Raw genomic sequence first — 102677 nt, 5'->3', positions numbered from 1 at the left:
CATGCTCCAGCATTCGATCTATTCGGTGCCCGATCGCCGCCACGGCTATTGCATCGATGACAATGCCCGAGCGCTGATGCTCGTCTGCAAGATGAAGGATCTCGACGAAGAGGCCCGCGACAAGTGGATGACCGTCTACGAGAGCTTCGTGCAATATGCGTGGAACCCGGATCAGCGCCGTTTCCGCAATTTCATGAACTTCGATCGCACCTGGTGCGAGGATTGCGGGTCCGAGGATTCGAACGGCCGCGCGCTCTGGGCGCTCGGCGTGACGGCGCGCGATGCGAAGGTCGCGAAGCACCGCGACTGGGCGGTCAATATGTTCGACACGACGGCGAGCCTCGCCTTCGAGCTCGGCTCCCCGCGCAGCCACGCCTTCGCGATGCTCGGCGCGACCGCGATGCTGGAGGCGCACCCCGGCCATGCCCTCGCGCGCAGTATCCTCGTGCGCTTCTCGGCGGAATTGCAGTCGCTGCTCGACGAGAACCGCCGCCCCGAATGGGAATGGTTCGAGATCGTGCTGGCCTATGACAACGCGCGCCTTCCCGAGGCCCTGATCCGCGCCGGCAAGGCGCTGCGCCGCGACGACCTGGTCGCCTGCGGCACCGCGACGCTCGACTGGATCATCGGCAAGCAGACCTCGCCCGAGGGCCGCTTCCGCGCGGTCGGCACCGAGAGTTTCGGCCGGCCGTATCAGGATCCGCTGCCCTTCGACCAGCAGCCGCTCGAGGCGCAGGCGACGATCGAGGCGTGCGAGGCCGCGCACGAGGCGACCGGCGACGCGCGCTGGATCGACGAGGCGCTGAAGGCCTATCGCTGGTATCTCGGCCTCAACGATCTCGATCTGCCGCTGGCGACCGTCCAGGATGGCGGCTGTTTCGACGGCCTGATGCCGACCGGGCTCAACCGGAATCAGGGTGCCGAGTCGATTTTGGCGCTCCAGCTTGCGTCTTGCGCGATTTCGGGGCTTTCAAAGCAGGCGGAAAGCGTGGCAGGACCGGATCGCGCCGTCGCATAGCCTCGCTTGCGACGCCGCATTCGGAAGTAAGAGACGATTGCGGGGCGGTCGATGATTGAGCTGTTTCACCATGCGCTGCGGCTGCATGCCGATCCTTCCCGCGTGGTGGTCCGCCCGTTTCACCTCGGTTGGGCAGCCAACGGCAAGGGCAATGGTCGCACCGAACGTATCGTCGCCGAGGTGATGCAGCTCGATGCCGTGCGCACCCGCGCCGAGCTGGAGATCGTCCTCAAGGATTTCGAGGCGCGCCACTGGCAGACGCGCCGCGTGTTCATGACGCGCTATGACGAGATCGAGCAGATGCTCGGCCTCGACGGCACCGAGATCGGTGACGAGAAGCGCCAGCTCATCGGCGCGTATTTCTGCCACGAATACAGCTATGCCGCCGCCGCGCTGATGAACCCGAGCTGCGTGCCGCATTTCGATCAGTCGGGCATGCCGCCGGGCTCGCAGCGCATCCTGATGTCGCTGCGTGCGGTGGGTGAGGGGCACATCTCCTCGGTCGCCTTCCGCGAGGGCATCATCACCGACAACAACGAGCTGAAGCTCGCGCCCGAGCCGCCCTTCGCGACCGCGACCGATCTGATCGGTGCCGACGAGTTGAAGATCCCGACCGGCCCCGTCACCGTCTACCGCCACCGCGATTCCACGCTCTCGGGCACGGTGATCTTCCCGATCACCGATGCGCAGTCGAAGGGGCTGGAGGACATGCGCCTCGTCCACTTCCAGCATGACGACGGCAGTTGGGAATGGCTCGGCACCTACACCGCCTATAACGGCGCGACGATCCAGTCGGAGCTGCTGCGGACGCGCGATTTCCGCGCCTTCGATCTCGTGCCGATGACCGGCTCGGCCGCGCGCAACAAGGGCATGGGCCTGTTCCCGCGCAAGGTCGGCGGGCAATATATGATGATCGGGCGGCAGGACGGCGAGAACCTGTTCCTCATCAAATCGGACACGCTGACGCATTGGGACGAGGGGCAGAAGCTGCTCGGCCCGCATTATCCGTGGGAGCTGGTGCAGATCGGCAATTGCGGTCCGCCGATCGAGATCGACGAAGGCTGGCTGCTGCTGACGCACGGCGTCGGCGCGATGCGCAAATATTCGATCGGCGCGGTGCTGCTCGACAAGGACGATCCGTCGATCGTCCTCGGCCGCACGCGCGAGCCGATCTTGGCCGCGGCGGACCAGGACCGCGAGGGCTATGTGCCCAACGTCGTCTATTCCTGCGGCGCGCTGCGCCACGGCGACAAGCTGTTCGTGCCTTACGGCGTGGCGGACAGCTCGGTGGCGTTCGCGTTCATTCCGATCAAGAGTCTGCTGGATTCCATGTAATCCCCACCACCGTTCGTCCTGAGTAGCGACTGAGCGAAGTCGAAGGCGCGAATCGAAGGACAGTGAGCCCCACGACCCTTCGATACGAGCCCTCGATACGCCTACGGCTACTCGGTCTCTCCTCAGGACGAACGGGGTTTGATGGTGTCCGAAACTGGCCGACGGCTTTGCCGACGGTGTCGCGAATGGCATCACCGCCCCAACGTGCCGAGACGCCGATCACGGGTGACCGATGGGAATATGCGCCTTGTCTTTCGTTCGGTGATCCTGCCTGCCGGTCTGTGGAGATAGTCTTGCTATCGATCCGATCTCTTTTGCCGGTCGCGGCGAGTCTGATGTGTCTCGTGGTGGCGGCGTATTTTGGGGTTACCAACCATGCCTTTGAAATAAGGGGGTGTCGAACCGAAGATTATCCGGAAATTGGATTTCTGATCGTGGCGTTGCCGATTGCGAGCGCCGCATTCGTCCTCGCGCTGAAATCCATTCCTTCGGGACGACCATCAGGCGCCCGTTTCAAGCAGGTCGCCTACGTCGCGTCGTTATTGCTTACGGCGCTGTGCGCTATCGGTATGGTCGCGGTCTTGGTCGAGCCAGGGATCGCGACCTGCGCAAACAAATCGTAGCTCCCCGACCTTCCCTTTGAGGCATGGCGCGATGTCCGCCACCAAAAACTCCTGACATCGCTGTCCTACACGGCACCGATCTGCGACAGTGGCCGTCGCTCTTTCACATCGTCTGCTCTTGGGGAAACGCCACTTCCGCGGCACGTCCTTCCGCGCCCGATCGGCGCAATTTCGGAAACGATCGCGCCTTACAGTTTCGATTCAGGCGTCAATCTGTCAAGCGAGGTATAACTCTCAGGCGGCAAGCTCACCGCACCGCCGCCATCGTCCGCCGGTACAGGTACGCCGTCAGCGCGATGAACGCCAACGTCCCCGCCACCAGCGCCACGGTCGCGAAGTCCGGCCCAACCAGCGCCATCGGCGCGTCGCTGCCCGACAGATAGACGATGAACGCGAAGGCCACGCCCCACAGGCTCTCGCCGACGATCAGGCCCGTCGCGGTCAGCGTGCCCATGCGCTCCGCCACCTCGGGGTTGGCGCTCCCACGCGCCCAGCGGTCGTAGAACCAGCCGACCACCGATCCGATCACCGTCGGCAGGATCACCGCCATCGGCAGGTAGATGCCGAGCGCGACACCCAACGGAGGAAGCCGCAGCGTCTTGAGCATCCCCAGCACCTCGTCCAGCACGATCAGCGCCACGCCCGCGATCGCGCCCCAGAACAGCATCGTCCAGTTGGCGTCGCCCGACAGCACGCCCTTCGCCAGCGCCGAGATCAGCCCGGCCTGCGGTGCCGCCAGCGCGTTCGGCCCCGCGCCCGGCGCCCCCGCGAAGCCGATGCCGGTGTTGAGCACGTTCAGCACCGGCGGGATGATCAGCGATCCGAAGCCCACGCCGATCACCAGCGCGACCTGCTGCTTCCACGGCGTCGCGCCGACCAGCTGCCCGGTCTTGAGATCCTGCAGATTGTCGTTGGAGATCGTCGCGACGCCGAAGACGATACCCGTCACGATCAGCGAATAGGCGATCAGCGCCTGCGTCGTGTTCGCGCCCGGATGCTGGCCGAACAGCCCGACCAGCATCAGCGCCGACCCCAGCACCGAGAGGATGCCGATGCCCGAAACCGGCGAGTTCGACGCGCCGATCAGGCCCGCCATATAGCCGGTGACGGCCGCGATCAGCATCCCCGCGACGACGATGAACACCAGCGCCCCCGCGATCAGCGCGAAGGCCGATCCGACGAGCGCGCCGCCCGCCAGCACGTCCCACAGCAGCCACACGATCGGGATCAGCGTCAGCACCGCGACGCCTGCAACCCATGTGATCGGCAGATCCTGTTCCTCCAGCGCGAGCGTCTCGCCCGCATGGCGCTTGGCGCTGGCGGCCAGCGCGGAGCGGACGCCGCCGATCACCGGCCCCGCGATCTTCAGCAGGGTCCACACCGCCGAGATGCCGATCACGCCCGCGCCGAAGAAGCGCACGTCGCTCTTCCAGATCGTGCTGACCCAGCCGGCGATGTCGCCGGGGATCGGGTTGGCGGCGGTGAGGAACGGGGTCAGCCCGAACCAGCCGATCACCAGCCCCAGCGCCATCGCCGCGCCGACCGAAATGCCGACGAGGTGCCCGACGCCGAGCAGCGCGAAGCTCAGGCTGCTCGACACCGAAGTCGCGCCGCTGCCGACGCGGAACGAGGTCGCGGCGGTGTCGGTGATGATCTTGGTCTGCGTGGCGACCGCGAAGCCCGCCGAGGCCGCGCTGTTGACGACCAGTACCTTCAGCCCGCGCGCGCTCTCGTCGTCGCCCCCCTCTTCACCGGCTCCGGCGCGCGAGCCCGCGCCGATCTCCAGCACCTCGGCGGCGGCGACGCCTTCCGGGTAGGGCAGGTCGGTCTCGACGACGAGCGCCCGCCGCAGCGGCACCGAGAACATCACGCCGAGGATGCCGCCGGTCGCGGTGATCATCGCCGTCTGGATATACGGAAAGCCCTGCCACCAGCCGATCATGACGAGGCCCGGCAGCACGAAGATGATCGCCGATAGCGTGCCCGCCGCGCTCGCGATCGTCTGGACGATGTTGTTCTCCAGGATCGATCCGCCCGGCAGCAGCCGCAGGATCGCCATCGAGATGACCGCGGCCGGGATCGACGTCGCGAAGGTCAGCCCGACCTTCAGCCCGAGATACACGTTGGCCGCCGTGAAGAAGAGCGTGATGACGCCGCCGAGCAGAATGCCGCGCGCGGTGAGTTCGGCGATGGGTCGAGAAGAAGTCTGCATGGCGCTTGGTGACACGAAGCGACACGCCTTCCAAGCCCCTCCCCTTCAGGGGAGGGGTAGGGGGTGGGGCGGGTCTCACAGAGACCAGTCCTCGCGGCCTTCCCCACCCCAACCCCTCCCCTGAAGGGGAGGGGCTATTTGAGCATGGCAATCACTCCGCTCCCGAAACAATCGCCGCACACCCGCGTTAGGGTGCGATGCAGAAAATCTGGTTCATCACGAATACGGCCTCGGGCACCGCGACCGATGCCAAGGCGGAAGCGATTTGCGCGGTCTTCGCCGAACGCGGCCTCGCGATCGCCGGGCGCACATCCTTCCCCGATCAGGATTTGCCGACCGGGGAGGAACTCGACGATGCCGGCGCCGATACCGTCGCGCTGTTCGCGGGCGACGGCACGATCAACGCGGCGGTCTGCGCGCTGGCGAAATGGCAGGGCAAGATCCTCATCCTGCCCGGCGGCACGATGAACCTGCTCGCCAAGAGCCTGCACGGCAATGCCGATCCCGCTGCGATCATCCACGCCGCCTACGAGAACGGCGAGATCGTCTCGCTACCCTATGTGGAGGCGGGAAAGCACCGCGCGCTCGTCGGCCTCATCCTCGGCCCCGCGACCGCCTGGGTCCACGCCCGCGAGCTGGTGCGCAAGGGCACGTTCCGCGGGCTCGGGCGCGCCATCAGCCACGCCTGGCGGCGGACCTTCTCGCGCGGCATCAAGCTGATCGGCGTGCCGGGCCTGACTCACCGTGCTCAGGCGGTGTTCGTCCGGCCGGGGCACGATCACCTCGACGTGGCGGCAGTCGACGCGCGCGATTTCCGTGCGATCGCAGCCCTCGGCTGGGATTGGGTGAGCGGCGACTGGGTCGCCTCGCGCGCGGTGACGCAGGTGTTCACGGAGCGCTTCAATGTGGGCGGGCGCAAGCCCGTGCTCGCGCTGTTCGATGGCGAACCGGTGATGCTCGATCCGCTGACAGTGATTTCGGGCGGGCAGACGAACGAAATGTTCCTCCGCACGTTTCCGCCTGCATGATCCGCCTCTTCCACGTCAGCGATGTGCATTTCGGCCGCGAGGACCGCGACGCGATCGCGTGGTTCGATGCGTTGGTGCAATACGAACGCCCCGACGCGGTGGTTATGACGGGCGATCTCACGTCGCGCGCGCGGCGGCGCGAGTTCGCGGCGGCGCTCGCATGGCTGCAGAGCCTCGATGTGCCGGTCACGGTTGAGGTCGGAAACCACGATCTCCCCTATTTCAACCTCTACGAGCGCTTCGCGCGGCCCTATCGCCGCTTCGTCGCGCTCGAGCAGATGGTCGAGAAGCCGCTCGAACTGCCCGGCGTCGTCATCGTGCCGATGGTGACGACGGCGCGCTTCCAGTGGCGGCTCAACTGGTCGAAGGGTTATGTCTCGGACGGCGAGCTTGCCAAGACGCTGGCGCTGGTCGCGGCGGCACCGGCGGGCAAGCGCGTGTTCGTTGCGTGCCACCACCCGCTGATCGAGCCGCACACCCGCATGTCCTCGCAGACGCGCCACGGCGGCGAGGCGCTGATCGCGCTCGCGCGGGCGGGCGTGGCGGCGGTGTTGACCGGCCACGTCCACGATCCCTTCGACATCGCGCATCAGGTCGACGGCCACACGATCCGCCTGATCGGCGCGGGCACGCTGTCGGAGCGCGTGCGCGTCTCGCCGCCGTCGTTCAACGAGATCCAGATCGGCGAGAGCGGCTTCGTGGTGAAGGTGCGCACCGCCGCGCCCGAACCCGACCAGAAGCTGCCGGTGGAACAGGCGGCCTAGGGCGTCAGCTTGCGGCCGATCCGGCTGAGGTCGGTGTTCCAATAGGTGAACAGCGGCACGCCGACGACGTCGCGCACCGGCACCCATCCCGTCCCGAACTCGCTGCGCGGCACGCGGCTGTCGGCCGATCGGTCGCGATTGTCGCCCAGCACGAAGAGCTGCCCGGGCGGGACGACCCGTTCGGCCATGTCGTCGAGATCGGAAGGGCCGAGATCGAGCACCGCATGCGATCCTGCCTCGCCCGGCAAGGTCTCGCGGTACGTTCGCCCGCCAACCGGCACTTGCCGCGCCTTGCGCCCGTTGATGACGGGCACGCCCCCCACCAGCGCGACCCGGTCGCCCGGAAGCGCCACGACGCGCTTGATATAGACGGTGTGAAGCTCGGGCATGTCGAACAGGACGATATCGCCGCGCGCCGGATGCCGCCCGCCGCGCATGTCGGTGAGGAAGGTCTCCTTGTCGGCAAGGGTCGGCAGCATCGCCTCGGACGGAATGTAATAGGGCTTGTAGAGCGCGTGGCACGCCTCGGCGGCGGCGTTGGCCGCCACCCCGGCGACGATCGACGCCGCGACGATTCCATACCAGCGCGACCAGCCCTTCACCGGCGCTCGCTGGCGGCTCGCCCGCCAGGTCCGCACCATCGCCACGATCATCAGCGCGATCAATGCCGCCATCGTCGCCAGCACGACGGTAGCGAAGGCGGCGAAGCCCGGTGTCGGCGCGATCCAGCCGAAACCCGCCAGCGCCAGCAGGAGCAGCGTCGGCGCGGCGAGATACCCCGCCGCCGCGCGCAATCCCGCCACGCGCAACAGCCCGAGCCCGGGCGCGATCAGATTGAGCAAGGTCACGCCGATCCGCGCGGCGATCGATCTGCGCGGCGTCCCGGTCATCGCAGCCAGCGCTTCATCGCGGGGAAGGCGTCGTTCGTGGTCATGCCGTACCACACCAGCATCGGCACGCCGATGGTGCCCCCGCTCGCAAAGGCATCGGCGATCCACCCGCCGCCGCCCTTGTAGCCGCCGTCATGAAAGACCAGCGCCGGGTCGAGTGCCATCGCGCGCGCCGCGGCATAGGACCAGGCGATCGCCGCCATCTCTTCGCTGGGATCGGTCGACACGGCGGTGGTGCCCGCGCGCAGTGCCGGGTCGGTGACGGCGATATGCCCGGCCTCGTGCAGCAGGTCGCCGGGCCAGCGCAGCGTCTCGCGGTCGATCGCCAGCGTACCGCCGCGCACCGCCATTCCGGGCATGAAAGTCTCGCCGGCGATCGGCCCTTCGCGCACGGCAATGCCGACACTCTCGACGAAGGCGATGATGCGGTCGGTCAGATCCTGCATCGCCGTCGATTAACCGATCTCTCAGGGTTGCGACAGCCGGGTCAGTCCGCTGCCGCTCCGGTCAGCCACAAGGCGAGATCGCTGAAATGGAGCGGCCGGTTGAACCAGATGCCGACGATGCCCGACCGGATCCAGCGCACCTGCCCGTCGTGCTTGGCAAGGCCCGGGATGGTCAACGTCACCCGCATCCCCGGCGTCAGATCGGTCTGGCCGACCGCCGCGCGCACGCCGCCGAGCGAGATGTTGAGGATCGTGCCCTCGGCCGGGCGCGCCGTTCCGCCGATCTGCACCTTGCCGTCACGCACGAAGCGCGGCGCGCGCGAGCGTTGCCGCCGCAGCCGCCCTATCGGTTGGTCTAGCGCTTTCAGGATATCGGTCGCCGCATCGAATTCCACGCCGAAACGATAGTCGACCACCCAGCGCACGATGCCGCGCACCTTCACCGTCGTCGAGAATTCCAGCCAGATCGCATCGCCCGGTGCGGGCGGCTGCGCGGTATCGACCATCACGCCCGTCGGCGAGACGTTGCGCACGACGCAAAGCTGGTCGCCTTGCTCGGTGATCAGCCGCGCGACGCGCAGCACCGCGACGGCGCGATTGGCGAGCCGCCGCTCGCGGCGTTCCGGTCGCGATAGGGTCTCGGGCGATGGCTGCGCGGAGTGCATCCACAGGGACTATGGTGCGCGCGATAAGAGCAGGTGAACGGCATTGGTTACCGGCGTCGCTGGCTTTATCCAGTAACGAAGAAGGGCGACCCGTTTCGGGGCCGCCCTGACTCTCGGGAGAGAGTGTTTCGGTGCCGTCCTTCCCGGAAGGGAAGCCGTCACGGAGTAAATCCGTGACGTCGGACGAAGGCTGTGCCTCCGCCGGCCGGCGCTACGAGTCTTCGGATAGCCTTGGCTATCCGAAGCTCGCTTAACGCTTCGAGAACTGGAACGAACGACGTGCCTTCGCGCGGCCGTACTTCTTGCGCTCGACGGTGCGGCTGTCGCGGGTCAGGAAGCCCGCCGCCTTCACCGCGCCGCGCAGGACCGGCTCGTATTTGGTGATCGCCTGGCTGATGCCGTGCTTTACTGCGCCCGCCTGGCCCGAGAGGCCGCCGCCCTTGACGGTGCAGACGACGTCATACTGGCCGGTACGCTCGGTGATACCGAACACCTGGTTGATGACGAGGCGCAGCGTCGGACGCGCGAAATAGACGACCTGATCGCGGCCGTTGATGGTGATCTTGCCCGTGCCCGGCTTCAGCCAGACGCGCGCGACGGCGTCCTTGCGGCGGCCGGTGGCATAAGCGCGGCCGAACTTGTCGAGCTCCTGCGCGCGCAGCGGGGTGGGCTCGTAAGTCGGTGCCTGGACCGGCTCGGCACCGGGGACGGGCGCCTGCGGGGTTGCGGCCTGCGGCGCGGGCTGGCTGGTCAGCGACGCGAGGTCGGAAAGCGACTGGCGATTGTCGGACATTATGCGCCCACCTTGTTCTTGCGGTTCATGCTGGCGATGTCGAGAACCTCGGGGTTCTGCGCTTCGTGCGGATGCTCGGTGCCGGCGAAGACGCGCAAGTTGCGCAGCTGCTGACGGCCGAGCGGGCCGCGCGGGATCATCCGCTCGATGGCCTTTTCGATCACGCGCTCGGGGAAGCGGCCTTCGAGCACCTTGCCCGCCGTGATCCCCTTGATGCCGCCGGCATAGCCGGTGTGCTTGTAATAGACCTTGTCCTTGAGCTTGTTGCCCGTGAAGCGCACCTTGTCCGCGTTGATGATGATGACATTGTCACCGCAATCGACGTGCGGGGTGAAGCTCGGCTTGTGCTTGCCGCGCAGGATGTTGGCGATGATCGAGGCCATGCGGCCCACGACGAGACCCTCTGCGTCGACGATCAGCCATTTCTTTTCCACGGTCGCCGGCGTGGCCGGCTTGGTGGTCTTCAGGAGCGCCTTCATGGAGCCATGACCTCTTTGTTCAAAACGAAAAGCGCCGCCCGATCAGGGGCGGCACCGATGGCGGCCTAATGTTTCAGGCGCGCGTGGAAGTCAAGGCTTTGTGCGGGTTTCGTGACGGGTATCAGGATACCTTAGCGCGAAACCGCCGGGCGGAACGTGATCAACGTCTCCGATTTTCCGGTGCGCGCCGCACCCGGGCCGGCGGTGACGGTCGTCGTTTCGGAACGGCTTTCGACCAGCAGGCCGGTTGCCGGATCGATTCGGCGGAGGAGGGTGAGGGTGATGCTGCCCGTCGCCGTGCTGCCGCCGGGGATGTCGGCCGGGCCGGTGATCGGCCCCGACGCGCGCGTCTCGATCGATAGGATGCCGGCGCGGTCGCGCGTGACCACTTCCTCGCCGGGCAGGCCGCTTCCCACAGGCATCGGCGGCTGCGGGGGCAGGGTGACCGGACGACGGCCCTCGGCGCGGTGGGCGTCCGCAGCCCCGATCAAGGGCGCGATAAACGAGGCGAGCATCGCGCGGCGCTGCTCCGGCCCCGCGGTGCGCAGCGGCCTGGCGAACATCGCGCCGCGCGCCGGATCGGGTGCGGACTTTTCGATCTGCTCCGCGATCAGCTCGATCAGCGTGTCGATATCCTCGATCGCCGTGACCGCGCCGCTCGCATCGACACGATAGCGGACCGTGCGCCCGGTCAGCGCGTCATTGCCCTTCGTGAAGGCCTGGCCCGCGCCCGGCGCCTGCTGGTCCGCCTTTTGCAGCACGGCCTCGACCAGATAGCCGTCGCCATCGCGCCGGAAAACGATGTGGCGCGCGGTGTGGAAACGCCGCGTCACGCCGTCGTCGATGCGCGTCACCACCGTGTCGGCGATATAGGTGACGCCCTCGACCGGGTGGAACGTCGCGGTCGCGACCGCCGGGGCCGCCGCGATCATCAGCGCCGCAATCGCGCTCATCGCCGTGTTTTCCCGATCGAATGTACGCCCCAGGTCACGCTGACGACGATCAGCGCGCCGACGAGCTGGTGGAGCGCCGCCAGTGCGATATCGACGCCGGTCATCACGGTGGCGATGCCGAGCAGGATCTGCGTCCCGAAGGTGATGTGGATGGCAACCGCTGCGCGGCGGTTCACCGGCTTCACGCGCCGCGCCAGCACGATCAGCGCGGCGACCGTCACCCACGCCCACCAGCGGTGGATGAAGTGGACGAGGCCGGGATCGTCGATCAGCAACTGCGCGAACGGCCGCGAGCCCAGCACCTCGGTCGGGAAGAAGCGCCCGTTCATCAGCGGCCAGTCGCGCGCGACCAGCCCCGCGCGCAGCCCCGCCATCAGCGCGCCATAGAACAACTGCACCGCCAGCACCGCACCGACGACCACGCCGATCAGCCCCAACCGCGCCGGCATCGCCCGCGTGTCCCGCCGCAGCGTGGACAGATCGAGCGCGGTCCACACCAGCCCCGCCAGCGTGAACAGCGCCGTCATCAGATGCGCGGCCAGCCACAGCGGCGCGACCTCGGTGCGGTCCGACAGGCCCGATCGCACCATCAACCAGCCGAACGCGCCCTGCAGCCCGCCGAGCGCGAGCAACGCCACCAGCCGCCAGAAATAGCCGCGCGGAATCTGCCGCCGCACCGCGAAATAGATCAGCGGCACCGCAAACACCGTGCCGATCAGCCGCCCGAGCAGGCGGTGGAGATATTCCCAGAAGAAGATGCCCTTGAACCCGGCGAGCGTCATGCCGTGATGGATCGCCTCATATTGCGGGATCTGGCGGTAATTGGCGAACTCCGCCTGCCACTGCGTCTCGGTGAGCGGGGGCAAGATGCCGGTGATCGGCTTCCACTGCGTGATCGACAGCCCCGATTCGGTCAGCCGCGTCACGCCGCCGACGACGACGATCAGCACGACCATCGCCGCGACGAGCCAGAGCCACTGGATGATGGCCGCAGGGGGACGGGCCGGAGGACGCGCTTGCAACATATTTCCCGCCTAGCGCCCCGCGCGCGCGCCGTCGATTGTTCAGTCGTCGCCCGAATCCATCGATTCGCCGAGTTTGTGCGCCGCGATCAAGTCGTCATGCCCAAACGTGCGTTACGGACGCCGTATATTGACGCCAGCCGATCGGGGCACCCCCGTTTCCGGTGGTGGGGCCAGGCCGGTGTGACCCTCAGGGGTTGCGCCGGTCTGGTCTTTTTACCGCGCCAATAATCTCACGATGATATGTTGTAACTTTGCGCGGGCCGTGCCACATGGGTCCGGCAATGAGCGCTTATGCCCACATTTCCGCCTTCCGGTGGATCGAGTCGCGATTCGATGGTTTCGCGATCGGCCTGTCGGGGCTGTGCGTGGTACACTGCGTCGCCAGCTCGGTGTTCTTCGCGGTCGCGGCATCGGCGGGCGGGTTGCTGCTCAATCCGCTGTTCCACGAAATCGGCCTGTCGATCGCGATCCTGCTCGGCATCATCGCGCTCGGGCGCGGCGCGATCAGCCACGGCTACATGCTGCCCGCCGCGGTGGGATCGTTCGGGCTCGGTATCATGGGCGGCGCGCTGTCGCTCCCGCACGACGGCGGCGGCGGAGAGACAGTGTGGACGTTGATCGGCGTCGCGATCCTCGCGCTCGGCCACGATCTCAACCGCCGCGCCGCCAACTAGCCGCGCTTGCCGGAAGGGCGCCGAGCGCCTACCTTGAACGCATGTCCGCTCACCATCATCATCACGAACCGCAAGGGCTCGATCTCGCCCGCGCCGCGCAGGAGACGCTCGAGAAATCGGGCGAGCAGTGGACGGTGATGCGCGCGCAGATCTTCTCGGCACTGGCCGGGTTCGACAAGCCCGCCTCGGCCTATGACATCGCCGAAGCCGTCTCGAAATCCGAAGGCCGCCGCGTCGCCGCCAACAGCGTGTACCGCATCCTCGATCTGTTCGTCGGCGCGAACCTCGCGCGCCGGGTCGAAAGCTCGAACGCCTATATCGCCAACGCCCATCCCGATTGCCTGCACGACTGTATCTTCCTGGTGTGCGACGACTGCGGTCAGACGGTCCATCTCGACGACGACCGCATCACCAAGAGCGTGCGCTCGGCGGCGGAGCACGCCGGCTTCTCGCCGGTGCGCCCGGTGATCGAAGTCCGCGGCAAATGCGCCGACTGCGATTCGAACGAGGCGGCGTAAGCAAAGTCACCCCTCCCCTTCAGGGGAGGGGCAGGGGGTGGGGGGAGGTCTCGCAGAGCGGACCCTCGGTGAGACTCGGCCCCACCCCAACCCCTCCCCTGAAGGGGAGGGGGTTCAAATGATATCCTTCCCCATCCGCACCCCCGGCACGGCGGGGCCCTCGCTCGACATCTTCATCACCCGTTCGATCGGCAGATAGCCCGCCGCCAGGTACAGCGGCTCGCCCGCCAGCGTCGCCATCATCTCCAGCCGGCGGAACCCCGCAGCCCGCGCCGCATCCTCGCACAGCCCCAGGATCATCCGCCCGATCCCGCGCCGCACGAAGGCCGGATCGGTGTACATCGCCCGGATGCGCGCCGGCTCCGTCGCGGGATCGAGCTCGCGGTCGTTGCGCAGTTCCGCACTGTGATTCCCGCCATAGAGCGTCGCGCGGAAGCTCCAGCCGCCACAGCCCGCCGGCACGCCGTCCTCCTCCACCAGGAAATAGGTGCCGTCGGCGATCAACTGCGTATCGAGCCCCATGCTCAGCCGACTCGCCGCAACCTGCTCGGGCGTCAGGAAATCGCCCTGCAAGGCGGCGATGGCGCGGTCCATCAGCGCGGCGATGGCGGGAATATCCTCGACCGTCGCAATACGGTGCCTAAGCCCGGTCATCATGCTGCCCCATTCCAGTCCCCATTCGCGCGCTCTAGTGCAGACCCCAGATGCAGACGTTGTGGTTTTGCAACGCAGGAGCCGTCAAGTGACCGAGATGACGATGGTTATAATCGACAATCCCCCCCGGCTTCACTAAGTACGGCCGATGGTTGACGCTTCCACGACGCCGCTGCTCGACACGGTCGATACACCGGCAGACCTCCGCAAGATCGATGTTGCCGATCTCCGCCAGCTTGCCGACGAACTTCGGCAGGAAACCATTTCCGCTGTCGGCGTGACCGGCGGCCATCTCGGTTCGGGGCTCGGCGTGGTCGAGCTGACCGTGGCGATCCATTATGTCTTCGACACCCCGGCCGACCGGCTGGTGTGGGACGTCGGGCATCAATGCTATCCGCACAAGATCCTGACCGGGCGGCGCGACCGCATCCGCACGCTGCGTATGGGCGGCGGGCTGTCGGGCTTCACCAAGCGCAGCGAGAGCGAATACGATCCGTTCGGCGCGGCGCACAGCTCGACGTCGATCTCCGCATCGCTCGGCTTCGCCATTGCCAACAAGATCGCCGGCAAGCCCGGCAAGGGCATCGCCGTGATCGGCGACGGAGCGATGAGCGCGGGCATGGCCTATGAGGCGATGAACAACGCGGAGGCCGCCGGCAACCGCCTCGTCGTGATCCTGAACGACAACGATATGTCAATCGCGCCGCCGGTCGGCGGGCTCTCGGCCTATCTGGCGCGGCTGGTTTCCAGCAAGGAGTTCCTGGGCCTGCGCGATCTCGCCAAGCGCGTCGCGAAGAAGCTGCCCAAGCCGATCGCCTCGTCGCTGCGCAAGACCGACGAATTCGCGCGCGGCATGGCGATGGGCGGCACGTTGTTCGAGGAGCTCGGCTTCTACTACGTCGGCCCGGTCGATGGTCACAACCTCGACCAGCTCATCCCGGTGCTCGAGAACGTGCGCGACGCGGCGGAGGGGCCCTGCCTCGTCCATGTCGTGACGCAGAAGGGCAAGGGCTATGCCCCGGCCGAGGCGGCGGCGGACAAATATCACGGTGTGCAGCGTTTCGACGTCATCACCGGCGCGCAGGCCAAGGCGCCTCCCGGCCCGCCCGCGTACCAGAACGTCTTTGCGGCTCAGCTCATCAAGGAAGCCGAGACCGATCCGACGATCGTCGCGATCACGGCGGCGATGCCCTCGGGCACCGGCCTCGACAAGTTCGCGGCCGCTTTCCCCGACCGCACCTTCGACGTCGGCATTGCCGAACAGCACGCCGTCACCTTCGCCGCCGGTCTGGCCGCGCAGGGGATGCGGCCGTTCTGCGCGATCTATTCGACCTTCCTGCAGCGCGCCTACGATCAGGTCGTCCACGACGTCGCGATCCAGAACCTGCCGGTGCGCTTCGCGATCGACCGCGCAGGGCTCGTCGGTGCCGACGGCGCGACGCATGCCGGGTCTTTCGACGTGGCCTATCTCGCCACGCTGCCGAACTTCGTCGTGATGGCGCCTGCCGACGAGGCGGAGCTGACGCACATGGTCCACACGGCGGCGGCGCACGACAGCGGGCCGATCGCGGTACGCTATCCGCGCGGCAACGGCACCGGCGTCGAGATTCCGGCAGTCCCCGAACTGCTCGAAATCGGCAAGGGTCGCATCGTGCGCGAAGGGCACAAGGTTGCGATCCTGTCGCTCGGCACCCGCCTCGGCGAGTCGCTCAAGGCGGCCGAGGCGCTCGAGGCGCGCGGCCTGTCGACCACCGTCGCCGATCTGCGCTTTGCCAAGCCGCTCGACGAAGCGCTGATCCGCAAGCTGCTGACCACGCACGAAGTCGCGGTGACGATCGAGGAGGGTGCCGTCGGCGGCCTCGGCGCGCACGTGCTGACCTTCGCGTCGGACGCGGGGCTCATCGACGGCGGCCTCAAGCTGCGCACGCTGCGCCTGCCGGACACCTTCCAGGACCAGGACAAGCCCGAGGTGCAATATGCCGAGGCCAAGCTGGATGCGGACGCCATCGTCGAGACCGTGCTGGCGGCGCTGCGCTACAATTCGAAGGGCGTGGTAGAGGGCGCGCGGGCGTAACGCGCGGCCATTTACCGTACTCACCCCGGCCCCTTCGACTGCCTGCAAGGCAGGCGCTCAGGACAGGCTTTGGCCGGGGTTCCCTTTTCTTCTGAACGCCGATGGAAAGCCGTTCCGGTTAAATCCGGGACGGCGAATGGCTACGCTGTCCTACACGCTGCACATCGGTTATCCTCGTCGCCGCTCTTTCCCATCGTCGGGCCCCCGGAGGTGCGTTACCCGTTTCCGCGTGCTCACCCGACTTGCGCCCGATTGGTGCAATTTTGGAAACGATCTCGCCTTACATTTTCGATTCAGGTGTCAATCTGTCAAGCAAGCTATCACTCTGGGTGCCACCGCCCCGCGCCTCTAGCATTTGCGCGCCGACGCGGTAGGAACTCAAGCCACCGAAGAGTCCGTGAGGAGCCCTGATGAAAACCCGCGCCGCCGTTGCGTTCGAGGCGAAGCAGCCGCTCGAAATCGTCGAGCTCGACCTCGACGGGCCCAAGGCGGGCGAAGTGCTGGTCGAGATCATGGCGACAGGCATCTGCCACACTGATGCCTACACGCTCGACGGCCTCGACAGCGAGGGGCTGTTCCCCAGTGTGCTGGGTCACGAAGGCGCGGGCATCGTCCGCGAGGTCGGCGCGGGCGTCACCTCGGTGAAACCCGGCGATCACGTCATCCCGCTCTACACCCCCGAATGCCGCCAGTGTAATTCGTGCCTCAGCGGCAAGACCAACCTCTGCACCGCGATCCGCGCGACGCAGGGCAAGGGGCTGATGCCCGACGGCACCACGCGCTTCAGCTACAAGGGCCAGCCGATCTTCCACTACATGGGCTGTTCGACCTTCTCGAACTTCACCGTCCTGCCCGAGATCGCGGTCGCGAAAATCCGCGAGGACGCGCCGTTCAAGACGAGCTGCTACGTCGGCTGCGGCGTGACGACCGGCGTCGGCGCGGTGGTCAACACCGCCAGGGTGCAGGTCGGCGACAATATCGTCGTGTTCGGCCTCGGCGGCATCGGCCTCAACGTGCTGCAGGGCGCGCGGATGGCGGGCGCGAACAAGATCATCGGCGTCGACATCAATCCCGACCGCGAGGAATGGGGCCGCCGCTTCGGCATGACCGACTTCATCGACGCGCGCGGCCAGTCGCGCGAGGATACCGTCGCCGCCGTGCTGGCGCTGACCGATGGCGGCGCGGACTATACGTTCGACTGCACCGGCAATACCGAGGTGATGCGTACCGCGCTCGAGGCCTGCCACCGCGGCTGGGGCACGTCGATCATCATCGGCGTGGCCGAGGCGGGCAAGGAGATCAGCACGCGGCCCTTCCAGCTCGTCACCGGCCGCAACTGGCGCGGCACCGCGTTCGGCGGCGCGAAGGGACGGACGGACGTGCCGAAGATCGTCGACTGGTATATGAACGGCAAGATCGAGATCGATCCGATGATCACCCACGTCCTCTCGCTCGAAGAGATCAACAAGGGCTTCGACCTGATGCACGCGGGTGAGAGTATCCGGTCGGTGGTGGTGTACTGAGTTCAATCTAGGGGAGAAAAGCATGTTCAGTCACATGATGGTCGGGGCCGATGATCTCGACACTGCAAAGACCTTCTACGACGCCACGCTCGGCGCGATCGGCATGCGGCCGGGCGCGCGGATTTCGCCGACGCGCGTTTTCTACACCGACGGAGCCGTGAACTTCCTCGTCACCACGCCGATCGACGGCGAGCCGGCGACGCACGCCAATGGCGGCACGATCGGTTTCTCGATGAAGTCGCCGGACGAGGTCGAGGCGTGGCACGCCGCCGGCGTCGCGGCGGGCGGCAAGTCGTGCGAGGATCCTCCCGGTGTGCGCGGTGCGGGCACCGACCGGCCGATGTATCTGGCCTATCTGCGCGATCCGGCCGGCAACAAGCTGTGCGCGCTGCATTTCCTTCCCGCCGGTAGCTGAGGAGCGCTAACGCCATGATCGAGACGGTCAGCCGCTGGAAATCGCATGGGGGTGTGCAGGGCGTCTATCGCCACGCTTCCTCCACCACGGCATCGCGGATGACCTTCTCGGTCTTCGTTCCGCCGCTCGCGCCGGGGGCGATAGCGCCGGTCGTCTGGTACCTGTCGGGCCTTACCTGCACCCATGCCAACGCGACCGAAAAGGCCGAATACCGGCGGACCTGCGCCGAACTCGGCCTGATCTTCGTGGTGTGCGACACCAGTCCGCGCGGCGAGGGCGTGCCCGGCGATCCGAACGGCGCGTTCGATTTCGGTTTCGGCGCGGGCTTCTATCTCGACGCGACCGAGGCGCCGTGGTCCGCCAATTACCGGATGTGGAGCTACGTCACCGGTGAACTGCCCGATGTGATCGCGGCGAACTTCCCGGCCGATATGGCGCGCCAGTCGATCATGGGCCATTCGATGGGCGGCCATGGCGCGCTCACCATCGCGCTGACGCTGCCGGATCGCTTCAAGGCGGTCAGCGCCTTCGCCCCCATCGCCGCGCCGAGCCAGGTGCCCTTCGGCCGCAAGGCGCTGCGCGGCTATCTCGGCGATGACGAAGCCGCGTGGCGCGCGCATGATTCGGTCGCACTGATCGAGGACGGCAAGCGCTTCGGCACGCAGGTGCTGGTCGATCAGGGCGACGCCGACGAGTTTCTCGACGAGAATCTTAAGGCACCGCTGCTGGCCGAGGCGTGCAAGGCGGCGGGCATCGACCTGACGCTCAGGATGCAGCCGGGCTACGACCACAGCTATTATTTCATCTCGACCTTCATGGCCGATCACCTCCGCTGGCACGCGGAGCGTTTGCGCTAAGCGTCTCGCGCACGCGCGCCAGCGCCGCGCCGCGCGGGTCGCGCTCGCCGAGCAGCGCGAAGGTGCCGCCGAGCGCGAAGGCGCAGTGGCCGTGGACGGTCGCCACCAGCGAGCGGGCGAGCGCGGCGGCGTCGGCCCCCGGCACCGCGCGCGCGATCTCGCTCTCGACCAGCCCGAGCAGCGCGGCACGGCGCGGCAGATAATCCTCGGGCAGCGGCGTCTCGGCGGGCGGGCGATGATCGTAGATCGCCATCCACAGATGCGGATGGCCTTCCGCGAAGTCGAAATAGGCGTCGACCAGCGCGGCGATCCGGTCCTCGCCCGCCACCGCCAGATGATCGCGCATCGCGTCTGCCCAAAGTCCAAAGGTACGGCTGTTGATCGCCAGCACCAGCCGGTCGAGGCTGCCGAACACGTTGTAGATCGTGCCGATCGAATAGCCGATCCGTTTCGCCACCTCGCGCGCGGAGAAGGCGGCGAAACCGCCCTCAGCCATCAGCGCTTGGCCTGCGTGAAGTATGAGTTCTTCAAGCTCTGTGCGATTATGATCGGATCGGCGGCCCATTCCGGCCTGTTACGGTTAAAATTGAACGCTGTCTAATTATTATATTGAACAGTGCTCAGTTCTGTGCGATCCACGCTCGACTCGAAGAGGAAGACCCCTGATGTCGGCACCCGATTTCTCGTTGCTCGCCAAGCGCCGCTACGGCCCGCTGTTCGTCGTGCAGTTCTTTGGCGCGTTCAACGACAACGTCATCCGCTTCGGGATGATCTTCCTCGCGACCTATGGTCTTGGTCGCGCCTCGCCGATCGATCCACGCATCCTGCCGGAGGTTGCGCTTGGGCTGTTCATGCTGCCTTATTTCCTCTTCTCCGCGCTCGCCGGGCAGATCGCCGATGCGATCGACAAGGGGCGGCTGATCCGCATCATCAAGGCGGCCGAGATCGGTATCATGGCCGTGGCGCTGACCGGCTTCTGGCTGAGCAATATGTGGCTGCTGCTCGCCGCGCTGCTGCTGCTGGGCGTGCATTCGACCTTCTTCGGCCCGGTCAAATATTCGATCCTGCCGCAACACCTTGGCGAGCATGAGATGATGGGCGGCACCGGCCTGATCGAGGCCGGCACCTTCCTCGCCATCCTCGCCGGGCAACTGCTCGCCAGCAATATCGAGCCGTGGCTCGCGGCGAGCATCGCGATGGGCTGCGCCGTTGTGGGCTGGGCCTCCGCGCTGGCGATCCCGGCTGCGCCGCCTTCGGGCGCGAACCACGCGATCGACTACAACATCGTCCGCGGCACCTGGGATATCCTGCGCACTGCCACCAAGGGTCGGGGCATCTGGCTGGCGGTGCTCGGCATCAGCTGGTTCTTTGCGGTCGGCGGGCTCGTCGCGCAGGACGTGCCGGTGTTGGTCAAGGACCAGATCCACGGCGACGCTTACGTGGTCGATCTCTTCCTCGTCATCTTTTCGGTCGCGATCGGCATTGGCAGCCTCGCGGTCAACCGGCTGCTCAAGGGCGAAGTCTCGGCGCGCTATGTCCCGGTCTCGGCGCTGTTGATGGCGGCCGGGCTGATCGACCTGTGGATCGCCACCAACACCTTCGCGACGCCGGCCACGATGAACATTCATCAGTTTCTCGCCGATCCGCAGGGTTGGCATGTGATGATCGCGCTGACGGTAACTGCGTTTGGCGGCGGCATGTTCGTCGTGCCGCTCTACGCGATCATCTCGACCTTCACCGCCCCGGCCGAACGCTCGCGGGTAATCTCGGCGAACAACGTGATGAACGGCGTCGTCTCGGTCGTGCTGCTCGGTGTGATGATCTTGCTCGCACGGGCGGGAACAACGGTGCCCGGATCGATCGGCGCGCTCGGCTTCGCGACGCTCGCGGTCGCGCTCATCTCGTGCTGGCTGCTGCCGGAGACGGTCATCAAGTCGCTGGTGCGCGGGTTCCTCAAGCTCCTCTACCGCGTCGAGGTCGAGGGGACGGAGAACATGCCCAAGCCCGGCGAGCGCGCCGTGGTGGTCGTCAACCACGTCTCCTGGCTCGACGGCCTGCTGCTGGCGGTGTTCCTGCCCGGCAAGCCGGTGTTCGCGGTCCACACTGCCGTCACGCAGCGCTGGTGGATGAAGCCCGCGCTGAAGCTGTTCCACGCCTTCCCGGTCGATCCCACCAACCCGATGTCGGCCAAGGCGATGGTGCGCGCGGTGAAGGAGGGCAACACGCTCGTGATCTTCCCCGAAGGCCGCATCACCGTGACGGGTGCGCTGATGAAGGTGTTCGACGGCCCCGGCATGGTCGCCGACAAGGCCGATGCGCCGATCGTGCCGGTGCGCATCGACGGCGCGCAGCTCACGCCCTTCTCGTACCTGCGCGGCAAAGTGCGGACGCGCATGTTCCCCAAGATCACGCTGACCGTGCTGCCGCCGCGCCGCTTCCACGTCGAGGGCGAGATGACCGCGCGTCAACGCCGCGCCGCCGCCGGCCGCCGCCTTTATGACGAGATGAGCGGGATGATCTTCGCCACCTCCGACACCAACCGCACTTTGTTCGAGGCTTTGCTCGACGCCAAATATCTCGGCGGTGCGAAGAAGGCGGTGGTCGAGGACGTCAAGCGCGAACCGCTGACCTACTCGCGCCTCATTACGGCGAGCATCGCACTCGGCCGTGCGCTGGAGCCGATGACGAAACCGGGCGAGGCGGTCGGGGTGCTGCTGCCCAACGTGTCGGCGGTGGTCGTCACCTTCTTCGGCCTGCAGGCGACGGGGCGCGTGCCGGCGATGCTCAACTATACGGCAGGCCTCGCCAACCTGAAGGCGGCCTGCACGGCGGCGGAGGTGAGGACAGTGCTGACCGCGCGCGCCTTCGTCACGCAGGGCAAGCTGGAGGCGGTGATCGCGGGGCTGGAGGGCGAGGGGATCACGGTCCGTTACCTAGAGGATATCTCCGGCGCGATCGGAACCGGCGCGAAACTGCGCGCGCTGATCGCCTCGCGTTTCGCGCATGGCGCACATCGGCGGCGGAAGATCGCGCCGGACAGCGCGGCGGTGATCCTGTTCACCTCGGGGTCGGAGGGGTTGCCCAAGGGTGTCGTGCTCACGCACCGCAACCTGCTGGCGAACTGTCTCCAGCTCTCGGCGCGGATCGATTTCAACGGCTCAGACATGGTGCTCAACGCCCTGCCGGTGTTCCACAGCTTCGGGCTGACCGGCGGCACGCTCCTGCCGATCTTCTCGGGCGTGAAGACTTTGCTCTACCCGAACCCGCTCCATTACCGCATCGTCCCCGCGCTGGCCTATGACAGCAACGCGACGATCCTGTTCGGCACTGACACCTTCCTCGCCGGCTATGCGCGCATGGCGCACAACTACGACTTCTATTCGGTGCGCTACGTCTTCGCGGGTGCCGAGCGCGTGCGTGACGAGACGCGCAAGAGCTGGATGGAGAAGTTCGGCCTGCGCATCTTCGAAGGATACGGCGCGACCGAGGCCGGGCCGGTGATCGCCGTCAACACGCCGATGCACTTCCAGAGCGGCAGCGTCGGCCGTTTGCTGCCGGGCATCGAGAGCAAGCTCGACGCGGTGCCGGGCATCACCGAGGGTGGCAAGCTCTCGATCAAGGGGCCGAACGTGATGGCCGGATACATGAAGGCCGACCAGCCGGGCGTACTGCAACCGCCCGAGGGCGGGTGGCACGACACCGGCGATATCGTCACGATCGACAATGCAGGCTTCGTGACGATCCGCGGCCGCGCGAAACGCTTCGCCAAGATCGGCGGCGAGATGGTCTCGCTGCCCGCCGTCGAGGGTTACGCGGCGGCCGTGTGGCCGGAGGCGGAGCATGCCGTGGTGACGCGCCCCGATGCCAAGAAGGGCGAGCAGCTTGTCTTATTCACGACGAAGAAGGACGCCAAGGCCGCCGACCTCCAGGCCTGGGGCCGCGCCAACGGCATCGCCGAACTCGCGATCCCGCGCGACATTCGCGTGCTCGATACGCTGCCGGTGCTGGGAACGGGCAAGACCGACTATGTCACGATGGGGGCGATGGCGGCGGAATAGCCCCGGCCGGGCCGCGCCGATCGCCCCTCGTGCGCTGGCTCTAGACGAACGCCAGCTTGCTCAGGTCCGCAATCATCGTCGGGCCGATGGGGGTCCAGCCGAGCTGCTCGCGCGTCAGTGCGCTTGTCGCGGGAATGTCGACGCCGGCCAGCGCACCTAGCCACCCGAAATGCTCGGCTGCTTCCTCCGGCGTCTTGCTGACGACCGGAATGTTCAGGCCGCGCCCGATCACTTCGGCGATCTCGCGCAACGCCACGCCCTCCTCGGCGACCGCATTGTAGCGGACGCCTGCGACATTCTTCTCCAGCGCGAGCCGGTACAGTCGCGCCACGTCATCGACATGGCCCGCCGGCCAGCGATTGGCGCCGTCGCCGACATAGGCCGACACGCCTTTCGCGCGGGCGATCTCGATCAGCGGCGTGATCAGGCCCTGCTTGAGCGGATCATGAACCTGCGGCAGCCGCATCACGACGACGCGGCCGCCCTTGGACGTCACCGCGTCTGCCGCCTCTTCGGTCGCAACGCGCGGGATCGGCGAGTTGGGCGCGTCCTGCTCGGTCGTCGGACGTCCTGGCGTGATCGCGGCAGCCGTGCCCGAGGTGACGATCAATAGCCGGTCGGAACCGGCCAACGCCGCGCCCAGCGTCGCGATGACGGTGCGGTCATGCTCCGAATGCGCCTGCCAGTTGGTGAAATCGTGATTGAAAGCGAGGTGGATCACGCCGTCCGATGCCGCTGCGCCACTGGCGAGGCTATCGAGATCCTCCAGCGAACCACGGTGCGGCTCCGCACCCGCGGCGGTGAGTGCGACGGCACCTTGCTCGGAGCGGGTGAGGCCGAGAACCTGATGGCCCGCGTCGATCAGTTCCTTGACGACGGCGGTGCCGATGAAACCGGTCGCGCCGGTGACGAAAACGCGCATGTGTCTGTTCCTCTTGATGGAGAGACACAGATCGGGGCGGATGCTATCCTGTTAAAGTAGTGATCTTATCCTGGTATAAAGGCTAATAGCATGCCGCAATCCGCTGCAGACCCCGCATTGTTCAGCACGTATCTCAAGGATCGCCGCGCGCGCCTCGATCCCGCAGATTTCGGTATTTCCGGCACGCGGCGGCGCACGCCGGGTTTGCGCCGCGAAGAGGTCGCGCAGCGCGCCAACATCAGCGCGACCTGGTACACCTGGCTGGAACAGGGGCGCGGCGGCGCACCTTCTGCCGACGTGCTCGATCGTATCGCGCGGGCGCTGCTGCTCACCGACGTGGAACGCGAGCATCTCTATCTGCTGGCGCTCGGGCGTCCGCCGGAGGTGCGATATCATGCCCCCGACGCGATCACGCCGCGATTGCAGCATATCCTCGACGCGCTGGAAGTCAGCCCGGCGCTCGTGCGCACGGCGACATGGGACGTGGTCGCGTGGAACCGCGCGGCGGCGATGGTGCTGACCGATTATGCAAGGCTGCCGCCAGGAGAACGCAACATCCTGCGCATGATCTTCGGCAACCAGCAGGTTCAGCGGTTGCAGGGCAATTGGGAGAACGTCGCGCAACACGTCGTCGCCTCGTTCCGCGCCGATGCCGCCCGCGCCGGCGCGGCCTCGCAGGTCGGCGACCTGGTCGAGGAATTGTGCCGCATGAGCCCCGACTTCGCGCGGCTGTGGCAGGCCAATGACGTGCAGGCGAGCGGCGAGGGCGACAAGCACCTCCGCCATCCCGTGCTGGGGCCGATCACCTTCGAATATTCGTCCTTTGCGGTCGAGGGCCGGCCCGATCTCTACATGGTGATCTACAACCCCTCGACCGCGGAGGAGGCGGCGCGGGTGCGGGAGATGGTCACCGCGCCCGCGCTGGAGGATGCCGCCTAGGCCTTCGCCGCGCGCCTATCGAGGATCGCCTTCAACGGATTGGGCTTGCCCGAAGCGGTCCGGTGGAGCGTGTTGGTGTCGTGATGCTCGAACGGTTCGGTGCGGCCGGGCATCATCAGCATCGTGCGCGCGTCGTAGGTCCAGGCATCGTCGCCGTGGAAGGCGACGTCGAGCCGGTAGCTGTCGGTGCGAAAACCGTATTCGAGGAACGCCGTCGAGCAGATGCCATATTGCGTCTCCCCGCGCGTGGCGCTCACGCTCAGTGTGTCATCGCCAGGCTTGGCCGTTCCGCTCGCCAGCGCGACCTGACCGCGCGGGATCGCCAGCGTCTGCAGAATCATGCCGGTCTTCGGCTCCCACAGCCAGTATCCGATCTGGTCGTGGAAGGTGATGTCCTCCTCCCGCGTCGTGATGTGGATGTGATAGCGTAGGCCGTAGAGCAATTGCGGCCCGTTGGCCTGCGGGTCGATCGCATCGAACGACACCTTCTCGATGAACTCGCGCCGCTCGGGCCCATCGGCCTTGGGGTTGAGATCGACGCCCTTGTGCGCCTCCCACCGCCCCGCGAGCCGCGCCAACGGCCCGAGATTGGCGAGCGTATCGGGGTCGACATCCGACGGCTCGGTGAAGATGTCGTGGGGGAAGGGGCTGGGAGTCATAGATAATCCCTGTAGATCATTGCGGCGGGGATCCCGAATTGGGATCTATATGCTGCGAAAAATGAAGGGTAACGTTGCTGCGTAACTCGCGTAACTGCGCGCCCGATACTCCCGTTGATTGTTCGGCAACGCCGGTTATCGCCGCGGCGCCCTGCCATATCGTAAACGCGACCTTGATAGCCTTGCCATTGCGATTTGCGATCGTCTGGCTGCGGGCGAAAACGGGATTATTCTTGTTGCCGACTCTACAGTTCGGAGTCGTCTGCGGTCCGAATGTGCCGGTTGGAAGGCCTTTCCCGAACCAAGTGTCTAAATCCATCCCGAACCCGGGCCGATAGGTGCAGAATACGGTCGCCGGGGTGACCTCAAAAGAACCACCGCCACGCAATTCTTTCGGATCCTGTATCGTCTGGTCGAGCACCTTACGAGCAAAGGGAGGGTAGCCGTCTTTGTCGCGAGGCGTGCAAGCCCCTGTAGCAAAAGCCATCATCGCCAGCGTCGCAGCGGCGCGCATCTCAACGCCCCTTGAAGAGCCCGCCCAGCACCCCGCGCAAGATGCCGCCGACAAGGCCGCCGCCGCCGCTGCTCGAACCGCGCCGTGATCCGGTGCCGAACACCTGCTTGGCGACCTCGTTGGCGACCTGCCGCGTGATCGTGGAGGTGGCGGTGCGCGCGGCGGAGGTGGCGATCTTGTTCCACGGGCTGTTCGCGGCCGCGCGCGCCTCGGCGGCGGCAGCCTGCGCGGCGGCGCGGTCGGCGGCGATCCTGGCGCGCTCGGCCTCCTTGGCGGCGCGCGCATCGTCCTTGGCCTGCGCGGCGGCGGCCTTGTCGGCGGCGTCCTTCGCGGCGGCCTCGGCAGCGGCGGCGCTCGCCTCCTGCGACTTGGCGGCGAGGATTTCCTCGCATGATTCGCGATCGACCAAAGTGTCGTATTTCGCGCCGATCGCGTCGGTCTGGATCATCACGGCGCGCTCCTGCGGCGTGATCGGGCCCACGCGCGAGGCGGGCGGCTTGATCAGCGTGCGCTGGACGGGCGAGGGCGCTCCGTCCGGCTGCAGCAGCGACACCAACGCCTCGCCGACCTTCAGTTCGGTGATGACGGTGGCGACATCGACGTCCTTGTTGGCGCGGAAGGTGGTGGCGGCCGCCTTCACGGCCTGCTGGTCGCGCGGGGTGAAGGCGTTGAGCTTGTGCTGGACGCGGTTGTTGAGCTGGCCGGCGACAGTATCGGGAATGTCGATCGGATTCTGCGTGATGAAATAGATGCCGACGCCCTTGGAGCGGATAAGGCGCACGACCTGCTCGATCTTCTCCTCCAATGCTTTGGGGATATCGTTGAACAGCAAATGCGCCTCATCGAAGAAGAAGCACAGCTTGGGCTTGTCGGGATCGCCAACCTCGGGGAGCGATTCGAACAGTTCCGACAGCAGCCACAGCAGGAAGGTCGAATAGAGCTTGGGGCTCTGCATCAGTTTGTCGGCGGCGAGGATGTTGACGATGCCGCGGCCTTTATCGTCCAGGCCGATGAAATCGCCGAGCGTCAGCGCCGGCTCGCCGAAGAAATGCTCGCCGCCTTGCGAGCGGAGCTGCAGCAGCGAGCGCTGGATCGTGCCGATCGATTGCTTGGAGACGTTGCCGTACGTCGTCGTCAGCGTGTCGGCCTGTTCGGCGCAATAGCTCAGCATCGACTGGAGATCGTCGAGGTCGAGCAGCAGCAAACCCTCCTTGTCGGCGACATGGAAGGCGATCGTCATCACGCCCTCCTGCACCTCGTTGAGGTCCATCAGCCGCGAGAGGAGAAGCGGGCCCATCTCCGACACGGTGGTGCGGATGGGGTGGCCCTGTTCGCCGTAGAGATCCCAGAATTGCACCGGATTGTCGGCATAGGCCCATGTGTCGTCGCCGATGTCCTTGGCGCGCGCGGCGAAGATCTCGTGCGTCTTGGCCTGCGGCGATCCGGCCATCGCGAGGCCGGAGAGGTCGCCCTTCACGTCCGCTACGAAGCACGGCACGCCGGCCGCCGAAAACCCCTCGATAATGCCCTGGATGGTGACGGTCTTGCCGGTGCCGGTCGCGCCCGCGATCAGGCCGTGGCGGTTGGCGCGCTTGAGTTCGAGCTGCTGGGGGTCGGTGCCGCCGCTTCCTGCGCCGATGAAGATGCTGCCGTCCGCCATGTTCGCTCCCCGCTTAGGTGCGGAAAGCTATCGCGCGGATTCGGGCGAGGGGGAAGGGGCCGTTTACCCTCTCCCGCTTTCGCGGGAGAGGCAACGGAGACTTGGTCCGCACTCTTCATGCGGGCCTGGTCGCAGCCGGTGAGGGTCTTCTTCTTCCCGCGCGTCGAAAAGAAGAAGGCGCTCCTCCAACCTCCCGCGAAGGCGGGAGGAGGCCAAGACAAGCCAAGTTACTTCTTGAGCTTGATCCCGACGAAGATCGCCGGGTTGCGCCCGCGCTGCAGATACAGCGCGACCTGGTCGCGGCCCGCCGCCTTCGCCTGTGCCACGACCGCCGCCAGTGCCGCCGGGGTCGTCGTCGAGACGCCGTTCGCGGATACGATGACGTCGCCACGCTTCAGCTTCTGGCCAGCATCGGTCGAGGGATCGGTAGTGGCGATCACCACGCCCGATACCGACGAATCGATATTGAGGCTGCGCGCGATCTGCGGGGTCAGCGTCTGCACCGTCAGGCCGAGCGCGTTGGCGGACGCCTTGCCGGTGGTCTGGGCGTCGCCCTCGTCCGGCAGGCCGTCGTCATCGCCGTCGCCGCTCACCTTGGCGGCGAGCACGTCCTCGGACGGGCGCGTGCCGATAACCGCGGCGACCGTGATCGGCTTGCCCTGGCGGATCACGCCGAGATCCACCTTGGTGCCCGGCGTCACGTTGGCGACGAGGTAGCTGAGCGATTGATCGGGCGACACTTCCTTGCCGCCGACCGAAGTGACGACGTCGCCGACCTTGAGCCCGGCCTTGGCGGCGGCCTCGCCCGGCTCGATCGAGCGCAGGATTTCGCCGTGATTCTTGGGCAGGCCGAACGATGCGGCGAGATCGTCGTCGATCGGCTGCGGGCCGACGCCGAGATAGCCGCGCGCGATCTTTGTGCCCTTCATCAGCTTGTCGATGACGGGTTTGGCGTCCTCCGCCGGGATGGCGAAGCCGATGCCGATATTGCCGCCCGACTGGCCGGCGAAGATCTGCGAGTTGATGCCGATCACATTGCCGTTCAGGTCGAACATCGGCCCGCCCGAATTGCCCTGGTTGATCGCGGCGTCGGTCTGGATGAAGCGGTCATATGCGCCGCCGCCGGTCACGCGGTGCAGCGCCGAGACGATGCCGGCGGTCACGGTCGAGCCGATGCCGAACGGGTTGCCGATCGCGACGATCCAGTCGCCGACGCGCGCCTTGTCCGAATCGCCGAACTTCACGAACGGCAGGCTCTTGCCCTCGATCTTGAGCAGCGCGAGGTCAGACGTGGGATCGCGGCCGACGAGCTTGGCAACATATTCCTTGCGGTCGATCAGCGTGACGGTGATCGTATCGACCGTGGCGCCCTTCGCGCCCGGCGCGACGACATGGTTGTTGGTGACGATATAGCCGTCCGCCGACACGATGAAGCCCGAACCAAGCGAGGTCGCCTCGCGCGTGGTGGGGGCGTTGTTGCCGCCCTGGCCGCGGTTCATCTGGCCGAACAGATCGCCGAATGGCGTGCCCGCGAACGGATTGGGCTGCTGCTCCACCTTGATGTGCTGCGTCGTCGAGATGTTGACGACGGCGGGCTGCAGACGCGCGACCATGTCGGCGAAGCTCATCGGCGCGCCGGCCTTGGGTGCGGCTGCGGCAATTACGCCCGGTTCGTTCTGGGCGGTCTGCATCGGCGGTTCGAGGGCAACGGCGGCGGCGGTGCCGCTCAGCAGAATGGCTGCGGTAATGGCGTAGGCGTATCGCACTGGGGTCTTTTCCTCTCGTGTGCCGAAGGAAGGCAACGCTGAAACTCTACCGACGGTTGCTGAACGGCAATTGAATATGAATGACCTGAAAGGTCGCAATTGCAAACGTCAACTCAGCGCCGTCCCTGGAATTCCTTCAGATAGGCATTGTCGGGCGACAGAACCAGAGAGGTCTGGCCCTTCACCTGATCGCTGAACGTGTAGCGATAGGACTGCATCGCCCGGTAGAAATCGTAGAAATCGGGATCCTTGTTGAAGCTCTCGGCATAGATCTGTGCGGCCTTGGCGTCGGCCTCGGCGCGGATGATCTGTGCGGCCTGCTCGCCCTTGGCGCGGATCGTCAGCGCTTCCTGGTCGCGCGCGGTCTTCATCCGGTCGAGCGCACTCTGCAACGGCGTGCCGTCGGGCAGGCCGGCATGTTTGATGCGCACGTCGACGATCTGCACGCCGTATTGCGAGGCGAGATGCTGCAGGCCAATCTGGATATTGTCCATCACCTGCCCGCGCTCCGGGCTGAGCAGCGCCGCAAACGGACGTTTGCCGAGCTCGTTGCGCAAGGCGGAGCTGAACAGCGGCTGGAGCTGGTCGATCACGCGCTGCTCCGTCACCGACGTGCTGCCGGTCGAGACGACGGCCTTCAGCGGATCGACGATGCGGAAGCGCGCATAGGCGTCCACCTCGAGCCGCAACTGGTCGGTCGACAGCACCGGCTGCTTGTCCAGCTCGACGTCGAGCACGCGCTTGTCGACCCATACGATGCGATCGATCAGCGGGATGCGCCACGTCACGCCGGCGCCGGAGCGGCCGAACACCTCGTTCGGCTTCCAGCGGTTGATCGCGCTGCCGACCGGCTGTTCGAAGCGCAGGATCACCGCCTGCTTGGTCTCGGGCACGATCGCGACGGTGCTGGCGAGCAGGATCAGCGCCAGCAGCACGGCGATGGCGATGGCGATCGGGTTGCGGAGCGTCGCGGCGTTCACTGGCCGGCTCCCGTCTGCGGCGCGCTCTGCGGCGCGGTGGCCTGCGGCGCGGGCGTCTGCGGTTCGGGCAGGCGACGCATTCCGCCGGGCAGCGGCAGGTAGGAATTGACGCCGGGTGCGGCGATGATGGTCTTGTCGCTGCCGGCCATCACCTGTTCCATCGTCTCGTAATACATGCGCTTGCGCGTCACTTCGGGGGCGAGCTTGTACTGGGCGTAGATCACGTCGAACGCCGTCGCCTGGCCCTGCGCCTGCGCGAGGATCTGCTGGGCATAGCCGCGCGCCTTGTTGACGTTGCCGACCGCCTCCTGCTGCGCGGCGGAGACCTTCTTGAACGAATCGACGACCTGCGCCGGCGGCTGCGCCCCGCGGATGGCGACGCCCTGGATGCGGATGCCGGCGTTATAGCTGTTGAGGATCGTCTGCATGTTCTGCTGGACCTTCACCTCCATCGCGTCGCGGCCCGATCCGATCGCCTGGTCGAGCGAGGCGGTCGCCATCACCGCGCGCATCGCGCTTTCGGCGGTGGCGCGCAACGTCGCTTTCGGATCGGCGATCTGGAAGGCGAAGTCCTGCGGATTGCTGATGTCCCAGCGCACCGAATAATCGACGTCGACCAGATTCTGATCACCGGTCAGCATCAGGTTCTCGCCGCCATTCTCCGGGAAGGTGTCGGTCTTGATCTCGCGCACGTCGAGCACCTGCACGGCGTTGAAAGGCGCTGGCAGGGTGAGACGGATACCCGGCTCCAGCGTGCCGGAATACCGGCCGAGGAACGTCACGACGCCGCGTTGCTGCGGGCCGATCGGGTGGATGCTGGTGAAGCCGAACCACGCTGCCACGATCAGCGCCGCGCCGATCGCCCACAGCACGTTCGGGCTCGGCGTGCCGGGGATGCGCGGACGACCGCCGCCACCGCCGCCGCCCGATCCACCGCCGCGCGCGCGCTTGATGAACTCGTCGAGCGCGCTCGGGCCGGGCACCTTGGAACGATTGCCGGGTTGCGGGGCCCAGGGATTGCGCGGGCCGTCCCCGCTGCCCCCATTGTCGCTGCCGCCGCCTTCACCGCCGGAGCCACCGCCCCACGGTCCCTTGTTGTCCGCATTGAAAATAGCGAGGCGCCGCGGCCAGCCCGAGAAAATCGTCATGGCTCATCTATAGGCAGCCGTTCCCACGAAAAACAGTGGCAAGCGCCCTTATCGGCCTTATCTGCCCCGCGATGACTGATTCCACTCCGCTCGAAGCCGCCCTCGCCACAATATCCCAAGGCCGCGCGACCGCGCGGATCGAGGGCGATCGCGCCAGCATCATCCTAGACGTGACCGGCATCGAAGCCGCCGAACACAAAGCTTTCGAGGCGCGGGTGCGCGCCGCCGCGCTGGCCGTGCCGGGAATCGCAAGCGTGCGGATCGCGCTCACCAGCCAGCGCACCCGGCGGCTGTCGATCGCGGTCGCCTCGGGCAAGGGCGGCGTCGGCAAGTCGACCGTCTCCGCCAATCTCGCCGTCGCCTTGAAAGCAGGCGGCCGGCGCGTCGGGCTGGTCGATGCCGACATCTACGGCCCTTCGCAGCCCAAACTGCTCGGCGTCGAGGGCAGTCAGCCGACCGCGAAGGAAAAGGTGCTGCAACCCGTCGCGACTCCGTTCGGCGTGCCCTTGCTGTCGATGGGGATGCTCGTCGCGCCCGATCAGGCGATCGCGTGGCGTGGGCCGATGGCGGCGGGCGCGCTCGGCCAGATGATGGACGCGAACTGGGGCGATGCCGATACGCTCGTGCTCGATCTGCCGCCCGGCACCGGCGACGTGCAGCTCACCATGATCCAGAAGCACCGCCCGGCGGGCGCGGTGATCGTCTCCACCCCGCAGGATCTCGCGCTGATCGATGCGCGCCGCGCGATCGATCTGTTCAAGAAGGCTGGCATCCCGATCATCGGCCTGGTCGAGAACATGGCCGGCTATGCCTGCCCGCATTGCGGCGAAGTGTCCGATCCGTTCGGCAAGGGCGGGGCGGAAGCTGCGGCGGCCGATCTCGAAATCCCGTTCCTCGGTCGCATTCCGCTCGACATCGCCATCCGCACGGCGTCCGATGCCGGGCAGCCGCCCGCGTCGGGGAACCTGCCCGAGGCGGCTGCGTTCACCGCGATAGGCGACGCGGTTCTCCGCTGGATCAACGACGGAGGATGAAGTGCCGATCACCGATGACGCGGGCATCAAGACCCTGCTCGAAGAAACGCGCACGATCGCGCTGGTCGGCGCGTCCGACCGGCCCAATCGCCCGTCCTACGGCGTGATGAAGGCGCTGCAGGATCACGGCTACCGCGTGATTCCGGTCAATCCGCAGATCACCGGCGAGCATATCCACGGTGAATTCGTGTTCCGCGATTTGTCGCAACTCGGCGATCCGATCGACCTCGTCGATATCTTCCGCAATTCGGCGGCGGCGGGCGAGGCTGTCGATCAGGCGATTGCTGCGGGCGCGAAGGCGATCTGGATGCAGCTCGGCGTGATCAATGCAGAAGCCGCCGCGCGCGCCGAGGCTGCGGGCCTGAAAGTGGTTATGGATCGCTGCCCGGCCATCGAGATCCCGCGTCTGGGGGTTGCGCAGCGCACAAATTAACGTATTCGTCCAAGACGTTGAGACTGCTTTAAATTAAGGTCGCAAATGAGCATGTCCGATCCAGAAGCGCCGGAAGGCCGCGCGGCGAACCGCGTCGGCGTGACGATCCGTGCGCAGGTGCGCGCCGGCACCAACAAGATGACGATCGATGTCACCGATCTGTCGCGCACCGGCTTCCAGATCGAGACGGTCCACCGTCTCGCGCCGGATTCGAAGGTCTATCTGGTCATCCCCGGCCTCAGCGGGCTGGAGGCGACGGTGAAGTGGAACCGCAAGGATCTCTACGGTTGCGCGTTCGTCGCGCCGCTGCACGAGGCGATCTTCGACAGTCTGGTGAAGCTCTCCGATACGCGTTGACGCGCAAGCGTGGCGGCGGGATGATGCTTGCGACTCTCGCGAAGGGCGGATGCGATGCCGGGCTTCCTGCTGCTGATGCTGGCCGATCTCCCCGGTAGCGGGCTCACGACATATCAGGCCCTGACGCGCGCCGGGCCGCACTGCAACCAGCCGAGCGGCGACGAAGTCACCGTCTGCGGCCGCCGCGCCGCCGATCGCTACCGCGTGCCGCTGATCGAGCGCGACCCGGAGAAGGACGTGGTGCCGCTCGAACGCGAACGCCTGCTCGCGCGCACCACGAATTGCCAGGAAAAGCGCCTGTTCCTGACAGGGTGCGGCATGGTCGGCGCGACCGTCAGCACAGCAGGCGGCCTCCGCGCCGGCGGGGAACGCCCGATCGCGCCTTAGCCGAGGATATGCATCCACAACGGCTGGCCGGTGAGGCTCTGCGATCCGCGCAGCCGCTCCAGCGCCTGCGCGACTGCGCGTTCCGGGCCCTCGTGCGTCACGATCACGACGAACACGCTGCCCCCCACGCCGTCGTCGCCGCTCGATCCGCGCTGGATCAGGCTTTCGATCGAGACGCCCGCGTCGCGCATGGCGGCGGCGATTTCGGCCAGCACGCCGACCTTGTCGGCCACCGCGAAGCGCACATAGGCACGGCCGCGCCGCTCGCCGGGATCGGCGGGTGCTTCGGCGGCCAGCGCGTCGGCGGGCATGGCGAAAGCGGGGCCGAACTCGCCGCGCGCGATATCGATCAGGTCGGCGACCACGGCGCTCGCGGTCGGGCCGTCGCCCGCGCCCGCGCCCTGGAACAGCAGGCGGCCGACGTAATTGCCCTCCGCCACCACCGCGTTGGTCGCGCCGGTCACATGCGCGAGCGGGTGGCTTACGGCCACGAGATGCGGATGCACGCGCTGGAACAGCCCGCCCGCGCCGTGATCGGCCAGCCCGAGCAGGCGGATGCGATAGCCCAGCGCCTCGGCCTCGGCGATGTCGGTCGCCAGCACGTGGCGGATGCCGCTCGCCGCAACGTCGCCGAACGCGGGCTGCGTGCCGAACGCGATCGAGGCGAGGATGGCGAGCTTGTGCGCGGCGTCGACGCCGTCGATGTCGAAGGTCGGGTCGGCCTCGGCATAACCCAGCGCCTGCGCCTCGGCGAGCACGTCGGCGAAGTCGCGCCCCTCGGCTTCCATCTTCGACAGGATGAAATTGCAGGTGCCGTTAAGGATGCCGTAGACACGGTCGATCGCGTTGGCAGCAGCCCCTTCGCGCAGGCCCTTGATGACCGGCACGCCGCCCGCCACCGCCGCCTCGAACTTCAGCGCCGCGCCCGACGCTTCCGCCGCGCGCGACAGCTCCAGCCCATGATGCGCGATCATCGCCTTGTTGGCGGTGACGAAGCCCTTGCCCGCCGCCAGCGTCGTGCGCGCGAGCGTGAGGGCGGGGCCGTCCGATCCGCCGACCAGCTCGACCACCACGTCGACGTCGAGCCCCGCCAGCGCGGTTGTGTCGTCGACCCACGCGAAGCGGGAGATGTCGACGCCGCGGTCCTTGCTGCGGTCGCGCGCGGAGACCGCGACGATCTCGATCGGCCGCCCCGCGCGCCGTGCGATCAGCGCGCCGTTCTCGTCGAGCAGCCGGATCACGCCGCCCCCGACCGTGCCGAGGCCTGCGAGCGCGATGCGGAGAGGTTTGGTCATGGGTCTACTTTCTGCCGGTCCAAAACCACCGTTCGCCCTGAGCTTGTCGAAGGGCTGCACTTCTTCTGCGCGGAAGGAAGGGCAGGGCTTCGACAAGCTCAGCCCGAACGGGAGAGGTTGGGCGCTTTAGACAAAGCCTCCGCGCGCGGACAAGCCGTTACTTCTTCACCAACCCGATCTCGACCAGTCGCTCGTGCAGATAATCGTGCGCGGTGATCGGCACCGGATAGCGGTTCGGGTTCGCCGCCGACACGCAACCCGGCAGCGTCTCGATCAGGAAATCGGGATTGGGATGCAGGAAGAACGGCATCGAATAGCGCGAGACGCCGCGCCGTTCGGGCGGCGGATTGACGACGCGGTGCGTGGTGGAGGGGAGCACATTGTTGGTCAGCCGCTGCAGCATGTCACCGACATTGACGACGAGCGCACCCTCGGGCGGCTTGATCGGCAGCCAGCGGCCGTCCTTGTCGAGCAACTCCAACCCAGCCTCCTCCGCGCCGAGCAGCAAGGTGATGAGGTTGATGTCCTCATGCGCGCCCGCGCGAACGCCCTCGGCATCGGCCGGAATCGGCGGATAGTGCAGCAGCCGCAGGATCGAATTGCCGTCCTCGACCACCGCCTCGAAATAATCGGGTGCCAAGCCGAGGTGCCGCGCGATCGAGGCGAGGATGCGGTTCCCCGCCGCCTCGAACGCCGCATAGAGCTGCCGGAACACCGGTTCGAAACCGGGCACTTCGGACGGCCAGAGGTTGCCCGGCATCCTGTCCGACAGGGGATGGCCGGGCGTCAGGTCGCGCCCGACGTGCCAGAATTCCTTGAGATCGACCTGCGACGCACCCTTGGCGATCTCGGTCTTGAACGGGGTATAGCCGCGCTGCCCGCCGCCTTCCCTGGTGAAATACGCGCGTTTCTCTGCCTCGCTCAGCTCGAACAGCAGTTTCGTCTGCGCCCAGCCCTGCGCGACGAGATCGGCGGGGATGCCGTGATCGGAGATCACCGCAAAGCCGAACCGCTCGAACGATCCGCCCAAAGCGGCGGCGAAACCGTCGGAGTCGGCGGCGGCATCGGCAAGGGAAAGCGGCGGAACTTCGACAAGGGCAGTATCGAGCATCAGGCATCGTCCGTGGGGAGGAATCTCCGCCGGAACATAGCCGCATCACGCGCGCGCTAACAGGCCTTTGCCGGGACGGCTGCGCGTTTCGCATCGCAGCAATTTCGCCGTGACCTCTCGCGCCCGCTCGGGCATGGCCGGCGCATGTCCGCAGAATCGCCCGTCCGCGCCGAGAACACCGCGCCGATTCCCTTCATCGAATTCGTCGCGCTCGTCGCCGCGCTCATGTCGCTCGGCGCGCTCGGCATCGATTCGATGCTGCCTGCGCTTCCCGATATGGGCCAGCGGCTTGGCGCACCCGATATCGCCGACCGTTCGCTCATCATCACCGTCTTCGTGATGGGCTTCGGCATCGGCCAGCCGTTCCAGGGCCCGCTGACCGACAGGTTCGGGCGCAAGCGCGTGCTCGGCATCGGCCTGGCGGGTTATGTCGCCATGAGCCTGCTGGCGGGGCTGGCGTCGAGCTTTCCGCTCCTGCTCGCCGCGCGCTTCCTTGGCGGACTGTGCGTCGCCTCGGCGCGCGTGGTGACGGTGGCGATCGTGCGCGACTGCTTCTCCGGCCGCGCGATGGCGCAGGTGACGAGTCTCGCCTTCATGGTGTTCATGGCCGCGCCGGTGATCGCGCCGAGCATCGGCCAGGCGATCCTGCTGGCGGGCTCCTGGCGGCTGATCTTCGAGGCGATCGCGGCCGCCTCCGCGCTCATTCTCTGCTGGTTCTGGTTCCGCATGCCCGAAACGCTGGCGCCGGAAAATCGGCGGCCGCTGTCGATGGGCGAAGTGATGCGCGGCTGGCGGCGAACGGTCACCGATCGCTCGTCGCTCGGCTACACCATCGCCGCGACCATTCTGCAGGGGGCGCTGTTCTCCTACATCACGTCGATCCAGCCGATCATGTCGGATGTGTTCCACCGGCCCGATCTGCTCGGCGCGGTGTTCGCGATGGCGGCCGGCGGCATGGCGGTCGCGAACCTGCTGAGCGCGCGGATCGTGATGCGCCTCGGCATGCGGCGCATTTCCCAGGCGGCGATTCTCGTCATCATCGTGGCGGCGGGGGCGGGTCTGGCGCTGTCGTCGGTATCGGGGCACGAGTCGCTTGCGCTGTTCGTGGCGTTGCAGGTGCTGGTGATGGCCGGCTTTGGCGTCGCCACGTCGAATATGTCGGCGATGGCGATGGAAAATATGGGCGACATCGCCGGCACCGCCTCCAGCCTGCAGGGCTTCTTGGCGATCACGGCAGGCAGCGTCATCGGCACCGCCGTGACCAGCCAGTTCGATGGCACGACCCGGCCGATCCATATCGCTTTCCTCGTCGCGGCGCTGCTCGCGATCGGCATCGCCGCGATCGTCGAACGCGGACGGCTGTTCCACCCGAGCTGAGCCATTTTCGCGAGCGCGCGGGAACAGACTTCCGCGTGCGATGTTCGCTCCTGAAACCCGCATCTCGCGGGACGGGAGAGCGACGATGAGCATCGGCGGTTACAAGATCCCCGGCGACGGCACGGGCGACGACGGGTACGACGAGGAAGGCTATGACGAGAGCCAGCGCGCCGAGATCCTGGAAGCGACCGGCGGTGGCCCCGGCGACGGCACGATCATCACCGATCTCGATCCCGACATCGGCGAGGACGATGACGACGACGAGGACGATCTCGTCATGGAGAGCGACGAAGTCGGCGAGGAAGCCGATGACGACGATCCCGATGATGCCGACGACGACGAGGACGATCTGCAGGAAGACTTCGAAAAAGACGATGTCGATGACAACGATATCGACGACGCAGACGATGCCGCGCTGAAGCCTTAAACCTATAGACTTATCCCCTCCCGCCTTCGCGGGAGGGGCAGGGGAGGGTCTTCTTCGTCTTTTTCTTCTTTTTTCCTTCTACCGCCGAGAAATAAGACCGTCCTCCAACCTCCTCCCGCGAAAGCGGGAGGAGGTTATAGTATGCAGCTTGCGCCGCTCCCCAGGTATGATACGTTACATCATACAAAAGCCCGAGGAGAGCCCAGATGCCCGCACGCGCACCGACCCGCTCCAACCCGTTCATGCCGCCGCGCATCCATGATCCGCAGCCGCTCTCCGCGCTCAACATCACCCCGCTGATCGATGTCCTGCTCGTGCTGATCGTCATGCTGATCCTCACCATTCCGATGGTGACGCACAAGGTGCCGGTCGACCTGAACGGCCCCGGCGATCCTCCGGTCACGACCCCGCCAACCGTCCACCGCATCGCCATTGCCCGCGACGGCGCGCTGACGTGGGACGCGGCGGCGCTCGCCGACGCGGCGCTCCCCGCCCGGCTCGCGGCGATGCGGCGCGAGGACAATGTTCAGCTCGAGATCGCCGCCGACGGCGAGGCGACCTACGACCGGTTCGATCACATCCTCGCGACTATCAAGCAGGCCGGTATCACCAAGCTCGGCTTCGTCGGCAACGAACGGTTCGTGACGGAAGGAACGACCGCGCGCTGACCGCGTTCAGGAAGGCCACGACAAAAGGCTATTCCCGTGCGTTCGATCGCCTTTCTGCCGCTGCTCCTCGCCGCCGGCTGCGTACCGCCGCAAAACGAGGTCGCCAACAACACCGTCGATATCGATGAGGCCGCGCGTCAGGCCGAGGGCAGCATCAATGCCTATCAGCCCGACAATGCCGTCGACATCGTCAATGTCGCCGCGCCTCCGGGCGATCCCGACGTCCTGCCCGTTGCCAACGCCGCCGACGCGACCGTGCCGCCCGGCGTGACCGAGCCGCTGTCGCCGCCCGCGCCCGGCACGCCCGGCGGCCTCGCGGACGATCGCACGCCGATATCGGAAGCGCCTTTCACACCCGAGAGCGCGCAGGGTGCCGCCGATGTCGTCCAGCGTTACTATGCGCTGCTAGGCGAGAAGAAGTACAAGGCGGCCTGGTCGCTATGGGCCGACAGCGGCATGGCCTCGCGCATGACGCCTGCCGCCTTCGCCGCCAGCTTCGGCCGCTACAGCGAATATCACGGCAACGTCGGCGCGCCCGGCGAGATCGAGGGCGCGGCCGGCAGCCTCTATGTCACGATCCCCGTCCAGCCCTACGGACGCATCGCGGCGACCGGCAAGCCCGCCTATCTGATCGGCACCGTCACGCTGCGCCGATCCGAAGTCGATGGCGCAACCACGGAGCAGAAGCGCTGGCATATCCAGCAGATCGCGCTCAAACCCGCACCGTCGCACTAAGGGGTCGAAGGGGAGGGGAATGCCGACGATCGCGCTGCTGGTCGCATCGAACGTCTTCATGACGATCGCATGGTATTGGCATCTGAAGGGCGGGATGGCGAAGCCCATCCTGCTCGTCATCCTGATAAGCTGGGGCATCGCCCTGTTCGAATATTGCCTGGCCGTGCCCGCCAATCGCATCGGCTACGCCAGCGGCTGGAGCGGTGGCCAGCTCAAGGTAACGCAGGAGGTCATCACGCTGCTGGTGTTCGGCGTGTTCGCGGTCGTCGTGCTGGGCGAGCCGCTCGGCTGGCGGCACGCGGGCGCGTTCCTGTGCCTAGTCGGTGCCGCTGCCTTCATGTTCGCCGGCCGCTAGCGCCTTTGTCCGGGCTTCACGCTGAAGCGTCGCTTCGTCGGCGGCGGTGCGGATCGCGTGCGCGGAGCGGCTCGCCGCTTCGGGTGTCAGCGACACGGCGAGACCATCGGGTCCGTCGAGCATGACTTCCCCTTGCTCTGCGGTCGCCTTGGTCGCTTCGTCATAGGGTTTGTTCGGCATGGACTGCACCTCTAGTAGGGCATAACGTGCGGAGTAGTCGCGCGTTCCGGTGCTGGGGGGCACCTGTCATGTACACCAAGCTTTTCCTGCAGGCGCATCGCACGCCGATCCTCAATCCCGCGCAGATCGGCGCGCTCGAAAGCGCGGTGTCGCGCACCGCCGATTTCGCCGCGAAGCGCATCATCGTGCGCCAGCAGGAACCGCTGACGCAGTGTACCTTGCTGCTCGAAGGGTTCGTCGAACGCTTCAAAGACACGCCCGAAGGCCGTCGCCAGATCCTCGCGCTGCATGTTCCGGGCGATTTCATCGACCTGCACAGCTATCCGCTCAAGAAGCTCGAACACAATGTCGCCGCGATCACGCCGGTGAAGGTGGCGCTTTTCCCGCATCCGGCGATCCGCGCGCTGGCCGACGAATCGGCGACGTTGACCGAGCTGTTATGGCGATCGACGCTGATCGACGCGGCGATCAACCGCGAGTGGATCGTCTCGGTCGGTGCGCGTTCGGCGGCGGTGCGGCTCGCGCATCTCTTCTGTGAGATGTACCTGCGCCTGGAGCGGGTCGGGATGGCGAACGGACTGCGCTTCGATCTGCCGATCACGCAGATCGATCTCGCCGACGCGACCGGGCTGACGGCGGTGCATTGCAACCGCATGCTGCGTCAGTTGCGCGAACAGGGGCTCGTCGAGTTTCGCGCGGGCATCGCCGAGATACTCGACTGGACCGCGCTGAAGCGTTTCGCCGAATTCGACGCGGGCTATCTCTACCTGGACTGAGGCCTAGAGCGCCCGTTCGCCGAGATAGTGGCTCTGCGCCGCGTCGGTCGCGTTCACCGCCAGGATCGATCGCGCCTCGCTCGCCGCGCGCGGCTTCCCGCTGCGGTCGGCGGCGGCGTGGACGACGCGGTCGAGCAATTCCTGCCCCTCGCTCCACCAGCCGATGCCGCTCGCCGCGTTGAGGTGCCCCTGCGGCCCTGCATCGACGAAATGGCTGCCCCACGACACGGCGAGACTGTGCGCGCGCTCGATGTCGATCCACGGATCGTCGCTGCTCGCCACCACGATCGAGGGGAAGGGCAGCGGCGTCTTGGGCGCAGGTGCCAGCGCCTTGATCGTATCCTGCGCGCCGTGACGGTCGACGTCGGCCGGTGCCACCAGCAGCGCGCCTGCGACTGGCCAGCCGTAGGGCTGGCGCGTCAGCTCCGCCCACCATGCCACCGCGAGACAGCCGAGGCTGTGCGCGGCAAGGATCACCGGTGCCTGAGCGCTGCGGATCGCCTGGTCCAGCTTCGTCACCCAGGCGTTGCGGTGCGGCGTGTTCCACATGCCGAGCTCGACGCGCACCGTATCGGGGCGAGAGCTTTCCCACAGGCTCTGCCAGTGCGTCGGGCCCGAACCGCCGAGGCCGGGCACGGTCAGGATCGTCGGCTGAACCGGATCGAAATGCGAAAAGCTGCTACCCATCGTGTCTCTCCTCAGGGTCAAGGAAACGTGGCCGCCCGAGCGATCTAGGGGGCGCCGATCGACCACGTTTCCCTGCCTGCAAGATATTCCTACCAATCTACTCGGCAATAGCGTCTGCGCCAGAATGAAGGCCCGCTGCGCCAGCCTGAAAACGCGCCTCGCTTCACCGGCGAAAACACGCTTCCTGACTGCCAGATGAACGCCGCCTGCGCGCTTTTCGATCCCGACTCGGGCGTGTAGGAAGCGCCATGCCGAAGCTTAGAGCCGATCAGTTGCTGGTGGATCGCGGCCTCGTCGAAAGCCGCAGCCGCGCGCAGGCGCTGATCATGGCGGGGCTCGTGTTCGCCGGCACGAAGAAGATCGACAAGCCGGGGCAGGCAGTGGCCGACGACGTGCTGCTCGACGTGCGCGGGCGCGATCATCCCTGGGTCTCGCGCGGCGGCATCAAACTCGCCCATGCGCTCGAGCATTTCGGTTGGGACGTCACCGGCGCGGTGGCGATCGACGTCGGCTCCTCGACCGGCGGCTTCACCGACGTGCTGCTGCAAAACGGTGCCGCCCGCGTCTACGCGGTCGACAGCGGCACCAACCAGCTCGCGTGGAAACTGCGCGAGGATCCGCGCGTCATCGTCCACGAAAAGACCAGCGCGCGGATCCTCACGCCCGCGCACATCCCGGAGCCCATCGACCTGATCGTCTGCGACGCGAGCTTCATCGGCCTCGCCAAGGTGCTCGACGTGCCGCTCGGTTTCGCGCGGCCCGGCGCGCGCCTGCTCGCACTCATCAAGCCGCAGTTCGAGGCGGGTCGCGGCGAGGTCGGCAAGGGCGGAGTAGTGCGCGACGGGGCCGTCCACGCGCGCGTCTGCGCCGAGGTCGCCGAGTGGTTGACCGGCAAGGGCTGGCGCGTCGCAGGCGTCGTCGAAAGCCCGATCACCGGGCCGGAGGGTAACGTCGAATTCCTTATCGCCGCGACTTACCCGGATTGAGACGGTTTCCTTTCTGCGGCGCAACAAATTCGTTCGAGTTTTCGCTGGCGCTTGGCTATTGAAACGCCGGGCACGCAAGAAGGACGAAAACCGTTGAGCGAGATCGCGTCGAAGGGGCAGTTGAGGCTGGCGTTCCTGCGATGGGCGGTCGTCACCGTGCCGTTCATCCTGCTGCTCGGTTTCCTTTCGGCGAAGATCGCGCCCGCAGGCAGCCAGAACCGCTGGTACATGATGCTGGCAAAGCCCGCCGCGACCCCGCCCGACTGGGTGTTCCCGGTCGCCTGGACGATCCTCTACATCCTCATGGGCCTCGCGCTGGCGATGATCATCCACGCGCGCGGATCGCGGCTGCGCGGTCTCGCGATCGGGCTGTTCGTGGTGCAGCTCGTCGTCAATCTCGTCTGGTCGCCGTTGTTCTTCGGCATGCATCAGGTCGGCGCGGCACTGATCGTGCTGGTGGCGATGTTCGTGGCGGCGCTCGCGACGACCATCCTGTTCGGGCGCATCCGCAGCCAGGCCGCCTGGCTGATGGTGCCCTATCTCGCCTGGGTCGTGTTCGCCGGCATCCTGACGTACCAGATCCTCGCGCTGAACCCGAACGCCGAAACTCTTGCGCCGTCGTCCGGCAGCACCCAAGTTATCGAACTATAACACCTCTTTTCAGGACGGACGCCGCCATGCAGGCCGAAAACAAGATCTTCGACGATTTCGCCAAATTCATGAACAGTGCCGCGGGCACGCTCGCCGGCGTCGGCCGCGAGGCGGAAGCGGGCGCACGCGCCAAGGCTAAGGAATGGATCGGCGGGCTCGATTTCGTCAGCCGCGAGGAATTCGACGCGGTCAAGGCGATGGCCGCGGCCGCGCGCGACGAGAACGAGACGCTGCGTGCCCGCCTCGACATGCTCGAATCCAGGCTGGGGTCGCAATCCTGAACCGGGCGCTTATCCACAGCGCCGTCGCGGCCCCCTGCTTGAGAACAGGCGCGGCAAGGGGTAAAGGCGCGTGATGCTCGACGAAGCCGATTATGAACGTGACGACGCGGCGCCGATCGACATGCTCGAGAGCTATTTCTCGGCGCATGGCTGGGATTACGAGCGTCAGGACGACGAGGTCATCGCCAAGGTCAAGGGCAGCTGGACGCAGTACGAGCTGCGCGCGCTGTGGCGTGACGAGGACAGCGTCATCCAGTTCCTCGCCTTCCCGGACATCCGCGTAACCGACGATCGCAAACAGGCGATCTACGAAACGATCGGGCTGATCAATGAACAGCTCTGGGTCGGACATTTCGAGATCTGGTCGTCCTCCTCGATCCTGCTGTACCGCCACGCCGCGATGATCGACGGGGAGGGCGGCACGCTCTCGCTGTCCGCCGCCGAGCTGCTGGTGGAATCGGCGATCGACGAGTGCGAGCGCTTCTACCCGGTGTTCCAGTTCGTCCTGTGGGGCGGCAAGACCCCCAAGGAAGCCCTCGCCGCCGCCATGACCGAAACGCAGGGCGAAGCGTAGGCTCGGTCGATACCTGCTTCCCCTCTCCCTGAAAGGGAGGGGCCGGGGTGGGTCGGCCCGCGAGGGAATGGGACGCCTGGCCCCACACCAACCCACCCCGACCCTCCCTTCCAGGGAGGGGAGATCAGCGCGAGGCCCCGATGGCATCTGAGACCCCCACACTCCCCGGCCGCATCTGGCTGGCCGGGGCCGGCAACATGGGCGGTGCGATGCTGCGCGGGTGGATCGGCAGTGGCATCACACCCGACAGCATCACCGTCATCGATCCCGGCTCGCCCGAACTGCCAGGGGACGTCCGCCACCTCGCCGCGCTGCCTGCGGGCGAAACGCCCGACACGCTTGTCCTCGCCATCAAGCCGCAGACGCTCGATACGTTCGCCGCCGCCGCGCCCGGCCTCGCGCCCCGCCTGCTGGTGTCGATCCTCGCCGGCGTCGAGGAAGCGTCGCTTGCCGCGCGCTTTCCCGCGCAGGCGATCGTGCGCGCCATGCCCAATCTGCCCGTCGCGATCGGCAAGGGCGTCGTCGCGCTTCATGCCGCTACTGACGATGCGGAGGCGCGCGCCGCCGCCGAGGGGCTGATGCGGCCGCTCGGGCTGGTCGAATGGATCGGCGACGAGGCGCTGTTCGATGCCGTCACCGCGCTGTCGGGCTGTGGCCCCGGCTTCGTCTTCCGTTTCGTCGAGGCGCTGGCAGAGGCGGGCACGGCGCTCGGCCTGCCCGCCGATCAAGCCGTGCGCCTGGCGCGCGCGACTGTCGAGGGGTCGGGCATCATGGCCGCCGCCTCGCCGGAGAGCCCCGCCACGCTGGCGGACCGCGTTGCCAGCCCCGGCGGCTCGACGCGCGAGGGGCTTAACGTGCTCGACGAAGGCGACGCGCTGAAGGTGCTGCTCCGCGAAACGCTCGCGGCGTCCGCACGGCGTAACGCCGAAATGGCCGCCGCCGCGCGCTGATCCGAAAGGGGTCTGTCCTACAGGCTGCCGTTTTGGTATTTCTCGTGCATGCCGTGCCTGCGCCCGCATGATCTCGCCGCCTCGCAAGCGCCGAACGGCCACTCGGTTCGTCGCATTTTCGCCCCCGAGATGCGGGAACTTCGTTACCTTCGAACGCGGAACGAACCCGCTCCCGGTGCTTTGATAGGCATCGACCGGGAGAGAGAAATGACCAAGAAATTGAGCGACCTCGCCGAAGTCATGCGCGACATCGACTTCACGATGCTGACCACGCAGTCGCCCGACGGCGGGCTCGCGTCGCGGCCGATGAGCAACAACCGCGACGTCGATTATGACGGCGATAGCTGGTTCTTCGCGCTCGACGACACCAAGACCGTCACCGATATCGAGAGCAATCCCAATGTCGGCCTCACGCTGCACGGCAATGTCAGCCTGCTTGGCAAGCCGCCGATGTTCATCGCGGCGGAAGGGCGGGCCGAGGTGCTGCGCGACAAGGGCCTGTTCGAGGCGCATTGGAACAGCGATCTCGATCGCTGGTTCAAACAGGGCATCGACACGCCCGGCCTCGCGCTCATCAGGGTCCATGCCGACCGGCTGCACTATTGGGATGGCGAGGATCAGGGCGAGGTGACGCTGCCCGGCTGATCGACGAAGAGGTAGCCCGGGTCGAACTCGCTGAAGCGTGCCAGCCCGGGCAGATCCTGGATCGTCACGCGACCACCCCGGAACGCCATCAGCCCGCGCTCCTTCAGGTCGCGCAACATGCGGTTGAGATGGACCGCGGTGATGCCGCAGATCTCGCCGAGATCGGCCTGGGTGAGCGGCAGGTCGAACGCCTTGCCGTCGCTGCGCCCGATCACCCGGAGCTTCGCCTCCATCTCGCAGAAGAAATGCGCGACCCGCGCCGCCGCGCTCAGCCGCCCGAGCCGGAAGATCCACTCGCGGTGGATGGCCGCGTCGAGCAACGTGCTGAACCACAGCAGTTTGGCGAGATTGGCCTGCGTGGCCAGGATCGCGTCGAGCTTGTCATGCGGGACGAGCGCCACGCGGCACTCGGTCAGCGTCGCAACATCATGGTCGAGCGTCTCCAGCGGATAGGCGTGGAGGTCGACGAAATCGCCGGGCACATGCACCGCCACCAACTGCCGCTCGCCCTCGCGGTCGTCCATGTACCGGCACATAAACCCATCGATCAGATAGGTGCTGTGCCGTACCGCTTGTCCGCGCGTGATGATCGTCCGTCGCGCAGGCAACGTGCGCAGGTCGCTCGCTGCCGCTTCCAGTATCTCGAGATCGGCGGAGGATAGGCGATCGCGGCGGCGGCCGCGCAGGAAATCGTCAAAAATCATGCAGAACGAAACGCTCCCGGATCGATCTGGTTCAGCCTCACCGCAGCGGTTCAGTCCCGGCTCAGCGCTCCGGGCTTGTGCGCCGCGCGCTTGCCCTCTTCGGTTTCGACCAGATATTCTGGGTTGTCCTTCGACGCGGCGACCTTGTGGCCCTTGATCGTCATCGGGCTGGTCACCTTTTTCACGACCTTGCCGTGCGCCTCGCCGCCGTGGCTCTTCCAGCTCACCGCGTCGCCCTTCTTGAGCGATTTCGTCATCCTCGCCTCCTGTTTTGTCGCGGATTCAACCCGATACGAAGCAAGGCGTTCCGCCGAAATATCTTGATCCAGAACAAGGTGGTGCAGGCTGTGCGCAACTCTCCGCCACGGGAACCGTTCGTGCGGCACGACAACAAGCGGAGAGAGATAATGCGCACATCGATTACGGCCATCGTGGTCGCCTCCGGTCTCGCCCTGATGGGCTGCGCCAAGAGCGAGCAGGCCGCGTCCTCGATCCAGAACGGCACCGTCAATTTCGCCGACGACGCCGGCAACGCGGTTTCGAACACGGCGGATCATATCGCCGACGCCGTGACGCCGACGCCGACCGCGCAGGAGTTCATCGACAAGGCTGCCAAGAGCGACGCCTTCGAGATCGCTTCAGCCAAGCTTGCCAAGGACAAGGCTGCATCGGCGGACCTCAAAGCGTTCGCGACCATGATGATCGCGGATCACACCGGCTCGACGGCCAAGATCAAGGCGGCTGCGGCCGAGACCAAGCCGGCGCTCACGCCCGATCCCGCACTCACCGCCGCACAACAGGGCGAAATCGCCAAGCTCGACAAGCTCAGCGGAGCGGATTTCGACAAGGAATATGCAGCTCAGCAGGTTTCCGCGCACGAGACCGCGCTGTCGCTGATGAAGGACTTCGCCGAGCATGGCGAGGTAACGACGCTCAAGACCGTGGCCGGCGAGATCGCGCCTAAGGTCGACACGCATCTGACCAAGATCAAGGCGATCAAGGACAAGCTCTGATGTTGCGATGCGGAACGAGTGTCGTTTCGCAGCGTTATGATTTTCAAGTCCATTTCGAACAAGGAGACAGACGATGAGCGAACTCACCGACCGCGCCAAGGGCATCCTCGACGAGACTGTCGGAAAGGCAAAGCGCGCCATTGGCGACGCCACCGACAATCCCAAGCTGAAGGCCGAGGGCGATATTCAGGAAGCCAAGGGCGACGCCGAGAAGCTCAAGGCGAAGACCGAAGCGGCCCTCAAGGGCTGATACGAGAAGGGGCCGGTTCGCCGGCCCTTTTTCATTTCCCGTTCCCATTCTGTTCGGGCACGCCTAATATCGTTCTGCGATGGCCGACCGGAAAATCATCCATGTCGACATGGACGCTTTCTATGCGTCGGTGGAGCAGCGCGACGACCCTGCGCTGCGCGGCAAGCCCGTCGCGGTCGGTCATGCGGCCGCACGCGGCGTCGTGGCGGCGGCAAGCTATGAGGCGCGTGGGTTCGGCGTGCGCTCGGCCCTGCCATCGGTGACGGCGCTGCGGCGCTGCCCGGACCTGATCTTCGTGCCGCCGCGCTTCGATGTCTACAAGGCGGTCTCGCGGCAGATTCACGCGATCTTTGCCGACTATACCGATCTCATCCAGCCGCTCTCGCTAGACGAGGCTTATCTCGACGTCACCGCCAACCGACGCGGCATCGCGACAGCTTGGGCGACCGCGAAGGAAATCCGCGCGCGCATCCTTGCGGAAACCGGCCTCACCGCGTCGGCCGGCATTTCGTACAACAAGTTCCTCGCCAAACTCGCCTCGGATCAGCGCAAGCCCAACGGGCAGTTCGCCGTCACGCCCGACATGGGCGAGGCGTGGGTGGAGACGCTGCCGGTCGCGCGCTTCCACGGCGTCGGCCCGGTGACGGCGGCGAAAATGAAGCGGCTCGGCATCGAGACGGGCGCGGATCTGCGCGCGAAATCGCTCGCGTTCCTGCAGCAGCATTTCGGCAGTTCGGCGGACTGGTATCACGATATCGCGCGCGGGCTGGATGAGCGGCCGGTCGATCCCAACCGGGAGCGCAAGTCGTCGGGCTCCGAAACCACCTTCGACCGCGATCTCACCGCCGATGCCGAGATCGAGGCGGGGGTGCTCGACCAGGCCGATCAGGTGTGGGCATGGTGCGAGCGGACGCGCGAATTCGGCCGCACGGTGACGGTGAAGGTCAAATACGGCGACTTCCAGAACATCACCCGCAGCCGCAGCTATCCTGCCGCAGTCGATGGCCAAGCGATGCTGCGCGAAGCGAGCCTGATGCTGATCCGCTCGGTGCTGCCGGTCGAAAAGGGCATCCGCCTCGTCGGCGTCACCGTCTCCAACTTTGCACCCGCGAGCGGCTTGCGGTCCGCATTGCCGTTGTTCGGTGAGGTGGGCTGACTCCGCCTTCGGAACCGCGCGCGCTGCCGACGGTTCCGTTGGACACATGAAACCGCAATCCCGTTCGCGTCCGCCTCGACCGCCCCGTTCCCCACCTTGAGGCAGGTATGGCTCGACCGTACCAAATCCGGTCTATGCACCGGGTGTATTCAACGAAGCGGGAAGCAGGCGTGACGAAAGCAGTGATCGATCTCGCCCGGACGGGCGTACGGGGTCTGGACGACATTCTGGCAGGCGGCCTGACGCGCGGTCGGGTGTTTCTGCTGGAGGGTAGCCCCGGCACCGGCAAGACGACGATCGCCACCCAATTCCTGATGGAAGGTATCGCGAAGGGCGAGAAGTGCCTGTACGTCACGCTGTCCGAAACCGAAGAAGAATTGCGTGACAGTGCTACCTCCCATGGCTGGGATCTCGCCGGTATCGAATTGTTCGAGCTGGTGCCGCCGGAGAGCCTGCTCGACGAAGAGCAGCAGCAGAGCCTGCTTTATTCCTCCGATCTCGAACTCGGCGAGACGACGCGGCGCATCTTCCAGATGTTCGAGCGCGTACGGCCCGACCGCGTCGTGCTCGACAGTCTGTCCGAAATCCGACTGCTCGCGCAAAGCTCGCTGCGCTACCGACGCCAGATTCTCGCGCTGAAGCACTTCTTCTCGACACAGAAGGCGACCGTGCTGATGCTCGACGATCTCACCGCCGAGGTTTCGGACAAGACCGTCCACAGCGTGGCCCACGGCGTGGTGCGGCTCGAGGAACTATCGCCCGAATACGGGCCGGAACGGCGGCGGATGCGCGTCATCAAATATCGCGGGCGGCGCTTCCGCGGGGGTTTCCACGATTTCGTGATCGATACCGGCGGCGTCAGCGTGTTCCCGCGCCTCGTCTCGGCGGAACACAAGACCGATTTCGCCCGCAACGTGCTGAAGAGCGATTCCGAGGAGCTCGACACATTGCTCGGCGGCGGCGTCGAACGCGGGTCGAGCGTGCTCGTGCTAGGCCCCGCCGGCACGGGCAAATCGCTGCTCGTCCTCACTTTCGTGGCAGCTGCGGTCGCCCGCGGCGAACGCGCGGCGATGTTCGTGTTCGACGAGGAAATGGGCCTGCTGTTCAGCCGCGCCATCGGCCTTGGCATCGACATGCAGGCGATGGTGGATTCGGGCAATCTCATCGTCGAACAGGTCGATGCTGCCGAATTGTCGCCCGGGGAGTTCTCCCAGCGTGTGCGCAACTGCGTCGAACAAAACGGTGTGCGCACCATCATCGTGGACAGCCTGAACGGATATCAGGCGGCCATGCCGGAAGAGAATGCGCTGATCCTCCACATGCACGAACTGCTGCAATATCTGAACCGCCAGGGTGCCACGACCTTCCTCACCGTCGCGCAGCACGGTCTGGTTGGCGACATGAAGGCGCCGGTCGACGTCACATACCTTGCCGACACCGTGATCCTGCTGCGCTATTTCGAGGCGATCGGCCGGGTGCGGCGGGCGATCTCGATCATCAAGAAGCGAACCGGCGCGCATGAGGACACGATCCGCGAATACCGGATCGGCAATTACGGCATCCGCCTCGGCGAGCCTCTGACGGGTTTTCAGGGCGTCCTGCGCGGCGTGCCGAACTTCACCGGGGGGCCGGGCCAGTCTCCGCTGCTGGAAGACGAGCGCGTGTGATCCCGCATCTTTCCGAACGCGCCATCATCCTAGCACCCCGTGGTCGCGACGCGATCATCGCGGCGTCGATTCTCGAAGAGGCGGCGATACGATCGACGATCTGTTCCTCGCTGCCCGACTTCGTCGGAGAATTGCAGAACGGCGCGGGCTTCGCATTGCTCACCGAAGAGGGGTTGCGCACCGCCGATCTCAACCCGCTCGCGCAGTGGCTCGGCGCCCAACCGGAATGGTCGGACTTCCCGTTCATCCTGCTGACGCAGAAGGGCGGCGGGCTGGAGCGCAACCCGGCGGCGAAGCGCTTCCTCGACATGCTGGGCAACGTCACCTTCGTCGAACGGCCGTTCCACCCGACGACATTGGTCAGTCTCGCGCAATCGGCGCTACGCGGTCGCCGCCGTCAGTACGACGCACGCGCTCGTCTCGAAGACCTGCACCGCGGCGCGGACAAATATCGCTCACTGTTCGAATCGATCGAGGCAGGCTTTTGCATCATCGATATGGTGTTCGATGTCGCCGGGACGCCGGTCGACTATATTTTCGTCGAGGCCAATCCCGCTTTCGAACGCCAGACCGGCTTGCAGAAAGCGGTGGGCAAATCGATGCGCGCGATGGTGCCGGGGCATGAGCAGCACTGGTTCGATGTCTATGGCGACATCGCCCGAACCGGCGAGCCTGTCCGCTTCGAACAACATGCCGAGGCGCTCGGCGATATCTGGTACGACGTTTACGCCTTCAAGGCAGGCGAACCAGGCAGCAACCAGGTCGCGGTGCTGTTCAACGACGTCTCCGAACGCCGACGCATGGAAATCGCCATTCGCGAAAGCGAGGAGCGGCTGCGCCGCCTCAACGAAACGTTGGAGGAGCGTGTCGAGGAGCGTACGCATGCGCTGGAACTCGCGCAGGAGGCGCTGCGGCAGTCACAGAAGCTGGAATCGATGGGACAGCTCACCGGCGGCGTTGCGCATGATTTCAACAATCTGCTAACGCCGATCGTCGGCAGCCTCGACCTGCTCTACCGCCGCGGCGTCGGCACCGATCGCGAGCGCAAGCTGATCGAGGGCGCGGTGCAATCCGCCGACCGCGCGCGGACGCTCGTGCAGCGCCTGCTCGCCTTCGCCCGTCGCCAGCCGCTGCAGGCGACGGCGATCGACATCGGCAAGCTCGTCGCGGATCTCGCGCATTTGATCGCCAGCACCTGCGGCCCGCGCATCCGGCTCGATCTCGCCATCGCCGACGATCTTCCCCCCGCCAAGGCCGATGCCAATCAGATCGAGATGGCGCTGCTCAACCTCGCCGTGAACGCGCGCGATGCGATGCCCGACGGCGGCGTGCTGACGATCAGCGCCACGCAGGAAGGTGTCGGCGAAAGCTCCGCCCGCCTCGCCGAGGGTGCGTACATCCATCTCGCTGTCGCCGACACCGGCACCGGTATGGACGCGGAGACGATCGCCAAGGCGGTCGAACCGTTTTTCACAACGAAGGGGATCGGGCAGGGCACCGGGCTTGGTTTGTCGATGGTGCATGGTCTTGCCGCGCAGCTCGGCGGCGGCCTGTCGATCGAGAGCGAGGTGGGGCGGGGCACCTCGATCGGCCTGTGGCTGCCCGTCACCGAGGCTTTGCCGGATCAACCCGTCGAAGTGCCGGAGATGGATTTCGGAAACGTCAGCCGCGGCACGGCGATGGTGGTCGACGACGAGGATCTCGTGCGCGCCAGCACCGCGCACATGCTGAGCGAACTCGGCTACCGCGTGATCGAGGCCTATTCGGCTGAGAATGCGCTGATCCTGCTCGACACGTCGGGGCCGGTCGATCTGCTCGTGACCGATCATCTGATGCCCGGCCTCACCGGCACCGATCTCGCCGCGCGCGTGCGCCTGTTGAAGCCCGACATGCGCGTGCTTGTCGTCTCGGGCTATGCCGAGGCGCAGGGTATCCCCGCCGACCTACCGCGCCTCACCAAGCCGTTCAAGCAGAGCGACCTCGCCACCAGCCTCGCCCAATTCTGACCATTAGGATGATCGACAGCACGGCGTGTGCGTCTTAGGGGAGGCGGCGTGAAAGCGCTCCGCCGCCAGATTCGTCGCCATTTCGCGTTCGCCTGGGCGCTGATCGCGGCTGCTCTGCTGGTGAAGGCGATAGTGCCGGCCGGCTATATGACCGTCGTCTCGGACGGCACGATCACGGTGCAGCTCTGTTCGGGCATTCAGGGCAAGACGATGGAAATCGCCATGCCCGGCATGAAGACGCCGGGTAAGGACCATCCCGCCAAGGCCGACATGCCGTGCCCCTTCGCCGGGCTGAGCGCGCCGTCGCTGGCGGCGGTCGATGCCGGGCTGCTGGTGCTGGCGATCGCCTTCATCCTCGCCGCCGCCCGGCGCGAGCCCGAGCCGGTCGCGCCGCGCCGCGCCCCTTATCTGCGGCCACCACTGCGGGGACCACCCGCCACCGCCTGACTCCGCCATTTGGTATTCGGATCAGGACGTTTTCCCATGAAAGTCATTTATTCAGCGGTCGCCGTCTCGGCGATCGTGCTGTCATCCGCCGCATCGGCGCAGGACACCCGCCGCGCCGACCTCTTGCGCCAGCGCGCCGAGATCGATGCGCAACTCGCCGCGCTCGATGAAGCGCCGGCTTCCGCCCCGGCAAAGCCCGTCGAAGGCTCTCCTGGCGATGTCATCGTCACCGGCCGCGCGCTGTCGCTCACCACGCAGGTCAGCGGGCAGACCGTCACCACGATCGGCGACGATGCCTTCCGCAATACGCCCGCGACGACGATCGCCGATATCGTCCGCCTCAGCCCCGGCGTCACCGTGATCCAGGGCAACGGCCCGCGCGACGTCGGCGTGTCGATCCGCGGGTCGAACGCGCGCAACGGCTTCGGCGCGCGCAACATCCAGGTGTTCGAGGACGATTTCCCGGTGACGCAGCCCGACGGGCTCGCGCGCTTCGACCTCACCGATCCGCACGCTTACGGCGCGGTGGATGTGGTGCGGGGGCCGAGTTCGGCGCGCTACGGCAACTACGCGCTCGGCGGCGCGGTCAATTTCCGCACGCGGCGCGGGCGCGACATCGACGGGATCGAGCTCGGCGTGGACGGCGGCAGCTACGGCTACGTCAATCTGTTCGGCACGATCGGCCACGCCGGTCCGCGCTACGAGTACGCCGCGTTCGGCAGCTTCGTGCGCGGCGACGGCGCGACCGGGCATACCGGCTACCAGACCGGCACGATCAACGCCTACGGCACCTATGCGCTCGGCGACCATGACCGCGTCGCGGTGAAGGTGATCTACAACGAGGGCGAGTTTCGCCTCGCGGTGCGATCCTCGTACAATCAGTATCTCGCCAATCCGTACCAACAGGGCTGCGCGGTCGCGGCGACGGCGGCGGCCGGATGCGGGACGATCTCGGTATTCGTCAACGGCACCAACGGTACGCGCATCGCGCAGACGGCGGACGAGGGCGACCTCGCGCGCAACGACCGCCGCACCATCGTCGGCACGCGCTACGAGCATGATTTCGGCAGCGATACGACGTGGCGGACGCAGGCGACCTTCGACAGCCGCGTCGTCAACCAGCCGACCAGCGCGACGCCCTTCAAGGGCACGCTCGACAGCTACAACATCACGTCGGACGTGACGAACCACGGCAGAATCGCGGGGATGGACGCGACCAGCTTCGTCGGCCTGTTCTACAATTATCTCGATAACCAGAGCTTCAGCTTCAACAAGACGCCCGCCGGCCGCAACGGCTTCGGCGCGCTGACGCAGACGGTGTTCGGCGATATCCGCAACCTGGGGGTGCGGGCGCGCGAGGAATTGCAGATCACGCCGAAGCTGCAACTGATCGCAGGCATCGGCGCCGAATATTCGCAGATCAAGATGCGCCAGACCGCCTATACCTATCCGGTCGGGGCCAATCCGGTGCTGGCGCTGGTGCCTGCCAACCGCGACTTCTGGAACGTCGCGCCCGAGACGGCTGTATTCTGGCAGACGACCGAGGCCGTGCGGCTGCACGCGCGGATCGGCACCGGCTACGGCATCCCGCAGAACGGGCAGTTGTTCGTGACCTCCGCAGGCGTCGCCGGCAACAACAGCGACCTGAATGCGCAGACCAACGTCGGCGTCGACGTCGGTGCGGAGATCGCGATCGGCGATACGCTCAAGGCCGAGGTGACCGGCTATTACGAATGGTATCGCAACGAGCTCGTCAGCCAGTCGGCGGGCGTGAACCTGCTCGCCTATACCTCGAACGTGCCGCGCTCGATCCATCGCGGCGTCGAGGTCGGGCTAGCCTGGCGGCCGCTGCCGGGCACCAAGCTGGAGGCGAGCTACAGCTACAACGATCACTATTATACAGACTTCTCGGAAAGGCTGACGGCGGGCGCGACCTCGGCGGTGTTCTCGCGCGACGGCAATGCCATCCCCGGCGTGATCCCGACCTTCGTCAATGCGCGCGCAGTCTATGACCAGCCGTCCGGGCCGCTGCGTGGGCTCGGCGGCTTCGTCGAGGTGACGTACCGCGACCGCTATTTCATCGACAACGGCAATCTGCTGGCGATGCCCGCCTATACGCTCACCAACCTCAACCTGCACTACGATCCGCCGGGGCGGCGCTTCAGCCTCTACGCCTCGGTGCAGAACCTGTTCGACGTAACCTATGTGGGATCGGCCTCGGTCATCGCGAACAGCCTCGATCCGGCGACGGGCTTGCAGAACCCGGCGTCGGTGCTCTCCAACGTCACCGGATCGATCTATGCCGGGCAACCGCGCACCGTCTATGCCGGCGTAAAGGCGAAATTCTGATGAGCGTTCCCGAAACCGCGCGCCGCTGGCCCGATTATGCGAGCGTCTGGCGCTGGCATTTCTACGCGGGGCTGTTCTGCGTGCCCTTCGTGCTGTGGCTGTCGCTCACCGGCGCGATCTACCTGTTCCGCCCGCAGGTCGAGGCATGGATCGACCGGCCGTATATGGCGCTGCCGCTGACCGGCCCGGTGGCGTCGCCCTCCGCACAGGCAGCGGCGGCGGTGAAAGCGGTGCCGGGCTCGGTCCTCCACCGCTACGAATTGCCGGAGGCGCCGAACGACGCGGCGCAGGTGATCGTCGGCAAGGGCGGGGTCGAGACGCGGGTGTATCTCGATCCGCAGACGCTGCGGGTGCTCAAGACCGTCAACGAGGATGACCGGCTGATGCGCGTCGTCTTTCGCCTGCACGGCGAACTGCTCGCGGGGACGATCGGCTCGTACACGGTCGAACTCGCCGCCTCCTGGACGATCGTGATGATCCTGTCGGGGCTGTTCCTCTGGTGGCCCCGCGGCGGTGGCATGGCGGGCGTCGTCTATCCGCGCCTGCGCAGCGGCGGGCGGCGCTTCTGGCGCGATCTGCACGGCGTCACCGGCTTCTGGGTGTCGGCGATGGCGCTGTTCCTGCTTCTCTCGGGCCTGCCGTGGGCGAAGAGCTGGGGCGGCTATCTCGCGAGTGTGCGCGGCGTCGTGGAGGGCCATCCGGTCAAGCAGGACTGGAGCACCAGCCACGCCGAGGAACTGAAGGCGCGCGCCGCCGCCGACGCCGGTACGCGCATGATGATGGGCGAACATGCCGAGCATGACGGCATGGCGATGGCGCATCCAATGGGCTCCTACGCGCCGCTCGACCGGCTGGTGGCGACGGTCCGCCCGCTCGCGCTCGCGGCCCCCGTGCTGATCGCGCCGCCGACCGGCATGGGCCAGCCATGGACCGCCAAGTCCGACGCCGCCGACCGCCCGCAACGCACCGACCTGGCGCTCGACGGTGCGACCGGGCGCATCCTCTCGCGCAAGGACTTCGCCCAGCGGCGGCTGGTCGATCGTATCGTCGGCTACGGCGTGGCGGTGCATGAAGGGCAGTTGTTCGGCTGGCTCAACCAGCTTCTCAACCTCGTGACCGCGCTCGGCTTGATCCTGCTTTCGGTCAGCAGCGTGGTGATGTGGTGGCGGAGGCGGCCGGATGGCAAGCTCGGCGCGCCGATCGCGCGGGTGCGCGCGCCGGTCGCGATCGGCTTCTTCGCAGTGCTGATAGCGCTCGGTCTGTTCCTGCCCTTGCTTGGCGTTGCGATGATCGCGGTGCTGCTTACCGAGCGGTTGGTGTTGCGGCGGATGCCGATCGCGCGCGTCTGGCTGGGCTTACGGCCCGCCTGACGCGCCGGGTGGCGTCACGCACCCCGTCAGCGCGGGATCGGCTGACACGATGCAGAGCGCCGCCGCGGCATCTTCGGCAGACCGCTCCACGGCGAGCCTTGGGGCCTCGAGGACCGGATCGGTCTCGGCCGACCCATCCCGATCGTCGTTCGCCAACGTCAGCCGCACCGAATCGATCGCAGCGACTGTCGGCGTAGGTGTCGGAGTGGGAGTGGGAGTGGGAGTGGGAGTAGGAGTAGGAGTAGGAGTGGGCGTAGGCGTTACCGCCGCCGTCACCGTCAGCGCGGTCGCATTGGCGGCCGCCTGCGCGAACAGATAATTGCCGTTGTTCGCGCTCAGGCCCGATCCGTTGATCGCATAGTTGCCGACCGCGCTCGCCGTCGTCGCTGGCGAGGTGAAGGCCAACGTCCCCGTCGTCGCCGAGCCTTGCGTGTCGGAGAGCTTGAAACCGCTCAGCCCGCCCGAGAAGATCGGGTTGGGATCGCCCGCCCCGCGGCTCGCCGGGGTCGCGGTGTAGGTCAGTGTTGCGGGGGCGATCGTCAGCCGGGCATCGACCAGCGCGAATCCGTAACCGATCGCCGAGGCGAGCGTGCCGAGCCCCGTCGTGATCGCGTGCTGCCCGGCATTCGCCGCCTGGCCCACGCTCGAATAGGTTGCGTTCCCCGCATAGCTCGACGCGAGGTCGCCATTGACGAGGCCGGTGATCGATCCCGTGAAGACGGGATTGGCATCGCCATAGACCCGCGTCTCGCTTTGCGCCGTGACGGTCAGCAGCGGCTGGCGCGCATAGACGAACTGGTTGCCGCCGAAGGTGATCGTCGCGGGCGCGTTCGTCGCATAGCGCCGGTTGTAGAGGTTGCCGCCGCCGAGGCCACCGCGCTGGTCCTGATCCCAGTCGCCGCTATAGACCAGGAAGCGGCCGCCGGACCCGCTCAGCGTCAGCGCGCCGCTACCCGCGCGGTTGGTGAATTTCGTGCCCGCCAGCACGATCGCGTCGCCCGTCCCGCTCGCGGTCAGCTTCGCACCCGTATCGAGGACGATCGAACCGGCGTCGCTGCCCTTCGTGCCGGCGTTGACGACGGAAATCTTGCCCGCGTTGACCGTCTGCAGCGTGATCGCCCCGCCATCGACATTCGCTCGCCCCGCTCCATCGCGTATCTCGAGCGAGACGTTGGCGGTGCCCGCGTCGATCGTCGTCCCCGCCGCCATCTGGATGACGGCCGCGCCCGCGTCGCGCTGCGCATCGACCACGCCGTTCGCGGCGGTGTCGTTGGCGACGAGGCTGATGTTGCCGCCCTTGTTGATGATGTCGGCATTGACGAGGATGCTTCGCCCCGCGCCGAGCGTGAGCGATCCGGGTGCGCCAGCGGCTGCGGGCGTCTCGATCTTCGAGTTGACGAAAATGTCGGTGTTCGCCTGCAACAGCACGTTGCTGCCGTCGCGCAGCAGGCCCGCGATGACGCCCGGCGGCAGGTAGATCGTCGCATTGTTGGCGAGCGAGAAGGGCAATGTCTGCACCTGCGGGGCCTGGGTGAAGCCGACCGTCAGCACGCCCTTGCCATTGATCGCGAACAGTGAATTTTTCGCGACCGGGTCGGCAGTCGTGCCGCCCTCGAAGAAGATGCCGGTCATGCGCGTCGTCACACCGTCCGCGCCGAACACGCTGTTGCCGCTGCTGATCATATTGCGCAGGTCGAGCGGCGCGCCGGTCACGGCGTTGATCGGCGTGAAGGCACCGACCTTCTTGCCGTTCTGCTGGAAGTTCGGGCTCTGGACGAGGAAGATTTCGGCCGACTGAGTAGTGCCGCCGCTACCGATCTGGTCGTTCGCGCTCGCGCCGTACAGGCTGTTGGCGGTGCTGACTGCGCCGATCGTCGGCGCGCCCATTTTCACGACCGTGACTGCGCCGACATTGGCGGTGCCGCCGTTCGACCAATTCGGACTGGAAATGGCGAAGGCCGTATTCTCGGGATGGCCCGTGTCGTAATTGTAATTCGAAGTGATGCCGCCGCTGCCGACCCTGTCGCCCGCCTGCGTCCCGACAAGCGCGTTTGCTGCCGAAATCTGGCCGGTGATGCCGGTTTCCACATCGGCCTGTACGACGGCACCGCGATTGCCGTTCCAGCTCGGCGCGAGGATGAAGAACGTGCCGCGATAGGCGGTCGAGGCGTAGTTCGACCCGATATGATCGCCGCCGCTGCCGCCGACATCGGGCGTCGTCCCGATCAGGCTGTTGCCGATCCCGATCTCGCGATTGCCGTCGATCGTCGTCCACGTCTTTCCGGTCACCTTGACCGTGGTGACGGCGCCGCGTCCGCTGTTCCAGTTGGCGGTGAGAACGATGAAATTGGCGAAGGTCGGGTCGTTCAGATAACTGACCGTCGGATCCTGACGCAGCAATTGGGACTGATAGGAAAGCGAGCTGCCCGCGCCGAAGCCGACCCGATCCCCCGCATGCGTGCCGATCAGGCTGTTCGCGGTCGAAATCGTCCCGAACAACGGCAGATCGGGATCGAAGATCGTGACCGCGCCGGCGTTCGCCGCGCCCGCGGCGATGTTGGTCCAGTTCGGCGATGCGAGGGTATAGAGCGCGGCGGGTAGCGTCGTCGTGCCGGTGTAGCCCGCGCCGATCGGTCGTGGAGCCCAGGTGCCGACGAGATCGTTCGCGCTGGTTCCGACGAGGCTGTTGAGCGCGGTGATCGGGCCGACGGTCGCGCCGGGATTGCGGAGATCGAGCATCGTCACCGCGCCCGCCTTGGCCGCCGATCCGTTTGCCCAATAGGGATTGAGCAGCAGCAGCTTGCCATTGTCGAGCAGCTGATAATTCTGGTTCGAAACGTTGGCGCGGGTGACGCCCGAGCCGAGCCCGACGAGATCGTTCGACTGCGTGCCGACAAGGCTGTTCGCCGCGGTGACCGCGCCAAAACCCGTGACGGAGCGGCCGGTGATGCCGCTCAGATAAGTGGTCGCACCCGCGTTGCTCGCGCCGCTGGCGGTGTTGTCCCACTCGGGCGAGAAGATCAGGATGTCGTTCCCGTCCTTGGACACGAAGACGCCCGGTTTACCATAGGTGGTCGTACGATCATTGACCTGACCGACCAGATCGTTGGCGGTGGAACCGACCAGGCTGTTCGCCGCGCCAACCGCCCCGGCCGTCCCGGTTGCGCCGTTGCCGATCGTGATCGCGCCGCGAAAGCTCGACCATTTCGGGGATTCGACCAGGTAGTTGCCGTTGGCCAGCAGCCGCAGTCCGGTCTCGTTATTCTCGGCCAGCGTCACAAACCCGGGCGAATAGCCAAACGAGTTGGAGAAATAGCGCCGGCCGACATTGTCGCCCACGTTGGTGCCGACCAGGCTGTTGGCCGCACCGACCGCGCCCGCGCCAAGGCCGTCCGCCATCTTGCCTGTGGCGCCGTTCACCCAGGTGACTGCGCCGGCGGCCCCGTTCCAGGCGGATGAGCCGATGATATAGTTGGAACTGCCGGTCAGCTGGAACACCGACACCGGATAGAACAGCGCCTTGGTGGGGTCGCCGGTAAGGAAATAGGCACCGACACCGCCGACATAATCGCCGCCGTGCGTGCCGATAACGCTGTTGGCCGCGCCGATCGGGCCCGACACGCCGGTCGTGCCCGATCCCCACGTCACTGCGCCGGCAAAGTCGGCATTGGTCGCGACATTGCGCCAGCGGGGCGTGCCGACAACGTAATTGCCGTTGTCCAGCGCCAGCACGTTGAACGCCTGATCGTCGGTGCTGCCGCCGACCAGGCTGTTCGCGGCGCTGACCACGCCCCGCACGCCCGTCGCGCCCGATCCGAAGGTGACGGCACCGGCACGCGCGCCGCCGGTCGCGCCGTTGTTCCAATAGCGTGATTTGACGACGTAGTTGCCGTTGCCCTTCAGCAGCACGGCACCGTCGCTGCCGACCTGGTCGTTGGCGCTGCTGCCGACGAGGCTGTTCGCGGCGCTGACCATACCCGACGTGCCGCCAGCCGATCCCATCCACGTGACCGCGCCCGCCTTCGCCGCGGCGCCGTTCGCCCAATTGGGGGAAAAGACGAGGAAATAGCTGTCGTCGGCGGCGATGACGGGCACCACCGACCCGACCTGATCGCCTGCCTGTCCGCCGACAAGGCTGTTGGTCGCGTCCAGCGTCCCCACCGTGGGCGTATTCTTGTCGAAAAAGGTGACCGCGCCGGCGGACTCGTTCCAGCTCGGCGTGCGAACGATGAAGTTCCCGTTCGCGAAGAACGCCCCGCCGCTGCCTATGTCCTTCGTTTTGTAACCGAAGAAGCCGAAATCGAGGAAATCGTCGAAAGCGCGAACGCCGTTGCCGACGAAATCGTTGGCGTGCGACCCCACCAGACTGTTGGTCGCGGAAACGATTCCGGTCAGCGGGCCGGTCCCTGAATAGACCGTTAGCGCGCCCGCATTGGCCGCGCCGGTCGCCGGGTTGGTCCAGTTCGGCGATCCGAACAGGAAATTGTACGGCGAATTGGCGAGGACGCCGATCTGCGAGCCGACCCCGTCACCCGCCGTGCCGCCGACGAGGCTGTTGGACGCATCCACCGTCACGGTGGTCGGGACGGTCAGGTCGAACAGCGTGAGCGCGCCGCGCCCGGCGTTCCACCCCGGCGAACCGACGAGGACGCGCGGCTCGAAATTGCCGAATTTCAGGTCGCTGCCGACGCCGTCATTGGTGTGGCTGCCGGCGATCGTGCTCACCAACTGGCCGGTGCGGATGTTGAAGACATAGACCGCGCCCGCATTGCTGGCGATCCCGCTCGCGGTGCTGTCCGGCACCACGATCAGATCGCCGGTGCCGTTGGCGACGTAGCTGTAGATCTGCGCCGCGGCCTGGCCGAAGCTGTTTCCCGCCGCCGGCATCGGATCGAGCAGGTCATAGCTCAGCCCCTGCGGCGGGGCGTCCTGGATGATGATGACCTTGGGATCGAGGACGATCGTTCCCGGCGTGCCGCCAGGCAGCGTGGCCGTCGCGGTGCCCGAATAGCCGAGCGTGCCCGCGCCCGAAATGTCGATGAAGCCGCCGGTGCCGCCGCGTGCCGAGAGCGCCGCCGCGACCTTGGTCTCGGTCGTGCTCCACAGCGTGATCGTGCCGCCCCTGCCGGTTGCGCCACCATCCGCGGTGATGCTGGTGCCGCCCCCCAGCGTGATGCTGTCGGCCGCCGCGATCCCTTGCGGCGCGCGCGGGCCGCCGCCGATGCCGACAAAGCCGCCGTTGGTCCCCCCCGATGCGGTGAGCGATGCCCCGGCGAGCGCCAGGCGTGGCGCGGTCACTACGATGCTGCCGCCCGATCCCGTCTCGCCCGAGGCCTCGGCGTGTCCCGACGAGAAGATCGAGCCACCTGCGACCAGTGATACTGCGCCGCCGTCGCTCGTCCCGTTCGCGCGCACCGCGCTGTCTGCGGTCTGGATGACCGCTCCGCTGACCGCCAGATCGACCGAGCCGCCGCGCCCGGCGCTGCCGCTCGCGTCGATATCACCGCTCTGCAGCAGCACGCGCGACGCCAGCGACACGCTGCCGCCAATTGTGCCCGACGCATCGATCTTCCCGCCCAGATTGACGACGTCGCCCGCCACCGCGATCGTCCCGCCCGCGCTGGTCGCGCTGCCGGCGTTGGCGATCGTACCGTCCGCCGCCGTCAGGGATATCGCGCCGTCGTGGCCGGAAACGCTGTCGGCGTTGATCCGGCCGGGCAGGTTGATCGCCTGCCGCACGGCGTCGCGCGCCACCGCCGCGCTGATCGCGATGCGGCCGCCGCTCGCGGTGATCGTGCCGTCCGCCGTCACCAGCGCGCGGCCGCTGCTGTCGGTCGTTCCGGCGGGCAGCGAGACCTGCAGCAACTGATCGCCGTCGAGGTCGATGGTCGCGGCCATGCCGGACCCCAGCGCGATCTTGCCCATGGGCACGCTGATCACGCCGTCGTTCGACACCAGTCCGCCGAGCAGCGCGACGAAGCCGCTGCCGGAGATCGCGCCGCTGTTGTTGACCGATCCCGCGGCATTGCCCGGCGCGGCAAAACGGTTGCGCCCGCCCATGAAATCCCCATCGGCTATGTCGAGGCTGGAGGCGACGAAGCCGCCACCCGTGCTCACACTGCCTGTCTTGGTGATGGCGATGCCGTTGGGGTTGATAAGATAGACCGCGCCCGTCGCCTCGATCGCGCCCGCGATCGTCGATGTGGCGGACGAGGTGACGCGGTTGAGCGTCGCCGCGCCCGCATTCGGCTGCGCGAAGACGACCTTGCTGCCCTGTCCGACGTTGAAATCGGACCATTGAATGACGGCGCGGTCGCTCGCCTGGGTGATCGTCATCTGCCCCGCGTTCGGCGCGCCGATGCTCGCGCTGCCGGCGGTGACGATGCCGCCCTCGGGGAGCGACTGCGCCGCGGCGGGCACGGCGTTGGCGATGGCGAGCGCGGCGAGGCTGGCGGCCGAGAGCAGCGGCAACCGGCGTGGAGTCTTGAGCATGTCCGTCAGTCTTTTCCGGTTAGAAACGCAGGCCTATTTCGATGGTGAAGCGGTCGCTGTCGGGCCGCCCGGCGACGAAGGCTCCGCCATATTCCGCGCCTGCGTAGAGGGACGTGCGCGCCAGCAGCGGCCCGGCGAACACGCGCGCGCCGACGCCTGCCGCGCCCGCCTTGGTGTCGCGCCGTTCGACCGCGGTCGGCTGCGCGAGGTGGCTGATGCCGCCGGCCGCAAAGACGTAAGGCGCGAGCGTGAGCCGTCCGAGATCGAAGCGCTCGGCGAGTTCGCCGCGCAACGTAACGCCAGTGTCGCCGGGCAGCGCGCCGGTCGGCAGCGTAGAGACCGCGTCGGTCGTCCCTTGCGTGAACTGCTGCGATCCCGGCAGCGCGCCGGAGAACGACGCCTGATAGCGCAGCGTCCCGGTCAGACTCCACGTCGCGCCGACCGGCACGCGCACATCGCCGCCGCCCGAGAGCTTGACGAAATCGGGCCGCGCGCCCTGCCGTGACAGGGGCACCCCGCTCGCCGTCGCGTCGGCGAGGCTGCGCGCGCCCAGCCCGTCGATGCCGACGGAGAGCTGCCCGCTCGCCCCCATCGTAGCACCGCCCGGCAAGGCCCGCCGCCAGCTTGCGTCGACGTGGGCGGTGCGCAGCCGGTCCCTGCTCAGCAAGGTGCCGAACGCCTTGGCCTCGCTGCTCTCGGTGATGGCGTCCACGCCGAACCCGAAATCGAGCCGTTCACGTCGATTGCGGATCGCGGGATATGCCACGCTCAGCGCCGCGCGGTCGTAGCGCCCGCCGATCGCCGGGGCCGCCCCGCCGAGGATCGGGTTCGTCCGCGCCGCGACATATTCGAGGTTGACCTGCCAGCCCGCTCCGCCGACCGGCAGGACGATGCCGCCGCCCGCGATGCTGCGCGGGTTGCCGCTGCCGAAGGGCGCGTCGTCGGGGTTGAAGATGAGCGTGCCGTAGATCCGCTCGCCCAGGCCCAGCACGCCGTTGAGCGATAGCTGCGCGACCAGTTCGCGGCGGCCATATTCGCCGCCCAGCCGGTTGTCGAAGGCGAGCGACCCCGACACCGGCGCATGGGCACCGTTCAGTACCAAAGTCGCGCCGCCGTCCTGCTTGCCGGGCGTGATCGTACTGCTGAGCGTGACGCCCGCCGTCTCGCCCGCCAGCAGCAGCGCGCGCTCGATCTCGGCGATCCGCAATCCCCGCCGCCCGACCAGCCGCCCCGCGCGTCGCGCGACGGGGGCGCGCACGGAAGCGGGGAGGGCGGAGGCGTCGATCGCTTCGACGAAACCGTCCACGACGACGAGCCGCACGTCCGCGCCGTCGCGCAACTGCTGTGGCGGCACCGTCACGCGCGCAAGTACATAGCCATGCCGCGCATACGCCGCCTCGATCTGACGGGCGAGCATATAGACATCGGCCACCGGCACGCGCCGCCCGGCGAACGGCGTGGTCAGCGCGTTCGTCTCCGCCGTCAGGCCTGGCAGGCCACCCTCGACCCGTACCGAACCCAGCGTCACGTTGAGCGCTGCGGCATTGGCCGGCAGATCGATTGGGGCGGGTGCCGGTGCGGTGACGGCCGGGCGCTCGGCCGGGCGATCCGGCGCGGGCTGCAGCGTTGGCGGCACGACCTGTCCGGGGCTCGGCACCTGCGCGTGGACCGCGGTCGTGGGCAGCATCGCGGCCAGCCCCAGCAGCCCCGCCTTGCCCGCGACCCTCGAAAGCCCGATCGTCATGCGCCACCCCCCGTCTCGCCCCAACATCAAGCAAAGGCGTCAGGAGGCGGGGAAACGGGTCAGCGCTGCGCGAAAAAAATCGCGACGGGCAGGAGAATCAGCTCGCGGCTGCGCCGCCCAGAGCGCGATACGTGTCGCTGGCGGTCTGCAACTGGCGCGCGCGCAGCACTAGCAGCGCGCGTTCGGCATCCAGCGCCGCCGTCTGCGCGATGACGACCTCCAGATAATCCGCCGCGCCGTCGCGGTAGCGGGTGAAGGCCAGGTCGCGGGTGCGCTCCGCCGCCTTGGCCGCCTCCGCCTGGTCGGTCTCGCTCGCCACCAGCAGGCGCTGTGCGGCGAGATCGTCCTCGACCTCGCGGAAGGCGACGAGCACGGTCTGGCGATAGCTCGCGGTCGCTTCGTCAAACTGCGCGCGCGCCTGCTTCACGCCCGCCGCACGCCTGCCGCCGTCAAACAGCGCGAGCGCGGCCTGGAAGGGGCCGAGACCCCAGAAACTGCTCGGCACGCTCAGCCAGCTTGCGCCGGTCGTCTCGAACCCCGCGCTTGCGCCGAGCGTGATGCTCGGGAACCATGCCGCGCGCGCGACGCCGATGCGGGCGTTGGCAGCGGCGACGCGGCGCTCCGCCGCGGCGATATCGGGGCGGCGTTCGAGCAACGTCGAGGGCAGGCCGGCGATGACCGACGGCGGCCGGACCTGCGCATCGGCGACGGGCATCGAAAAGCCCGAAGGTGTCGCGCCGACCAGCACGGCGATGGCGTGTTCGTCGCGCGCGCGGTCGATCATCGTGTTCGACAGCTCGGCCTTGGCGCTCGACAACTGCGACTGCGCGCGGCTGACGTCGACGCCGGAGGAAATGCCGCCGCTGTGGCGCGTGTCGGTCAGGTCGAAGGCGCGCTGGAACGCCTCGATCGTGCGCCGCAGCAGCACGATCCGCGCATCCAGCCCGCGCAGGTCGAAATAGGTCTGCGCAAGCTGGCTCTGCAGGCCGAGGCGAATGCCATCGACGTCGAACGCCGCGGCCCGCGCGGCGTCCTTGCTCGAAGCGACCTGATTGCGGATGCGTCCGAACAGATCGATCTCGTAAGCGAGCGACGCGCCGCCCACCTTGTCGGTAAATTCGACCGAGTGGCCCTGGCTGCGGGGCGCGTTGGCGGAGGTACGGTCGCGCTCGATGCTCGCCGCCGCGCCCACCTGCGGGAACAGATCGGCGCGCGCGATCCGCGACGTAGCGACAGACTGCTCGTACCGCGCGGAGGCGGCGGCAAGATCGAGGTTGCCCGCCTCTATCCTGTCCTCCAGCGCATCGAGCGCGGGGTCGCCGAACGCCTGCCACCATTTGCCGGGTGCCGCGACGGCGGTCTGCGCGGGCTGCCACGGGCCTTCCTTGTAGGCGGCGGGCACCGACATGGCGGGCGGTTGATAGGCCGGCGCGAGCGAGCATCCGCCCAGCAGCAGCCCCAGCAGCAGACTTTTCTTAGCCACGGCGGACCTGCACCTTGTCGCCCGACTGGAGCGAATCCGGCGGGTTGTCGATGACGTTGTCTTTCGCCGACAGCCCCGCACTGATCTGCACCGTCTCGCCGAGATCGTGGCCGATCGTCACGGTCTTGAGCTGCACGCGGCCGTCGCTGCCCAGCACCGCGACCTGCGTGCCGCCTGCGCCGATGATCATCGCGCTGGCGGGAAGCTCCACCGCGCCGCCGCCCGCTGCCGAGATCGGGAAGGTTGCCTGCGCGAAGGCACCCGGCTTCAACGCGCGGTCGCCGTTCGCGGCCTGCAACTGCACCAGCACCGTGCCCGACGTGACATCGACCGCGTCGGCGGAGCGGACCATCTCGGCGGTGAACTTGCGGCCCGGATATTCGGGCAGTGCCAGCCCGACGGTCATGCCGGGATGGACCTGCGCGGAATAGGCCTGCGGCACGCGCACGAAAATGCGGATGCGGCTGATGTCTGAGACGGTGAACAGTGGCGTCGCGGCGGCGTTGCCCGCCGTCACCAGCGCGCCGACGTTGGTCGATCGCGTCGTCACCACGCCCGCGAACGGCGCGGTCAGGCGTGTGTAGCCAAGCTGATATTGCAGCCGCGAGACGTTGGCGCGCGCGGCGTTGGACACCGCCGCCTTGGCCGCCAGATCGCCCTTCTTCTCGTCGGTCTCCTGCTTCGACACGGCATCCTTGGCGAGCATCGTTTCCCAGCGCGCCGCCGTCGTCGCCGCAAGATTCTCGTTGGCGCGCGCGGTCTGCAGGTCGGCGCGCGCGGCGGCGAGCTGCTGATCGACCTCGGGCGCATCGATCAGCGCGAGCAGCTGGCCCGGCTTCACGTCGTCGCCGATATCGACGAACCATTTGCGGATATAGCCGCTGCTGCGCGCGTAGATCGGCGCGGATTGCAGCGCGTCGAGCTGCGCGGGCAGGGTGAGCGCGCCGGTCGCGGCGGCGGGCTTGGCGTGGATCACCGTTACCGTCGGCACCGCCTGGTCCTTGGTCCAGGTCGTCAGTTGCGACTGCGAGTGGGACCGTGCGGCGATGCCGGTCGCGACGATGGCGATCGCCACCACGCCGCCGATGACGCCGACGCGCTTCAGGCTGCGGCCCTCCCGGTCGGGATTGGTGCCGTCAGGCATGTGCTACCTCTTGATTGGGGATTGGCAGATTGGGTTCGGGCTCCTGCGGAGCCGCTTTGGTCGCCTTGCGGTGGACGAGGCTGAAGATGACGGGGACGAACATCAGCGTCGCGAAGGTCGCGACGATCAATCCGCCGATCACGGCGCGCCCCAACGGCGCGTTCTGCTCGCCGCCCTCGCCGAAGCCCATCGCCATCGGCAGCATGCCGATGATCATGGCGAGCGCGGTCATCAGCACCGGGCGGAAGCGGACGAGGCCTGCCTCCATCGCCGCGTCCACGGCATTGCCGAGTTCGGCCAGCCGTTCGCGCGCGAAGCTGACGACGAGGATCGCGTTCGCGGTCGCCACGCCCATGCACATGATCGCGCCGGTGAGGGCTGGCACCGACAGCGTGGTGCCGGTGATGAACAGCATCCAGATGATGCCGGCGATCGCGCCGGGCAGCGCGGTGATGATGACGAACGGATCGAGCCAGCTCTGGAAGTTCACCACGATCAGCAGGTAGATCAGCACGATCGCCGCGATCAGGCCGAAGCCGAGGCCGGAGAAGGCGGTGTTCATCGTCTCGTACTGGCCGCGCAGCGTGACGGTCGCGCCCTTCGGTTCCTGCGGTTTGAGGTCGGCGATCACCTTCTTGATGTCGCCCGCCACCGCGCCGAGATCGCGGCCGTTGGTGGTCGCATAGACGTCCGTCACGGGCGCGATGTTGTAGTGCGAGATCACGGCGGGCGCGTTCGAACGGCCGATCGAGCCGATGCCGCCGATGATCTGCGAGCGGCCCGCGGCGGCGCCGGTGACGGGCACGTTGGCGAGATCGCTCAGCGAGCTGATCTGATGCTCGGGCGTCTGCGCGACGACCGGATAGGAAACGCCGGACTTGGGATCGAGATAGAAGACCGGCGCGGTCTGCGACGTGCCGGCGAGCGAGCTGGCGAGGCTGGTCGTCACGTCGCGCTCGGTCAGGCCGTATTGCCCCGCACGCGTACGATCGACGTCGACGTTAAGCTGCGGATAATGCGCCGATTGCTGCACGCGCGCATCCGCCACGCCCGGGATCGAGCGGATCCGGCGCAGCAATTCGCGCGCATAGACGCCATTGGCCAAATCGCTCTTGCCGGCGATCTGCACGTCGATCGGCGCCGGGGCACCGAAGTTGAGGATCTGGCTGGTAATATCGGCCGGCAGGAACGAGAAGGTCGTGCCGGGGAAGGCGCGCGGCAATTCCTCGCGCAGTTTTTTCACATAGCTGTCCGTCGGTGCATGGCCCTCGGCGAGCTGGATCAGGATGTCGCCGTCCTGCGGGCCGATCGTGCCCGAGTTGTTGTAGGTCGTATTGATGGCGCTGACCGGGAGGCCGATGTTGTCGACGATCGAGACGAGTTCGTTCGCGGGCACGATCGCGCGGATGCGGCGCTGGATGCGGTCGAACTGCGCCGACGTATCCTCGATGCGGCTGCCGACCGGCGCGCGAACGTGCAGCGCCATCTGCCCGGCATCGACCGCGGGGAAGAAGTTCTGGCCGAGGAACGGCGTCAGCAGGAACGACAGCGCGACGCAGGCGAGGAAGCCGATCACGAACGGCCGGGGCGACGCAAGCGCACGCTTGAGCAGGCCGAGATAGCCGTCGCGAACCTGCGTGAAGCGATGCTCGAACCCGCGCTGGAAGCGCACCAGCGGATTGCGCGAACCGGGCTCGCCCGCCGCATGATCGTCATGGCCGGCGACATGCGGCTTCAGCAGGTACATCGCCATCGTCGGCACCAGGGTGCGCGAGAGGATGAACGACGCGATCATCGCGAACACCACCGACAAGGCGAGCGGCACGAAGAGAAAACCGGCGACGCCGGGCAGGAAGAACATCGGCACGAACACGATGCAGATGCACAGCAGCGACACGAACGCGGGCGTCACGATCTGCGCCGCGCCGTCGAGGATCGCCTGCATCACCGGCTTGCCCTGTTCGAGGTGCCAGTTGATGTTCTCGATCGTCACCGTCGCGTCGTCGACGAGGATGCCGACCGCGAGGCTGAGGCCGCCGAGCGTCATCACGTTCAACGTATTGCCCGTCGTCGCCAGCGCGATGATCGCGGCGAGAATGGCGAGCGGGATCGAGATCGCGATGATGACGGTCGAGCGCCAGGAGCCGAGGAACAGCAGGATCATCAGAGATGTCAGCGCGGCGGCGATCGCGCCTTCCTTGACGACGCCTTCGACCGCGGCCTTCACGAACAGCGACTGGTCGGCGAGGGGCACGATCTTGAGCGCAGCCGGCAACGTCGCCTGAATGGGCGGCAGCGCGTCCTTGATGCCCTGCACGATTGCGAGCGTGGACGTCGCGCCATTCTTCAACACGGTGATGAGGACCGAGCGCGACCCGTCGACATGGACGACGTTGGTCTGCGGCGCGGACCCGTCTCGGACGTGCGCGACGTCTCGCATGTAGATGGTCGCGCCGTTGACGACCTTGATCGGCAGATTGTTGAGTTCCTCGATCGATCCCGGCGCATTGTTGAGCGCGACCGAATATTGGAAGCCGCCGATCTTCGCGAAGCCGGCCGGGTTGATCTGGTTCTGCGCGGCGATGGCGTTGCCCACGTCCTGCCCCGACAGCCCCTTCGACTGCAGCGCCTCGGGATCGAGATCGATCTGGATCTGGCGTGTCTTGCCGCCGGACGGGAAGGGGATCGCCGCACCCGGCACGGTGACGAGGCCCGGCCGGATCTGGTTCTGCGCGAGATCGAACATGGCGCCCTCGCTCAGTCCTTTGCCTGACAGGGCGAGCTGCAGGATCGGCACGGTCGAGGCATTGTAGTTCAGGATCAGCGGTGGCGTGATGCCGGGCGGAAGCTGCTTGAGCACGGTCTGCGAAACGCTCGTCACCTGCGCATTGGCGGTGGCGATGTTCACGCCCGGATGGAAATAGATTTTCACCACGCCGATGCCGGGCATCGACTGGCTCTCGATATGATCGATGTCGTTGACGGTGGTCGACAGGATGCGCTCGAACGGCGTGATGATGCGGCCGCTCATCTGATCCGGCGGCAGGCGGCTATATTGCCACGCGGTCGCGATCACTGGCACGCCGATATTGGGGAAGATATCGACGGGTGTACGGATCGCCGACAGCACGCCCAGGATCGCGACCAGGATCGCCATCACCACGAACGTGAGTGGGCGGCTGAGCGCGATACGAACGATACCGATCAAAAGCTGCCTCCCGGCGCTGGACGGCGCGGCGGTTGTACCGTCGGGTCATCTGATGAATGCACCGGCGGATCGCATGGTGCAATGCGGCAATTGCGACGCTCAAGCTTCCGCGTCCAATATTGTTTGCGGCATGATTGATAGTTACAGCATATCAATCATGGAATTGAGACACCTCAGATATTTCGTTCAGGTCGCCCAGGATCTCCATTTCGCGCGCGCGGCCGGGCATCTCGGAATTTCGCAGCCGCCGCTCAGTCAGCAGATCCGCGCGCTGGAGGACGAATTGGGCGTGCGCCTGCTCGAACGCACCAGCCGCCGTGTCGCGTTGACGCCGGCGGGGCGGCTGTTCCTCGACGCGGCACGCGCGACGCTGCGCTCCGCCGAGGACGCGATCCTGGTGGCGCGGCGCGCCTCGCGCGGAGAACTCGGCGAACTCGCGATCGGCTTCAGCGCGTCGGCACCGTTCGTGCCCGACATCGCGCACGCCATTTCCGAATTCCGCGATACCTATCCCGACATCGCGCTCGTGCTGCGGGAAATCGCCGGGTCCGATCACCTTCAGCAGATCGAGGATCACGTGCTCGATCTCGCTTTTCAGCGTAGCCGGCGCGCGCCGGTCCTGTCGCCCGCGCTGATGGCGCAATCGTTCCTGAGCGAGCGATTGTTCGTCGCGTGCCAGCCGGAACACCGCTTCGCGCAGCAGGATTCGGTGCGTTTCGCGGAACTGAACGGAGAGCCCTTGCTGGTCTATTCCAACGAGCGGACGGTCTTTACGGGAGAGTTGATCCTGCTGCTGCGGGAATATGGGGTCGAGCCCGTCATCGCGCAGTCCGTGACCGACATCTCTACGCTGTTCGGCCTGACGGCGGCGGGCATCGGCGTGATGGTGCTGGTCGAGTCGCTCTGCACGCTGCAATCGGCGCGGCTCGTCTTCCGGCCGCTCGCCGACGAGACGGCGCGGATCATGCTGTGGCTGGTCCGGCACCGCGAGCCGACGCTGCCGTGCCGCAACTTCCTCGAAATGTTGGGCGCGCCGTCGAAGCGCCGCCCGTGACGAGCGGGCCGGGGAACGCTCCCGGCCCGCCGTCTCGTCCTCAATACGCCGCCGACAGGGTCAGGAACCACTGGCGCGGCGCGATCGGATAGGCCGAGTAGCTGTTGGTAGCCGACGGACCCGACAGGCTCGACCAGCCCTTCTCGTCGGTCAGGTTGGTGACGTTGAGCGCTACTTCCAGCTTGCGCAGCGGTAGGACGCCGTCCGGGATCTTCGCCGCGAGGCGTAGCGATGTGAGGAAGTAGTCTGGTACGCTGACGTCGTTGGTGAAGGTGGCGGGACGCTTGCCGACGTAATCGCCGATCAGCTGCGCCTCGAAGATGCCGAGGTTCAGCGTCGCGACGGTCTTGTTCAGCAGCTTGGGGATGCCCGCCAGCAGCTTGCCGCAGGTCGGCACCACGCCGCCGACGACGAGATAGCCGCCGATGCAGGTGTTGGTCGCCGCCCCGATGCCGCTCGCCGACGAGGTGTAGTCGCTCTGATAGGTCGAGAGGTTGTACGACAGCGCGTTGTAGAGCGAGAACGTCCGGCCGAAGCGCACCGTGAAGGCCGCGTCGACACCGTCGGTATGCACGTCGCCGACGTTCACCAGGATCGAGGTGCCGCCGGTGATGCCGCTGCCCGCGATGCCGCCCGGATTGGTCGAGATCGCCAGCAGGCGGTTGTTGAAGACGACGTGATAGTAATTGAGCTGAGCGTCGAAACCGATCCCGCCGGAGAAGTTGCGGTGGCTGCGCAGGCCGGCTTCATAGGTCCAGCTCGTCTCGGGCTTGCCCTGCGTGGCGAAGGTGTCGAACGCCGCCTGGCTGCCCGTGAACCAGGGGCCACCACCGCCGGCGAGATAGGCCGAATATTGCCGCAGGTTCTTCTGGACGTTGAAATAGACGGTTTCGCTGCCGTTGAAGTCATAGGTCGCGCCGACGGCGGGCAGGAACCATTCGAAGGTGTTGATCGTGCCCTGCGGCAGCGCCGTGGTGCCGCCGAGCGAGCCGATCGCCGGCTGGATCGGGAAAGTGCCGGTCGCCCATTGCGCGCTGGTCTTGAAACCGGCCTGGACGAGCAGCTTGTCGTTTACCTGCCAGGTGTCCTGCAGGTGAAGCTGCAACTGCTGGATCTTCGCCTCGCCCTGATACTGGGTGAACAGCGGCTGCATCACGTCGAGCGGGCGGATGTACGGTGAGCTCAACGCCTGGTTGCCGACGGGAACCGCGTACCAGCGGCGCCACTGGGTCGTGCTGTTATGCTCGTACCAGCCGCCGAATTCGATCTTGTGATCGCCGAGCTGGGCGTCGATCGCCGAGATCACGCCCCAGCGATCGATGCGATATTCCGTGGTGCGCGTGATCATGCCCGATCCGCCGGTCGCCGCGACCAGCGCGGCGCCCGCCGCAGCGGCGGTGGCGGGATCGGTGCCGCGTGCCGCCGGTGCCAGCGCGAGGCAGCCGGCCGAAAGCGTGCCGTTCGAATTGCCGCCGAAGCGACAGGCGGTGGCGAGGTTGGCATAGTTCGGATCGAGATAGGCCTGCGCGACCGTGATCGACTGGCCGAGCGGCCCCGCGACGACGCCGGCGCCGTCATTGTGGTGGAAATAGCCGGTGGTGGACCACGTGGCGCGCTCGCCAAGATGCAGGTCGTAGCGGCCGTAGCCGAGGAAATCGGTACGCTGCGCATCCGAATAATAGTTGCGGTAGTTGCTGCCTTCGGCCGCCGGCGTGTTGCCGAGCGCGCTGAGATAGCTCGTACGATAGGTGTCGAACGCCGGGTAGAAGAACGGCTTGGTGTACGGCGTGTAGAGCTGCACCGCCGTCGCCGTACCGCCTGCCGACGGCTTGAAGAACACCGTCGAATCCTCGTTCGGCTGGACCATGTCGCTATAGTCGAAGAACAACGTCAGCTTGCCGACATGGTCCTCATGGACGAACTTGGCATTGGCCTGATAGCCGCCCTGGTTGCCGTTGAAATCCCAGGCGCGGGCGCGCTGGCGTGTTGCCGAGATATAGCCCGAGTTGCCGCCGCCGAAATCGCCGCTGTCGATGCGGACATAGGTGCGCGACGTGTCGTAGCTGCCGACGGTCTGCGCGGCCTGGATGCCGAACTGCTTGAGCGGCTGGGCAGAATAGGTCTCGACCGTACCGCCGAGGTTGCTGTTCGACGCGGTGGCAAGATCGCCCGCGCCGGTCGCCACGACCACGCGGCCGACGTTCTCGGAGATCACCGCGCGCTGCGGCGAGAGGCCGTTGTAATTGCCGTAGCTCTGGTCGCCGAGCGGGATGCCGTCCATCGTGTAGCCGAGCTGGTTGCCGCCGAACCCATGAATGAAGATCTGCGCGTTCTGCTCGTTGAGGCCCCACGGATCGGCCGTGATGTAGAGCACGCCCGGCAGCGTCTGGATCGCCTTCAGCGGCGAGACGCCCGGCAGGATCTTCTGGATCTCGCTCTGCGGAATGGCGGTGGCCGAGCGCGTCGTCTTGGCGGTGACGATGATCGTGTCGGCTTCGTCGACGGCGGCGCCGGGGGCCGGGCTCTCGGCCGGTTCGGGCGCGGCGTTGGCGGCGGTCTGCGCGGACGCGGCGTTGGCGTAGAAGAGCGCGCCGGCGAGCGCCAGCAGACTGCAGGAAAGTCGGATCACGATAAGCCCCTTTGAGATCGTCCGCCGTTACGGACGAGAGCGCCTCTGCGCCCGGAGCGTGCCAATCGCGTGACTCTTCTGTTGCGGCGCAATGACAGTCAGTGCGCCGCAACATTTTCATCTCCGGTCAGCTCTTGTTCTGATCGCGGTAGGTCTCGTGGCAGGATTTGCAATTCGCGCCCACGCCGGCGGTCGCGGCCTTGATCGCTTCGATATCGCCCTTGGCGGCGATGCCTGCATAGCCTGCTGTGGCTTTGGCGAAGGCGATACGCTTGGCCTTGAAGTCGGCCGCGGCGGTCCAGATCGACGGCTTGGCGGCGGTCTGCAGGCCCTTGCCGGCTTCGGTGCCCTTGGGGAACCAGTTCTCGCGGTGCTGCTGCTGGCCGATCTGCGTGACGGTGCGCGCGTTGGCGGAGATCACGGCGAGATCGGGCGTGGCGGCCTTGATCTGCTCGTTGATCGCCTTGAAGGCCTTGCCGAGCTCCTTGTAATGCCCCTGTCGCGCCGCGACGACATCGCCCGCCGGGGCCGCTGTGGCGCTACCGGCGAGCGCGAACAGGCCGAGCATCAGCGCGGCGGGAAGTTTTCCGTAGGTCAAGGCACGTCTCCTGAATGGTGCCGCCGCCGCGTCAGGAACGCGGCGGCGCGGTGGTGGGCAGGGTGGTGAGATACTGGATGATCGCCTGGCGCTCGACCGGATCGGGGGAGGGGACTTCCATGTCCGCTCCGGGCGCGAAGGCTTGGGGGTTGGCAAGATACTGGTCGACCAGTTCCGGCGTCCATGCGCCGGTCCTGGCCTTCAGCGCGGCCGAATAGAGAAAGTCGTCGCGGCTCGCGATCTTGCGGCCGATCACGCCGGGCAGCGGCGGCGCGAGGCCGACGCCGCCGTCGCCACCGATGCCGTGGCAGCGTGCGCAGCGATTCTCGAACAGCACCTGCCCCTTGGAGCGGGTGTCGCCCCCTTGCGCGCCGGCCCCCGCGATCGCGAAGATCGCGGAGGCCACACCAAGAGTTATCAGTCCGTTACGCATCCCTTCGGCAGACGCTTACTTCTGCGCGATCTGCACCGAAGGCGCGGTCGCGGCGACGACCGGCTTTTCCGCGAGCAGCTTCTCGATGCGCGAGGTGAAATCCGCCTCGAGCTGCGTGTGGAACTCGCCGCTGGCGGGCGACGCGAAGCCCGAATGGACCGCCTTCACCTTGCCGTCGCGGCCGATGAACACCGTCGCGGGCCAGGTATCGAGGTGGTTGAGTTGCGGCACCTTCTCCCACATCTGGGCGGGCGATCCGGCGAGGAGGTAGGGATATTCGACGCCGTACTGCTTGATGAAGGCCTTCTGGCGCTTCAGCGTCTCCTGCTGCTCGGGCTCCTCGAAGTTGAGCGCCACGATGCGCAGGCCCTGCGCGCGATACTTCTTGTCGAGCTTGACGAGATACTGCGCCTCGTCGTGGCAGTTCGGGCACCACGTGCCGGTGACGACCGCGACGATCACCTTGCCCTTGAAGTCCGGGTCTTCGTTCGAGACGAGCTTGCCGTTCGCATCCGGGAAGCTGAACTTGAAGACCTCGTTGGGGTCGTTGACGGTGGTATGCGTCAGGAAATCGTCGGGTTCGGGCAGGCCCTTCGCCTTTGCCACGTCCTTGCGGTACGCCGTCAGCGTCGGGGCGTAGCGGCCGTCGGGCGTCGCGTCGTTGCCATATTCGCTGGCGGTCGCCTTGGCGGGGCGGCTGACCTGCTGCTGGATTTCGAGCGTGCCCTGTGCGGTCGGCGTAACGACGATCACGCCGGGGCGGCCGCCGTCGAAATGGCTGAGCGTCCATTTACCGTCCTTGAAATTGCCGGTGTAGGAGCCCGTGTCGCCGTCGATGCGCAGGATCGCGCCGGCGACTTCGCCGCCGCGCTGCTGCGCCACGAAGCGGAACGCCTTCTCGCCCTTCGACGACGGCTCGGCGAGCGGGATGATCCAGGTGCCCGCGATCGACGGCGCGTTCACCGCAGGCGCGGGCGCTTCGACGTGGCGCACCGCGCGGAAGGTGTAGGGCGCGGTCGACTCGCGGTTCTGCGCGATCGCGGTGCCGGTCAGCGTGCCGTCCTTCAGGTCGGCGCTGATGGTGGTCAGGTAATGTTCGACGTTCAGCGTCAGCTTGCCGTTTTCGAACGTGGCGCTGGTCGTGCCGTCATAGGGCTGGAAACCATCGTAGAACACGCCCTGCAGCGCGTTGCCCTGGCCCTTGATGTCGAGACGGAAGGGGATGTCGACGCCGCCGCGCGACAGCACGGCGTCCCAGCGGCCGGCGACCGGGCTGGTCGTGGTAGCGGCGGTGGTCGTACCGCCGTTGCCCTCGGCGGCGAGCACGGCGCTGCTGCCGAGCAGCAGCGAGGCGAGGGCGGTGGTTTTCAGCAAGGTCTTCATATTCGTCTCCATCGTTCGGGTGGGGCGCTTACGCAGTCACGAGATCCTGGGGCGTCGGGGATTGGCGGCGATCCGCAGGTGATTGGCCTCGGCATAGCGGCGCCATTCGGCGGGCAGGCCGGGCTTGGTCTCGATCAGGATCGACAGGATCGCCTGGCGGTCGGGATCGGAGAGGGTGGCGAAATCCGCGCTGCGGTCCTGCCCCGTCAGCACCTGCAACAGCCGGTGGTAGACATAGCCCTTGGCGGGCTCCGGGATCGCGTCGAATGCCGAGGAATAGATCAGATAGCTGCATGGATAGCGGAAGATGCGGTCATGCAGGTCGAAGTCGCGCAGCGAGCGCTTCTTCGAATCGCGCAGGCCCTGCGCCGCGAAGCCGCGCGCGAAGGCGGAACTGGCGATCGCCTGTTTCGCATCCTGCCCGCCGAGCGGAGTTTCCCCCGCGAACAGCAGGTAACGCAGCAACTGTTCGGCGGGGCGCTTGATCTGGTCCTGCGTCGGCTCGGGCAACGTGTCCAGCGCGGGCGTCGCATCCGGCTTCTTCGGGTCGAGCGCGTAGAGCGCGAGGCGCGTCTGGTAATTGGTCAGCGTGATGAGGTTGTGCATTTGCGACTGGTGGCCGAGCACGAGCAGCGCGACCTCATCGCTGGTCGGCAGCAGGAAGGCGGCGGCGTCGAACGGCTTTTCGATCGGCCCCAAAGGCGGCGCGGCGCGTGCGGCCTGCGCGGCAGAATCGAGCGGCGCGCCCGTCACCGCCTTGTTCGCCATCGTGCTCTTCGAAAGCGCGCCGGTGACGTACCAGCCGCCCCAACGCTCGTTGAGCGGGCTCTTCTGGTCGGTGATATACTGCGGCGTGCGCGGCGTGAGGTTGCCGGTCTGCGAGGGATAGACCGAGCGCAGCAGCACCCCCGGCACGCCGCGCGTGCCCGAGGCGATATGGCATTGCGTGCAGTCGAGCTCCGCCCGCTGGAAGACGGGCCTTTCCGCCTTCACGTCGTCGAGCAGATAGAAGATCGCGCCCTGCATCGGATCGAACGAGATCAACTCGACCGTTTTCCCCTGATGCACCGAGCCGACATAGACGTCGTCGTTGTAGTAGAGGGCGCGCGGGTGATCGGCGGAGATCTTGGTGAACTGGAAGCTGGTCTTGGAAAAGACCAAAGTCTGGGAATCGACCGGCACGTCGAGCGCCTTCAGCACCGATTTCAGATAGCCGGTGGCTGGATCGAAGGTGAGCTTCGCCTTGCCCGCGTCGAGCCGCTTCTGCAGCAGCGCGACCGGGTCGGTGAGCGCGGCGGTGCGGTAGTTGATCGGCGCGTCGCTGTACGGGACATAGCCCTGGTTGCGCACCGCGATCTGCGCGCGCGCGGCCAGCGCGACATGGCTTATCAGCCCGCCCACCGCCGTGAGCGAGAGCGCAGCGGCGGAAGCATAGATCGGGAAACGCCGCGCCCGCATGTCAGGTGCCCGCGCCGATCTGGACCGGGGCGGCGATCTTCACCGTCCTGGGCGGCTGGCAGGTCGCGCCGTTGCACGTCTGGAAACGCACGCTGACGGGGACTGACTGCCGCCCGCCCGCCGCCTTGGCATTGAGCTTCGCAGGAATGGTGATGCTGAAGTTGCCGGTATAATAGGGCGTGTCGAAGCCGAAGGCGGGGTCGTGCGCGACCACCGGCTTGCTGCCCGTCGGAGCGCCGGCGACCTCGGCGACATCATTGGCGTCGAGCGTGACGCGCAGCGGCGTCGGGCCGCTCTGCAACTGCTTCAACGCATAGACGTGCCACCCGGCGCGCACGGTGCCGGTGAGCGTGATCGACACGCGGCCTCCGGCTTTCGCGGGCGATGCGGTCGCGGTCCACGATACGGTGTCGCCCGCCGGGCCCTGGGCACTCGCCGGTCCCTGCAGCGCGAGGGCCGCCAGTCCGAGCCCCGCAAACCACGAGGATCGTCGTTCCTTGATACGCATTTGAATCTCCACCTGTCCGATGGGGATTGCATCGCCAAACGTGGTCGCGACCAATGAATTTCTATCGCGGGATCATTTCGAAAACTGATAAGTGCCAATATCGGCGATACAGTTCAGCAAAACTCATGCCCCGCGCGAACATCCGTCACGGCGGGCAAGATGCGACGATGATCAATGCTCATAGCATCAATCCTCGTCATAAAGAGATGACGACAAACAATATCCGCTGATCTCGGCGGCCCGATAGTCCTTCCTCCGCAGACAAGAACAATGCGCCGATCCGATTGGCCGCGTCTGCATGATCACACAGGGGGAATAGATGGTTTTTCGTGACATTCTGCGCGCCGCTCTGCTTGCCTCGGTCGCGTTCGCAGCACCCGCTTTCGCTGCCGCCGAGCCCGCACCCGACGCGCCCGCATCCTCGGCCGACGCCGACGCGCCGACCGAGGCCGACGTCATCGTCACCGGCACGCGCGTCACCGGCATCCGCGCGGCGGACAGCGCCGCGCCGATCGAGCTGATCGACAGCGGCAGCATCCTGCGCGCCGGAAAGCCCGATCTCGCGCAGGCGCTTAATCAGTTGGTGCCCTCGTTCAACGCGCAGGCCTTCGGCGGCGACGCCAGCAACCTCAAGCTGACCGCGCGCCTGCGCGGCCTCAGCGCCAATCACACGCTGATCCTCGTCAACGGCAAGCGCCGCCACGGCTCCTCCAATCTCACCGTCAGCGCGACCGGCGGCTATGTCGGCGCGGCGGCGGCGGACCTGAGCTTCATCCCGACCGCCTCGATCGATCATGTCGAGGTGCTGACCGACGGCGCCGCCGCGCAATACGGGACGGATGCGATCGCGGGCGTCATCAACATCATCCTCAAGGACGCGCATCATGGCGGCATCGTCACCGCGACCGGCGGGGCCTACGGTGCCGGCGACGGCGAGACGGCGGCGGGGGCGGCCAATATCGGCTTCGGATCGGACACCGCCTACGTCAATCTGACCGCCGAGCATCGCTATCACGACTATAGCGACCGGGGCGTTGCCGATCAGCGCTTCTTCTCCGCCGCCAACCGCGCCAACCCCGCGCTGCCGCTGATTCCGGGCTATCCCCGGCTGAACAACATCTACGGCGACGCCAAGTACGAGATCACGGTGCTGAGCTACAACGCCGGTATCGATCTCGGCGGGGTGGAGCTCTATTCGTTCGGCAGCTACGGCCACCGCTTCGGCCAGTCGCGCCAGAACTATCGCTTCCCCAACATCGCGCCGAGCATCTGGCCGCAGGGTTTCAGCCCGGTGCTGACCGACGGCGAGGACGATCTGTCCTTCACCGGCGGCGTGCGCGGCGACGTGGGCGCGTGGCACTGGGATCTCGCCTCGACTTACGGCAAGAACATCAATCACATGCGGATGTTCAACTCGGTCAACACCTCGCTCGTCGCCGATACCGGCACCAGCCCGACCGCGTTCCGCATCGGCGATTTCACCGGCAGCCAGTGGAGCACGACGCTCGACATCAACCGAGAGCTCGAGGTCGGGCTGGCGGGGCCGCTCAACATCGCGTTCGGCGGCGAATTCCGGCGCGAGAGCTACGGCATCCGCGCAGGCGAGCCGGCGGCAATCTACAAGACCGGGGCGCAGGCCTATCCCGGCTTTGCGCTGACCGACGCGGGGACGCATTGGCGCGGCAATCTCGCCGCCTATGTCGATCTCGCGGTGAAGCCGGTCGAGAAACTCCAGGTCGATGTCGCGGGGCGGTTCGAACATTTCACCGACTTCGGCAACACGCAGGTCGGCAAGATCACCGCGCGCTACGATTTCACGCCGGGCTTCGCGCTGCGCGGCACGGTCAGCACGGGCTTCCGCGCGCCGACGCTGGCCGAGCAATATTATTCCGCCACCAAGGTGAGCCCGACATCGGCGGGCGTGAACCTGCCCGCCAACAGCGCGGCGGCGCGGCTATTGGGCTTCACCGGCCTCAAGCCCGAATACTCCACCAACCTCAGCTTCGGCATCGCGGTGAAGCCCGCGCCACGGCTGAGCGCGACGCTCGATCTCTACCAGATCGAACTGCGCGACCGGATCGTCAGTACCGGCAGCATCTTCGGCCTGCAGACCATCGGCGGCGTGCGCGTCACGCGCTCGCAGGCGGTGACGGACGCGATCATCGCCAACGGCAACACGCTCGACAGCACCGTCGCCTCGACCAGCATCACCACCTTCGTCAACGGGGCGGAGAGCCGCACGCGCGGCGCGGAACTGGTCGTCAGCTACAATGTGCCGTTCGACGGCGCGTCGCTCGATCTGACGCTGACCGGCAACTACAACGAGACCAAGCTGACGAAGGTCTACACGCCGTCGCCGCAGATCGCGGCCTCGGGCCAGGCCTATCTCGATCGCAACGCCATTTCGTATCTGGAAACGTCGGCACCGCGCGCGAAGGTGTCGCTCGACGGCCTGTTCCGCAAGAACGGCTGGGCGATCGATCTGCGCGGCACGCTCTACGGCGCGTCGTCGGTGTGGGTCGATGGCGGCAGCACCAGCAACTACATCGAGAACGTGCTGGCGGCGAAGGTGATCGTCGATCTCGACATCCACTACGACATCACCCGCAACCTGGGCGTGTCAGTGGGCGCGACGAACCTGTTCAACACCTTCCCCAGCAACGTCGATCCGGTCACCTATGCGGCGGGGATCGCGGCGGGCGGCAACGGCGTGGCGACGACCGACAGCTGGTCGGCATTCGGGATCAACGGCGGCTATTATTACGGCAAGGTCGCGGTGAAATTCTAGCCGCCGATCGGCGTCGTCAGCCGTCCGTAAGGAGGCGGTAGCCGACGCCGAGTTCGTTCGCGATGATCGAACCGACCGGGCCCGGCGCTTCCAGCTTCTGGCGTAGGTTGCGCACGACGATGCGCAGATATTCGATGCGCGGATCCTCCTCGCGGCTCCACGCGGCGCCGAGGATGCGGTCGTGCGTCACCACCCGCCCGATGTTGCGGGCGAGGACGGCGAGCACGTCATGCTCCTTGCGGGTGAGATGCACTTCCTCGCTCCCGCGACGGACGACGCGCTCGTCGAGGTCGATCTCCAGGTCGCCGCGGCGGATGATCTTGGGCGTCGCGGAGGACAGGCTGCGGTGACGCAGCGCCACCCGCAGCCGCGCGAGCAGTTCCTCGGTGTCGAACGGCTTGGTGACGTAATCGTCCGCGCCGAGATCGAGCGCCGCCACCTTCTGGTCGGTCGCGTCGCGCGCGGAGACGACGAGGATGACGGTCTGCCCCTCCTTGCGCATCAAGGGCACCAGCTCGAGCCCGTCGCGGTCGGGCAGGCCGAGGTCGAGCAGCACCGCGCTCGGCGCTTCGGCGCGGAATTGCAGCATCGCCTCGCTGCCGTTGATCGCCTCGACCACGCGGTATCCGGCGCGCTCCAGCGTGTTGCGCAGCAGGCGGCGGATCGGTTGCTCGTCATCGACGACCAGGACGGTGGCGGACATGCCTGTTCAGTCTCCCGGCGCGGCGGCGCGCACGATCAGTTCGGAATGGAAGACCAGGCCGAAGCGCGCGCCCCGGCCATCCTGGCGATTTGCGGCCTCGATGGCGATGCCCATCGCGTCGGCGAATGCCTTGACGATGGCGAGGCCGAGGCCGGTCCCGCCGACCGCGCGGTCCGATCCCTCGAACCGGCGGAAGGTCTCGAACACCTCCTGTTCGCGACCCGGCGGCAGGCCGGGGCCTTCGTCCAGCACCGCGAGCCGGATCGTGCCGTAGCGGTGCGTGCCCTCCACCACGATCGGCGTGTCGGGATCGCCGTAGCGCCCGGCATTGTCGAGCAGGTTGAGCAGGCAGTGATGCAGAAGCTGCGGGTCGGCGCGGACCAGCGGCAGGTCGGGCGGCACCTGCAGACGCAGGTCGTGGCCCTGCAATGCGGCGCGCGCGTCGTGCGCGGCGCTGGTGACGGCGTCGGAGAGATCGATCGCATCGATGTTGAGCTTCAGCGCCCCGGCCTCGACCCGCGCCATGTCGAGCAGGTTGGAGACGAAGCGGTTGAGCCGCGCGGCTTCCGCCTTGATCGTCGCGATCAGCTCCGGCGTGGCGCCGTGCTCCAGCGCGTCCGCCGCCGCCATCACCGAGGTGAGCGGCGTGCGCAGATCGTGGCTGACCGAGGACAGCAGCGCCCCGCGCAGCCGGTCGCGCGTGCGGATCACATCGACGTCGCGCATCTCCCCCTCGAGCCGGAAACGCTCCAGCACCAGCGCGGCCTGATCGATCAGGTTGATCAGCAGCGGCAACTGGTCCGGGCGCACGGCGGCGCCCGCGCCCTCGTCGGACAGGCCGAGCACGCCGAGCGCATGGTCGCCGGCGATCAGCGGGTGGAACAGCCATTCGGACGCGGCCAGCGTCTCCGATCCCTTGCCCGCAGCAGTGCGGTTGTCGAACGACCATTGCGCGGCGGCGACATCCATCGTGCCGAGCTTGTACGAGGAGTCACTGGCGGCCGCGACGACGAGGCCCTGCACGCCCGACGGCGCAAGAAAGACCGTCGCACGGCCGAACAGCCGCGCGATCTCCGCACAGATCATGCGCTCCACGTCCTCGCGGTCGCTCAGCACGGTGAGTTCGCGCAGGAAACCGGCGAGCGCGGAATTGACGCGCGCGCTCGCCGCCGCAAGGTCGGCCTGTGCGCGCACGCGGGCGGTGAGCTGGCTCGTCGCCACCGCCACGCCGAGCAGCACGAAGATCGATACGACATTCTCGGGATTGCTGATCGTCAGCGATCCGGTCGGCGGCAGGAAGAAGAAATTATAGGCGATGCTGGAGCCGAGACCGGCGAAGAGTCCGGTTCGCAGCCCGAACAGGCTGGCGGCGACCATCACCGGCAGCAGGTACAGCAACGCCACGTTGCCGAGGTCGAGGACGTGGAACAGCGCGCTGCCGAAGCCGGTGACGGCGGCAACCATCAGCGCGGTCCAGAGATAGCCGAGCGGATCGCCCCACTGGCCGCGCACCGGCCCGGAGCGAGGGCCGGGCCTTTCCGTGCCGGCCGCAAGTGGCAGCACATGCACCGCGACCGCGGGCGTCTCGCGCACCAGCCGGTCGACCACCGAACCGTGCCGCAGCTCGAACCAGCGCGAGCGCTGCGATTTGCCGACGATGAGCTGCGTCGCGCGCGATTCGGCCAGGAAGGTCTTGAGGCCCTCGATCACGCTGGTCGACGGGACCGTCGTGATCTGGCCGCCGAGCTGAGTCGCCAGAGTGATCGAGAAAGCAAGCCGGCGGTGTTCCTCGGGCGTGAAGCTCTGCAGCCGCGGCGTCTCGATGAACACCGCCGTCCACGGCGCGCGCAGCGCATCGGCAAGGCGCTTGGCCGCGCGGACGAGATTGTCCGCGCCGGCCAGTTCGCTGATCGCCACCACGACGCGCTCGCTGCCCGCCCAGGTGCCGCCGAGACCGAGCGCGCGGACATGGTCGAGCATCTGCGCGTCCACCGTCTGCGCGGCGCGGCGCAGCGCCAGTTCGCGCAGCGCCGACAGGTTGGACTTGGAGAAGAAATGCGCGAGCGCGCGCGTCGCCTCCTGCGGCAGATAGACCTTGCCCGCATGGAGCCGCGCGATCAGTTCGTCGGGCGGAATATCGACCACCTCGATATCCGCCATGTCGAGGATGCTGTCCGGCACCGTCTCGCGCACCCGCACGCGGGTGAAGCTGGCGACGATGTCGTTCAGGCTCTCGATATGCTGGATGTTGAGCGTCGAATAGACGTTGATTCCGGCCGCCAGCAGCTCCTCGACATCCTGATGGCGCTTGGGATGGCGGCTGCCCGCCGCGTTGGTGTGGGCGAGCTCGTCGACCAGCACCAGATCCGGGTGCCGTTCGAGGATCGCGTCGATGTCCATTTCCTGAAGGCTGTGGCCTTCGTAGGACACCGCACGGCGCGGCACGATCTCGTACCCGCGCGTGAGGGCTTCGGTCTCGGCGCGCCCGTGCGTCTCGACCACGCCGATCACGACATCGGCGCCGTCGCGCCGCCGCGCTGCGCCGTCGGTCAGCATCTCGAACGTCTTGCCGACGCCCGGCGCCGCGCCGAGGAAGATCTTCAGCTTGCCGCGACCCTCCTGCGCCGCCTGGCGCAGAAGGGCGTCGGGGGAGGGTTTTACGGGCTCGTTCAACGCGCTGCGTCGAGTGCCCGATTGAGCGCGAGGACGTTCACGCGCTCTTCGCCGACAAAGCCGAGCATCGGATGCTGGATAGTGTTCATCACGAGCGCACGAACCTTCTCGACCGGCAGACCCCGTACCTTAGCAACGCGCGGCACCTGAAACAAAGCCGCCTCGGGGCTCAGATCGGGATCGAGCCCCGAGGCGGAGGCCGTCACCAGATCGGCGGGGACGATTGTCCCTGGTGCGGAGGCGTGCGCGGCGGCGACATCGGCTTTCACGCGGTCGGCCAGCGGCTGCGCGGTGGGGCCGAGGTTGGAGCCCGACGAGGCGAGGCCGTCATAACCCTTGCCGGCGGCCGAGGATCGGGTGTGGAAATAGCGCTCACTGGTGAAGGCCTGGCCGACCACGTCGGAGCCGATGACCTTGCCCTTTTCGGAGATCAGGCTGCCATTGGCCTGCTTCGGAAACACCGCCTGCCCGATGCCGGTCAGCGCCAGCGGATAGGCGAGGCCGAGCAGGAGCGCGAACAGGATCGTCATGACGATCGCGGGGCGGAGTGCGGAGGTTATGTCTTGGGTCATGGATTTTCCTTTTAGAGCCCCTCCCCTTCAGGGGAGGGGTAGGGGGTGGGGGATGTCTCGCAGAGAGGTCGCTCGCGGCACGGCCCCACCCCAACCCCTCCCCTGAAGGGGAGGGGCTTTCAGAGATCATGCGAGGCCGAGCCCGCCCACCACCAGGTCGATCAGCTTGATGCCGATGAACGGCGCGACGAGGCCGCCGAGGCCGTAGACGGCGAGGTTGCGCGCGAGCAGCGGACCCGCCCCCATCGGCGTGTAGCGGACGCCCTTGAGCGCGAGCGGCACCAGCAGCGGGATGATCAGCGCGTTGAAGATGATCGCCGACAGGATCGCCGATTGCGGCGTCGCGAGGTGCATCACGTTCAACACCGCCAGCCCCGGATAGAGCACGATGAACATCGCCGGGATGATCGCGAAATATTTCGCCACGTCGTTGGCGACCGAGAAGGTGGTGAGCGCGCCGCGCGTCATCAGCAACTGCTTGCCGAGGCCGACGACCTCGATCAGCTTGGTCGGATCGCTGTCGAGATCGACCATGTTGCCCGCCTCGCGCGCGGCCTGCGTGCCGGTGTTCATCGCCACGCCGACATCGGCCTGGGCGAGCGCGGGGGCGTCGTTGGTGCCGTCGCCGCACATCGCGACGAGGCGGCCGCCCTCCTGTTCCTTGCGGATCAGCGCGAGCTTGTCCTCGGGCGTCGCCTGCGCGAGGAAATCGTCCACCCCGGCCTCGGCCGCGATCGCGGCGGCGGTGAGGGGGTTGTCGCCGGTGATCATCACCGTGCGGATGCCCATCGCGCGCAGCTCGCCGAAGCGTTCGCGGATACCGGCCTTGACGACGTCCTTCAGGAAGATCGCGCCGATCAGTCGCCCGTCGACCGCGACCGCCAGCGGCGTGCCGCCGGCGCGGGCGATCTCGTCGGTAATGCGGCGCAGCTCGGTCGCGGATGCGGTTTCGCCAGCACCCGGATTGGCCTTCAGCACCGAATCGACCGCACCCTTCTGGATGAGGTTGGTGCCGATCTTCACGCCCGAGATGCGCGTCTGCGCGGTGAAGGGGATGATCTCCGCACCCTCGGGCAGCGCGGTGGTGCGCACGCCGAACGTGTCGCGCGCCAGCGTCACGATCGAGCGGCCCTCGGGTGTCTCGTCGGCGAGGCTGGCGAGCAGCGCGGCCTCGGCCAGCTCCTCGGCCGATGCGCCGCCGACGGCACGGAACTCGCTCGCCTGACGGTCGCCGATGGTGATCGTGCCGGTCTTGTCGAGCAGCAGGACGTCGATGTCGCCCGCCGCCTCCACCGCGCGGCCAGACTTCGCCAGCACGTTGAAGCGCACCAGCCGGTCCATGCCCGCGATGCCGATCGCCGACAGCAGCGCGGCGATGGTCGTCGGAATGAGCGTGATGAGCAACGCCGCGAGGATCGCGACCGGGATCGAGCCGCCGGCATAGCTGGCGAAGCCTGGAATGGTGCCGACCGCGATCAGGAAGATGATCGTCAGGCCGACGAGCAGGATGGTGAGCGCGATCTCGTTCGGCGTTTTCTGGCGCTCGGCCCCCTCGACCAGCGCGATCATGCGATCGAGGAAGCCCTGGCCCGGCTCCTGCGTCACGCGCACCTTGATCCGGTCGGAGATCACCCGCGTGCCTGCCGTCACCGCCGAACGATCGCCGCCGCCCTCGCGGATGACGGGCGCGCTTTCGCCGGTGATCGCGGCTTCGTTGACGCTCGCCACCCCCTCGATCACCTCGCCATCGGAGGGAATCAGGTCGCCCGTCTCGACCAGCACGACCTCGCCGCGCTCGAGCTGGCTGGCGGGCACCCACTCCCAGGTATCGCCGACGCCAAGCAAGCGCTTGGCGCGCAATTCGGCCTTGGTGTCGCGCAGGCTCGCCGCCTGCGCTTTGCCGCGACCCTCAGCGAGTGCCTCGGCGAAGGTGCCGAACAGCACCGTCAGCCACAGCCAGATCACGAGCTGGAGCTTGAAGGCGACGGTCAGCCCGTCGTGCCCGACCACCAGCAGGATCGTCAGCAACGTGGCGACGACGGCGGTGGTGAACATCACCGGGTTGCGGACCAGCTCCGCCGGATTGAGTTTCTTGAAGGCGTCGCCGATCGCCGGGGCAATCAGTTCCGCCGTGAACAGCGACTTGGTGTCTGCGCGTGCCATGATGACGAGTCCGCTTAGAAGAGGGGGCTTAGAAGAGTTGGCCGCGGATCATCGCGAGATGATCGGCGATGGGGCCGAGCGCGAGGCCCGGCAGGAAGGTGAGGCCGCCCAGGATCAGGATGATGCCGACGAGCAGGCCCACCCACAGCCCGCCGGTGGTGGGGAACGATCCCGCGCCGGCCGGCGTGTACTTCTTCGCGGCCAGGCTCCCCGCGATGGCGAGCATCGGCACGATGATGAAGAAGCGGCCGATCCACATCGCGACGCCGATCATGCCGTTATAGTACGGCGTGTTGGCGCTCACCCCGGCGAAGGCCGACCCGTTGTTCGCGACCGCGCTGGTGAAAGTGTAGAGGATCTCCGAAAAGCCGTGCGGCCCCTTGTTGAGCGGCAGCGCAAGGCCGGCGGGCAGCACAGAACTGATCGCGGTGAAGCCGAGGATGATGAGCGGCAGCACCGCGATCGCCAGCACCGACAGTTTGACCTCTCGGGCTTCGATCTTCTTGCCGACATATTCCGGCGTGCGGCCGACCATCAGCCCTGCGACGAACACCGCGAGGATGGCGAACAGCAGGGAGCCGTAGATACCCGCCCCGACGCCGCCGACGACGACTTCGCCAAGCTGCATGTTGAAGATCGGCACGAGGCCGCCGAGCGCGGTGAAGCTGTCGTGCATCGCATTGACCGCGCCGCATGACGCCGCCGTCGTCACCACCGCGAACAATGCGGAGGCGGCCGCGCCGAAGCGCACCTCCTTGCCCTCCATGTTCGCACCCGGCACGCCGAGCTGGTGGAGGACCGGGTTGCCCGCGCTTTCCGCCCAATAGGCGACCGTCGTGCCCGCGAGGAACAGGATCACCATCGCCGCCAGGATCGCCCAGCCCTGCCGCGTGTTGCCGACCGCCTTGCCGAAGCACCAGGTCAGGCCGAAGCCGATCACGAAGATCGACAGCATCTGCACGAGGTTGGTCAGCGCCGTGGGGTTCTCATAGGGGTGCGCCGAATTGACGTTGAAGAAGCCGCCACCATTGGTGCCGAGCATCTTGATCGCTTCCTGCGAGGCGACCGGCCCGAGCGCGAGCGTCTGCTTGACGCCCTCGAGCGTCGAGACGTCGGCCGTCGCGGCCAGAGTCTGCGGCACCCCGCTCGCGATCAGGAAGATCGCATAGACGATGCAGAGCGGCAGCAGCAGATAGAGCGTCACGCGCGTCACGTCGGCCCAGAAATTGCCGATCGTCTTGCTCTGCCGCCGTGCGAAACCGCGGAACAGCGCGAAGGCGAGCGCGATGCCGGTCGCCGCCGACAGGAAATTGTGGATGGTCAGCGCGAGCATCTGGCTGAGGTTCGACATGGTCGATTCCCCCGCATAGCTCTGCCAGTTGGTGTTGGTGGTGAAGCTGACGGCGGTGTTGAACGAGAGGTGCTCGCTCGGCGCGGCCAGGCCCTGCGGATTGAACGGCAGCACCCCCTGCAGGCGCAGCACCGCATAGGTGAGCAGCATCAGCACGGCGTTGAACAGCAGCATGTGTACCGCGTACCGGCGCCAGCTCTGCTGCTCGTCCGGGTCGATGCCCGACAGCGCGTAGAAACCGCGCTCGACCGGCCCCAGCGCGACGTGGAGCGGCGTGCGCCGCCCCTCGTAAAGCGCGTGCAGCCACATGCCCACCGGCCTGGTCAGCGCAAGCAAAATCCCCGTAAAGACGAGGATTAATATCCATCCCTGTACAGTCATGTCGCCGCCCCTTTCAGAAGCGTTCGGGGCGGACGAGCGCCGCCACGAGATAAGCGAGAAGGCCGATCGCCGCGATCGCGGCGAGCCAAAGGTCGAGCGTCATCGAAGGCCTCCTCAGGCGTTGTCGCACAGGCGAACGTAAGCGAGCGTCGCCAGCACCAGCGCCAGCATCGCCGCGATCCACAAAATGTCCTGCATCACTTGCCCCCGCGCCGGGCCGCGCCGGAAAGACCGTTCGAGGATACGGCGCTCGAGAAATAAGACGGCTTGAATCGGGACATTGCGAACCCTCCTGACGATCACGCGACATGCGTGGCTCACGTCATCGAAGGCATCCGATTAGGCCTCTGGGCCGTAGCAATTCGAGATCGATTCACAGGTATCGCATAGCATTCGCGTATAGCTGCGTGCATTTGCGGGGATGGGGTCGCTGCGCCTAGGCCGTTATTCTGGCGCGACCGCATCTCTCCGTCACGGCGTCTCGGCAGATGCGAGCCCGCCGATATTCTAACGCTTCAGTCGCGGCAGCACGTCGCTGGCGATATAGTCGATGCGGCGTTGGCCGCTGGTGGTTCCTTCACCCGGAAGTTGCGCCCAGGTCGGACAGTCGCCGCAGCGAGAAACCGTCGATGCCGTCTTCAGAAACCGGCTGCCGGGAATGGCCAGCAGGATCGAACGCCGTCGAAACTGGCGCGAAGGACCGGGCACCAGCCGGCTGGCCGGCGTCGCCGGAGCGAATGGATCGGGGGCGTTGCGCCCGTTCATCTGACACCTCATCCTGCGCCATGTTTCGCGGCGCAGTACATTTGCCGAGGGCAGGCATATTGCCGATCGAAGCGGCCGGCGATTGCTGAGGTCGCCGGCCGTTCGATCCCTCCATCAGAACTTGAACACCGCCTCTAGCGTGACGGTGCGCGGGTCGAGGACGCCGCTGCGCACCGAACCGACCGTGAAGGGCACGTTGCTCGCGGTCGTTGCGATGAAGGCGTTGCTCAGGTTCTTGCCGATCACCGCCAGCTCCCAGCGATCGTCCGATCCGGTCAGGCGCACGCTGGCATCGACCGTCGCGAAGGGGCGCTGGTCGAACTGGTAGGCGAGCGCCGAACCGGAGAAGGGATTGGTCGAATAGGAGCTGCTGTAACGGCCGTTGCCGGAGAACAGCAGTTTGTAGCCGGGCGACAGATCCCAGTTATAGTCGATGCCCAGCGACCCGGTCCATTCCGGTGCCTGCTGTGGCTTCTGCCCGGTGAGATCCTGGGAGAAGCGGTTTCCGGTCGGCGTCGCCCCGAACACGCAACCTTGCGCGACCGTCTGGCCCGACAGACACGGCGCGAACGGGAAGCTGGTATATTTCGCCGAGATATATCCGATCGTACCGCGCATCCGCAGACCCGGCACGCCGTGCGGCGCGAATTCGAGCTGCAGCTCGCCACCCTTGGTCCGCAACGCGGCGGCGTTCAGCGTGAAGAACTGGATCAGCGTGGAATCGAGGAAATCGACCTGCAGATTCTTGTATTCGTAGGTGAACAGGTCGAGGTTCACGCGCAGCTGGTTGTCGAACAGCGTCGTCTTGACGCCGCCCTCGAAACCGCTGGTCTCCTCCGGCGCGAACTGCGGATCGGTTACCTTGGTGTTGCGGGTGATGAGGCCGCTGATCGAATAGCCGCCGGATTTGTAGCCGGTGCGATAGCTGACATAGGTCGTGACGCCCTGGATCGGCTTCCACGTGATCGTCGCTTCCGGCGACCAGTTGTTGAAGGTCTGGTCCGCGCCGATCGTCGAGATGAGATAGGTCGCCTGTGCGCCCGGCGTGACATAGGGCTGGTTGAACACCGACGACTTGGTTTCGTGCGTGTAGCGCGCACCGCCGGTGACGTTGAGGCTGCCGGTGATATCCACCATCACCTGTGCGAAGCCCGACATCGTCTCGCCGTAGGTGTGCGAGATCTTGCGGACCGACACGAAGCGCGTGGTCGGATCGACGGCGGCCGAATTCTCGAAGCCGGTCGGCGCGTTGGTGTCCTGCGCGAAGTCGAGCTTGTTGTTCTGATAATAGCCGCCGACCATGAAATTGAACATGCCGGGCAGCTTCGACTGCAAACGTGCTTCCACCGAATAGGCGGTGTCGAGCGTCTTTTCCGCAGTCCACGATCCCTGCTTCGCGCCCAGCGCGTTGGCGACCAGCGGGTAGTTGTTCACATGGTCGAAGTCCGCGAGGAAGGCGTTCTTCCAGGTGATGAAGCCGGGCGTGACGCTCAGCGTGAAATGATCGGCGCTGTACTGGATGTTGCCGAGCGCGGAGAAGGATTCGTAATCCGCGAACGGCTGTCCGCCATGCACGTTCATCAGGCGATTGGTCCCGGCGATATCGGCCGGCACCGCATTCTGCGTCAGCACGAAATTGTGGCCGCACGGCGCGCTCGGGTCCGATGGAACGCCGGTCGGCGGGCAATAGGAAATGACGACGTTGTTGTTCGGCGAGTTCGAGCTGTAGGAATTGTACGTCAGCTTCGCGGTGGCCGAGAAGTTCGAGGTCGGCTCCCACCGCAGGGTGCCGCGAATGATGCCGGTCTGCTCACCCGGCATGTCGGAGTTGGCGGCCGGCACGAGGTGCGGGTTCACCTTGCCCGTCGCACTGTCGTAGGTGAAATCGGTATGCGGGCTGTTGATGTTGGTGAACAGCGCGCCGTACTGCTTGCTCCAGCGGCCGGCGAGGCGAAAGCTCAGCGTGTCCGTCATCGGGCCGGAGAGGAAGCCTTCGAACGTCGGCTGCTTGGCGTTGACCTCGTACGAGGCCTTCATCATGCCTGTGAATTCGGCGGTCGGCATCGCGGTCGTCAGCGAGATAACGCCAGCGGTGGTGTTCTTGCCGTAGAACAGCGACTGCGGGCCCTTCAGGACTTCCGCCTGCGACAGATCGAACAGGCCTTCGTTCAGCGCGCGGCCGCCGCTGTAGTAAACGCCGTCGATGACGGTCGCGACCGACTGTTCGATGCTGACGCTCGAGTTGGCGACGCTGACGCCGCGCAGGCCGATGCTGGCACCGTTACCCGCGCCGGAGCGGCCGATGATGAGCTGCGGCGCGAGGCTCGACATCTTCTCGATCGACGTGACGCCCAGGCCCTGCAACTGCGCAGCGGAGATGACCGTTTCCGCGACGGGAATATTCTGGAGGTTTTCGGCCTGCTTGCGACCCGTGACGATGATATCCTCGAGGCCGGACTGGGCCGGCTCCGGTGCTGCGGCAGCCGGCGCGGGATCGGGCTGACTTTGCGCCCAGGCCGCGCTCGAACCACAAGCGGCGAGCGCCGTACCGACCAGCAAAATGGCGCGCAGAACCGGTGTGCGATTCATTCTTATCCTCCCCAAAAATCCGACGATGATTTCGTTCTGTGCTAACTGTATGCATAGTTATTCTAGTTTGTGCAATACGAAACAGCACTCCTGAACGCCGATTCGCGGAAGAATAATAATAACCACGTAAAATCAATATTTTAGGATGAGACATGGACATTGAGACAGTCGACCACGCGCTGCGCAATCCATTCGGGCTGGAGGGAATCCGGATGCTCGTCGCCGGTGCGGGCGGTGGGATCGGTGCGGCGGCGGTTCAGGTTTGCGCCGAGCAGGGCGCGGAAATCGTTCTCGCCGACGTGGTTGCGGAGGATGCGGCACGCCAGGCGATCGGCGCTGCGGCGGCGCGGATGCCCTATCACCGGGTCGATACGTCGGACCGCGCGGCGGTGACGGCCTTGGCCGAATCGATCGGTCCCGTCGATGCGCTGATCGACGCGAGCGGCATCAGCCCGCTCGACGACTGGGAGAGCGAGGACTGGGACGCCGCATTCGACCGGGTCATCGGCGTCAACCTGCGCGGTCCGATCAACCTCGCGCGCGCCTTCATGCCGGGGATGATCGCGGCCGGGCATGGGCGCATCGTGCTGACCGGATCGGTTTCCGGGCGGATGGGCGGCATCAAGTGCGGGCCGCATTACGCCGCGTCGAAGGGCGGCATTCAGTCGCTGACGCGCTGGCTGGCGCAGAAGGGCATCCGTCACAACGTGCTGGTCAATGCGGTCGCGCCCGGCTCGATCGCGACGCCGATGGCCGCCGCCATGCGGATCGACCCCGCGCTCTACCCGCAGGGCCGTGCCGGCCGCCCGCGCGAGATGGGCGCAACGATGGCGTTCCTGTGTTCGCCCGGCGCGGGTTTCATTTCGGGCACGGTGATCGACGTGAACGGCGGCACCTATTTCGGCTAGGTCAGGCGGTCGACCACTGGATATGCTGCGGCTCGAGATATTCGCGGATGCCGTATTCGCCATATTCGCGCCCGATGCCGCTCTGCTTGAAGCCGCCCATCGGTGCCTCCATGCGGATCGCACCGCCACCGTTGACGTACACGGTGCCGGTGCGGATTCGCTTCGCGACCGCCATCGCTGCCTCGTGCGGGCCGAACACGAAGCCGGAGAGCCCCAGGTCACTGTCATTGGCCATCGCCACGGCCTCGTCGATATCGTCATAGGGGATGACCATCGCGACCGGCGCGAACAGCTCGTCGCGCGCCAGCTCCGAATGGTTGTCGGCGCCCGCCACCAGCGTCGGGTTCAGATACCAGCCTTGGGGAAGATCGGGCCGCCCGCCGCCCGCGACGATTTTCGCACCCGCCAGCAAAGCGCGCGTGAGGACGCCCTCGACCCGCGCCCGATGCGCCTCGCTGATCAGCGGCCCCACCAGCGTGCCCGGCGTGCGCGGATCGCCGGTCTTGACCGTCGCGAAATAGCGCTGCGTCGCGGCAATGAACGCCGCCATTTTCGGGCGATGCACCAGGATTCGCGTCGGCGAGGCGCAGCCCTGTCCGGCATTGCGCAGGTAACGGATGTGGCAGGCGGCGATGGTCGGCTCGAAATCATAGTCCGGCAGCAGGATCATCGCATTCTTGCCGCCGAGTTCGAGCGTCACGCGCTTCAGCCCACGTCCCGCCTGCTGCATGACGCGGCTGCCGACGCCGACAGAGCCGGTGAAGCTGATCTTGTCGATGCCGGGATGCTCGCTCAGCGCCTTGCCGATCTCCGCGCCGCCGACCAGTACGCTGACGATGCCGTCCGGCACGCCCGCCTCCTTCATCAGCGCGCCCAGCGCGAGCGTCGCCAGCGGCGTCTGCGGCGAACACAGGATCACCACCGCGCAACCGGCGGCAAAGGCCGGCGCGACCTTCAGGGCGAGCAGGAGCAAGGGATAATTGTAGGCCGTGATCGCCGCCGCCACGCCGACCGGCAGGAACCGCACGACGCTCTCGCTGGGCGCCGCCGCATTGCCGTCTGGCCCGAGCGCGATCGATCGGTCGATCCGCGCGAGCCCGGCATAATAGCGGAAGAAGCTGATCGGCGTGCCCACCTGCAGCGGCCCGACCAGATCGACCGGCGTGCCCACCTCGTCGACCAGCAACGCGCCGAGCGCATCCCGATGCTGCTCGATCAGATCGGCGAGCCGCAAGAGCGTGTCGGCGCGATATTCGGGATCGTCCCACACGCCCGACGCGAATGCCGCTTGCGCCGCGCGCACCGCCGCATCGACCTGCTCGACCGAAGCCTCGTTGAGCGTCGCGAACACCGCTCCGGTCGCCGGGTTCTCGACCTCGAGCCGTGGGCCGAGGCCGGTCTGCGGCTGGCCGGCGATCCACAGCTTGTCGGTCTGCAAGGTCACGCCGCGGCCTTCTCGATCTTCGCGCGGAATTCCTTCCAGCTGTCGAGCGGCTCGGGCAGGTCGGGCAACTGCCACGCGCCGTAACGCCACACGCGCTTTTCCATGCCGAGCGCCTGGCCATATTGCTCGGCCGGCACGAAATAGAGGAACTGATAGCCGCGCCAGGCGAACTTCCACACGCCATCGACGCGGCGGTAGCGGTCGTTGTAGCGGATCGCGGCGACATAGGCGACGCCGGCATTGCTGGTCTCGCAATGCGCGAGGATCGTCCCGGTGGCCTTGTTGGCATCCTCGGGATCGACCTCGATCAGGCGATCGTGCGACCAGTGATAGGAGGGCCCCATGTTGCCGAGCGACGTTTCGTAATGCTCGCGCACCCCGTCACGGCCGCTCTTGCCATGAACGCCGTCGACATGCCCGAAATAGGCATCCTCGGTGAACATCGCGAGCAGCTCCTCGATACGCCGGTCGTCGCAGGCGATGCAGTAGCGCGCGATCAGATTCTCGATGTCGTTGCGCGCGGTAAGCCGGATGTAGAGGTCTTCGTCGAGGACCATCGTCGCTCTCCTTGGGTATCAGCCTTTGAGGATCATGTCGGACGCCTTCTCCGCGATCATCATGGTCGCGGCGGCGGTGTTGGCGGACGGGATCATCGGCATGATCGATGAATCGACCACGCGCAGCCCGGTCATGCCGTGGACCCGGAGTTCGGGGTCGACCACGGCGCGCGCGTCGGTCGCCGGCCCCATCTTGCACGTGCCGACGAGGTGATAGCTGGTCGCGCCCTTTTCGCGGGCGAAAGTCATCAACTGCTCGTCGGATTCATAGTCCGCGCCGGGGAACAGTTCCTGGTCGATCAGCGATGCGAGCGGTTCGGTCGCGTAGATCTTCCGCGCGGCGCGCAATGCCGCGAGCACGACACGCTGGTCCTCGATCTCGGTCAGCCAGCGCGGGTTGACGTGCGGTGGTGCATCGACATCGGGTGACGCGATGCGGACATAGCCCGCGCTCTGCGGCCGCTGCTGCCAGACGCCGCAGGTCATGCCAGGGAAATCGTCGAGCACGCCGACCAGGCCCATCTTGAAGCTCGCGGGGGCGAACATCATCGCATAGTCGGGCCGCTCCATGCCGGGATCGCTCTTGCCGAACAGGTGGATGCGCGCCGGGCTCGTCGCCAGCACGCTCGGCCGGCCCATCGCCCACAGCGCGATCTGCCGCAGCAGCGGCAGGCCGGTGACGTGCAGGTTGATGCTGTCGATGCCGGGCTTGGCGCGCGCGACGATACGCGGGCTGTAATGGTCGCGGAAATTCTCGCCGACGCCGGGCAGATCGTGTTGCACCGGCACACCCGCCGATTGCAGCAGCTCCGCCGGGCCGATGCCGCTGAGCTGCAGCAGCTTCGGTGAATTGATCGCGCCCGCACAGACGATCACCTCGCGCCGCGCCGTCACGGTCTTTTCCACGCCGCCGCGGCGATAGGCCACGCCCGTCGCACGCTTGCCGTCGAGAACGATGCGCGTGGCGAGCGCGTCGGTGCGGATATCGACGCCGAATTTCTTCGCCGCCGGGTGCAGGAAGGCCGTCGCCGTGCTGAGGCGGCGGCCCTTCGAGATCGCGCTCTGGTAGCGGCCGACGCCTTCCTGTTTCGCGCCGTTGTAATCGGCGTTGATCGGGTGCCCGGCATTGTGCGCGGATGCGATGAAGGCGGGTTCGAGCTTGTTGGGCCACTGTGCCGTCGTGACGGTCAGCCGCCCGGCATCGCCGCGATAGCGCGAATCGGGTGCGACGTCGGGCGCGACCCGCCGCTCGGTGCGCCGGAAATAGGGGAGGATGTCGTCGTAGCTCCAGCCCCGGTTGCCCATCTGCGCCCAGCCGTCATAGTCCGCCGCCTGGCCGCGATTGTAGATCATGCCGTTGAGCGAGCTCGACCCGCCCAGCGTCTTGCCCTGCGTGTAGGGCGCGGAGCGGTTGCCGGTGGCCGGATCGGGGTCGGTCTTGAACTGCCAGGTCAGCGTCGGGTGGAACAGCGTCTTGCTGAAGCCCGCCGGGATGTGAATGTAGATGTTGCGGTCGGGCGGCCCGGCCTCCAGCACGCAGACGCTGTGCCCCGCCTCGCCGAGGCGATAGGCGAGGATGCCGGCCGCAGTGCCGCCGCCGACAAGGACATAGTCGAAGCTGTCGGTTCCGCTCACGGCGCTCTCCAAAGGGTTTTCCGGCGCTTGTTGCCGCGCCTTGATTACGGTGACTGCGTGCGTGAAGCGGCTATGCCGCCGCTGCGTCGACCGGCCGCTTGATCATCATGCCCGTCCGCAGTGCCGTCATCACGATTTCGTCGTGCTGGTTGTAACCGATGTGCTTGAACGTCACGATGCCCGCGTTGGGATATTTCTTGCTTTCGCGCTTCTCGATGATGTGCGTCTCGCTGTGCAGCGTGTCGCCGATGCGGACAACCTTGGGAAAGCGCACTTCCTGATAGCCGAGGTTGCCCATCGTCGTGCCCGACGTGGTGTCATCCGCCGAAACGCCGCAGACGAACGACATCGTCCACAGGCTGTTGACCGCGATCGAGCCGTGGATCGTTCCCTTGGCGAACTCGACGTCGAGGTGCAGCGGCTGGTTGTTGCTGGCAAGGACCGTGAACAGCAGATTGTCCGTTTCCGTCACGGTCCGCCGCGTGGTGTGCTTGAAAACCATGCCCGGCTCGAGCTCTTCATAATATTTGCCGGCCATATCCACTCCGTTTTTTATCAATCCGAATAATGATCATAGTTAGCCTTGTTGTTGCATAGTGTCAAACGGTGATAATAGATTTGCGGGCGGAAAGCGTGTCAGGTGCGGCCTGCACATGCGTGAAGGGACACAGGGGTGCAGAAGATAAAGCGCGGATCGAAAGTTGCCGAGGAACTGGCGCAGGACATTCTGCGCAAGGTGTGTGCGGAGGGCGCGACGCCGGGCAGTCGCTTGCCGAGCGAAGCGACGATGGTCGCCGAATATGGCGTCGGGCGCGGTTCGCTGCGTGAGGCGCTGCGGATCCTGGAGATCCACGGCATCATCCGAATCAAGGCCGGGCCGGGCGGCGGCCCGGTCGTGGTCGGGCCGACGACGACCGATTTCGGGCGGATGGCGACGATGTTCTTCCAGGCGGGCGCGATGACCTTCCGCGAGGTGATCGACGCGCGTTTGCTGCTCGAACCGATGATCGCACGCATGGCGGCCGAGCGTCGCGAGCCCGAACTGGTCGAGCAATTGCTCGCCGCGGAAACCTCGACCAGCAGCGACGCGGCCTATCTCAAGACGAGTGCCAATTTCCACTGGCAGGTCGGATCGATGTCGGGGAATCGCATCCTCAACCTGATGAGCCACGCCCTCGAGGATATCTTCCACGCGCGCGTCGTCGGCATGTTGTTCCCGCCCGAGCGGCGTGAAGCCGTTGTCGAGGCGCATCACGCAATCGCCGAGGCGATCGCCCGCGGCGACGCCGACGCCGCCGAGCGCCTGATGCGCGAACATATGGTCGAATATGCGCGCTACGTGGAGCAGCGCCACCCGGCGCTGATCGACGAAATCGTCGAATGGCATTGATCTGAACGGCCGTCGCCGGCCGTAATAGACACCGATATTCGCGCGGCTTCCCGGTTTCGTCCTGCGGCGGGACTGCCGCATCCGTGCGTCCGCCGTTTTCGAAAGAAGGGCTGTTGCGCCGGTTCGGACACCGTGCCATAAACTATGCGAACAATAATTATAGAATCTCACGAGAGGCTGGATTGAGGTGATTGCGACACATCCGCAAGCGAGTCGGACGACGATCGCAACGGGGTCCGCGGAACACGCTGCGCTTGCCGAAAGGTTGCTGGCGGCGTCACCGGAAACCCTGGCAGCGGAAGCGCGCCGGATTCGCGATCGTGCCTCGGCACCGGTTCACACCTACTCGCCGAAAGTGTTCATCCCGCTCACGCAACTGTGTCGGAACGTCTGCCATTATTGCACCTTCGCGCACCCGCCCCGCCGCGGCGAGCGAAGCTATCTGCCGCTGGACGAGATCTTGGCCATCGCCCGCGCCGGCCGCGACGCGGGGTGCCATGAGGCCTTGTTCACGCTCGGTGACCGGCCCGAGGCGCGGTACGCCGCGGCGCGTTCCGAGCTGTCCGCCATGGGGTATGACAGCACCGTGGAGTATCTCGCGGCGGCCTGCGCGGCGGTGATCGCCGAGACGGGATTGCTGCCCCACGTCAACGCCGGCGTCTTGACGCGCGACGAGATGGCCCGGTTGCGCAAGGTCTCGGCATCGCAGGGCATGATGCTCGAATCCGTATCGACGCGGCTGTGCGAGCGCGGCGGGCCGCATTTCGGCTCGCCCGACAAGCTCCCCGCGCGCCGCCTGCGCTGCATCGAGGATGCGGGCGAACTGGCGATCCCGTTCACCAGCGGCATCCTGATCGGCATCGGCGAGACCCGGCGCGAGCGGATCGATGCGTTGCTCGCCCTGCGTGCGCTGCACGAGCGTCACGGCCACATCCAGGAAATCATCGTCCAGAATTTCCGCGCGAAGCCGGGCACGAAGATGGCCTCCGCCGCCGAACCCGATCAAAGCGACCTGATCTGGACGGCCGCCGCCGCGCGCATCGTGTTCGGCGCGGACATGGCGATCCAGGTGCCGCCGAACCTCAACGCCGGCCGGCTCGGCGATCTGATCGACGCCGGGATCGACGATTGGGGCGGCGTGTCGCCGGTGACGGCCGATCACGTCAATCCCGAGGCGCCGTGGCCGGAGCGCGATCTCCTGCGCCGGGAAACCGCCGCCGCCGGCCGCGTGCTGACCGAGCGGCTGACGCTCTACCCGGCCTTCGTCCGCAATCCCGAACGCTGGCTCGATCCGGCGGTGCGCACGCCCGTCCTCCATCTATCCGGCAGCGACGGGCTCGCGCGGGGCGGCGAGTGGGCGGTCGGCCGGGCGATGCCGTTCCCGCCCCCCGCGAGGTCCGGCGGAAACGTCCGTCCGGTGATCCGCGACCTCGTCGCGCGGGCGGGACAGGGCGAAGCGCTCGACGAGGCCGATGTCGCGATGCTGCTTGCGACGCACGGGGCGGAATACGGGCACGTTTGCAAGGCCGCCGACGACCTTAGGCGCCGAACCGTTGGCGATGCGGTCAGCTACGTCGTCACGCGCAACATCAATTACACCAATATGTGCCGCTACGCCTGCACCTTCTGCGCCTTTTCCAAGGGGCGCGGGAACCGCTCGCTGCGCGGCCCGGCCTATGATCTCGATCTTGCCGAGGTCGCGCGTCGCGCGGTCGAAGCCCAGGCGCGCGGTGCCAGCGAAGTGTGCATGCAGGGTGGCATTCACCCGGCCTATACCGGCCAGACCTATCTCGATCTGCTCGCGACGGTACGATCGGCGGCTCCAGGGCTGCATGTCCACGCCTTCTCGCCGCTGGAGGTCGTCCACGGCGCCACGACGCTCGGCGTTTCGGTGGAGCATTTCCTCACCAGCCTGCGCGACGCGGGGCTCGGCAGCCTGCCCGGCACCGCCGCCGAGATTCTCGACGAGCGCGTTCGCCCGGCTTTATGCCCCGACAAGCTCGATACGCGCAGTTGGCTCGATGTCATCGAAACCGCGCACCGTGTCGGCCTGCGCACGACCGCGACGATCATGTTCGGGCATCTCGACGGCCCCGAACACTGGGCGCGGCACCTGCTGGAAATCCGCGCGCTGCAGGCGCGCACCGGCGGCTTCACCGAATTCGTGCCCTTGCCCTTCGTCCATGACGAGGCGCCGCTGTTCCTCGCCGGCAAGGCCCGGCGCGGCCCGAGCGCACGCGAGGCCGTGCTGATGCACGCCGTCGCGCGGCTGGTGCTGCATCCGCTCATCCCCAACATCCAGGTGTCGTGGGTGAAGCTCGGCGCGGACGGCGCGCGCGCGTGCCTCGACGCCGGCGCGAACGATCTCGGCGGGACGCTGATGAACGAAAGCATCTCATCGGCGGCCGGCGCGAGCCACGGGCAGGAAATGGATGCGGTGGCGATGGAGGCGTTGATCGCCGCCGCCGGCCGCACCCCGCGCCTGCGGACGACTTTGTACGGCGATGCGCCGCCCCGGCAGCGGTTCTGCGCGATGGCTGCGGCCCCGCTCGAACCCGTGCGCCTGACCAGGCCGCGCCGGCGGCAACCTGTTTTCGATGGAGTGAGTGCGTGAGCGAGAAAAGAACGATCGGCATCCTCGGCGGGGCCGGGCAGGAGGGCAGCGGTCTGGCCGTGCGCTGGGCGGCGGCAGGGCACGACGTGCTGATCGGCAGCCGCGACCGCGCGCGCGCCGAAACCGCAGCCGCAGAACTCACCGCCTTGCTGCCGGGCGGCACGATCCGGGGCGTCGACAATGCCGAAGCGGCGCACGCGGCGGAGATCGTCGTCCTCACCGTACCCTATGCGGTGCAGCAGGCGACCGCGCTCGCCGCCGCCGAGAGCCTGCGCGGCAAGATCCTGATCGACGTGACCGCGCCGCTGGCGCCGCCCAAGGTCGGCACGGTGCAACTCCCGGCGGGCGGTTCCGCCGTCGTCGCGCTGCAGCAGGCGCTCGGTCCCGACGTCACCGTGGTCGCGGCGTTCCAGAACATCTCGGCACATCACCTGCGTGATCTCGATCACGTCATGGATTGCGACGTGCTCGTCAGCACCGACAGCGCCGAGGCCGCCGAGGCCGTCATCGCGCTGGTCGCCGATGCCGGCATGAAAGGCTGGCACGCGGGGCCGCTCGCCAATTCGGCGGCGGCGGAGGCACTCACCTCGGTGATGATCACGCTCAACCGCAAATACAAGATTTCGGGCGCGGGCATCCGCATCACCGGCGGAGCGGGACATTGAGCGGCGCGGCGGACGGCGGCGAACGGCTGCTCGGGCAGGGCTTCTACTGGCAGGACATCGCCGTCGGCGATCGTTTCCGCACGCGGCGGCGGCTCGTCACCGAAGCGGATCTGGTCGGCTTCATCGGCGTGACCGGCATGCTGGAGGAACTGTTCATCGATCCCGGCCACGGCGGCGTGATCGAGGGGCGGCTGGTGCCGGCCGCGCTCACCTACGGCCTGATCGAGGGGCTGCTGTTCCAGACGATGATCCAGGGCACCGGCCTCGCCCTGCTCGAAGCGTCGATGAAGGCGATCAAGCCGGTCCGCGTCGGCGACACGATCTGGGCGACGGTCGAGATCACGCTCGTGAAGCCGAGCGCGAAGGCGAACCGCGCGATCGTCGCGTCCGCCGTCGTGATCCGCAATCAGGCGTGCGAGATCGTCCTGACATACGATGTGACCCGCATGCTTGCGGGCCGGCCCGAATAACGCGGCGGACCAGGAGAGTATCAATGGACCAGCGCGCGAGCTACCCGCACCCGGCATCCGCATCCTTCCCGGTGCCCGAGGATGTGCCGCCGGCCGCTCCGGTCGCGCCCGCGCAGGATCTGGCGCCCAAGGCCTGGCTCGCGCTCGCGATCCTGACGGCCTGCTTCGCCTTCGCCTTCACCGACCGGCAGATCCTCAACCTGATGGTCGATCCGATGAAGCGCGATTTCGCGGTGACGGACAAGCAGATCGGCTTCCTGATGGGGCCGGCGTTCACGATCACCTATGTGCTCGTCGGCCTGTTCGCCGGCTATTGCGCCGATCGCTACAATCGCCGCAACCTGCTGCTGTTCGCCGGAACGCTCTGGAGCCTGGCGACCGTCGCGACCGCCATCGCCAGCAACTACGAGAC

Annotated in this window: 91 protein-coding genes and 1 pseudogene (1 of these 92 running past the window's edge); 45 read left to right on the top strand and 47 right to left on the bottom strand. The window is 66.8% G+C overall.

Going from position 1 to position 102677, the window contains the following annotated elements; genetic code table 11:
• The 3 genes and pseudogenes from Q5H94_RS13085 to Q5H94_RS13075 form a co-directional block, all read left to right on the top strand.
• Positions 1 to 1018, top strand: a pseudogene (locus Q5H94_RS13085) (glycosyl transferase family 1); the annotation flags it as partial.
• 51 nt (positions 1019 to 1069) lie between these two features.
• A complete protein-coding gene (locus Q5H94_RS13080) occupies positions 1070 to 2353 on the top strand; it encodes a glycoside hydrolase family 130 protein (RefSeq protein WP_304561718.1) in 1284 nt (427 codons plus the stop codon).
• Positions 2354 to 2688: 335 nt separating this feature from the next.
• Positions 2689 to 2976 (top strand): hypothetical protein, encoded by a 288-nt coding sequence (locus tag Q5H94_RS13075; RefSeq protein ID WP_304561717.1) that lies wholly within the window; start codon positions 2689 to 2691, stop codon positions 2974 to 2976.
• A gap of 247 nt (positions 2977 to 3223) precedes the next feature.
• Here Q5H94_RS13075 and Q5H94_RS13070 read toward each other — a convergent pair whose 3' ends face one another.
• Complete coding sequence (locus Q5H94_RS13070; RefSeq protein ID WP_304561726.1) at positions 3224 to 5188, bottom strand: OPT family oligopeptide transporter; 1965 nt, start codon at positions 5186 to 5188, stop codon at positions 3224 to 3226.
• A gap of 197 nt (positions 5189 to 5385) precedes the next feature.
• Between Q5H94_RS13070 and Q5H94_RS13065 the strand changes: the two genes are divergently transcribed.
• Together Q5H94_RS13065 and Q5H94_RS13060 are read left to right on the top strand one after the other, a co-directional pair.
• Positions 5386 to 6216, top strand: a complete 831-nt coding sequence (locus Q5H94_RS13065) for a diacylglycerol/lipid kinase family protein (protein ID WP_304561716.1) — start codon at positions 5386 to 5388, stop codon at positions 6214 to 6216.
• Positions 6213 to 6980 carry a metallophosphoesterase family protein gene (locus tag Q5H94_RS13060; protein WP_304561715.1) on the top strand — a complete coding sequence of 256 codons (768 nt, stop codon included), beginning with the start codon at positions 6213 to 6215 and terminating at the stop codon, positions 6978 to 6980. The genes Q5H94_RS13065 and Q5H94_RS13060 overlap by 4 nt, the downstream gene beginning before the upstream one ends.
• Here Q5H94_RS13060 and lepB read toward each other — a convergent pair.
• From lepB to Q5H94_RS13025, 7 genes are all read right to left on the bottom strand, one after another.
• Positions 6977 to 7870, bottom strand: a complete 894-nt coding sequence (gene lepB / locus Q5H94_RS13055; protein WP_304561714.1) for a signal peptidase I — start codon at positions 7868 to 7870, stop codon at positions 6977 to 6979. The two genes, Q5H94_RS13060 and lepB, sit on opposite strands and share 4 nt — an antisense overlap.
• Positions 7867 to 8316, bottom strand: a complete 450-nt coding sequence (locus Q5H94_RS13050) for a hypothetical protein (RefSeq protein WP_304561713.1) — start codon at positions 8314 to 8316, stop codon at positions 7867 to 7869. The genes lepB and Q5H94_RS13050 overlap by 4 nt, the downstream gene beginning before the upstream one ends.
• A gap of 41 nt (positions 8317 to 8357) precedes the next feature.
• Positions 8358 to 8981, bottom strand: coding sequence for a PilZ domain-containing protein (locus tag Q5H94_RS13045; RefSeq protein ID WP_304561712.1), 624 nt, complete (start codon positions 8979 to 8981; stop codon positions 8358 to 8360).
• Between the two features lie 250 nt (positions 8982 to 9231).
• On the bottom strand, positions 9232 to 9774 hold the full coding sequence (gene rpsI / locus Q5H94_RS13040; RefSeq protein WP_304561711.1) for a 30S ribosomal protein S9: 543 nt from the start codon (positions 9772 to 9774) through the stop codon (positions 9232 to 9234).
• Entirely contained in the window at positions 9774 to 10253 is a 480-nt protein-coding gene (gene rplM, locus Q5H94_RS13035) for a 50S ribosomal protein L13 (RefSeq protein WP_304561710.1), read from the bottom strand. The genes rpsI and rplM overlap by 1 nt, the downstream gene beginning before the upstream one ends.
• Before the next feature lie 131 nt (positions 10254 to 10384).
• Positions 10385 to 11206, bottom strand: a complete 822-nt coding sequence (locus Q5H94_RS13030; RefSeq protein ID WP_304561709.1) for a hypothetical protein — start codon at positions 11204 to 11206, stop codon at positions 10385 to 10387.
• The gene (locus Q5H94_RS13025) at positions 11203 to 12231 is read right to left on the bottom strand and encodes a COX15/CtaA family protein (RefSeq protein ID WP_304561708.1); all 1029 of its coding nucleotides are present in this window, start codon (positions 12229 to 12231) and stop codon (positions 11203 to 11205) included. Before Q5H94_RS13025 ends, Q5H94_RS13030 begins: the two co-directional genes overlap by 4 nt.
• A 281-nt stretch (positions 12232 to 12512) precedes the next feature.
• Between Q5H94_RS13025 and Q5H94_RS13020 the strand changes: the two genes are divergently transcribed.
• Positions 12513 to 12905: a MerC domain-containing protein gene (locus Q5H94_RS13020; RefSeq protein WP_304561707.1), complete on the top strand. Its 393-nt coding sequence runs from the start codon at positions 12513 to 12515 to the stop codon at positions 12903 to 12905.
• Positions 12906 to 12946: 41 nt separating this feature from the next.
• On the top strand, positions 12947 to 13423 hold the full coding sequence (locus Q5H94_RS13015) for a Fur family transcriptional regulator (protein ID WP_304561706.1): 477 nt from the start codon (positions 12947 to 12949) through the stop codon (positions 13421 to 13423).
• A 114-nt stretch (positions 13424 to 13537) separates the two neighbouring features.
• Here Q5H94_RS13015 and Q5H94_RS13010 read toward each other — a convergent pair whose 3' ends face one another.
• Complete coding sequence (locus Q5H94_RS13010) at positions 13538 to 14077, bottom strand: GNAT family N-acetyltransferase (RefSeq protein ID WP_304561705.1); 540 nt, start codon at positions 14075 to 14077, stop codon at positions 13538 to 13540.
• A gap of 148 nt (positions 14078 to 14225) precedes the next feature.
• Here Q5H94_RS13010 and dxs point away from each other — a divergent pair, with 148 nt between their 5' ends.
• The 4 genes from dxs (at position 14226) to fghA (ending at position 18946) form a co-directional block, all read left to right on the top strand.
• Positions 14226 to 16151, top strand: coding sequence for a 1-deoxy-D-xylulose-5-phosphate synthase (dxs, locus tag Q5H94_RS13005; RefSeq protein WP_304561704.1), 1926 nt, complete (start codon positions 14226 to 14228; stop codon positions 16149 to 16151).
• A gap of 410 nt (positions 16152 to 16561) precedes the next feature.
• The gene (locus Q5H94_RS13000; protein WP_304561703.1) at positions 16562 to 17674 is read left to right on the top strand and encodes an S-(hydroxymethyl)glutathione dehydrogenase/class III alcohol dehydrogenase; all 1113 of its coding nucleotides are present in this window, start codon (positions 16562 to 16564) and stop codon (positions 17672 to 17674) included.
• A 22-nt stretch (positions 17675 to 17696) separates the two neighbouring features.
• Entirely contained in the window at positions 17697 to 18089 is a 393-nt protein-coding gene (locus Q5H94_RS12995; protein WP_304561702.1) for a VOC family protein, read from the top strand.
• Between the two features lie 14 nt (positions 18090 to 18103).
• Entirely contained in the window at positions 18104 to 18946 is an 843-nt protein-coding gene (fghA, locus tag Q5H94_RS12990; protein ID WP_304561701.1) for an S-formylglutathione hydrolase, read from the top strand.
• Here the strand turns inward: fghA and Q5H94_RS12985 are convergent.
• Positions 18903 to 19511 (bottom strand): TetR/AcrR family transcriptional regulator, encoded by a 609-nt coding sequence (locus Q5H94_RS12985; protein ID WP_304561700.1) that lies wholly within the window; start codon positions 19509 to 19511, stop codon positions 18903 to 18905. The genes fghA and Q5H94_RS12985 overlap by 44 nt on opposite strands.
• Before the next feature lie 100 nt (positions 19512 to 19611).
• Between Q5H94_RS12985 and Q5H94_RS12980 the strand changes: the two genes are divergently transcribed.
• Complete coding sequence (locus Q5H94_RS12980; RefSeq protein WP_304561699.1) at positions 19612 to 23004, top strand: acyl-[ACP]--phospholipid O-acyltransferase; 3393 nt, start codon at positions 19612 to 19614, stop codon at positions 23002 to 23004.
• A 40-nt stretch (positions 23005 to 23044) separates the two neighbouring features.
• Here the strand turns inward: Q5H94_RS12980 and Q5H94_RS12975 are convergent, their stop codons facing one another.
• Positions 23045 to 23926, bottom strand: coding sequence for an SDR family oxidoreductase (locus tag Q5H94_RS12975; RefSeq protein WP_304561698.1), 882 nt, complete (start codon positions 23924 to 23926; stop codon positions 23045 to 23047).
• Between the two features lie 90 nt (positions 23927 to 24016).
• On the opposite strand from Q5H94_RS12975, the gene Q5H94_RS12970 reads away from it, so the two are divergent.
• A complete protein-coding gene (locus Q5H94_RS12970) occupies positions 24017 to 24865 on the top strand; it encodes a helix-turn-helix transcriptional regulator (protein WP_304561697.1) in 849 nt (282 codons plus the stop codon).
• Here the strand turns inward: Q5H94_RS12970 and Q5H94_RS12965 are convergent.
• From Q5H94_RS12965 to hflK, 6 genes are all read right to left on the bottom strand, one after another.
• Positions 24862 to 25524 carry an FABP family protein gene (locus Q5H94_RS12965; RefSeq protein ID WP_304561696.1) on the bottom strand — a complete coding sequence of 221 codons (663 nt, stop codon included), beginning with the start codon at positions 25522 to 25524 and terminating at the stop codon, positions 24862 to 24864. The two genes, Q5H94_RS12970 and Q5H94_RS12965, sit on opposite strands and share 4 nt — an antisense overlap.
• A gap of 16 nt (positions 25525 to 25540) precedes the next feature.
• A complete protein-coding gene (locus Q5H94_RS12960) occupies positions 25541 to 26038 on the bottom strand; it encodes a hypothetical protein (RefSeq protein WP_304561695.1) in 498 nt (165 codons plus the stop codon).
• Position 26039: 1 nt separating this feature from the next.
• On the bottom strand, positions 26040 to 27698 hold the full coding sequence (locus Q5H94_RS12955) for a helicase HerA-like domain-containing protein (protein WP_304561694.1): 1659 nt from the start codon (positions 27696 to 27698) through the stop codon (positions 26040 to 26042).
• A gap of 227 nt (positions 27699 to 27925) precedes the next feature.
• Positions 27926 to 29464, bottom strand: a complete 1539-nt coding sequence (locus Q5H94_RS12950; RefSeq protein ID WP_304561693.1) for a Do family serine endopeptidase — start codon at positions 29462 to 29464, stop codon at positions 27926 to 27928.
• Positions 29465 to 29577: 113 nt separating this feature from the next.
• Complete coding sequence (hflC, locus tag Q5H94_RS12945) at positions 29578 to 30444, bottom strand: protease modulator HflC (RefSeq protein WP_304561692.1); 867 nt, start codon at positions 30442 to 30444, stop codon at positions 29578 to 29580.
• Positions 30441 to 31592 (bottom strand): protease modulator HflK, encoded by a 1152-nt coding sequence (hflK, locus tag Q5H94_RS12940; protein ID WP_304561691.1) that lies wholly within the window; start codon positions 31590 to 31592, stop codon positions 30441 to 30443. Before hflK ends, hflC begins: the two co-directional genes overlap by 4 nt.
• Positions 31593 to 31663: 71 nt before the next feature.
• Here hflK and Q5H94_RS12935 point away from each other — a divergent pair, with 71 nt between their 5' ends.
• From Q5H94_RS12935 to Q5H94_RS12920, 4 genes are read left to right on the top strand one after another with little or no spacing between them, the layout of a single operon-like run.
• The gene (locus Q5H94_RS12935) at positions 31664 to 32626 is read left to right on the top strand and encodes an Mrp/NBP35 family ATP-binding protein (RefSeq protein ID WP_304561690.1); all 963 of its coding nucleotides are present in this window, start codon (positions 31664 to 31666) and stop codon (positions 32624 to 32626) included.
• A gap of 1 nt (position 32627) precedes the next feature.
• Positions 32628 to 33059: a CoA-binding protein gene (locus Q5H94_RS12930; RefSeq protein ID WP_304561689.1), complete on the top strand. Its 432-nt coding sequence runs from the start codon at positions 32628 to 32630 to the stop codon at positions 33057 to 33059.
• A gap of 51 nt (positions 33060 to 33110) precedes the next feature.
• Positions 33111 to 33416, top strand: coding sequence for a PilZ domain-containing protein (locus tag Q5H94_RS12925; protein ID WP_304561688.1), 306 nt, complete (start codon positions 33111 to 33113; stop codon positions 33414 to 33416).
• Positions 33417 to 33470: 54 nt separating this feature from the next.
• Complete coding sequence (locus Q5H94_RS12920; RefSeq protein ID WP_304561687.1) at positions 33471 to 33803, top strand: hypothetical protein; 333 nt, start codon at positions 33471 to 33473, stop codon at positions 33801 to 33803.
• Here Q5H94_RS12920 and Q5H94_RS12915 read toward each other — a convergent pair.
• Together Q5H94_RS12915 and Q5H94_RS12910 are read right to left on the bottom strand one after the other, a co-directional pair.
• Positions 33800 to 35098, bottom strand: a complete 1299-nt coding sequence (locus Q5H94_RS12915) for a homoserine dehydrogenase (protein WP_304561686.1) — start codon at positions 35096 to 35098, stop codon at positions 33800 to 33802. The two genes, Q5H94_RS12920 and Q5H94_RS12915, sit on opposite strands and share 4 nt — an antisense overlap.
• Before the next feature lie 157 nt (positions 35099 to 35255).
• A complete protein-coding gene (locus Q5H94_RS12910) occupies positions 35256 to 36209 on the bottom strand; it encodes an isopenicillin N synthase family dioxygenase (RefSeq protein ID WP_304561685.1) in 954 nt (317 codons plus the stop codon).
• Positions 36210 to 36353: 144 nt separating this feature from the next.
• Between Q5H94_RS12910 and Q5H94_RS12905 the strand changes: the two genes are divergently transcribed.
• The 5 genes from Q5H94_RS12905 to Q5H94_RS12885 all read left to right on the top strand — a co-directional run bounded on the left by Q5H94_RS12905 (position 36354) and on the right by Q5H94_RS12885 (position 39771).
• A complete protein-coding gene (locus Q5H94_RS12905; RefSeq protein ID WP_304561684.1) occupies positions 36354 to 37586 on the top strand; it encodes a multidrug effflux MFS transporter in 1233 nt (410 codons plus the stop codon).
• 85 nt (positions 37587 to 37671) lie between these two features.
• Complete coding sequence (locus tag Q5H94_RS12900) at positions 37672 to 38013, top strand: DNA primase (RefSeq protein ID WP_304561683.1); 342 nt, start codon at positions 37672 to 37674, stop codon at positions 38011 to 38013.
• 206 nt (positions 38014 to 38219) lie between these two features.
• Positions 38220 to 38681 (top strand): ExbD/TolR family protein, encoded by a 462-nt coding sequence (locus Q5H94_RS12895; RefSeq protein ID WP_304561682.1) that lies wholly within the window; start codon positions 38220 to 38222, stop codon positions 38679 to 38681.
• A gap of 36 nt (positions 38682 to 38717) precedes the next feature.
• Complete coding sequence (locus tag Q5H94_RS12890) at positions 38718 to 39416, top strand: hypothetical protein (protein ID WP_304561681.1); 699 nt, start codon at positions 38718 to 38720, stop codon at positions 39414 to 39416.
• A gap of 19 nt (positions 39417 to 39435) precedes the next feature.
• Complete coding sequence (locus Q5H94_RS12885; protein ID WP_304561680.1) at positions 39436 to 39771, top strand: DMT family protein; 336 nt, start codon at positions 39436 to 39438, stop codon at positions 39769 to 39771.
• Here Q5H94_RS12885 and Q5H94_RS12880 read toward each other — a convergent pair.
• On the bottom strand, positions 39733 to 39951 hold the full coding sequence (locus Q5H94_RS12880; RefSeq protein ID WP_304561679.1) for a hypothetical protein: 219 nt from the start codon (positions 39949 to 39951) through the stop codon (positions 39733 to 39735). The genes Q5H94_RS12885 and Q5H94_RS12880 overlap by 39 nt on opposite strands.
• Before the next feature lie 68 nt (positions 39952 to 40019).
• Between Q5H94_RS12880 and Q5H94_RS12875 the strand changes: the two genes are divergently transcribed.
• On the top strand, positions 40020 to 40727 hold the full coding sequence (locus tag Q5H94_RS12875; RefSeq protein ID WP_304561678.1) for a Crp/Fnr family transcriptional regulator: 708 nt from the start codon (positions 40020 to 40022) through the stop codon (positions 40725 to 40727).
• Positions 40728 to 40730: 3 nt separating this feature from the next.
• On the opposite strand, the gene Q5H94_RS12870 is transcribed toward Q5H94_RS12875, so the two are convergent.
• Entirely contained in the window at positions 40731 to 41414 is a 684-nt protein-coding gene (locus Q5H94_RS12870) for an RBBP9/YdeN family alpha/beta hydrolase (protein ID WP_304561677.1), read from the bottom strand.
• 248 nt (positions 41415 to 41662) lie between these two features.
• Here Q5H94_RS12870 and Q5H94_RS12865 point away from each other — a divergent pair, with 248 nt between their 5' ends.
• From Q5H94_RS12865 to Q5H94_RS12840, 6 genes are all read left to right on the top strand, one after another.
• Positions 41663 to 42400 carry a TlyA family RNA methyltransferase gene (locus Q5H94_RS12865; protein WP_304561676.1) on the top strand — a complete coding sequence of 246 codons (738 nt, stop codon included), beginning with the start codon at positions 41663 to 41665 and terminating at the stop codon, positions 42398 to 42400.
• Positions 42401 to 42493: 93 nt separating this feature from the next.
• Entirely contained in the window at positions 42494 to 43051 is a 558-nt protein-coding gene (locus tag Q5H94_RS12860) for a TspO/MBR family protein (RefSeq protein WP_304561675.1), read from the top strand.
• 26 nt (positions 43052 to 43077) lie between these two features.
• Positions 43078 to 43332, top strand: a complete 255-nt coding sequence (locus Q5H94_RS12855) for an accessory factor UbiK family protein (RefSeq protein WP_304561674.1) — start codon at positions 43078 to 43080, stop codon at positions 43330 to 43332.
• Between the two features lie 73 nt (positions 43333 to 43405).
• The gene (locus tag Q5H94_RS12850) at positions 43406 to 43906 is read left to right on the top strand and encodes a type III secretion system chaperone family protein (protein ID WP_304561725.1); all 501 of its coding nucleotides are present in this window, start codon (positions 43406 to 43408) and stop codon (positions 43904 to 43906) included.
• Positions 43907 to 44046: 140 nt separating this feature from the next.
• A complete protein-coding gene (gene proC, locus Q5H94_RS12845; protein ID WP_304561673.1) occupies positions 44047 to 44856 on the top strand; it encodes a pyrroline-5-carboxylate reductase in 810 nt (269 codons plus the stop codon).
• A gap of 207 nt (positions 44857 to 45063) precedes the next feature.
• A complete protein-coding gene (locus Q5H94_RS12840) occupies positions 45064 to 45501 on the top strand; it encodes a pyridoxamine 5'-phosphate oxidase family protein (protein ID WP_304561672.1) in 438 nt (145 codons plus the stop codon).
• Here Q5H94_RS12840 and Q5H94_RS12835 read toward each other — a convergent pair.
• Together Q5H94_RS12835 and Q5H94_RS12830 are read right to left on the bottom strand one after the other, a co-directional pair.
• On the bottom strand, positions 45474 to 46205 hold the full coding sequence (locus tag Q5H94_RS12835) for a Crp/Fnr family transcriptional regulator (protein ID WP_304561671.1): 732 nt from the start codon (positions 46203 to 46205) through the stop codon (positions 45474 to 45476). The two genes, Q5H94_RS12840 and Q5H94_RS12835, sit on opposite strands and share 28 nt — an antisense overlap.
• 50 nt (positions 46206 to 46255) lie before the next feature.
• Positions 46256 to 46462, bottom strand: coding sequence for a hypervirulence associated TUDOR domain-containing protein (locus tag Q5H94_RS12830; protein WP_304561670.1), 207 nt, complete (start codon positions 46460 to 46462; stop codon positions 46256 to 46258).
• 150 nt (positions 46463 to 46612) lie between these two features.
• On the opposite strand from Q5H94_RS12830, the gene Q5H94_RS12825 reads away from it, so the two are divergent.
• The 8 genes from Q5H94_RS12825 (at position 46613) to Q5H94_RS12790 (ending at position 56463) form a co-directional block, all read left to right on the top strand.
• On the top strand, positions 46613 to 47218 hold the full coding sequence (locus Q5H94_RS12825; protein WP_304561669.1) for a DUF4142 domain-containing protein: 606 nt from the start codon (positions 46613 to 46615) through the stop codon (positions 47216 to 47218).
• A gap of 73 nt (positions 47219 to 47291) precedes the next feature.
• Positions 47292 to 47468, top strand: coding sequence for a CsbD family protein (locus Q5H94_RS12820; RefSeq protein ID WP_304561668.1), 177 nt, complete (start codon positions 47292 to 47294; stop codon positions 47466 to 47468).
• 79 nt (positions 47469 to 47547) lie between these two features.
• Positions 47548 to 48624, top strand: a complete 1077-nt coding sequence (gene dinB / locus Q5H94_RS12815; protein ID WP_304561667.1) for a DNA polymerase IV — start codon at positions 47548 to 47550, stop codon at positions 48622 to 48624.
• Between the two features lie 170 nt (positions 48625 to 48794).
• Complete coding sequence (locus tag Q5H94_RS12810) at positions 48795 to 50291, top strand: ATPase domain-containing protein (RefSeq protein WP_304561666.1); 1497 nt, start codon at positions 48795 to 48797, stop codon at positions 50289 to 50291.
• Entirely contained in the window at positions 50288 to 52297 is a 2010-nt protein-coding gene (locus tag Q5H94_RS12805) for a hybrid sensor histidine kinase/response regulator (protein WP_304561665.1), read from the top strand. Before Q5H94_RS12810 ends, Q5H94_RS12805 begins: the two co-directional genes overlap by 4 nt.
• A gap of 48 nt (positions 52298 to 52345) precedes the next feature.
• On the top strand, positions 52346 to 52744 hold the full coding sequence (locus Q5H94_RS12800; protein ID WP_304561664.1) for a DUF2946 family protein: 399 nt from the start codon (positions 52346 to 52348) through the stop codon (positions 52742 to 52744).
• A 36-nt stretch (positions 52745 to 52780) separates the two neighbouring features.
• Entirely contained in the window at positions 52781 to 55093 is a 2313-nt protein-coding gene (locus Q5H94_RS12795; protein WP_304561663.1) for a TonB-dependent receptor family protein, read from the top strand.
• Positions 55093 to 56463, top strand: coding sequence for a PepSY-associated TM helix domain-containing protein (locus tag Q5H94_RS12790; protein WP_304561662.1), 1371 nt, complete (start codon positions 55093 to 55095; stop codon positions 56461 to 56463). The genes Q5H94_RS12795 and Q5H94_RS12790 overlap by 1 nt, the downstream gene beginning before the upstream one ends.
• Here Q5H94_RS12790 and Q5H94_RS12785 read toward each other — a convergent pair.
• The 5 genes from Q5H94_RS12785 to Q5H94_RS12765 form a co-directional block, all read right to left on the bottom strand.
• Positions 56449 to 62955 (bottom strand): two-partner secretion domain-containing protein, encoded by a 6507-nt coding sequence (locus Q5H94_RS12785; protein WP_304561661.1) that lies wholly within the window; start codon positions 62953 to 62955, stop codon positions 56449 to 56451. The two genes, Q5H94_RS12790 and Q5H94_RS12785, sit on opposite strands and share 15 nt — an antisense overlap.
• Positions 62956 to 62974: 19 nt before the next feature.
• Positions 62975 to 64699 (bottom strand): ShlB/FhaC/HecB family hemolysin secretion/activation protein, encoded by a 1725-nt coding sequence (locus Q5H94_RS12780; protein ID WP_304561660.1) that lies wholly within the window; start codon positions 64697 to 64699, stop codon positions 62975 to 62977.
• Positions 64700 to 64796: 97 nt separating this feature from the next.
• Positions 64797 to 66182 carry an efflux transporter outer membrane subunit gene (locus Q5H94_RS12775; RefSeq protein ID WP_304561659.1) on the bottom strand — a complete coding sequence of 462 codons (1386 nt, stop codon included), beginning with the start codon at positions 66180 to 66182 and terminating at the stop codon, positions 64797 to 64799.
• Complete coding sequence (locus tag Q5H94_RS12770) at positions 66175 to 67326, bottom strand: efflux RND transporter periplasmic adaptor subunit (protein WP_304561658.1); 1152 nt, start codon at positions 67324 to 67326, stop codon at positions 66175 to 66177. The genes Q5H94_RS12775 and Q5H94_RS12770 overlap by 8 nt, the downstream gene beginning before the upstream one ends.
• Positions 67319 to 70534, bottom strand: coding sequence for an efflux RND transporter permease subunit (locus tag Q5H94_RS12765; protein WP_304561657.1), 3216 nt, complete (start codon positions 70532 to 70534; stop codon positions 67319 to 67321). The genes Q5H94_RS12770 and Q5H94_RS12765 overlap by 8 nt, the downstream gene beginning before the upstream one ends.
• A gap of 157 nt (positions 70535 to 70691) precedes the next feature.
• On the opposite strand from Q5H94_RS12765, the gene Q5H94_RS12760 reads away from it, so the two are divergent.
• Positions 70692 to 71588 (top strand): LysR family transcriptional regulator, encoded by an 897-nt coding sequence (locus tag Q5H94_RS12760; protein ID WP_304561656.1) that lies wholly within the window; start codon positions 70692 to 70694, stop codon positions 71586 to 71588.
• A 40-nt stretch (positions 71589 to 71628) separates the two neighbouring features.
• Here the strand turns inward: Q5H94_RS12760 and Q5H94_RS12755 are convergent, their stop codons facing one another.
• From Q5H94_RS12755 to Q5H94_RS12730, 6 genes are all read right to left on the bottom strand, one after another.
• On the bottom strand, positions 71629 to 74217 hold the full coding sequence (locus tag Q5H94_RS12755; RefSeq protein WP_304561655.1) for a TonB-dependent receptor: 2589 nt from the start codon (positions 74215 to 74217) through the stop codon (positions 71629 to 71631).
• A 127-nt stretch (positions 74218 to 74344) separates the two neighbouring features.
• Entirely contained in the window at positions 74345 to 74815 is a 471-nt protein-coding gene (locus tag Q5H94_RS12750; protein WP_304561654.1) for a c-type cytochrome, read from the bottom strand.
• Positions 74816 to 74846: 31 nt separating this feature from the next.
• The gene (locus Q5H94_RS12745; RefSeq protein WP_304561653.1) at positions 74847 to 75248 is read right to left on the bottom strand and encodes a c-type cytochrome; all 402 of its coding nucleotides are present in this window, start codon (positions 75246 to 75248) and stop codon (positions 74847 to 74849) included.
• Positions 75249 to 75263: 15 nt separating this feature from the next.
• The gene (locus Q5H94_RS12740; RefSeq protein ID WP_304561652.1) at positions 75264 to 76631 is read right to left on the bottom strand and encodes a peroxiredoxin family protein; all 1368 of its coding nucleotides are present in this window, start codon (positions 76629 to 76631) and stop codon (positions 75264 to 75266) included.
• 36 nt (positions 76632 to 76667) lie between these two features.
• Entirely contained in the window at positions 76668 to 78089 is a 1422-nt protein-coding gene (locus Q5H94_RS12735) for a hypothetical protein (RefSeq protein WP_304561651.1), read from the bottom strand.
• A 1-nt stretch (position 78090) separates the two neighbouring features.
• Positions 78091 to 78597 carry a protein-disulfide reductase DsbD domain-containing protein gene (locus Q5H94_RS12730; RefSeq protein ID WP_304561650.1) on the bottom strand — a complete coding sequence of 169 codons (507 nt, stop codon included), beginning with the start codon at positions 78595 to 78597 and terminating at the stop codon, positions 78091 to 78093.
• A 319-nt stretch (positions 78598 to 78916) separates the two neighbouring features.
• Between Q5H94_RS12730 and Q5H94_RS12725 the strand changes: the two genes are divergently transcribed.
• Positions 78917 to 81385, top strand: a complete 2469-nt coding sequence (locus tag Q5H94_RS12725) for a TonB-dependent receptor plug domain-containing protein (protein ID WP_304561649.1) — start codon at positions 78917 to 78919, stop codon at positions 81383 to 81385.
• A 16-nt stretch (positions 81386 to 81401) separates the two neighbouring features.
• Here the strand turns inward: Q5H94_RS12725 and Q5H94_RS12720 are convergent, their stop codons facing one another.
• From Q5H94_RS12720 to Q5H94_RS12680, 9 genes are all read right to left on the bottom strand, one after another.
• On the bottom strand, positions 81402 to 82088 hold the full coding sequence (locus Q5H94_RS12720) for a response regulator transcription factor (protein ID WP_304561648.1): 687 nt from the start codon (positions 82086 to 82088) through the stop codon (positions 81402 to 81404).
• A gap of 6 nt (positions 82089 to 82094) precedes the next feature.
• Positions 82095 to 84761: a sensor histidine kinase gene (locus Q5H94_RS12715; RefSeq protein ID WP_304561647.1), complete on the bottom strand. Its 2667-nt coding sequence runs from the start codon at positions 84759 to 84761 to the stop codon at positions 82095 to 82097.
• Positions 84758 to 85333, bottom strand: coding sequence for a potassium-transporting ATPase subunit KdpC (gene kdpC, locus Q5H94_RS12710; protein WP_304561646.1), 576 nt, complete (start codon positions 85331 to 85333; stop codon positions 84758 to 84760). Before kdpC ends, Q5H94_RS12715 begins: the two co-directional genes overlap by 4 nt.
• A gap of 126 nt (positions 85334 to 85459) precedes the next feature.
• Entirely contained in the window at positions 85460 to 87496 is a 2037-nt protein-coding gene (gene kdpB / locus Q5H94_RS12705; RefSeq protein ID WP_304561645.1) for a potassium-transporting ATPase subunit KdpB, read from the bottom strand.
• A gap of 28 nt (positions 87497 to 87524) precedes the next feature.
• Positions 87525 to 89228 carry a potassium-transporting ATPase subunit KdpA gene (gene kdpA / locus Q5H94_RS12700; RefSeq protein ID WP_304561644.1) on the bottom strand — a complete coding sequence of 568 codons (1704 nt, stop codon included), beginning with the start codon at positions 89226 to 89228 and terminating at the stop codon, positions 87525 to 87527.
• A 13-nt stretch (positions 89229 to 89241) separates the two neighbouring features.
• A complete protein-coding gene (kdpF, locus tag Q5H94_RS12695) occupies positions 89242 to 89331 on the bottom strand; it encodes a K(+)-transporting ATPase subunit F (RefSeq protein ID WP_304561643.1) in 90 nt (29 codons plus the stop codon).
• Positions 89332 to 89342: 11 nt separating this feature from the next.
• Complete coding sequence (locus tag Q5H94_RS12690) at positions 89343 to 89531, bottom strand: hypothetical protein (protein ID WP_304561642.1); 189 nt, start codon at positions 89529 to 89531, stop codon at positions 89343 to 89345.
• A gap of 204 nt (positions 89532 to 89735) precedes the next feature.
• Positions 89736 to 89993 (bottom strand): hypothetical protein, encoded by a 258-nt coding sequence (locus Q5H94_RS12685; protein ID WP_304561641.1) that lies wholly within the window; start codon positions 89991 to 89993, stop codon positions 89736 to 89738.
• A gap of 114 nt (positions 89994 to 90107) precedes the next feature.
• A complete protein-coding gene (locus Q5H94_RS12680) occupies positions 90108 to 92582 on the bottom strand; it encodes a TonB-dependent receptor (protein ID WP_304561640.1) in 2475 nt (824 codons plus the stop codon).
• Between the two features lie 152 nt (positions 92583 to 92734).
• On the opposite strand from Q5H94_RS12680, the gene Q5H94_RS12675 reads away from it, so the two are divergent.
• On the top strand, positions 92735 to 93490 hold the full coding sequence (locus Q5H94_RS12675; protein WP_304561639.1) for an SDR family NAD(P)-dependent oxidoreductase: 756 nt from the start codon (positions 92735 to 92737) through the stop codon (positions 93488 to 93490).
• A gap of 1 nt (position 93491) precedes the next feature.
• Here the strand turns inward: Q5H94_RS12675 and Q5H94_RS12670 are convergent, their stop codons facing one another.
• The 4 genes from Q5H94_RS12670 to Q5H94_RS12655 form a co-directional block, all read right to left on the bottom strand.
• Positions 93492 to 94934 carry an aldehyde dehydrogenase family protein gene (locus tag Q5H94_RS12670; RefSeq protein ID WP_304561638.1) on the bottom strand — a complete coding sequence of 481 codons (1443 nt, stop codon included), beginning with the start codon at positions 94932 to 94934 and terminating at the stop codon, positions 93492 to 93494.
• Positions 94931 to 95491, bottom strand: coding sequence for a nuclear transport factor 2 family protein (locus tag Q5H94_RS12665; RefSeq protein WP_304561637.1), 561 nt, complete (start codon positions 95489 to 95491; stop codon positions 94931 to 94933). The genes Q5H94_RS12670 and Q5H94_RS12665 overlap by 4 nt, the downstream gene beginning before the upstream one ends.
• Positions 95492 to 95509: 18 nt before the next feature.
• Entirely contained in the window at positions 95510 to 97126 is a 1617-nt protein-coding gene (locus tag Q5H94_RS12660; RefSeq protein WP_304561636.1) for a GMC family oxidoreductase, read from the bottom strand.
• Between the two features lie 70 nt (positions 97127 to 97196).
• Positions 97197 to 97664 carry a MaoC family dehydratase gene (locus Q5H94_RS12655; RefSeq protein WP_304561635.1) on the bottom strand — a complete coding sequence of 156 codons (468 nt, stop codon included), beginning with the start codon at positions 97662 to 97664 and terminating at the stop codon, positions 97197 to 97199.
• A gap of 135 nt (positions 97665 to 97799) precedes the next feature.
• Here Q5H94_RS12655 and Q5H94_RS12650 point away from each other — a divergent pair, with 135 nt between their 5' ends.
• The 5 genes from Q5H94_RS12650 to Q5H94_RS12630 form a co-directional block, all read left to right on the top strand.
• Entirely contained in the window at positions 97800 to 98516 is a 717-nt protein-coding gene (locus Q5H94_RS12650) for a FadR/GntR family transcriptional regulator (protein WP_304561634.1), read from the top strand.
• 223 nt (positions 98517 to 98739) lie between these two features.
• Positions 98740 to 101130 carry a 5-amino-6-(D-ribitylamino)uracil--L-tyrosine 4-hydroxyphenyl transferase CofH gene (gene cofH / locus Q5H94_RS12645; protein WP_304561724.1) on the top strand — a complete coding sequence of 797 codons (2391 nt, stop codon included), beginning with the start codon at positions 98740 to 98742 and terminating at the stop codon, positions 101128 to 101130.
• On the top strand, positions 101127 to 101795 hold the full coding sequence (gene npdG / locus Q5H94_RS12640; RefSeq protein WP_304561633.1) for an NADPH-dependent F420 reductase: 669 nt from the start codon (positions 101127 to 101129) through the stop codon (positions 101793 to 101795). Before cofH ends, npdG begins: the two co-directional genes overlap by 4 nt.
• Positions 101792 to 102265: a MaoC family dehydratase gene (locus tag Q5H94_RS12635; protein ID WP_304561632.1), complete on the top strand. Its 474-nt coding sequence runs from the start codon at positions 101792 to 101794 to the stop codon at positions 102263 to 102265. The genes npdG and Q5H94_RS12635 overlap by 4 nt, the downstream gene beginning before the upstream one ends.
• Positions 102266 to 102288: 23 nt before the next feature.
• On the top strand, positions 102289 to 102677 hold the 5' end (the start) of the coding sequence (locus tag Q5H94_RS12630; protein ID WP_304561631.1) for an MFS transporter. Its footprint extends 1006 nt past the window's final position; 389 of the gene's 1395 nt are visible here — the first part of the coding sequence; the start codon lies at positions 102289 to 102291; its stop codon lies beyond the right edge, outside the window.

This window comes from Sphingomonas immobilis (assembly GCF_030580995.1).
In the GTDB taxonomy this organism is placed as follows: domain Bacteria; phylum Pseudomonadota; class Alphaproteobacteria; order Sphingomonadales; family Sphingomonadaceae; genus Sphingomonas; species Sphingomonas immobilis.
The sequence above is the reverse complement of the archived record's forward strand: the minus strand, read 5'-3'. Positions and strand labels throughout refer to the sequence as shown.

Excerpts from the sequence above, each read along its gene's own strand:
- Q5H94_RS12975 (WP_304561698.1), bottom strand. The coding sequence starts at position 23,926 with ATGCGCGTTTTCGTCACCGGCGCGACCGGTTTCATCGGCACCGCCGTC.
- Q5H94_RS13065 (WP_304561716.1), top strand. The coding sequence starts at position 5,386 with ATGCAGAAAATCTGGTTCATCACGAATACGGCCTCGGGCACCGCGACC.
- rpsI (WP_304561711.1), bottom strand. The coding sequence starts at position 9,774 with ATGTCCGACAATCGCCAGTCGCTTTCCGACCTCGCGTCGCTGACCAGC.
- kdpA (WP_304561644.1), bottom strand. The coding sequence starts at position 89,228 with ATGACTGTACAGGGATGGATATTAATCCTCGTCTTTACGGGGATTTTG.
- Q5H94_RS12785 (WP_304561661.1), bottom strand. The coding sequence starts at position 62,955 with ATGCTCAAGACTCCACGCCGGTTGCCGCTGCTCTCGGCCGCCAGCCTC.
- Q5H94_RS12795 (WP_304561663.1), top strand. The coding sequence starts at position 52,781 with ATGAAAGTCATTTATTCAGCGGTCGCCGTCTCGGCGATCGTGCTGTCA.
- Q5H94_RS12840 (WP_304561672.1), top strand. The coding sequence starts at position 45,064 with ATGACCAAGAAATTGAGCGACCTCGCCGAAGTCATGCGCGACATCGAC.
- Q5H94_RS12960 (WP_304561695.1), bottom strand. The coding sequence starts at position 26,038 with ATGCGCGCCGCTGCGACGCTGGCGATGATGGCTTTTGCTACAGGGGCT.
- Q5H94_RS12745 (WP_304561653.1), bottom strand. The coding sequence starts at position 75,248 with ATGCGTAACGGACTGATAACTCTTGGTGTGGCCTCCGCGATCTTCGCG.
- Q5H94_RS13050 (WP_304561713.1), bottom strand. The coding sequence starts at position 8,316 with ATGCAGGATCTGACCGACCGCATCATCGCCTTCGTCGAGAGTGTCGGC.
- Q5H94_RS12820 (WP_304561668.1), top strand. The coding sequence starts at position 47,292 with ATGAGCGAACTCACCGACCGCGCCAAGGGCATCCTCGACGAGACTGTC.
- Q5H94_RS12735 (WP_304561651.1), bottom strand. The coding sequence starts at position 78,089 with ATGCGGGCGCGGCGTTTCCCGATCTATGCTTCCGCCGCTGCGCTCTCG.
- Q5H94_RS12980 (WP_304561699.1), top strand. The coding sequence starts at position 19,612 with ATGTCGGCACCCGATTTCTCGTTGCTCGCCAAGCGCCGCTACGGCCCG.
- Q5H94_RS12855 (WP_304561674.1), top strand. The coding sequence starts at position 43,078 with ATGCAGGCCGAAAACAAGATCTTCGACGATTTCGCCAAATTCATGAAC.
- kdpF (WP_304561643.1), bottom strand. The coding sequence starts at position 89,331 with ATGACGCTCGACCTTTGGCTCGCCGCGATCGCGGCGATCGGCCTTCTC.
- Q5H94_RS13020 (WP_304561707.1), top strand. The coding sequence starts at position 12,513 with ATGAGCGCTTATGCCCACATTTCCGCCTTCCGGTGGATCGAGTCGCGA.
- Q5H94_RS12835 (WP_304561671.1), bottom strand. The coding sequence starts at position 46,205 with ATGATTTTTGACGATTTCCTGCGCGGCCGCCGCCGCGATCGCCTATCC.
- Q5H94_RS13075 (WP_304561717.1), top strand. The coding sequence starts at position 2,689 with ATGTGTCTCGTGGTGGCGGCGTATTTTGGGGTTACCAACCATGCCTTT.
- Q5H94_RS13060 (WP_304561715.1), top strand. The coding sequence starts at position 6,213 with ATGATCCGCCTCTTCCACGTCAGCGATGTGCATTTCGGCCGCGAGGAC.
- Q5H94_RS12885 (WP_304561680.1), top strand. The coding sequence starts at position 39,436 with ATGCCGACGATCGCGCTGCTGGTCGCATCGAACGTCTTCATGACGATC.
- kdpB (WP_304561645.1), bottom strand. The coding sequence starts at position 87,496 with ATGGCACGCGCAGACACCAAGTCGCTGTTCACGGCGGAACTGATTGCC.
- Q5H94_RS12985 (WP_304561700.1), bottom strand. The coding sequence starts at position 19,511 with ATGGGCCGCCGATCCGATCATAATCGCACAGAGCTTGAAGAACTCATA.
- Q5H94_RS12675 (WP_304561639.1), top strand. The coding sequence starts at position 92,735 with ATGGACATTGAGACAGTCGACCACGCGCTGCGCAATCCATTCGGGCTG.
- Q5H94_RS13010 (WP_304561705.1), bottom strand. The coding sequence starts at position 14,077 with ATGACCGGGCTTAGGCACCGTATTGCGACGGTCGAGGATATTCCCGCC.
- hflK (WP_304561691.1), bottom strand. The coding sequence starts at position 31,592 with ATGACGATTTTCTCGGGCTGGCCGCGGCGCCTCGCTATTTTCAATGCG.
- Q5H94_RS12870 (WP_304561677.1), bottom strand. The coding sequence starts at position 41,414 with ATGGGTAGCAGCTTTTCGCATTTCGATCCGGTTCAGCCGACGATCCTG.
- Q5H94_RS13045 (WP_304561712.1), bottom strand. The coding sequence starts at position 8,981 with ATGCACTCCGCGCAGCCATCGCCCGAGACCCTATCGCGACCGGAACGC.
- Q5H94_RS13025 (WP_304561708.1), bottom strand. The coding sequence starts at position 12,231 with ATGTTGCAAGCGCGTCCTCCGGCCCGTCCCCCTGCGGCCATCATCCAG.
- Q5H94_RS12935 (WP_304561690.1), top strand. The coding sequence starts at position 31,664 with ATGACTGATTCCACTCCGCTCGAAGCCGCCCTCGCCACAATATCCCAA.
- Q5H94_RS12790 (WP_304561662.1), top strand. The coding sequence starts at position 55,093 with ATGAGCGTTCCCGAAACCGCGCGCCGCTGGCCCGATTATGCGAGCGTC.
- Q5H94_RS13000 (WP_304561703.1), top strand. The coding sequence starts at position 16,562 with ATGAAAACCCGCGCCGCCGTTGCGTTCGAGGCGAAGCAGCCGCTCGAA.
- Q5H94_RS12920 (WP_304561687.1), top strand. The coding sequence starts at position 33,471 with ATGCCGGGCTTCCTGCTGCTGATGCTGGCCGATCTCCCCGGTAGCGGG.
- Q5H94_RS13015 (WP_304561706.1), top strand. The coding sequence starts at position 12,947 with ATGTCCGCTCACCATCATCATCACGAACCGCAAGGGCTCGATCTCGCC.
- Q5H94_RS12850 (WP_304561725.1), top strand. The coding sequence starts at position 43,406 with ATGCTCGACGAAGCCGATTATGAACGTGACGACGCGGCGCCGATCGAC.
- Q5H94_RS12685 (WP_304561641.1), bottom strand. The coding sequence starts at position 89,993 with ATGAACGGGCGCAACGCCCCCGATCCATTCGCTCCGGCGACGCCGGCC.
- Q5H94_RS13030 (WP_304561709.1), bottom strand. The coding sequence starts at position 11,206 with ATGAGCGCGATTGCGGCGCTGATGATCGCGGCGGCCCCGGCGGTCGCG.
- Q5H94_RS12665 (WP_304561637.1), bottom strand. The coding sequence starts at position 95,491 with ATGGTCCTCGACGAAGACCTCTACATCCGGCTTACCGCGCGCAACGAC.
- Q5H94_RS12875 (WP_304561678.1), top strand. The coding sequence starts at position 40,020 with ATGTACACCAAGCTTTTCCTGCAGGCGCATCGCACGCCGATCCTCAAT.
- Q5H94_RS12965 (WP_304561696.1), bottom strand. The coding sequence starts at position 25,524 with ATGACTCCCAGCCCCTTCCCCCACGACATCTTCACCGAGCCGTCGGAT.
- rplM (WP_304561710.1), bottom strand. The coding sequence starts at position 10,253 with ATGAAGGCGCTCCTGAAGACCACCAAGCCGGCCACGCCGGCGACCGTG.
- Q5H94_RS12995 (WP_304561702.1), top strand. The coding sequence starts at position 17,697 with ATGTTCAGTCACATGATGGTCGGGGCCGATGATCTCGACACTGCAAAG.
- Q5H94_RS12740 (WP_304561652.1), bottom strand. The coding sequence starts at position 76,631 with ATGAAGACCTTGCTGAAAACCACCGCCCTCGCCTCGCTGCTGCTCGGC.
- Q5H94_RS12830 (WP_304561670.1), bottom strand. The coding sequence starts at position 46,462 with ATGACGAAATCGCTCAAGAAGGGCGACGCGGTGAGCTGGAAGAGCCAC.
- Q5H94_RS12825 (WP_304561669.1), top strand. The coding sequence starts at position 46,613 with ATGCGCACATCGATTACGGCCATCGTGGTCGCCTCCGGTCTCGCCCTG.
- Q5H94_RS12970 (WP_304561697.1), top strand. The coding sequence starts at position 24,017 with ATGCCGCAATCCGCTGCAGACCCCGCATTGTTCAGCACGTATCTCAAG.
- Q5H94_RS12925 (WP_304561688.1), top strand. The coding sequence starts at position 33,111 with ATGTCCGATCCAGAAGCGCCGGAAGGCCGCGCGGCGAACCGCGTCGGC.
- Q5H94_RS12865 (WP_304561676.1), top strand. The coding sequence starts at position 41,663 with ATGCCGAAGCTTAGAGCCGATCAGTTGCTGGTGGATCGCGGCCTCGTC.
- Q5H94_RS12655 (WP_304561635.1), bottom strand. The coding sequence starts at position 97,664 with ATGGCCGGCAAATATTATGAAGAGCTCGAGCCGGGCATGGTTTTCAAG.
- Q5H94_RS12770 (WP_304561658.1), bottom strand. The coding sequence starts at position 67,326 with ATGCCTGACGGCACCAATCCCGACCGGGAGGGCCGCAGCCTGAAGCGC.
- Q5H94_RS12725 (WP_304561649.1), top strand. The coding sequence starts at position 78,917 with ATGGTTTTTCGTGACATTCTGCGCGCCGCTCTGCTTGCCTCGGTCGCG.
- dinB (WP_304561667.1), top strand. The coding sequence starts at position 47,548 with ATGGCCGACCGGAAAATCATCCATGTCGACATGGACGCTTTCTATGCG.
- Q5H94_RS12720 (WP_304561648.1), bottom strand. The coding sequence starts at position 82,088 with ATGTCCGCCACCGTCCTGGTCGTCGATGACGAGCAACCGATCCGCCGC.
- Q5H94_RS12915 (WP_304561686.1), bottom strand. The coding sequence starts at position 35,098 with ATGACCAAACCTCTCCGCATCGCGCTCGCAGGCCTCGGCACGGTCGGG.
- Q5H94_RS12730 (WP_304561650.1), bottom strand. The coding sequence starts at position 78,597 with ATGCGTATCAAGGAACGACGATCCTCGTGGTTTGCGGGGCTCGGACTG.
- Q5H94_RS12905 (WP_304561684.1), top strand. The coding sequence starts at position 36,354 with ATGTCCGCAGAATCGCCCGTCCGCGCCGAGAACACCGCGCCGATTCCC.
- Q5H94_RS12955 (WP_304561694.1), bottom strand. The coding sequence starts at position 27,698 with ATGGCGGACGGCAGCATCTTCATCGGCGCAGGAAGCGGCGGCACCGAC.
- Q5H94_RS12680 (WP_304561640.1), bottom strand. The coding sequence starts at position 92,582 with ATGAATCGCACACCGGTTCTGCGCGCCATTTTGCTGGTCGGTACGGCG.
- Q5H94_RS12910 (WP_304561685.1), bottom strand. The coding sequence starts at position 36,209 with ATGCTCGATACTGCCCTTGTCGAAGTTCCGCCGCTTTCCCTTGCCGAT.
- Q5H94_RS12880 (WP_304561679.1), bottom strand. The coding sequence starts at position 39,951 with ATGCCGAACAAACCCTATGACGAAGCGACCAAGGCGACCGCAGAGCAA.
- dxs (WP_304561704.1), top strand. The coding sequence starts at position 14,226 with ATGGTTGACGCTTCCACGACGCCGCTGCTCGACACGGTCGATACACCG.
- Q5H94_RS12895 (WP_304561682.1), top strand. The coding sequence starts at position 38,220 with ATGCCCGCACGCGCACCGACCCGCTCCAACCCGTTCATGCCGCCGCGC.
- kdpC (WP_304561646.1), bottom strand. The coding sequence starts at position 85,333 with ATGACCCAAGACATAACCTCCGCACTCCGCCCCGCGATCGTCATGACG.
- Q5H94_RS13080 (WP_304561718.1), top strand. The coding sequence starts at position 1,070 with ATGATTGAGCTGTTTCACCATGCGCTGCGGCTGCATGCCGATCCTTCC.
- lepB (WP_304561714.1), bottom strand. The coding sequence starts at position 7,870 with ATGACCGGGACGCCGCGCAGATCGATCGCCGCGCGGATCGGCGTGACC.
- Q5H94_RS12760 (WP_304561656.1), top strand. The coding sequence starts at position 70,692 with ATGGAATTGAGACACCTCAGATATTTCGTTCAGGTCGCCCAGGATCTC.
- Q5H94_RS13070 (WP_304561726.1), bottom strand. The coding sequence starts at position 5,188 with ATGCAGACTTCTTCTCGACCCATCGCCGAACTCACCGCGCGCGGCATT.
- Q5H94_RS12900 (WP_304561683.1), top strand. The coding sequence starts at position 37,672 with ATGAGCATCGGCGGTTACAAGATCCCCGGCGACGGCACGGGCGACGAC.
- Q5H94_RS12780 (WP_304561660.1), bottom strand. The coding sequence starts at position 64,699 with ATGACGATCGGGCTTTCGAGGGTCGCGGGCAAGGCGGGGCTGCTGGGG.
- proC (WP_304561673.1), top strand. The coding sequence starts at position 44,047 with ATGGCATCTGAGACCCCCACACTCCCCGGCCGCATCTGGCTGGCCGGG.
- fghA (WP_304561701.1), top strand. The coding sequence starts at position 18,104 with ATGATCGAGACGGTCAGCCGCTGGAAATCGCATGGGGGTGTGCAGGGC.